The sequence below is a fragment of the Streptomyces sp. NPDC054834 genome (assembly GCF_053611185.1).
On the sequence record NZ_JBSGZV010000001.1, the window covers coordinates 226,924 to 338,795 of the forward strand.

Below are 111,872 nucleotides of genomic sequence, written 5' to 3' on the forward strand. Positions count from 1 at the left end.
CACCAACCCGATTTTCCTGGGACGGTGGGGCGGGTGAACGCGACGCCGGTCGGATGGTGACCGTGGGGCCGCCCAGGGGAAGCGGGGGGAGGGGTGCCGGGGTGGCGTCGGCCGCGACGCCGATGGACTCGACGTCGAGGGCGTGCACCACGGCGAAGAGCGGTGCGGGCCGTGCCCGGCCGGCGGGGCGGCGCCGATGAAGCGGGCGGCGCGGGCGTCACCCCGACCGGGACGGCGTCGGCGAGCACCGCCGGCTGGAGGAGGCGGCGCTGGCCCGCGACGCCGACACCGCCGCCGAGGTACTGGCCCGGCACCTCACCCAGTCCGCGGCCGGACTGACCGACCGCACCCCCAGGACCCCTTGAAGACAGTCACATGCCCGGCAGCGGCAGATCGTCCGTATAGCCGTTCAGCGGGCGCGGGACCTTCTTCAGGGTTCGGGCGTCGAGGGCGGCCGGGGCGGTGTTCGTGCCCAGGGTGCCGCCCGGGTGCCAGGTGCCCGTGACGGTGACCCAGGTGTTGGCGGAGGGGGCCTGGGTGCCGTGGACGCGCACCTTGACCGTCTGCGCGTCCGCCGCGCAGCACGAGATGATGATCCGGGTCAGGTACCAGCCGCCGCCCTTGCCCGCGGGCGTGACGATCCCCGTCATCCGTACGGTGCGGCCCTTGATGGCCTGCGCCCGGTCCTGCTGGACCCGTTGGGTGAAGTCGGTCAGCGTGATCGGCAGCGGGGAGGTCGCGGGCAGCGGGTCGAAGTGCGACTGCCGTGTGACCTCCTTGGCGGCCGCGTGGGAGGCGGTGTACGCGCCGAGGGCCGGCGGGGCGTAGAGGAGCAGGCTCAGCGCGGGGAGCAGCAGCAGCCATGCGGCGCGGGGGACCCCCGAGTGGTCGTGCCCGTGGTCCGCGCCCCCGTGGTCGTCCGCGTCCGGTCTCCGCCAGGACCACGCCTCCGCCGCCGCCAGTGCGAGCAGCACCACCCCCGACGCGACCAGCATCAGGTGCATGCCCGGCCGGACGTACCGCAGATACAGGTCGGTGAGGAGCGATGCGTACAGCACGCCCGCGCCGGTGAGCGCGAGCAGGATCGCGGTCAGCGGGCGTTTCACAGCAGGACTCCCCCGATCAGGGCGGCGCAGAGGACGGCGACCACGAGCGTGGCGGCGGAGAAGCGGACCGCGAAGGACCGGCCGAACGTGCCCGTCTGGAGGGCGATCAGCTTGAGGTCGACCATGGGGCCGACGACCATGAAGGCGAGCCGTGCGACGGGCGAGAAGCCGGTGAGGGAGGCGGCCACGAAGGCGTCGGCCTCCGAGCAGACCGCGAGCAGCACGGCCAGGCCCGCGAGGAAGAGGACCGACAGCCAGGGCGAGCCGGAGAAGGTGTCGAGGACGGAGCGCGGGACGGTGACATTGAAGGTGGCCGCCGCCATGGCGCCGACGACGAGGAAGCCGCCCGCGTGCAGGAAGTCGTGCTGGAAGCCGCGCCGGAACTCCGTCCAGCGGCTGTGGCCCGCCTGGTGGCCGGTGTGCCGGACGGCCGGCCTCAGCCACTCCTCGCGGCCCCGCCACAGCCACAGCCAGCCCATGACGGCGGCGGCGGCGAGCGAGGCGAGGAGCCTGGCCAGGACCATGGCCGGGTTGCCGGGGAAGGCGATGGCGGTGGCGGTCAGGACGACCGGGTTGACCGCAGGCGCCGACAGGAGGAAGGCGAACGCCGCGGCGGGCGTCACCCCGCGGCCGATCAGGCTGTTCGCGACCGGCACGGAGGCGCACTCGCAGCCGGGCAGCACGGCCCCGGCGACGGAGGCGACCGGGACGGCGAGCGCGGGCCGGCCGGGCAGCAGCCGGGTGAGGACCCGAGCCGGCACGAACGCGTTGATCGCACCGGACAGCGCCGTGCCCAGCAGCAGGAACGGCATCGCCTGCACGGTGACCGCGAGGCACACGGTCCGCCAGGCCTGTAGGGCCGGGCCCTCCGACCAGCGGCCGACGAGGACGATCGCCGTACCGGGAAGCACGGCCGCCGCGAGGAGAAGGAGCGGCCAGAAGCGGGGAGGAGCCGGGCGGGCGTCCTGCTCGGTGACCGCGGCTCCTGCCTCCGCCGCCTCCACCGGTTCCACTGTTTTCTGCACCCCAGCTCCCACCCCTTTGACGCCGGGTCGAACATAGCGTGGAAGCTGCACTTACAGGTCAAGCCCACCCCAAAGCCCGTTCCGAGGGAGCTTCTCGGCCATGTCCCGTCTCTCCGACCTCCGTTTCCGCGCCACCACCGGCTTCCAGCGCCACGTGGGCAATCCCGTGCTGCGCCGCCTCCCCTTCCAGACCGTGCTGGAGACCACCGGTCGCGCCTCCGGGCTGCCACGGCAGACCCCGGTGGGCGGACGCCGGGTCGGGGACTCCTTCTGGCTGGTTTCCGAGTTCGGGGAGAGGTCGCAGTACGTACGGAACATCAAGGCGAACCCGGCGGTCCGGGTCCGGATCGGGGGGCGGTGGCACACCGGCACCGCCCATCTGCTGCCCGACGACGACCCGGTGGCCCGGCTGCGCCACCTGCCCCGGATGAACAGCGCGGCGGTGCGGGCGCTGGGGACCGGCCTGCTGACCGTGCGGGTCGACCTGGAGCCGTGAGGCCCCTTACCCCGGCCAGACGATCGCCTGCACCTCGCTGTACGCGTGCAGGGCGTACACCCCCACGTCCCGGCCGACGCCACTCCTCTTGAACCCGCCGAACGGCGCCTCCATGTTGCGGCCGACCGTGTTGATCCCGACTCCGCCGGCCCGCAGCCGCCTGGCCACCCGGAAGGCCCTGGCCACGTCGCCGGACCAGACGTAGTCGATCAGGCCGTAGTCGGAGTCGTTGGCGAGGGCGACCGCCTCCTCCTCGTCGTCGAAGGGGACGACCGAGACCACCGGGCCGAAGATCTCCTCGCGGACCGCCCGCATGTCGTCGGTGCAGTCGGCGAGCAGGGTCGGGGCGACGTAGAAGCCGCGGTCGAGCGGCGGGCGTGCGCCGCCGGTGACCACCGTGGCGCCCTCCTTGCGGGCGAGTTCCACGTACGACTCCACGCGGTCCCGGTGTTCGGCGGAGATCACCGGGCCCACCACCGTGTCCGGTTCACTCGGCTCCCCCACCTTGAGCCGGCCCGCGTACGCCGCGAGTTCCGAGACGAGAGCGTCGTACACCGCCCGCTGCACCAGCACCCGCGTCGGTGCCGTGCAGATCTGCCCGCTGTAGAAGGAGAAGGTGGTGCCGATCCCCGCCACCGCCGACCCGAGGTCCGCGTCCTCGAAGACGACCGCCGCGCCCTTTCCGCCCAGCTCCATCAACTGCCGTTTCATGCCCCGCCCGCACACCTCGGCGATACGCTGCCCGACCGCCGTGGAACCGGTGAAGCTCACCATGTCGACGTCGGGCGAGGCCACGGTCGCCTCACCGACGGCCACCTCGCGGCCGGAGACGACGTTCACCACGCCGGGTGGCACCCCGGCCGCCTCCAGGGCCTCGGCCATGCGGTAGACGGACAGCGGGTCCTGCGGTGCGGGCTTGACCACGACCGTGTTGCCCATGGCCAGCGCCGGGGCGACCTTCCCGGCGGGGTTGGCCCACGGGTTGTTGTACGAGGTCACGCAGGTGACGACGCCCACCGGCTGGCGCACGGCCAGCGCGCCCATCACGCCGGCCTTGCCCATCGGGCCCGCCTCGTTGATCTGCGGCGGGATCGCCCATTCGGCCGGTTCCACGCGGGCGTACCGGCGGAAGCGGGCCGCGGCGACCCCGACCTGCATGGCGCGGGCGGTGCCGGTGGTGGCACCGGTCTCGGCGCGGGCCAGGTCGGCGTACGGCGCCAGGTGGGCGCGGATGTGGTCGGCGGCCCGGGCCAGGACCGCCGCCCGTTCCTCCGGCGGGGTGCGGGACCACGGGCCGAAGGCCTCGCGGGCCGCGGCGCAGGCCGCCTGTGCCTGCTCCCGCGTGGCCTCCGGTGCCCAGCCGACGGTCTCCTCGGTCGCCGGGTCGGTCACCGGGTAGTGGCCGGCGCCCGGCTCCACCCACGCACCGCCGATGAACAGCCGCTGGCCTTCGCTCACTTCGTGCTCACCGTCCGGGTGTCCCGCCCCGAGCGCAGCACCCTCCCCGGCACCGCCCCGGTCACCACGTCGTCCCGGATCACCTCGACCCCGTTGACCCAGACGGCCCGTATCCCGATGGCCTTGGCGTCCAGCCGGGGACTGTCACCCGGCAGGTCGTGCACCAGGGTGGCCTGGCCCGCGTCGATCCGTTCCGGGTCGAACAGGACGAGGTCCGCATGCCAGCCCTCCTGGATCCGGCCCCGCTCGCGCAGGCCGAAGAGGCGTGCCGGGTCGTCCGTCAGCATCTTCACCGCCTGTTCGAGACCGGCCAGCCTGCGCCCGCGCAGGCAGTCCCCGAGGAACCGGGTGGTGTACGGCGCCCCGCACATGCGGTCCAGGTGCGCGCCCGCGTCGGAGCCGCCGAGCAGTACGTCCTCGTGCTGCCAGGTCTCGGCCCGCAGCGTCCAGGACGCAGGGTCGTTGTCGGTGGGCATGGGCCACAGGACCGTACGCAGGTCGTCGGCGGCGCAGATGTCGACCAGGCAGGCGAAGGGGTCCTGGCCCCGCTCCTCGGCGATGTCCCGGACCACGCGCCCGGTCAGTCCGCGGTTGGCCTCGCTGTAGGTGTCGCCGATGACGTACCGCCCGAAGTTCGCCAGCCGCCGGAAGACGCCCGCCTCCTTGGAGTCGGCGCGGCGCAGCATCTCCGCCCGGACCTCCGCGTCCCGCAGGCGTGCGATCCGTTCGGGGACGGGCAGGCCGAGGATCTCGCCCCAGCCGGGGATCAGGTTCAGCGCGCAGAAGGTGCCGAGGGACATGTTCATCGGGGTGAGGATCGGCATGGTGAGCGCCACGACCCGGCCGCCGGCCTTGCGGGCCCGCTCGCTCGCCGACAGCTGTCTGGGCACGCGCTCGGGGACCGCCGCGTCGACGGTGAGGACGTTCCAGTTCAGGGGGCGTCCGGCGCTCGCGCTCATCTCCACGAACAGGTCGATCTCGGCGTCGCTGAACTGGTCGAGGCAGCCCGCGACGATCGCCTCGATCTGGGTGCCCTCGTGCTCGCCGACGGCCCGGGCCAGGGCCAGCAGTTCCCCGGGGCGCGCGTGGCGGGAGGCGACCGGTTGGCCGTCGCCGTCGGAGTGCGTGGACGACTGGGTGGTGGACAGGCCCCAGGCGCCCGCGTCCATCGCCTCGTGGAAGAGGCGGAGCATCTGCTCCAGCTGCTCCGCTGTGGGCTGCCCGCCGACCGCGTCCGGGCCCATCACGTACCGGCGGAGCGCGCAGTGCCCCACCATGAAGCCCGCGTTGACGGCGATCCGGCCCTCCAGGGCGTCCAGGTACTCCCCGAAGGAGTGCCAGCTCCAGGGTGCGCCCTCCTCCAGGGCGACCAGGGACATGCCCTCCACCTTGGACATCATCCGGCGCGTGTAGTCGGCGTCCTCGGGCCGGTCCGGGTTGAGGGGGGCGAGGGTGAAGCCGCAGTTGCCGGCGGCGACCGTCGTCACACCGTGGTTCAGCGACGGTGTGGCGTACGGGTCCCAGAAGAGCTGGGCGTCGTAGTGGGTGTGCGGGTCGACGAAGCCGGGGCTGAGGATGAGGCCGTGCGCGTCCTCACTCGTCCGGGAGTCCTCGGTGATCTCGCCGACGGCGGCGATCCGGCCGTCCCGTATACCGATGTCGGCGGTGTGGGCGGGGGCGCCCGTCCCGTCGACGACGGTCGCCCCCTTGATGACGTGGTCCAGCATCCCCCTGCCCCCTACGCCGCTTCCCGGAACCGGGTGGTCCGGTGGACCGGATCCGTGTCGATCTTCGGGATCACGTGCTCCCCGATCAGCCGGATCGTCTGGAGGGTCTCCTCCCTGGGCACCCCGACCGGCAGCCCGAAGCTGAGCTGATCGGCGCCGGCCTGCTCCCAGCGCTTGCACTGGCGCAGCACCTCGTCGGGGTCGCCGCAGATCAGCAGCTCCTCCTCGACGAGGAGTTCGACGAACTCGGGGGTGTACTCGGGCAGCGTCTCCGGCCACTCCGGGAAGCCCTCCGGGCGCGGGAAGGTGTCGTGGTAGCGGAAGACGAGGGAGGGCAGGTAGTGCAGGCCGCCGGCGGCCGCGATCCGGATCGCCTCCTCGTGCGTGGGGGCGCAGATGGCGGTGGTCGTCACCATCACGTTGTCGTTGACGAAGTCCCCGACGGGTTCCGCGTTGACGACCGCCGTCTTGTACTGCTCCAGCACCCACTCCATGTCGGAGACCTTCTGGATGCTGAAGCCCAGCACCCCGAGCCCCTTCTTCGCGGCCATGGCGTAGGAGGGCGGGGACCCGGCCGCGTACCACATGGCCGGGTGCGACTTCCCGTACGGCTTGGGGAGCACCTTCCTCGGGGGCAGTTGCCAGTGCTTGCCCTGGAAGCCCGTGTACTCGTCCTGGAGCCACATCTTCGGGAACTCGGCGATGGTCTCTTCCCAGATCTCCTTCGTGTAGTTCATGTCGGTGATGCCGGGCAGGAAGCCGAGGATCTCGTGGGACCCGGCGCCGCGCCCGCTGCCGAACTCGAAGCGGCCCTCGCTGAGGTGGTCGAGCATGGCGACCTTCTCGGCCACCTTCACGGGGTGGTTGACCTGGGCGAGGGGGTTGAAGATGCCGGAGCCGAGGTGGATGCGGTCGGTGGCGTGGGCGAGATAGCCGAGGAAGACGTCGTTGGCGGAGAGGTGGGAGTACTCCTCCAGGAAGTGGTGCTCGGACGCCCAGGCGTACTTGAAGCCGGACTTGTCCGCCTGGACGACGTACTCGGTCTCCTCCATCAGTGCCTTGTGCTCGGCCAGCGGGTCGGTCTCGGCTCGCTTGCCCACGTATCCCTGTACAAAGAGCCCGAATTCCAAGGCGGATCACCGTCCCTACACTTACTGACACACCGTCAGATTTCCTGCCGCCCGACTGTTGCACCGCCCGCATGCACCGTCAATAGCTGACGGCTCGTCAGATAGCTGGCTCAGATGACGCTGACTCCCGCCAGCCACCCGCCGTCGATCACGAACGGCTGCCCGGTGATGTACGAGGAGTCGTCGGAGGTGAGGAAGAGCGCCAGCCGGGCCACCTCGTCCGGCCTGCCGATCCGGCCCAGCGGCACGAGCCCCCGGTACAGCTCGTCCAGGGCGCGGGACGTCTCCTCGGCGTCGGCGTCCGGGTCCAGCCGGGCCGGGTTGGACATCGGGGTGTCGACGGCGCCCGGGCAGATGGCGTTGACGCGGATCTTCCGGTGCGCCAGCTCCAGGGCGGCGACCCGGGTGAGCCCGAGGACGGCGTGCTTGGTGGCCGCGTACGTGCCGACCGCCGCCATGCCGGTGAGCGCGGTGTAGGAGGCGGTGTTGACGATCGTCCCGCCCTCCGTCATCGCGGGCGCGACCGTCTTCATGCCGAGGAAGCAGCCGACCTGGTTGACCTGTACGACCAGCATGAACTCCTCCAGCGGAGTGTCCACCAGGGAGTTGAAGCGCAGGATGCCCGCGTTGTTGACCAGCCCGTCGACCCGGCCGTACGCCTTCCGCGCGGCGGCGAGGGCGGCCTGCCAGTCGTCCTCACGGCTCACGTCCAGGTGGACGTACGTCGCCCCCAGCTCCTTGGCCAGCGCCTCCCCCTGGTCGTCCAGCACATCCGATACGACCACCCGCGCGCCCTCCGCCGCGAAGAGCCGCGCCTCCTGCTCGCCCTGCCCGCGTGCCGCCCCGGTGATGATGACGACGCGTCCGTCCAGCTTGGCCATGTCTCTCCTCAGTCCAGTGCGGGGGCGACCTCGGCCCCGAAGGCGGCTATCTGATCGGTGAGTTCGGCGCGGCTCCGGCAGCGGAACCGCACCTGGATCTGGTGCACGCCCATCGCGCGGTACGCCCGTAGCGACTCGGCGAGGGCCTCGGAGGCGCCGGTGAGGGTGCGGCGGCCGGTGTCCCAGGCGGGCCGGCCGACGTAAAGGGGCTCGGTGATCGCGCCGATCGTCAGGGGCTCCTGGGCACCCGCCCGCTCCCGGAGCTCCCGGATCCGGGCGATCTGCGCGGGCAGCCGGCCCCGCGGATCCCCCTGCGGCAGCCAGCCGTCACCCTTGAGCGCGGCCCGGCGCACGGCGGCGGGCGAGGAGCCGCCGACCCACAGTGGGACCCGCGGCTGGTCGGGCCGGGGCCGCTGCCCGAGCCCCTCGAAGTCGTACTCCTTGCCGTGGTGCTCTGGGTACTCCTGTGGGCCCAGGGCCGCACGGAGCGCGTCGATCGACTCGTCGAGCAGGGGGCCGCGCCGCTCGAAGTCCACGCCCAGCGCCTCGAACTCCTCCCGCACGTGCCCGGCGCCCACCCCGAGGATCAGCCGCCCTCCGCTGAGGTGGTCGAGGGTGGCGTACTGCTTGGCGGTGACGAGCGGGTGCCGGAGGGCGACGACCGCGACGTGGCTGAGCAGCCGGACGCGTTCGGTGACGGCGGCGAGGTGGGCGAGGGTGGCGACGGGGTCGTACCAGACCGTGCTCATCGCGGGCGCGAGGCGGCGCGGGACGGCTACGTGGTCGCAGCAGGCGATGTAGGCGAAGCCGGCGTGGTCGGCGGCGCGGGCGATCTCGACGAGGTCGGCGGGGCCGGCGTCTGCCTCCCAGGACTCCGCGTAGAGGGTGCTCTGGGACTGGACGGGGAGCTGGATGCCGTAGGCGAGGCGCTGCTCGGGCAGGACGGGCACGATGACCCCCTCCGCAAAGAACTGACGGATCGTCAGACAACGACCGCTGGGCACATCGTCGTAGCTGACGACCCGTCAGACAAGGGGGACCGCAGAGATGGGGTCGGTACGGCTCGCGTCAGCGCGCGAAGTCGTCCCCGAAGTTGGCGTCGGTGACGGGCGCGCCGAGGGCGGCGGGTCCGAAGGAGACCGAGCCGGAGGCGGTCGGCCCGGTACCGGTGGAGCGGAATCCCCAGACGGCGCCGTCGAAGGAGTTCTCGCCGGAGGCGCCGACGTACAGGTCGGCCCTGCCGTCGTGGTCGGTGTCGACCAGCGCGGTGTGGCTGCCGAAGAAGTCGTTCTGCTCGGCGGTGCCGGGCACCCCCGCGGTGTTCTGGTTGAAGGACACGGCACCGGTACCGGTGAGCCCCGACGTGCCACCCCGTAGCACGGTGACGGCGCCCGCCGACTCGACGTTGCCGACGTCCTCGCCCGGGGAGCCCGCGGCGACGTCGGCGTAGCCGTCGCCGTTGACGTCGGCGACGGAGACGCCCCAGCCGAAGCCGTCGCCGACCTCGGAGGTGCCGGGCACGCCGGGCGTGTTCTGGTTGACGACCGTGGTACGGGAGGTGTCGGGCCCGTTCGCCGAGCCGTACACGACGCCGACCTGGCCGCCGATGCGCGCCGGGTCGACCTGGGTCTCCCCGGAGCCGTCGAGGGGACGCCCGATGACGAGGTCCGCGTACCCGTCCTTGTTCACGTCGCCGATACCGAGGCTCGAGCCGCCGGGAACCCGGCTGCCGTCGGCCTGCTTCAGGATGACCGGTGCGCTGAGGCCCTGCTTGGTGCCGTGCAGGTAGGACACGCTGTGGAGTTCGTCCTCCCCGTCCTCGCCGTAGTAGTGGATGAGTCCGACCAGGTCGGTGATGCCGTCATGGTCGACGTCTCCGGCGGCGATGTCGTCGGTGGCGTAGTCCATGTCGAACGAGACAGCGCCGGAGTGCGCGGCACCGGCGGTGCGGGTGAACGGCCCGTCCAGCAGGCGGGTGGCCGTGGCCAGGTCCAGGTGGCCGTCGCCGTTGAAGTCGCCGACGGTGGGCTGCTGGGCGTTGACCCGGTCGCCCTCGACGCCGGTGGCCACGGCCTTCCCGCCGGACAGCCCCTCCTTCCCGCCCCAGACGACGGTCAGCGTGCCCGCGTTCTGCACGGACCCGACGTCCTCGCCGCCCGCGCCGACGACCAGGTCCGCGTACCCGTCGCCGTCCAGGTCGCCGAGAGCCAGGCCGGAGCCGAACCAGTCATCGGCCTCGGCGGCGCCGGGTATGCCCGCCGTGTTCTGGCTGACGACCTGCCGGTGCTTGGTGTCCAGCCCCTTCGAGGAGCCGTACACGACGCTCACGTACCCCGCGCGGGCGTGCCCGCCGACCTTGCCATAGGAAGCGGCGACGGCGAGGTCCGCGTACCCGTCGCCGTTGAAGTCGGCGCGCACGCTCTGCACGCCGGCGGCCTGCGTGCCGGCGGCGTGCGCGCTCACCGGTCCGACGACGGCTCCGGCGACGGCCACGGCGGCCACGACTCCGAGGCGGGAACGAAACCTGCGCTTGCTCATATGGAACCCAACTCCCGTTTGCTGTCGGTCGGTCGACAGACGGGAGAACCAAGATCCCCTCGCCGTCGCCCAGTACGACTCGCCCGGCGGTGACGAGGTTGCACTGGAGGACGACGGGAATTCCCCGGGCGTTAACCGGCGGCTCCGCCGGGCCACAGGCCGTCCTCCGTCAGCCCCAGCAGCTCGATCGCGTTCCGCCGTACGATCCGCTCCACCACGTCGGCCGACAGGTGCCCCATCTGGGCCTCACCCACCTCGCGGGACTTCGGCCAGGTGGAGTCGGAGTGGGGGTAGTCGGTCTCGTACAGGACGTTGCCGAGGCCGATGGAGTCCAGGTTCCTGAGCCCGAAGGCGTCGTCGAAGAAGCAGCCGTAGACGTGCTCGGCGAAGAGCTCGGAGGGCGGCCGGTGCACCTTGTCGGCGACGCCGCCCCACCCCCGGTTCTCCTCCCACACCACATCCGCCCGCTCAAGAATGTAGGGAATCCACCCGATCTGCCCCTCCGCGTACATCACCTTCAGGTTCGGGAACCGCTCGAACTTGCCGCTCATCAGCCAGTCGACCATGGAAAAGCAGCAGTTGGCGAAGGTGATGGTGGAGCCGACGGCGGGCGGGGCGTCGGCGGAGGTGGAGGGCATACGGCTGCTGGAGCCGATGTGCATGGCGACGACCGTGCCGGTCTCGTCGCAGGCGGCGAGGAAGGGGTCCCAGGCGTCGGTGTGGACGGAGGGCAGACCGAGGTGCGGGGGTATCTCGGAGAAGGCGACGGCCCGGACACCGCGCGCGGCGTTCCGCCGGACCTCCCGGGCGGCGAGCTCGGCGTCCCAGAGGGGTATGAGGGTGAGCGGGATGAGCCGCCCGCGCGCCTCGGGCCCGCACCACTCCTCCACCATCCAGTCGTTGTACGCCTCCACGCACAGCAGGCCCAGCTCACGATCCTCGGCCTCGGTGAAGGTCTGCCCGCAGAAGCGCGGGAAGGTGGGGAAGCACAGGGCCGACTGCACATGGTTGACGTCCATGTCGGCGAGACGGGCGGGGACGTCGTACGAGCCCGGCCGCATCTGCTCGTACGTGATGATCTCCAGCTTGATCTCGTCCCTGCTGTAGCCGACGGCGGTGTCGAGGCGGGTGAGCGGCCGGTGCAGGCCCTCGTACACCCACCAGTCGCCGACCGGCCCCGCGTCGCCCGGGTCGCCCATGACGGGCTTGAACCGGCCACCGAGGAACGTCATCTCCTTCAGGGGGGCACGGACGATACGCGGCCCTATATCCTGGTATTTCTCGGGAAGTCGCTCCTGCCAGACGTGCGCGGGCTCCACGGTGTGGTCGTCGACGGAGATGATCCGCGGGAAGTCACCGGGGGCGTCGGGGGCGTCGATCCGGGTGTCTTGGGTGTCCATGGCGCCCACGTTAGCGCTGATCTGACGGACCGTCAGCTACCGTGCTCGGCCGTCTCCGATGACGGGGTCTGTGCGGATGTGTGCGGAGAGCATGTGAGGGGGTTGTGGACTCCAGTGAGTCGGCCTGTGATCGGCGTCTCCCACGGCTGACGCATCCGCCCTGAACAAGGCAAACTGACGGAGTTGTTCGGGATGCCTAGGGGGACCAACGCATGGACGGTGTACCGCGAGTACCGGAGCAGCGGCGCCCCGGCTCCTCCTCCGGGGAGCCGACGGCGCTGCGCTTCAGCGTGCTCGGTCCCGTGCGCGCCTGGCGCGGCGACGAGCCGCTCAGCACCGGCTCCCCCCAGCAGCGCGCCCTGCTCGCCGCCCTGCTGCTGCGCGAGGGCCGCACGGCGACCGCCGCGGAACTGATCGACGCGCTGTGGGGCCCCGAACCCCCCTCGCAGGCCCTCGCCGCGGTCCGCACGTACGCCTCACGGCTGCGGAAGGTCCTGGACCCGGGGGTGCTGGTGAGCGAGTCCGGCGGCTACGCGGTGCGCTCGCTCGGCGAGGGCGCGCTGGACCTCGCGGTCGCACAGGATCTGGCCGCGGAGGCGGAGAAGGCACGGAACTCCGGGGACCTGTGCCATGCGCGGGACGTACTGAACCAGGTGCTGGGCCTGTGGGACGGGGAACCCCTGGCGGGGGTGCCGGGCCCGTACGCGGACGCGCAGCGGGTCCGCCTGGACGAATGGCGCCTCCAACTCCTGGAGTCCCGCCTCGACATGGACCTGGAGCAGGGCTGCCACGCGGAGTCGGTGTCGGAACTGACGGCCCTCACCGCCGCCCATCCCCTCCGCGAGCGGCTGCGCGAACTGCTGATGCTGGCGCTGTACCGCAGCGGTCGCCAGGCGGAGGCGCTGGCGGTGTACGCGGACACGCGGCGCCTGCTGGCGGAGGAGCTGGGGGTCGACCCGCGGCCGGGACTGAAGGAGCTCCAGCAGAAGATCCTCCAGGCGGACCCGGCACTCGCCGAGCCCTCGGCGCCGGTGGCGGAACCGGCGGTGGTACCGGTGCGGCCGGCCCAGCTTCCCGCGACCGTCCCGGACTTCACGGGCCGCGCCGCCTTCGTAGGTGAACTGAGCGAGGTGCTGGCGTCGGCGTCCGAGGCCGACGGTGGCGGTGGCGGCCGGGTGATGGCGGTGTCGGCGCTGGCGGGGATCGGCGGCGTGGGCAAGACGACGCTGGCCGTACACGTCGCCCACCAGGCGCGGGCGGCATTCCCGGACGGACAGCTCTACGTCGACCTCCAGGGCGCGGGCGCGAGGGCGGCGGAGCCGGAGACGGTACTGGGCTCGTTCCTGCGGGCGCTGGGCACGGCCGACTCCGCGATCCCGGACTCCCTGGAGGAACGGGCGGCGCTGTACCGCTCGGTCCTCGACGGCCGCCGGGTGCTGGTCCTGCTGGACAACGCCAAGGACGCGGCCCAGGTGAGGCCGCTGCTGCCGGGGACCGAGGGCTGCGCGGCGCTGGTGACGTCGCGGGTCCGGATGGTGGATCTGGCCGGGGCCCACCTGGTGGACCTGGACGTCATGTCGCCGGACGAGGCGCTCTCCCTGTTCACGAAGATCGTGGGCGAGGAGCGGGTGGCATCGGAACGCGAGGCCGCGCTGGACGTGGTGGCGGCGTGCGGTTTCCTGCCGCTCGCGATCCGCATCGCGGCCTCCCGCCTGGCGGCCCGGCGCACATGGACGGTGTCCGTACTGGCGGCGAAGCTCGCGGACGAACGCCGCCGACTGGACGAACTCCAGGCCGGGGACCTGGCGGTCAAGGCGACCTTCGAGCTCGGCTACGGCGCCCTGGAACCGGCCCAGGCCCGGGCGTTCCGGCTGCTGGGGCTTGCGGACGGGCCGGACATGTCGCTGGCGGCGGCTGCGGCGGTACTGGACCTGCCTGCGGAAGACACCGAGGACTTGCTGGAGGCGTTGGTCGACACGTCGCTGCTGGAGTCGGCGGCACCGGGCCGCTACCGCTTCCACGACCTGGTCCGGCTCTACGCGCGTGCTTGCGCGGAGAGGGACGAGCAGCCGCCGAGCGAGCGGGATGCGGCGATGTCGCGGTTGCTGGACTTCTACCTGGCCACTGCGGCGGGGGTGTACGCGATCGAGCGGCCGGGGGACCGGCTGGTGGATCACCTCGAGCCCACCCGGCACCCGGGCCTGACCTTCACCGACTCCAAGGCCGCGGTGGACTGGTTGTACGCGGAAGGTGACTGCCTCCTGGCCTGCGTCCGGCAGAGCGCAGGACACGGCATGCTGCGGCGGGCGGTGGACCTGCTGTGGGTCGCCAAGGACCTCACGGAATCCGGGGCGAACTCCCACCGGTACGAAAGTACCGCTGTGGCCTTGCGGGACATGGCCCAGGAGATGGGCGACAGCCGTGCCGAAGGCCGCGCGCGCACCGCGCTGACCAATGCGCTGCTGGTATCCGACAAGTTCACGCAGGCCGATGAGGAGGCACGCCTGGCGATACTGCTCGCTCAGGAGTCAGGAGACCTCGCGCCCTGCTGCTGGGCTCCCAACGACCGGGGAATCATCGCCCTCTACCAAGGGCGCAACGACGACGGGGAGAGGCACCTCCAAGAGGCCATCGCCAATTACCGCGCGGATGGCAATCTGCCCGGCGAGGCCAGCGCGCTGTGCAATCTCTCCCGCATCCACGTCAAACTCGCGCGGCTCACCAGCGCGGTCGAGCTGGCAAGGCGGGGACTCGCCATCTACGACCAGCTCGGGCTGACCGTCCGTGTCGCCAACGCCCGCCTTGCCCTCGGTATCGCGCTCAGCGCCGCCGATCGTGGTCCGGAGGCTCTGGAGCAACTCCACGAAGCGCTCCGGCTGTTCCAGGAGAACCGGCAGCGCCTTTGGGAGGGCTCGGCCAACTTCCGTATCGCCGAGACCCATCTCGCCGCAGGGGACCACGCCTTGGCGGCGCGCCATGCCGAGCAAGCACTTGCCCTCCAGGTCATCGGAGGTGATTGGATGCGGGCCAACGTACTGACGACGCTCGGCCAGGCACTCGACCAGCTCGGGCAGACCGACCGGGCGAGGGCGTGCTGGAGCGAGGCCCTCACCATCCACGAGCAGTTCGGCGCCGCCGAGGCCGAGCAGGTGAAGGCGCTCCTCCGGCCGACCGCCGCCGCCTGATGGTTGCCTGACACGACGTTCATTGTTTGTTTATCGCCGGTCGCCATTCTCATACATGCCGGTCCGTCGCGTCGGGGGGCAGACGGCACGGCACTTGGCCCCACCGTTATGGTGAGCGGCCTTGACGCCCGTCCGGCGGTCCTCGGGGGAGTCGCCGGGCGGGCGGATCGCCCCACAACGCTCAACAGAAAGTTGCCGACGATGAGCGAGACCTCGAAGCAGCACAAGATCACCACGCTGGAGAACCACGCCGGCAGCCCGGGCGACGGCTCCACGGTGGAGCCCCTGGAGAACCACGCGGGCAGCACCACCCAGAGCGAGACCATCAAGCCGCTCGAGAACCACGCCGGCGTCGTGGAAGAGGGCATCGCGAAGACCCTCGAGAACCACGCCGGCTCCGAGAAGGCGTAAGGCTCTCGCACACGACGGGGGCTCGGCCGCGGCGGCGCGGAGGGGAAGCCGTCGCGGCCGAGGCGTGTAGCGCCCGCCGTAGGACCATGACATGCCCTGACATGGCATCCGTACATGACGAATGGGGCCGAGCTTGAGCTCGGCCCCATTCGTCATGTACCCAGCGACATCGGACCGCCCAGCTCGCACCACACGGTCTTGCCGGCACTCCCCTGCTCCACCCCCCACCGCAACGCCACCGCATCGAGTAGAGCGAGGCCACGCCCCTCCTCCTCGTCATCCGCCGCCCGCACGAGCACCGGCAGGGCTCGCGCGTCCGGGTCGGTGACCTCCACACGCACGCCGCCGTCGTCCGCGCGGGCCACCCGTACCCGGACCGGGGTGCTCTCCCCGACATGCCGGATGACGTTGGTGACGAGTTCGGTGACGCAGAGCTGGACATCGGCGCAGCGCGCGCCCAGGTGGCGGCGTACCGTGCGGCGCAAGCCCGCAAGCGCCTCGGGTACGGCTGGTAGCTCAACGTCCAGCGGTGGCGGACCCGGCATCCAACCGTCGCCTCGCAACACCGCCGCCAGCTTGTACGCCGTCGCGGCATTGCAGTTGCCGAGCGCGACCAGTCCCGCCGGAGGCCGGTACTCCGCCGCAAAGCTCGGCAGGTCCACCCGAAGGGAAGGCAGCGTGATGCCATGGGCGGCGAGGGCGTCGCGCAACTCCTCCACGCAGAGGGTCGTGTCGTAGACGCCGGAGCTGGGGGTGGGGGTGGGGGGTTGTGGGGGCACGGTCACGCACACCTTCCTGCGCTCTCTGTGACGAATCGATCACACAGTGACGTTGATCCGCGTACCGTTGAAGGGGTTTCGACTGCGCAAGCGCAAGTGGCAAACGGCGGTGACGTGTTGTGCCCCCACGCAAGGACCCCGACGCGTCCGCGAACGTCCCTTCCTTCTACGGTGCCGAGTTGCGCTACCAGCGCGAACTGGCCGGCCTCACGCTCGAACAACTGGCGGAGGGAAGCTTCCGAGGCGTGCCGTTCCTGAGCCAGATCGAGCGCGGTGAGCGGCGCATGCCGGTGGATCTGGCCCGGCACGTCGACAAGGTGCTGAAGACCGACGGCTTTTTCGAGCGGCGTTGTGAAGACGCCCGGAGGGCACGGCAGTCGGGGCATGCGGAGTACTTCGCGGATGTGGCGGAGATGGAGAAGCACGCGGAGACGATCGAGGAGTGGGCGCCGATGTTGGTGCCTGGGCTGCTACAGACGCAGGCATACGCGCAGGCCGTCGTCCACACGTCGCTGCCGTGGCTTCGACCCGAGACGGTCGACAAGCAGGTCCGAGCCCGTTTGACGCGCGCGGAGATCTGGGCGCGTGAAGAACACCCTGCGTACTGGGCGGTACTGCACGAGTCCCTGATCCGCAAGCCTCTCCTGACTCCGAAGGAGATGGCAGTGCAACTGGAGCACATCGCTCAGGTGATCCGCTCCACGCAGGGGGTTTTGCAGCTCCTCCCGGAAACAGCGCACACGCACCCGTTCATGATGGGCATGATGAAGGTCATGACCTTTCCGGATGCGCCACCGGTGACCTACACCGAGGGGCTCCACAACGGCCAACTCATCGACTATCCGGCGCTCGTGAAGGACTACCGCAGGTCGTACGATCTGCTCAGGGCCGCGGCACTCCCACCAGAGGCGTCCCTGGCCATGGTCGAACAAGCGGCAGAGGATTACCGAGATGGCAAGCACCAGGATTGACCTGAGCACTGCCTTGTGGCGCAAGAGCAGCTACAGCAACGGCAGCGGCGGTGATTGCGTCGAAGTCGCCGCCCCCCACCCCGACGTAATCCCCGTACGTGACTCGAAGAAGGCTCAGGACGGCCCCGTAATCCTCTTCCGTCTACCCGCCTGGGCCACCTTCCTCGGCTCCCTGAAGGACTGACCCCGCCGGTTATCCACAGGCCAAGCAGCAGGCTGGAGATTCTGCGATCTTGGCCGGGTGGAGCGGACGAACTTACACGCGCTGACGGAGAGAGGCATCCTTCTCACCTCGCGGGCCGTGGCAGCCGGCTGGCCCCGGCGGAACCTCACACGTGCGCTACGGGCCGAGGGCTGGACCCAGATCCGGTACGGTGTCTGGGCCGAGCCGGGACGGGACCCGGACCTGCTCACCCGGCTGCGGGCGGTACAGCTACTCGAACCCCAGCTGGTCGTCAGCCACCGCTCAGCGGCGGCGATCTGGCGGATCGAGACCCTCACCGGCGTCTCAGGGGCGCCCCTGGAGTTCACCGACCCGCAGCTCACCCTCCACCGCGGGGGCAGCAGCGTGCGCGTACACCGGCTGCCGCTCGGCCCGCAAGACGTGTGGGAGCGACAGGGGCTGCGGCTCACGCCCCCGACCCGCACACTCGTCGACCTCCTCCGAGGCGGCCCGAGGGACGAAGCGGTCGTCGCCGTGGACTCCGCTCTCTCCGTGCGGAGGGTCGGCGGGCTCCGCCGCCTCCCGATCCTCAGGGCGGACGCGATCGTCAACGCCCTCACGGCAACGTCGCGGGGTGCGGTCAGGGGCAGCGAGTGGTTGCGGTTGACCGATCCGCTCGCCGGATCACCTGCCGAGACCATGGCCCGACTGCGCATGTACGACGCCGGACTCCGCCCCGAGAGCCAGGCGGAGGTACGTACCCCAGAGGGCCGACGCCGCTACCTCGACTTCCTCTTCCGGAGGGAGGGGTTGGGGGTGGAGATCGAGGGATACGCCTACCACGGCACCCGCGACTCCCACCGACGGGACATGGCCCGCTTCAACCAGATCCTCCAATGCCCGGAAATTCGCAGGCTCCTCCGCTTCGGCGCAGAGGACGTCTTCCACCGGCCTGGCTACATGCTCGAGGAGATCCGGGCCGCCCTGGGTGCACTGGCCGCCGTTTGAGAAGTGACCGTGGGGCCGCCCGCTTCTTTTGCAGTGTCGTGATTCCGCGATCCGAGTAAAGGGCGCTGCGTTCCGCTTCGCTGCACTCCGCGTCGCCTGCGGCGATCGGCCTTGCGGCCGACCCTTGACTCGGCTCGCGGAATCCCGGGGGAGAAGCGAGCGGGCAGCCCGGGGAAAGCGGGGCCCGAGGTCGGTGTTCCCTTGGGTGGGCTGGGCTGCGGGGCGGGGGTGGGGGGCGCGATCGCGCCTCGCCTGCACGCCGGGCCGGCTTAGCGGCGATCGGTGAGTGGGGAGTTGGGGTGCGCGCGTGCGGTGCGTGGCGGCACGCCGGGCGGGCTTAGCGACTTGCGGTTGGTGCTGGGTGATGGGTGGCGTCGGTGCATGGCGGCGTCTCGTCCCTGGACGGGGCGTGGGGCGGACCCAGAGGTTGGTGGTGGCTTTCGGTCGGCTTGGTGCCTCTCCCGGGCGAGGGACACCTTCCAGAAGGGGGCAATTCGCGCATGGAGATGGGGTGCTGGGCGTAATTGGCAGACATGGGCCACGCCCCAGCTCAGTGACCTACGGTTTCGTCGTCCACCCCTGTCCCATATCAGCCAATTGCCAAATATTTGTGACTCCTGAGGCCAGTGTGACAGCAGTGCAGTGGTACTACGGCTAGGTGGCGGTGGCTGCCCCGCCCCGCCGTCCGCCATCCGGCCATCCGACCGTCCGCCATCCGGCCATCCGGCGGTCCGCCGTCCGCCACCAACGACCACCCACCACCCACCACCCACCACCCACCACCGACCACCCACCACCGACCACCGACCACCGACCGCAAGTCGCTAAGCCAGCCCGGCGTGCCCCCGCCCACCCGGCGCGCACCCCAACCCCCCACTCACCGATCGCCGCTAAGCAGACCCGGCTTGCAGGCGAGGCGCGTTCGCGCCCCCCACCCCCCGGCCCGCAGCCCGGTCGGCGCAAGGGAACACCGACCTCGGCCCCCGCTTTCCCCGGGCTGCCCGCTCGCTTCTTCCCCGTGATTCCGTGGGCCGAGTCAAGGGTCGGCCGCAAGGCCGATCGCCGCAGGCGACGCGGAGTGCAGCGGAGCGGAACGCAGCGCCCTTTACTCGGATCGCGGAATCACGACACTGCAAAAGAAGCGGGCGGCCCCACGGTCACCGATCAACCGGCGTCGAGCTCGCCCGCCCGAAGCTCCCCCTTCACCACCTTGCCGCTCGCATTCCGGGGTAGCTCGCCCACGAACTCCACCACCCTGGGCACCTTGTAGTTCGCCATCTCTCGCCGCGCCCAGGCGATCAGGTCGTCCCCGGTCACCACCGACCCCGGCCGCCTGACCACGTAAGCCTTGCCCACCTCCCCCAGTCTCGCGTCCGGGATTCCGATCACCGCGACGTCGGCCACGTCCGGGTGCAAGCCCAGGAGTTGCTCTATCTCGGCCGGGTAAGCGTTGAAGCCGCCGACTATGTACATGTCCTTGATGCGGTCGGTGATGCGGAGGTTGCCGGCCTCGTCCAGGACGCCGACGTCGCCGGTTCGCAGCCAGCCGTCGCCCGTGATCGCATCCGTCGTCGCCGCCTCGTCCTCGTAGTAGCCGCGCATGACGTTGAAGCCTCGGACCAGGACCTCGCCCGGGGTGTCGGTGGGGACCGGTGTGCCGCCGGTGTCCATGATCTTCACCTCCGTCCCGGGTATCGCCCGCCCCGAAGTGGACGCGATCACCGACGGGTCGTCGCCTCGGCGGCACATGGTCACGATGCCGCTCGCCTCGGAGAGGCCGTACGCCGTGAGGACCGTGCCCACGCCCAATTCCCCGCGCAGGCGTTCCACCAGGCGCAGGGGCACCACCGCCGCGCCGGTCACTACCAGCCGGAGTGCCGAGAGGTCGTGCGTGTCCCGTGCCGGGTGGTCCAGGAGGGACTGGTGGAGGGTCGGAGGGCCTGGCAACACCGACACCCGTTCCGCGGCTAAGTTCGCCAGCGCCGTGTCCACGTTGAAGACCGGCTGGGGGATCATCGTCGCGCCGCGCATCAAGCACGCGATCACGCCCGCCTTGTAGCCGAAGGTGTGGAAGAAGGGGTTCACGATCAGGTAGCGGTCGGACGCGCGCAGTCCCGCCAGCTCCGCCCAGATTTCGTATGCCCGCAACGTCTGCTCGTGGGTGATCATCGCGCCCTTGGGGCGGCCGGTGGTACCCGATGTGAAGATGATGTCCGACAGGCAGTCGCCGTCGACCTCGTCGGTCCGTCGGCGGACCTCCGTCTCCCCCGTCCCCTCTCCGCTCGCCAGGAAGTCCTTCCAGGTGCGGAATTCGGGCGGGGCGTCGTCCGAGAGCACCACTACCTGCTCCAACCCGGGCAACCCCGGCAAGGGGCCAACGCCCGCGCCAACACCCCCGGCCCCCACCCCCACCCCCGCCGCCCGCCTCAGCGACGCCACATACGACGTGCCCAGGAACGTCCCCGTCACGAACAGCAGTCGCGCCCCGCTCCTCCCCAGCACGTCCGCCGCCTCCGTGCCCTTGAAGCGGGTGTTCAGGGGGACCAGGACCGCGCCCGCCGAGACCGCCCCGAGCGCCGCGACGATCCAGTCGAGGGAGTTGGGGGCCCATATCCCCACCCGGTCGCCCACCGTCACACCGTTCGCCATGCAGGCCGCCGCCGCTCGCTCCACCCGGGCGCCCAACTCCGCGTACGTGATCCTCGTACGGCCGTCCACCACCGCCTCGGCGTCCGCGTACCGCTCGGCCGACCACCGAACCAGGTCCGGAATGGTGTCCCAGTCACCCACAGCAGACCTCCTGACACGCATAGCTGACTGACCGTCAGATTAGCTGTAACCTGACGGGCTGTCAGCAGAAGAAGGGTGGGTGCACCATGGCAGGCACCATGCCAGGACCAGGGCTGAAGGACGCCACCGCCATCGTCGGTATCGGGCAGACCGCCTTCGCCAAGCGGCTTCCCGAGGACGAGAAGACCCTCGCCTGCCGTGCCGTCCTCGCCGCCCTCGACGACGCCGGGATCGCCCCCGGCGAAGTCGACGCCCTCGCCTCCTACACCATGGAGGAGACGGATGAGGTCGAGCTCGCGAAGGCCGTCGGGTTCGGGGATCTCACCTTCTTCAGCAAGGTGGGGTACGGGGGTGGCGGTTCCTGTGCCACCGTCGCGCACCTTGCAGCCGCGATAGCGAGCGGCCAGGCAACCGTCGGGGTCGCCTGGCGGTCACGGAAGCGCGGGAGCGGGCCGCGGCCCTGGACCAATACCGCCGTGCAGCTGCCCACTCCCGCCCAGTGGACCCGGCCCTTCGGCCTCCTTCGGCCCGCCGACGAGATCGCCATGCTCGCGCGGCGGTATATGCACGAGTACGGCGCCACCCGGGATCATCTCTTCAATGTCGCCCTCGCCTGCCGGAACCGGGCGAATCAGAATCCGGCGGCCGTGATGTACGAGCGGCCGCTGACCCGCGAGATGTACATGACCGCCCGGTGGATCAGCGAGCCCCTCTGCCTCTTCGACAACTGCCTGGAGACGGACGGGGCCCTCGCCTGCGTGGTCGTCAGCAGGGAACGCGCCCGGGATTGTCGCCGCACCCCCGTCTACGTCCACTCCGCCGCGCAGGGCCTCCCCGCGCAGCACCACGGCATGGTCAACTACTGGAACGACGACCCCCTCACCGGGCCCGCCTGGACCGCCGCCCGGCATCTGTGGAAGCACGCGGACTTCACGGCGGAGGATGTCGATGTCGCTCAGATCTACGACGCGTTCACAGCCCTCATACCGCTCTCCCTGGAGGGGTACGGCTTCTGCGGGAGGGGCGAGGGTGGGGCGTTCACCGAGGGGGGTGCCCTCGAGATCGGGGGGCGGCTGCCCGTCAACACCGGTGGGGGTGGGCTCTCCGAGGCCTACGTGCACGGCTTCAACCTCATCAACGAAGGCGTGAAGCAGCTGCGCGGGACCAGTACCGCGCAGGTGCCCGGCGCCGCCACCTGCCTCGTCACCGCCGGGGAAGGGGTCCCTACGTCCGCGCTGCTGCTGAGGAGTTGACTGCCCTGTGTTGAGTCCTGTCATCGACACCGACGGCGCCCCCTTCTGGCGGTACGCCGCCCAGGGCGAGCTGCGTGTCCAGACCTGCGCCGACTGCGCGGAGGTCCGTTTCCCGCCCCGCCCGTGCTGTCCGCACTGCCAGTCCTTCGCCTGCGAGTGGCGGGTCACCTCGGGGCGCGGGCGTGTGTGGTCGTATGTCGTTCCGCATCCACCGCTGCTGCCGGAGTACGCCGAGCAGGCACCGTACAACGTGATCGTGGTGGAGTTGGAGGATGCGCCGGGGGTGCGGATCGTCGGGAATCTCGTCGTTCGTGCCGGGGCGCCGCTCAACTCCCTCGACCCGCGGGCGGTGCGGATCGGCGCCCGGGTTCAGGTGGTGTTCGCGGACGGGCTTCCGCAGTGGGTCCTGACGTGAGCTCCGTGCGGATGTGCGGATGAACAGCCTGCGCCTCGAGGTCGACAAGGGGACGGGGGTCGCCGTCGTCACCCTGGACCGGCCCGAGCGGCTGAACGCGATCGATCTGGAGATGGTCCGGGAACTGCGGGCGCTGTGGGGTGAGTTGCGGTTCGACGACGGGGTGCGTGCCGTCGTTCTCACCGGGGCGGGTGAGCGGGCGTTCTGCACCGGGATCGACCGGGACGTGGTGGTGCCGCAGCCTTCGTCGCCGTACATGCAGGACGATCCGTTGCTGATGGTCGGGCCGAAGGCCAACGATCTGTGGAAGCCGGTCGTCGCCGCCGTGCGGGGCATGGCCTGTGGTGGGGCCTTCTATCTGCTGGGCGAGAGTGAGTTCGTCGTCGCGGACGCCACGGCCGTGTTCTTCGATCCGCACACGACGTACGGGATGGTCAGCGCGTACGAGTCCGTGCTGATGGCGCAGCGGATGCCGTACGGGGAGGTCGCGCGGATGGTGCTCATGGGCAACGCCGAGCGGATCGGGGCCCGGCGGGCGCATGAGATCGGCCTCGTTTCGGAGGTCACGGAGGAGGGGCGGGCGCTGGAGGCCGCGGTGCGGTGTGCCGGTGTCATCGCCGGGTGTCCGACGGAAGCCGTGCAGGGGACCGTACGGGCGTTGTGGGCGGCTCGGGAGGCGGCGCGGGCGCCGGGGTTCGCGCAGGCGCCGCAGCTGATCGCGCTGGGGAATCTGCCGGGCGAGCGGCAGGCCGAGTTGTTCGCCGGCAGACGGCGGAACGAGCCGCGGATACGGTGAGTGACCGTCTGGCGGGAAGTGCGCACCGGGCGTAGCGTCTGCTGTGAGAGCGAGGAGCCCTCCCCGGAGCGACGGCCGCCGTCCGCAGCCCCTTCCGTGCGACTACTGGCACGGCGGCCGTCCCGGAGGGTCATCCAGGTCAGGCCGCCCGCCCGTTGCGGTACTAGGTCGTCCGTGCGGTGCCCGTTCCCTTCTCCGCGTCCAGCGCGTACACGCAGCGGTCCTTGCTGCACGCGTACACCACGCCGTCCTTGACCACCGGGGAGCCGGTGATCTCGCCGCCGGTGGCCAGTTTCCAGCGGAGGCGGCCGTCGTCGGCCTTGAGGGTGTAGAGGAGGTGGTCGGTGGAGCCGAAGTGGATGCGGCCCTCGGCGACGGCGGGGGCGCCCACGACGTCGCCGCCCGCCTGGAAGCGCCACTTGGGGGTGCCGGTGACGGCGTCCAGGGTGTAGAGGCCCTTGCCGCTGCCGACGTGGACGTGGCCGGCGGCGACCAGGACCGGCTCGATGGAGGCGCGGGACTCGGTGGCGATGCGCCAGCGGTCGCGGCCGTCGGTGGCGTCGAGGGCGTAGACGGTGCCGAGGTAGTCGGCGAGGTAGATGCCGCCGCCGGTGACCGCGGGGCCGGGGGCGAAGGTGGGCGGGCAGAGGAAGGCGGCGGGGGCCTCGAAGTGCCAGCGCACCATGCCGTTCACCACGTCGATGGCGAGGACGCGGGTGCCGGCGGAGACGTACACGTAGCCGTCGGGGGCGTGGGTGAGCCGGACCGGTACGCCGCCGCAGGAGGCCGCGTCGCCGATGGGGTACGACCAGCGCTCCTCGCCGGTGCGGGCGTCCAGGGCGCGCAGGCGGGCGTCCTGCCAGACGAAGGCGGTGCCGTCGTGCAGGGCGGGGCCGGCCTCGGGGGACTCGAAGTCGGTCTGGCAGCCGGTGATCTCCCACAGCTTCTGGCCGCTGGAGGCTTCCCAGGCCTGGACGCCGCCGCCGCGGGTGCCGGTGACGACGGTGCCCCGGTCGGCCTGGAGGGAGTACACCCAGGCCTCGGTGGACAGCCGCCACAGGTCGGTGCCCTCGCGGCAGTCGAGGGCGAACAGGGTGGGTCCGTCGGAGGCGTGGATGCGGCCGTCGGCGACGTCCATGGACCAGGCGACGTCCCGGGTCTTGAAGCGGCGGCGGCCGGTGGCCACGTCCAGGGCGTGCACCTCGAAGGAGGTGACGTAGACGAGGTCGCCGTCGACGGCCGGGGTGCCCCAGACATCGTTGGACATGCGGAAACGCCAGGGCCGCCAGCCGCTGGCGGTCTCCGGGGGCGGGGGCGCGGGTAGGGCGGGGTCGGCGCCGTTGACGCCGGGGCGGGGGCGGGACCAGCTGGCGACGAGGCCGGACTCGGGAGGGGGTGCCTTGACGGCGGCGGCACGGGTGTCGGTGACGCGCGGGCCGGGGCCGATGGGTACCTGGGCGCCGGCCAGCCGGACGGGGCCGGCGTCGGGGGCGCCCGTGGGGGCGGGGGTCGCCGCCGGGACGGGGCCCGGGCCGGCTGTCGGGACGGCGGGGTCGTACGCGGGCGGCGGGGGCAGTGCGGGGCGGCCGCCGCTGCGGGCGCCGGACGGGGACGGCTTGCCGGCGGGGCGGCCGTTGCGGCGGCCCTCGATGAGGGCGACAGCCTTCTCGGGCAGCCAGGCGGAGGCGGTGCCGCTGTCGTCGGAGCCGGAGCCGAAGAGGTGGGGGGCGAGCTGGGCCTGGAGGTCGGCGGGGTTGGGGCGGCCCGTGGCCTCCATCTGCATGCAGGACTCGATGAGCGGGCGCAGCTCGTCCGGCAGGCCTTCGAGGTCGGGGCCCTCGCGCAGCAGCATGAAGACGGTCTCGACCGGGTTGGCGCCGTGGAAGGGCGGGTGTCCGGTGGCGGCGAACACCAGCATGGAGCCGAGCGAGAAGACGTCGCTGGCGCCGGTGACGCTGCGGGAGTCCTTGGCCTGCTCGGGGGACATGTAGGCGGGCGTGCCGACGGCCACGTTCGTCATCGTCAAACGTGTGTTCGAAACGCCGGACGCGATACCGAAGTCGATGACCCGGGGGCCGTCCTCGACGACGAGCACGTTGGACGGCTTGAGGTCGCGGTGCACGAGCCCGGCGCCGTGGATGGACTGGAGCGCCTCGGCGACGCCCGCCGCGAGCCAGCGCACCGCCTGGGCCGGGAGCGGCCCGCAGTCGTTCACTATCTCCTCGAGGGAGGGCGCGGGGACGTAGGCGGTGGCCAGCCACGGCACGGCGGCGCGCGGGTCGGCGTCGACGACCGCGGCCGTGTAGAAGCCGGAGACCGCCCGGGCCGCCTCCACCTCACGCGTGAAGCGGACGCGGAACAGCTGGTCCTCGGCGAGCTCCGTGCGGACCGTCTTGATCGCCACGCGCCGGCCGGACGCCGAGCGCGCGAGATAGACCAGCCCCATGCCGCCGGCACCCAGTCGGCCCAGCACCTCGAACGGCCCGATGCGCCGCGGATCGTGCTGCGTCAGCTGATCCACCACTTGCCTGCCACCTCCCCGTACGAGCCGCGTCACCCACATATGTACGCGACCCCGTGCAGCGTCTCACCACCGCACCGCCGCGGCGGTACGCACCCCGATTCTTCCTGGCCGGGGGCCATGTTGCGAACCCGGTGACAAATCGGGGTGTCTCCCCATAAGGGAGGCAAAAGCCCGCGGTTTCAGCGGTGGAGCAGCGCGAAGGACGCCCCCTGATTGTCGGTGACGACGGCCACGGTTCCGTACGAGGCCTGGAAAGGCGCCGCCTGCACCCGTCCGCCGAGCCGCTGGACCGTCCCGAGGGCGTCCTCGAGGTCGTCCACCCGGAAGTGGACGAGGAAGTGCGGGGGCATCTCGGCGGGGAAGACGGCGGAGACGGGGGCGCGGCCGAAGTCGGGTTCGGCCTCGGTGCCGAAGAGGGCGTCGTGGAAGAGGCCGCCGTAGAAGGCGTTGGCCGCCTCGGTGTCCCGGGTGTACAGCTCGGCCCAGATGAAGGTGCCGGGGGCGTGGCGCAGCACGAAGCCGGGGTGGTCGCCCGGCTGCCACAGGCCGAAGACGGCGCCCTCACGGTCGGTGGCCAGCGCGGTCGTGCCCAGGTCGTCGACCGGCACCGGCGCCGTGACGATCTGCCCGCCGGCCGCGATGATCCGCCGGCACAGGGCCTCGGCGTCCGGGGTGGCGAAGTACACCGTCCAGACGGTGGGCATACGGCCGTCCGTCTTGGGCGTGAGGGCGGCGACGGGTTCACCGTCCAGCCGCGCCCATACGGAGGTGCCGTACGCCTCCTCGAAGGTCCAGCCGAAGAGTTCCCCGTAGAACCGCTCCCCGGCCGCCACGTCGGGAAGCTGCGCGTCCACCCAGCAAGGGACGCCCTCTCCGTACACCGATGCCCTGTTTTCGGCCATGTCGCCAAAGTAACCGTGCCGCGCGCACCGCGCAGACCAGGCACACCACCTCGTCCGCGCCCGTGCACCCCATTTGCAGTCGGCCGAATCGCGCTCGGATCACCCCTCGGTAAGCTGACGACATGACAGGACAAGTGCGTACCGTCGACGGCCGCGTGGCCGGTCGGCGTGGGCAGGCGACCCGGCAGAAGCTGCTCGACTGCCTCAGCGAGATGCTCAGCTCTTCCCCGTACCGGGACGTCAAGGTCATCGATGTCGCCCGGAAGGCGGGCACTTCGCCCGCGACCTTCTACCAGTACTTCCCGGACGTCGAGGGTGCCGTCCTGGAGATCGCCGAGGAAATGGCCGCCGAGGGCGCCGGGTTGACCGAGTTGGTCGCCGGGCGGTCCTGGGCCGGCAAGGCGGGTTGGCAGACCGCGCAGGAACTCGTGGACGGATTCCTCGAGTTCTGGCGGAAGAACGACGCCATCCTGCGCGTCGTGGACCTCGGCGCCGCCGAGGGGGACAAACGGTTCTACAAGATCCGCATGAAGATCCTGAATTCGGTGAACAACTCCCTCGCGGAATCCATCACCGAGCTTCAGGCCAAGGGCAGGGTCGACAAGGACGTGAACCCGGCCGCGATCGCGGGCTCGCTGGTCGCGATGCTCGCCGCGGTGGCCGGGCACCAGAAGGGTTTCTCGTCCTGGGGCGTCAAGCAGGCCGAACTCAAGCCGAATCTGGCGCTGTTGGTGCACCTGGGCGTGACGGGCCGGAAGCCGACGAAATAGGCCGTTCGGCCGCACCCCTTCTGGGCACCTCTTTTTCCGACACCAAGTCCTGTCTGGCAGGCGGTGGTTCACGCGAGTGGACCACCGCCTGTCGTGCTTTCCGCCCCGGCGAACGCGCTCGCCGGCCGGTTCGAAGGCGCCGACGGCCGGCGCCGGGGGTGCCGAAATCCGCCCCGGCCGCCTGGGTCGCGGTGCCGAGGCCCGCCCCGGCCGCCTGCCGCGCGCCGCCGAGTCCGCCGCCCGTCCTACGCCGGCAGCGGCCGGTCCTTCACCACGTGTTTCATCACCAGCGTGGACGTCAGCCGCTGCACTCCCGGCAGGGTGGCGAGCCGCTCGTCGTAGAGCCGCTGGAAGGCGGCGAGGTCGGCGGTGGCGACCCGCAGGAGGTAGTCCGGTTCGCCGAAGAGCCGCTGGGCGTCCAGGACGTACTCCACCTCGCTGACCGCCCGCTCGAACTCCGCGACGGTGTCCCGGTCCTCCTGCCGCATGGACACGAAGACCAGCGCCTCGAAGGTCAGCCCGACGGCCGCCGGGTCCACGACCGCGCGATAGCCCTGGATGGCGCCGGACCGCTCCAGTTCGCGCAGCCGCCGGTGGCACGGCGAGACGCTCAGCCGCACCCGCGCGGCCAGCTCGGTCACGGTCAGCCGCCCGTCCTGCTGGAGCTCGGCAAGGATTTTCTGATCAACGTCGTCCATGAAGAAGATACTTGCTCAGGATCCGCGATCATGGGCAAATTTCAGGAACACATTCGGGCCATTCACGCCTAATGTCCCCCTCATGGAATCCGCAAGCCTCCTCTCCTTCCTCGCCCTGGACCTGCTGCTGGTGTGCGTACCGGGCGCCGACTGGGCCTATGTGATCGCGGCCGGCCTGCGCGGCCGCCGGGTCACGGGCGCGGTGGCGGGCCTGGTCGCCGGGTACGCGCTGCACACGGTTCTGGCGGCGGCGGGCCTGGCGGTGCTCGTGGCGGGCTCGCCCCGGCTGCTCACCGTGCTGACGGTGGCGGGCGCCGGGTACCTGCTGTGGCTGGGATGGGGGGTGCTGCGCCGCCCGGCCGTGCCCGGGACGGCGGCCGAGGCCGGCGACTCCCGGGTCTTCCTGCGCGGCGCCGCGATCAGCGGCCTCAACCCCAAGGGCCTGCTGCTCTACCTCTCCGTGCTCCCGCAGTTCCTCACCCTCCACGGCGACCACCTGCCCGTCCCCGTGCAGACGGCCGCCCTGGGCCTGCTCCACATGGCCTGCTGCGCCGCCGTGTACCTGACCGTCGGCGTCCTCGCCCACGCCCTCCTGGCCGCCCGCCCCGCCGCCGCCCGCGCGGTCACCCGCACCTCGGGGGCGGCGATGCTCGGCATCGGCGCGTTCCTGCTGGTGGAGCGGCTGGCGACGCTCTGAAACGGCGGGCGGCGCTATGCGCGGCGCGTGAGCCGGAACACCCGGATCTCCCGCTCCACCCGCGCCTGGTACGTCGCGTACGGCGGCCAGAACTCCAGCAGCGTCCTCCAGGCCGCCGCCCGCTCCTCCGCCGCCAGCAGCCGGGCCGTGACGGGTATGTCCTCGCCCTTCCAGCTGACGGAGGCGTCCGGGTGGGCGAGGAGGTTGGCGGTCCAGGCCGGGTGGTCGGTGCGCCCGAAGTTGGAGCCGACGAGCAGCCAGCTCTGCCTGCCCGCCGCCTGCCCGCCCTTCTCCGGCATGCAGGCGAGCGGTGTACGGCGGGCCAGGCCGCTGCGGGCGCCGGTCGTGGTGAGGACGACCCCGGGCAGCAGCCGGGCGCTGAGCAGCACCCGGCCCCGGGTGAGCCGGTGGACCGCCCGGTCCAGGGCCGGGACCACATGCGGGGCGACCTTGGCGAAGCCCCGGGTGGACGACACCTTCTGCACCAGACGCACTCCGACGGCGGTCATCGGGCCGCCACCTCCTCCCGCTCGAAGAACCGGGCAGCTTCGGCCGCCCGTGCCCGCAGCCGGTGCACCGGCCCGAACAGCAGTTCGTCCCCGGCCGCCCGCTTGAAGTACAGGTGGGCCTCGTGCTCCCAGGTGAAACCGATCCCGCCGTGCAGCTGGATCGCCTCGCCGGCCGCACACCGCAGGGCCTCGAGGGCCTGCGCCAGCGCGAGTCCGCCCGCCCGCTCCTGCTGAGTCGTCGCCCAGGCGGCGTAGTACGCGGCCGACCGGGCCGCCTGCACCTGTACGTACACGTCCGCGAGGCGGTGCTTGACCGCCTGGAAGGAGCCGATCGCCCGCCCGAACTGCTCGCGCTGCCCGACGTACTCCACGGTCCGCTCCAGCGCCCGGTCGGCGGCCCCGACGGCCTCGGCGGCGAGCACGGCGGCGACGGTGTCCCCGAGGGCGGCGAGGGCGGCGAGTACGTCGGCGTCCTCGTCCCCGAGCAGTTCGGCCCGCACGTCCCGCAGCTGGACCCGCCCCTGCGGCCGGGTGGCGTCGAGCGCGGTCCGCCGGGTCCGTACGAGCCCCTCCACATCCCCTTCCACTTCCACGAGGAAGAGGAGGGTCCGGGACCGCGCGAAGCCCCCCGCGTGCGCGGCGACGACCAGCAGACCGGCGCTGTGCCCGTCCAGCACCTGGTCGGCCTGCCCGTACAACCGCCAACCCGCCCCGTCCCGGCGGGCCTGCACACCTCCCGCCCGGCCCCCGCCCGCCCACTCCCCGCCGTTGCCGCCGGTCAGGGCGAGGGCGGTGGTGAGGGCGGCGCCGGGGACGGCGAGGGCGGCGGTGAGCGCGCCGGAGGCGAGGCGGGGCAGCAGGCGGGCCCGCTGGGCGTCGGTGCCGAGGGCGAGGATCAGCGGGGCGGCGAGCACCGCGGTGGCCAGCAGGGGTGAGGGGGCGAGCACCCGCCCCACCTCCTCGCAGGCGAGGGCGAGATCGGTGACGGGGCAGCCGATACCGCCGTACGCCTCGGGGAGTGCCAGGCCCGGCAGGCCGAGCTGGTCGGCGAGGGCGGTCCACAGGACGGGGTCGTGCCCGGCCGGGCTGCCGACGGCGGCCCGCAGTTCCTCCGCTCCGCAGCGTTTGTGCAGCAACTCGCGCAGCGTACGGCGGATCTCGTCCTGCTCGGCGGTGAGGCGCGTGTCCATGGCTGTTCCCTCCCGACCACATCTGACGATCCGTCATATTAGGGCTGGGGGATGGAGATGCCCAGGGGTGGACGCCCGGGGGTACGCACCTGCCGGAAGCCACCGGATCTGATGTACCGTCAGATTCATGACGCCAGCGAGCCGGAAAGTCGCCGTGGTGGGTGCAGCCCTCTCCGACTGCGGCCGCGTGGCCGACGCGACCCCGTACACCCTGCACGCCCAGGCCGCCCGCCGCGCGCTCGCGGACGCGGGACTGGACCGGTCGCACGTGGACGGCTTCGCCTCGGCGGGGCTCGGCACGCTGGCCCCGGTGGAGGTGGCGGAGTACCTGGGCCTGCGCCCCACCTGGGTGGACTCCACCTCCGTCGGCGGCTCCACCTGGGAGGTCATGGCCGGGCACGCGGCGGACGCGATAGCGGCGGGCCGCGCGAACGCCGTCCTGCTGGTGTACGGCTCCACGGCACGCGCGGACATCAAGGCGGGCCGGCGGACCGGCGACCTCTCCTTCGGCGCCCGCGGCCCGCTCCAGTTCGAGGTGCCCTACGGCCACACGCTGATCGCCAAGTACGCGATGGCGGCCCGCCGCCACATGATCGAACACGGCACGACGATCGAGCAGTTGGCCCAGGTCGCGGTGCAGGCCAGAGCCAACGCCGCCCTCAACCCCGAGGCGATGTTCCGCGACCCGATCACCGTCGACGACGTCCTGTCCGGCCCGGTGATCGCCGACCCTTTCACCAAGCTGCACTGCTGCCTCCGCTCCGACGGCGGCGCGGCGGTGCTGCTGGCGGCCGAGGAGTACGCGCGGGACTGCCGCACCGCCCCCGTCTGGATCCTCGGCACCGGCGAACACGTCTCGCACGCCACGATGTCCGAGTGGCCCGACTTCACCGTCTCCCCCGCCGCGGTCAGCGGCCGGCTGGCCTTCGAGCGGGCCGGCGTCCGCCCCGAGGAGATCGACTTCGCGGAGATCTACGACGCCTTCACCTACATGACCCTGGTCACCCTGGAAGACCTCGGCTTCTGCCCGAAGGGCGAGGGTGGGGCGTTCGTCGAGAAGGGACGGCTGCTGGTGCGGGGCGGGGAACTGCCGGTGAACACCGACGGAGGCGGCCTGTCCGCCCAACACCCGGGTATGCGCGGCCTGTTCCTGCTGGTGGAGGCGGTACGACAGCTGCGGGGCGAGGGCGGGGAACGGCAGGTACGCCTCGCGGGAGGCGAGTTGCCGCGACTGGGGGTGGCGTCCGGGACCGGGGGGTGGTTCTGCTCGTCCGGGACGGTGATCCTGGGGAGGGAGTGATCCGTCCGGCGGGATCGAGCGGCGCCCGACGCGAAGCGAGGCGGTCAGCTGACACGGAAGCGACCGTCCCCGCACCGGCCAGGGCCAGGACCGCGGCTGATCCGCCTCGGCGAGCGCCTCCGGGGGCTCCTGCGCCGCGCCCCGTACGCGTCCGTACGCATCCGTACGCGCCCATACGCACCCGCTCGCGCCCCCGGAGTGGTCCTGGAGTGATACTCGGCCCATGGCAGCAACCGATCTCCACGAGCTTCTGAGGGGACTGCGGGTCTGGGACCCCGGGGTCACGGAGCTACCCGCCTTCGACCCGACGACCGCGCCCCCGACCCCGCTTCCCCTGTTCACCGCCTGGTTCGCCGAGGTGGTGGCCGCCGGGCAGGCCGAGCCGCACACCATGTCACTGGCGACGGCGGACGAGGAGGGCCGTCCGGACGTGCGGATCGTGATGCTGCACGGCGCCGACGCCGACGGCTGGTCCTTCGCGTCCCACGCCAGCAGCCGCAAGGGCCGGCAGCTCGCGGCCCATCCGTACGCGGCCCTCAACTTCTACTGGCCGGTGCTCGGCCGGCAGGTCCGGGTCAGGGGCCGGGTCACGGCGGCGCCCTCGCAGGAGAGCCAGGCCGATCTGCACGCCCGCTCGACGGGTGCGCTCGCGGCGGCGCTGACCGGCCGGCAGAGCGAGGTCCTGCCGTCGTTGGAGGAGCTTCGGTCCGCCTCGCAGGCGGCCTGGGACCAGGCACGGGAGAACCCGACCGCCCCGTCCCCGACGTGGACGCTGTACCGGCTGCGGCCGGAGGAGGTCGAGTTCTTCCAGGGCGACCCCGAGCGGCGCCACGTGCGGCTCGCCTACCGGCACACGGCGTTCGGCTGGGAGCGGACCCTGCTGTGGCCCTGACTCTGTGGTCCTGGCCCTGTGTCTCTGACCTGTGTCCCTAACCCTGTGGCCCTGACTCGAACCCGTACACCGCGAAGTCGGCCACGGGCCGGTAGCCGATGCGCTGGTACAGCCCGTTGCTGGTCGGATTGGCGAGGTCGGTGAAGAGCAGCACCTCCGTCCCCGCCTCGAGCGCGACCCGGCTCACCTCGGCGGTCGCGGCGCCCGCGTAACCGCGTCCGCGCAGGTGGGCGGGGGTGTAGACGGGCGCCACCCGGACCTGCCCGGCGACCTCGGGGGTCACCCCGGCCATGGCGACGGGGGCGCCGTCGGGGGTCTCCCAGAGTGTGATGCCGCCGGTGGCGATGCGGGCGTCGGCCCAGGCGCCGGGCTCCTGGAACCCGCGCTGGCCGACGGCGTCGGCGAACTCCTCGAACCAGCGGGCCAGCAGCTCCCGGTCCGCCGTCCCGGCCACGCGGGCCCGGCCGTCGGGCGCGGGCTCCGGCACCGTCAAGTCACCCAGCCGGTACAGCCGCTGGCGCTGACGCAGCGCACCGCGGTCCCCCGTCCGTCGCTGCCACGCCGCCGTGAACGCGGCCGCCGTCTCCCGCTCGGCGGAGACACCGGGGACGGCATGGCCGAGGGCGAGCAGCAGGGCGGCGAGAGCGTCGGCCTCCTCGGCGGTCACCGGAGTGATGTTCAACGGGTGCGGAGGCGTTTGGAACAGCACCGCGCGTATGGCGCCGTCAGGGCCCGCCAGCCACCCGAACCGGGGCGCCTCCTCCCCGAAAACGTGCAGTCCGCGCTTGCGCAGCGCGTCGGTCACCGTCAGCGCCACGGTGTGCGGCGCGGGCCGCGAGCGCAGGAAGTCACCGGCGCGGTAGAGGAATTCGCCGAGGTCTTCGGTGAGGTGCCAGTCGTGGTGCCGGTCGTGGTACCAGTCGTGGTGCCGGTCGTCGGGATTCATGTCTCATGTTCCCGTCCCGCTCCCGCGCCCCGCCTCCCATTTACTTCACGGCCGGCTCCGGGTCCGTGGCGATCCGCGCGTGCAGGTGCACGTCCCGGAACGCGTCCAGCCGTCCGGCCTCGAACATGGCCCCGCGCAGCGTCCCCTCGTGGGGGTACCCGCATTTTTCCGCGACCCGGCACGACGCGTCGTGTCCGATCGCGTGCCCCAGCTCCAGCCGGTACAGGCCGAGTTCGGTGAACGCCCAGCGGGTCGCGAGGGCGAGCGCCCGCACGGCGACTCCCTGCCCCCGCGCCTCCGGAAGAACCCAGTAGCCGACGCGGGCGACGCGGACGACCAGCTCAATGGTGTTCAGGCCGATGTGGCCGAGCGTGGCGCCGGTGTCCGCGTCGGTGACGCGGAAGGGCACGCAGTCACCGTTCGCGGCTCTCGCCGCCTGCGCGTGCAGGGAGTCCCGGGCGGTGTCCAGGTCCGTGACCGGCTTCAACGGGGTGTTCCAGCGCAGGAATTCCGGATCCTCCAGGCCGCGCAGCCAGGCCGCCACATCGGCGTCGGATTCCGCGTCCCAGCGGCACAGACGCAGGCCGTGGCCGTGCGGCTCGGGGGCGGGGTGGACGGAGGGCTGCTCATTCACAGAGACCATGACAGCCATTCAATCGCGCGCCCACGTCGGCTCCGCCACCGGCCGGAAGACCGGCACCCCCGCCCGGAACGCCACCTCGACCGCCATTCCCGCGCGCAGTCCCCCGGCCGGGCACTCCACCAGCTCGGTCATCATGCGGGGCCCCTCCGCGAGTTCGACGACGGCGGCGACGTACGGGGTGCGCTCGCCGAAGGGGGGCAGGTCATTGCGGTGGACGACGGACCAGGTGTAGAGGGTGGCGTGGCCGGTCGCCCGGTCCCAGGTGACGTCGTCGCTCCAGCAGTGGGGGCAGAACTCGCGCGGGTAGTGGTGCACCCGGCCGCACGCGCCGCAGCGGCGCAGCAGGAGCCGGCCCTCGGCCGCCGCGTCCCAGTAGGCGCGCGTGAAGGTGTCGGGTTCGGGGACGTCGAACCGTACCGTGCCCATCAGATCTCCTTCGGGGAAGTCACCGGCTTCGGCCGGCGGGAATCGACGGCTCCTGCAAGGCGTCGGACATGTCCGGGTGCACCAGCATCGGCCCGTGCAGGGACGGGTCAAGACGATCAGCGTCAAGCGGGAAGGCCGCCGCTGGTACGTCATCCTCGCCTGCGACAGCGTGCCCGTCGAACCCCTGCCCGCTACGGGTGCGATCGCCGGTATCGCCATGGGCGCCGTGGAGTCACCAGAACCATCCCAGGGCGTGGTCGACGGACCACACCTGCCAGGACATCCCGAACAGCGCGACCAGCGAGATCAGCGCCATCATCGAGTTCTGCCCCTGCTCGGCCCAGTCGTGGATCATGAGGACGAGGTAGAGGAGGTTCAGGAGCAGACCGCCGGCCAGCGCGACGGGGGTGAGGAAGCCGGTCACCAGGCCCAGGCCGAGCGCCAGTTCCGCGTACACCACGACGTACGCCATCACCCGGGGCCTTGGCTCGACCACGACGTGGAAGCCGGAGCGGACCGCGTTCCAGCGGTGCTTCGCCGCGACGTCCGCCGCCCAGGCGATGCCGGTGCCGCGTTCGAACCAGCTCTTCCTGTCCTTGTGCCGCCAGCTCTCCAGCCACCACAGGCCGAGCCCGATGCGGAGCACGGCCAGCCATTCGGAACCGCTCAGCCAGATCGCGTCCATGACATCTGACGGTACGTCAGATATGCGGGAAAGCCGAGGGGCGGGTCGGGGAATCCTGTGCGCCGCCGGTGAAGCTGTGCGTCTCCCTTGAGTTCCGGCGGAATTGTTGACGATTTTGTCGGCGTCAACCTACGTTCGCAAGCGAAAGGCCAAGAGCCCCGAAGGACGAGAGGCAGCAAGGTGAAGCACAGGGCAGTCAAGCGCAGGACGGTAGTCATGGGCCTCGGCGCCACCGCCGGTGTCGCGGCGGTCGGCGGCATCGCCCTCAGCGCCCACGCGGCCGGCGACTCGTCGGCCTCGTCCTCCTCGGACTCGCTGGTCTTCGACCCGGACGGCTACACGAAGCTGACGACGACGATCACGGACGCGGACGGCACCGACCACGACGTGACGTACCACTTCTGGAAGGCGATCACCTACGTCGCCGAGCCGGTTGACGAGAAGTACCAGAGCCTGAACGTCAGCGTTCCGGTCGAGATCGACGGCAAGGCGGTCGACGCGAGCGACGCGCCGATCCTGTTCGCGAACTCCGTCGGCGGATACATGCCGTCGTCGGTGGCGGACGCCACCGGGATCGGCGCCGGGGGCATGGGCGGCGGCATGCCGGGGGGCGCCCCCTCCGGCAGCGCTTCGCCCAGCACCTCGCCCAGCACCTCGGCCGGCGCCTCGCCCACCGCCTCGGCCTCGGCTCCGGGCGCCAACGGCAACACCAACGCCACCGGTGGCGCCCTGTCGAGCAACCAGCTGCTGGCCCTGGCGGCCGGGTACGTCGTCGTCGAGCCCGGCGCCCGCGGCCGCACCCTCAAGAACTCCGACGGCGAGTACTACGGCGTCGCCCCCGCCGCGATCGTCGACCTCAAGGCCGCCGTGCGGTACGTGCGGTTCAACAAGGGCCGCATCCCCGGCGATGTCGAGCGGATCGTGTCCGCGGGCACCAGCGCGGGCGGGGCCCTGTCCTCGCTGCTCGGTGCCTCCGGTGACAGCCCGGTCTACGACAAGTACCTCAAGGAGCTCGGCGCCGCCGACGCCTCCGACGCGATCTTCGCGACCGGCGCCTGGTGCCCGATCACCGACCTGGAGCACGCCGACGGCGCCTACGAGTGGAACTGGGGCACCAACGAGCTGAGCACCGGCAAGCAGGTCGACCAGAGCGTCTCCAAGGAGCTGAAGGCGCAGTTCGCCGAGTACCAGGCATCCCTGAAGCTGAAGGGCCTGGGCGGCTTCGGGCCGCTGACCGCCCGCAACTACGACGCGTACCTGGTCAAGCAGTACCTGGAGCCGTCGGCGACCACGTACCTGGCGAACCTCTCGGACTCCGACCGCGCGACCTACCTGGCCGCGAACACCTTCATCACCTGGAAGAACGACAAGGCCACCTTCTCCTGGGACGACTTCCTCACCCACGTCGGCGCCCGCAAGAAGACCACTCCGGCCTTCGACGCCTTCGACCTGTCGACGGGCGAGAACAACGAGTTCGGCAAGGGCACCACCGAGACCCGCCACTTCACGGCGTACGGCCTGAAGAACGACACCACCGGGGTCACGAGCAAGCGCCTCGACAGCGACATCCCCGAGCTGCTGCGGCTGATGAACCCGATGTACCACCTGGTCGGCAAGGCCAACCCGAACCGGACCAGGCACTGGTGGATCCGCCTGGGCACCAAGGACTCCGACACCTCACTGACGGTCTCCGCCAACATCGCCGCCGCCGCGGACAACCTGGGCGACGACGTGAACCACCTCTACTACTGGGACCAGGGTCACGGCGCCAACACCGACCCGGGCGACTTCATCAAGTGGATCGCCAAGGTGACGGGTCACAAGGGCGCGAAGAAGTAACCGCCCCCCTGAACGCGGCGTCCGTTTCCCGTCTGTCATCGGACACCGCCCGCCCGCGACGTCGTGCTCCCGCGCACCGGAGCCCGGCGTCGCGGGCTTTTTCCGCACCGGCCCCACTCACACCTCTTACAGCCGTGATCAATCCGCAACCAATTCCGGTCTTGACCGAGACCCATCAACCCGGTGCGTGATTACGCTCGCGCTCATGGCCGACTCTGCCCTGACCCCCGCCGACCGACCCGTCTACGTCATCGGCGCCGGCCCCGGCGGTCTGGCCGCCGCGCACGCGCTGCGCGCCCGGGGGATACGCGCGGTCGTACTGGAGAAGTCCGACCGCGTCGGAGCGTCCTGGCGGCGCCACTACGACCGGCTGCACCTGCACACCACCCGCCGCCTCTCGGCGCTGCCCGGGCTGCCGATGCCGCGCCGGTTCGGACGGTGGGTGTCCCGGGACAACGTGGTGCGCTACCTGGAGAGGTACGCCGAGCACCACAGCCTGGAGATCGTCACCGGCGTCGAGGTCTCCCGGATCGAGCGGATGGCCGACGGCACGGGCTGGCTGCTGCACGCCTCCGGCGGGCGGGAGCTGACCGGTGGCGCGGTGGTCGTGGCCACCGGTTACAACCACACCCCTCGCGTGCCCGACTGGCCGGGCCTGGAGGGCTACGGCGGCGAGTTCCGGCACGCGGGCGAGTACCGCAACGCCGAGCCGTACGCGGGGCGGGACGTGCTGGTCGTCGGGGTCGGCAACACCGGTGCCGAGATCGCCGTGGACCTGGTGGAGGGCGGCGCCTCCCGGGTGCGGCTGGCGGTGCGGACCGCGCCGCACATCGTGCGCCGGTCGACAGCCGGGTGGGCGGCGCAGTACACGGGCGTGCTGGTACGGCGGCTGCCCGTCGCCCTCGTCGACGGCCTCGCCGGGCCGATGGCCAGGCTGAGCGTGCCGGACCTGTCCGCCCACGGCCTGCCCCGCCCGGACACCGGGCTGTACAGCAGGGTCCGGCAGGGGGCGATCCCGGTGCAGGACGTCGGGCTCATCGACGCCGTGCGCCAGGGGAAGGTGGAGGTCGTGGCCGCCGTCGAGGGGTTCGACGACGGCAAGGTCGCCCTCGCCGACGGTACGCGCCTGTCCCCGGACGCGGTGATCGCCGCGACCGGGTACGTCCGCGCCCTGGAGGGTCTGGTCGGCCACCTCGGCGTGCTCGACGCCCGCGGCAAGCCGGTCGTGCACGGCCCCCGCGCCCCGAAGAACGCCCCGGGCCTGTACTTCACCGGTTTCACCAACCCCATCAGCGGCATGTTCCGCGAACTGGCCATCGACGCGGAGAAGATCGCGAAGGCGATGGCGAAGGAGGGGGCCGGCCGGCTGTCGAGGCTGCCGGGCTGAGCCCTGCACCCGAGGGTGGCTCCTGGTTCGCGGGCGCACCGGCGCTCGCCGATCGTCCGCATGAGCCGGCGTTCCGCCGCTGGTCATCAGGTCGGCGAACAGGGCGCTTTCAGCGGGACAGTCCACCTCGCCGTCCGCTGTCGGGTGCCACCCGAGCGGCAGCGTCGACGCCCGTGTTGCAGGCCGTACGCTCGTCTGAAACTCGATCAAAGTATGGCTTGTGTTCGACAGTTCGACCGTGCCGGTCGCCCCGTGCGCCCGGCCGGCCGGCAGTGCCTCTTGGCTTAATCGGCATCGAATTGGCCTTGCGTCCACCGGTGACCGTGTGACTAAAGTGACGGCCTGCTCCCGGTCAGTTGGGGAACTGCCCGCCCGCATCGTCCGGGCGGGACGGGAGCGGACGACCACTACAAGCTCAGCGCAACCGAGACCACACACGCGCGTGCCACCACGGGCCGGTCTCCTTGCGCCTTCATCAAATGGGGGAACACCGCCATGCGCAGACTGCTGCCTGCTCTTGCCCTGTCCACCGCTGTCATCTCTTCGGTTTTCGCAGCTCCGCAAGCCCTCGCCCAGGAGTCGAAGCCGGCTCCCGCGAAGGTGTCCATCACCAAGGTCGGGCTCGCGCCGACGGCGAACGCGCAGACACGTGCGCTCGCGGCGGCGAATCCCGCGGCGGTACGTGCCGCCGCCACGCTGTGCGGAAGCGGATACAAACTGGCACGGGCGGAACAGCTTCCGGACTCCCGTCGGTTCGGAACCCTGTTCACGTACGCCAAGTACACAACGGGCGGGACGGACGGCGCATGCGCCGTCTTCGACAACAACACCGGGTCCAAGAAGCACATGAAGCTGAAGCTGTGCTGGACCACGTGCAAGGTCGACGAAGGCACGTACTCCGAGTACGCGGGGCCGGTCAAGTACGAGAGCAGCGCCTCCACGTTCCAGCCGAACTGCGCGGTGGTGAACGCCCTGATGTGGTCGGACGGTGTCGCGATCATCGACCGGCAGACGCACGTCGACGCCTGCGACTGACCGCCGCCCGTCGCTCTCCCGCCAGGCTTCACCAACCCCATCGGCGGCATCTTCCGGGCGTCGACGCGATGAGGGTCCCCCGCGCAGGGGGCCCTCCCGCTCGAGCGAAGCCGAGAGTGGGGCAGGGCGTGTCCTAAGCAGGACGCTCCCGCGTCACCGCGTAGCCCCGCACCGACGGCCAGCGCACCGTCAGCACCACCGAGTCCTGCTCGGCGAACCAGGAATGGTCGACCCCGCGACCCCACACGACGTAGTCGCCCTGCTGTTCCAGGACGACACTGCGACCGGGAAGTTCGACGCGGAAGCGGCCACTGACGAGTACGAGGAGAGCCGTGCGCTCCTCCCCCTCCACCCATGCCGCTCTCTCGTCACCGCGCGGGTGGACGCCCCACTTGATCTCCACGGCCTCGCTGTGCCGGGGATCGCCGGTGTCCTTGAAGTGCCCCAGGAGCCATCCTCGGTCCAGCGCCGCGTCCTTGCCCGCGTTACCCACGTACACACCGTCGCTCACCGCCTGGACGCTACCAGCCGCTCCGGTCGTCCTGGGGGCATCTTTGCGTGCACGACCCATTCCTGACAGTACGTCAGTTCAGTAATCTGACAGAGCGTCAGTTGGATGGCTGTCACACAGGAGCGGGCGGACCGATGCTTGGATCAACCCACGGCACCCTCACCACCGACTCCCGCCGGGCCCGGGTCGTCGCCTGCGGTGAGCCCCGGACCGGGCCCGCCGTTCACGGCCGGGCGGCCGACGTGGACGAGCTGGACGTCAGCGGGCGTCCACTGCACCGGGACGTACCCGATCTCGACCGGTTCTTCCGGCCCGGGTCCGTCGCCGTGATCGGCGCCTCGGACGCGGAGGGGCGGCCCAACACCGGCATCACAAGGCAACTGCTGTGCTGGGCCGAGCGGGTGGGGGCTCGGGTGCATCCGGTGCATCCCAGCCGGCCGGCCGTCTTCGGCGTCCCCTGCGTCCCCTCCGTCGCCGGCCTGCCCGAGCAGGTGGACCTGGCCGTGCTGCTGGTCGCCGACCCGCTGCCGGTGATCGAGGAACTCGCCGAGGCCAAGGTGAGGTTCGCCGTCGCCTTCGCCTCCGGGTTCGCGGAGACCGGCGAGGAGGGCGCCCGTGCCCAGGCCCGGCTCGCGGCGGCCGCCCGGCGCTCCGGCCTCCGGCTGCTCGGGCCGAACACCAACCTCAACGCCTTCGAGCGGTTCCGGGATGACCTGGACGGCCCGGCGATCGCCCTCATCACCCAGTCCGGGCACCAGGGACGGCCGGTCTTCGCCCTCCAGGAGCTCGGCATCCGGCTCTCCCACTGGGCGCCCACCGGCAACGAGGCCGACCTGGAGACCGCCGACTTCATCTCCTACTTCGCCGAACGACCGGAGGTCGGGGCCATCGCCGCCTACGTCGAGGGCCTGAAGGACGGCCGGTCCTTCCTGCTCGCCGCCGACCGGGCCGCCCGCCGCAAGGTCCCGGTCGTCGCCGTGAAGGTGGGGCGCACGGAGGCGGGGGCCCGTACCGCCGCCTCCCACACCGGCAAGCTGACCGGGGCCGACGACGTGGTGGACGCGGCGATGCGGCAGTACGGCGTGATCCGGGTCGACGGCCTCGACGAACTCCAGGACACCGCCGCCCTGCTGGCCCGTGCCCGGGCACCGCGCGCCGACGGGGTCGTCGTCTACTCCATCTCGGGCGGCACCGGCGCGCACGTCGCCGACCTGGCCGCCGGGACGGGCCTCAGGCTGCCGGTGCTGTCCGAGGGCAGGCAGGCCGAGCTGCACCAGTGGATACCCGAGTACCTGAACGTGGCCAACCCGGTGGACAACGGCGGCCACCCGGTCGGCGACGAACGCGGCCGGAAGATCATCGACGCGATCCTCGACGACCCCGAGGTGGGCGTGCTGATCTGCCCGGTCACCGGACCCTTCCCGCCGCTGAGCGACAAGCTCGTCCGGGATCTCGTCGACGCCGCGGAGCACTCGGACAAGCTGGTGTGCGTGGTGTGGGGGTCACCGGTCGGCACCGAGCCCGCGTACCGGGAGGTGCTGCTCGGGTCCTCCCGGGTGGCCACCTTCCGCACCGTCGGCAACTGCCTCACCGCCGTCCGCGCCTACCTCGACCACCACCGCTTCGTCCACGCCTACCGCTCCCCCTTCGACGAGGCGCCCCGCACCCCCTCGCCCTCCTTCCGCAAGGCGCGCATGCTGATGCGGCCCGGCCAGCAGCTGAGCGAGCACGCCGCCAAGCAGCTGCTGCGCGCCTACGGCATCCGGGTGCCGCGCGAGCAGCTGGTGACCAGCGCGGCGGCGGCCGTGCGCGCGGCGGGCCAGGTCGGCTACCCGGTGGTGATGAAGGCCTCCGGCGCGCAGATCGCCCACAAGACAGAGCTCGGTCTGGTGAAGATCGGCCTGACCTCGGCCAGCCAGGTCCGGGACGCCTACCGGGAGCTGACCGACATCGCCCGCTACGAGGGCGTCTCGCTGGACGGCGTCCTGGTGTGCCAGATGGTCGAGCGGGGCGTGGAGATGGTCGTCGGCGTCACCCACGACGAGCTGTTCGGGCCGACCGTGACCGTCGGGCTCGGCGGGGTGCTGGTGGAGGTGCTGCGCGACGCGGCCGTACGCGTGCCGCCCTTCGGCGAGGACCAGGCCCGGGACATGCTCGCGGAACTGCGCGGTCGGGCCCTGCTGGACGGGGTCAGGGGACGGCCGCCGGCCGATCTGGACGCGCTCGTGGAGGTCGTGCTGCGGGTGCAGCGCATGGCGCTGGAGCTCGGGGACGAGCTGGCGGAGCTGGACATCAACCCGCTGATGGTGCTGCCCCGGGGGCAGGGCGCGGTGGCGCTGGACGCGCTGGCGGTGTGCCGCTGATGGCGGAGACGTCGGTGCTGCACGAGAGGGCCGGTCAGGTCTCGTGCATCACGCTCAACCGGCCCGAGGCCCTCAACGCCCTCACGCCCGGCCAGCGGGAACGTGTCATCGCGCTGCTGGCGGACGCCTCGGCCGACCCGGAGGTACGGGCCGTGGTCATCACCGGGACCGGGCGCGGTTTCTGCGCGGGGGCCGATCTGCGGGGCGGTGCGGGGGCGGGCGAGCGGGTCGCCGGTGATGTGGCGCGCGTGCTCCGCCTCGGTGCCCAGCGGCTCACCGGCGCCGTCCTGGACTGCGAGAAGCCGGTGATCGCCGCCGTGAACGGTACGGCGGCCGGTCTCGGCGCCCATCTCGCCCTCGCCTGCGATCTGGTGCTCGCGGCGGAGTCGGCCAGGTTCATCGAGGTGTTCGTGCGGCGCGGACTCGTACCCGACGGCGGCGGCGCCTATCTCCTCCCCCGGCTGATCGGCCCGCAGCGGGCCAAGGAGCTGATGTTCTTCGGCGACGCGCTCACCGCCGCCGACGCCGAGCGGCTCGGGCTGGTCAACCGGGTCATGCCGGACGGGGAGTTGGCGAAGACGGCCCGCGCGTGGGCGGAGCGGCTGGCCTCCGGCCCCACCCGCGCCCTCGCCCTGACCAAGCAGCTCGTCAACGCCTCCCTCGACGCCGACCGCGCCACCGCCTTCGCCGCGGAGGCGGCCGCGCAGGAGATCAACATGACGACGGCGGACGCGCGTGAGGGTCTCGCCGCGTTCGTGGAGCGCAGAAGCGCGGAGTTCAGGGGCCGGTGAGGCCCGGCGCGACCCTTCCCATCTGACGAGCCGTCAGCTTCAATGGAAGGCGTGATGGGACACGCAGGGGCGGCCGCCGCCGCCGTCCGTTATCTCAGGTCGGCCGGGACCCCGGCCGCCGTGGAAGCGCTGCCGCGCCCGGAGTTGCGCTGCGTCGGCGCGGACGAACGCGCCCCCGTGGACCAGGCCGAGTTCCGGCGCGTCCTCGGGAACTTCGCGACGGGCGTGACCGTGATCACCGCACCGTCCGCCGAAGGCGCCCACTCCCCCGCCGGCTTCGCCTGCCAGTCCTTCTCCTCCCTCTCCCTCGACCCGCCCCTGGTCGCCTTCATGGTCGGCCGGGCGTCGACGACCTGGCCGCGCATCGCCCGCGCGGGCGCCTTCTGCGTCAACGTCCTCGCCGCCCGCCAGGGCGACCTGTGCCGCGGCTTCGCGGTGAGCGGCGCGGACAAGTTCGCGGGCGTGGAGTACGACGCGGCCCCGGTCTCCGGCTCCCCGCGCCTGGCGGGCACGGTCGCGTGGCTCGACTGCACGATCCACGCGGTGCACACCGGGGGTGACCACCTCATCGTGGTGGGACGGGTGGACGCGCTGGGGACGGGCGGCCAGGACGAAGCGCCCCTGCTGTTCCACCAGGGGCGCTTCCTCTGAGCCGGCGCGAGTCCGACGGCAGGGCCTAGGCCACCGCCGGCACGGGGACCGCCTGCTTCCGCCGGATCACCAGGGCCATCAGGGCCGCCGCCGCGCACAGGGTGCCGGAGGCGTACCAGATCATGTTGTAGGAGCCGAAGACGTCCCGGGCGACGCCGCCGAGGTAGGCGACGAGGGCCGCGCCGACCTGGTGGGAGGCGAGGACCCAGCCGAAGACGATGGCGCTGTCGTCGCCGTACTGCTCGCGGCACAGGGCGAGGGTGGGCGGGACGGTGGCGACCCAGTCGAGGCCGTAGAAGACGATGAAGAAGATCATCGGGGGGTGGATGCTCGGGCCGAGCAGCATCGGCAGGAACAGCAGGGAGAGGCCCCGCAGCGCGTAGTACACGGCGAGCAGGCGGCGCGGTTCGAAGCGGTCGGTGAACCAGCCGGAGGCGATCGTGCCGACGACGTCGAACACGCCGATGACCGCGAGCAGGGAGGCCGCCGTCGTGACCGGCATGCCGTGGTCGTGGGCGGCGGGCACGAAGTGGGTCTGGATCAGGCCGTTGGTGGAGGCGCCGCAGATCGCGAAGGTGCCGGCGAGCAGCCAGAACGGGCCCGTGCGGACGGCGGAGGAGAGGATGGTGAGGGCGCGGCGGGCGGCGCCGGTGACCGGGGGCGGCTTGGGGACGAACTCCTGCGCGCCGTACGGCTTCTGGCCGACGTCGGCCGGGTGGTCGCGCAGCAGCAGCCAGACGAACGGCACGACCGCGAGGGCGGCGAGCGCCACCGTGACGGCGGCCGGGCGCCAGCCGTGGTTCTCGACCAGCCAGGACAGCACCGGCAGGAAGATCAGCTGGCCGGAGGCGGAGGCGGCGGTGAGGATGCCGCTGACCAGGCCGCGGCCCTCGGTGAACCAGCGGTTGGTGACGGTAGCGGCGAAGGCCAGCGCCATGGAGCCGGAGCCGAGGCCGACCAGGAGGCCCCAGCACAGCATCAGTTGCCAGGCCGCCGTCATCCACACGGTCAGGCCCGATCCGAGCGCGATCACGGTCAGCGCGACGGCCACCACCCGGCGGATGCCGAAGCGGTCCATCAGCGCGGCGGCGAACGGCGCGGTGAGCCCGTACAGCGCGAGGTTGATGGAGACGGCCGCCCCGATGGTGCCGCGCGACCAGCCGAAATCCTGGTGGAGCGGGTCGATGAGCAGTCCGGGCAGCGAGCGGAAGGCCGCCGCGCCGATGATCGTCACGAAGGTGACGGCGGCGACGAACCATGCCCTGTGGATGCGGGGCTTATTGACTGGTGGGGTTTCCTCTGCGGTGGCCACGGCCTCGGTTGTCTGGGTCACGCCATAAAGCTTCCGCCGCGGGCCCGCGCGCATCGAGTGGCCCGAAGGACAGCATTCGCTAGGATCGGGCCATGGAAACGGCCACAGGCTTCCGCCCGCACCGCGTCGTCGTCCTCGCCCTGGACGGCCTGCTCCCCTTCGAGCTGGGCATCCCGCACCGCATCTTCGGCCGCCCCAAGGACGCCCGGGGACGGCACCTGTACGAGGTCGTGACCTGCTCGGTCCGGCCGCCCGGCCCGGTCGACACCGACGCCGACTTCGCCATCCACGTCGCGCACGGACCCGAGGCGCTGGCCACCGCCGACACGGTGATCGTCCCGGCCTCGTACGAACTCGGCCCGGTCTTCGAGGAGGGCGTACTGACCGAGGAGCTGGCCGCCGCGCTCGCGCGCGTCCGCCCCGGCACCCGGCTCGCCTCCATCTGCACCGGCGTCTACGTCCTGGCCGCCGCGGGCCTCCTCGACGGCCGCCCCGCCACCACGCACTGGGCCGACGCCGACCGCTTCCAGCGCCTCTTCCCCCACATCCGGGTCGACGCGGACGTGCTGTTCATCGACGACGGCGACATCCTCACCTCGGCGGGCGTCGCCGCCGGCATCGACCTGTGCCTGCACATGGTGCGCCGCGACCACGGCACGGCGGTCGCCAACGACGTGGCCCGCCGTACGGTCGTACCGCCGCACCGGGACGGCGGGCAGGCGCAGTACATCGAACGGCCGGTGCCCGCCCCCCAGCAGGCCACCACGACCGGCGCCCGGGCCTGGGCGCTGGGCCGGCTGCACGAGCCGATCCAGCTGCGGGACATGGCCGCGCAGGAGTCGATGTCGGTACGGACCTTCACGCGCCGCTTCCGCGAGGAGGTCGGTGTCAGCCCCGGCCAGTGGCTCACCCAGCAACGCGTCGAGCGGGCCCGGCACCTGCTGGAGTCCACCGACCTGTCCGTCGACCAGGTGGCCCGGGACGCCGGGTTCGGCACGGCCCAGTCGATGCGTCAGCACCTCCAGGCGGCGCTGGGGGTGACACCGACGGCGTACCGGCGGACGTTCCAGGCCACGGTCACCACACGCGCGGTCAGAAGGTGAGCACCGCCCGCGCCACCCGCCCGGCCTCCGCGTCCGCCCGCGCCTTCTCGAAGTCCTCCACCGGGTAGGCCGCGGTCACCAGTTCGTCGAGGAGCAGGTCGCCCCGGCGGTACAGCTCGGCGTAGAGGGCGATGTCGTGCTGGGGGCGGGAGGAGCCGTAGCGGCAGCCCAGGATCGCCTTGTCCAGGTACATCGAGGAGACCAGGAAGGACGCCTCGGCCGTGGCCGGGGGGACGCCGAGGAGGATCGCCTGGCCCTCCCGGTCGAGGAGGTCGATCGCCCGGCGGATCAGCTCGATGCGGCCGACGCATTCGAAGGTGTGGTCGGCCCCGGTGGGCAGCAGGTCCCTCACCCCCTCCGTCGAGGTCAGGAAGTCGGTGGCGCCGAACTGCCGGGCCGCCGCCTCCTTCGCCGGGTTGTTGTCCACGGCCACGATCCGCAGGGCGCCCGCGAGCCGCGCCCCCTGGAGGACGTTCAGCCCGATCCCGCCGGTGCCGATCACCACGACGCTGTCCCCGCGCCGCACCCGGGCCCGGTTGAGCACGGCGCCCACGCCGGTCAGCACCGCGCACCCGATGAGCGCGGCGGAGGGCAGCGGGATGTCCTTCGGGATGCGGACCGCCTGCACGGCCTTCACCACCGTGCGTTCGGCGAACGCGGAGTTGGACGCGAACTGGTACAGCGTGTCCGCGCCCCTGGTGAACGGGCGCCCCGGCCGTCCGATCGCCTTCCGGCACATCGTCGGCCGGCCCCGGTCGCACTCCGCGCACGTGCCGCAGTTGGCGAGCGTGGACAGGGCCACGTGGTCGCCGGGCGAGACATGCGTGACGCCCGCGCCGACCGCTTCCACCACTCCGGCGCCCTCGTGCCCCAGGACCACGGGGACGGGGAAGGGGATGGTCCCGTTCAGCACCGACAGGTCGCTGTGGCACAGCCCGGCCGCCGAGATCGCCACCCGCACCTCGCCGGGTCCCGGATCCCGTACCGCCAGATCGTCCACGACCCGCACCTGCTCGCCGTCGAACACCACACCACGCATCGCTCGGCCCCCTCAGCCCTTCGGTTCCCTCGGCAGACCGAGCACGCGCTCGGCGATGATCGTGCGCTGCACCTGGTCCGAGCCGCCGTAGACGGTGTCGGCCCGGGAGAACAGGAACAGATGCTGGAACGCGTCCAGTTCGTACGGCGCCGCCGGCGACCAGTCGGCCGGGCCCGCGCTCGCCGCCGCCCCGCGCACCGCCATCGCCAGCTCCCCGAGCCGCTGGTGCCAACCCGCCCACAGCAGCTTGGCCACGCTCGGGGCGCCCGGGTCGCCGGAACCACCGAGCGTGCGCAGGGCGTTCCAGCGCATCACCCGCAGCTCGGCCCACTGCCGGACCAGACGGTCGCGTACGACGGGATCGTCGGCGGCGCCGGTGTCGAGGGCCGCCCGGACGACCCGCCCCAACTCCTCGGTGAACCCGATCTGCTGGGCGAGCGTCGACACCCCCCGCTCGAAGCCGAGCAGGCTCATCGCCACCCGCCAGCCGTCGCCCTCGCCGCCCACGACGTGCTCCACGCGCGCGCGTGCCCCGTCGAAGAAGACCTCGTTGAAGTCGCTGGTGCCGGTCATCTGCCGGATGGGCCGCACCTCGACGCGGCCCGGCTGGTCCATGGGCACGAGCAGGAAGCTCAGTCCGTGGTGGCGGCGGGAGCCGGGGTCGGTGCGGGCAAGCACGAAGCACCAGTCGGCCTCGTGGGCGAGGGAGGTCCAGATCTTCTGGCCGGTGATCCGGTAGGACGATCCCTCACGCACCGCCGAGGTGCGTACACCCGCCAGATCGGACCCGGCGCCCGGTTCGCTGTAGCCCTGGCACCAGAGTTCCTCACCGGCAGCTATGGGCGGCAGAAAGCGCGCCTTCTGCTCGTCGGTGCCGTGTGCGATGAGGGTGGGCGCGAGCAGGTTCTCCCCGATGTGCCCGGAGCGCGGCGGCGCCGCCGAGCGCGCGTACTCCTCGGCCCAGGCCACCTGCTGCGTGAGCGTCGCGGTCCGGTTCCCGTACCCGGACTCGGCCCACCCGAGCCCGATCCACCCGGCCCCGCCGAGGGTGCGCTCCCAGGCCCGGCGGTCCGGGACATTCCCGGCGTGCTCCGCGAGCCAGGCGCGGGCCTCGATCCGGAACTCATCATCATCGGAAGTGAATTCGAAGTTCACGGGCGTCTCCTCTCAGCGCCGGTCGCACAAGCCCACCTCAGGGGCGCGGGGCTGTATCGACATGCGGCTCCGCCGCGTGGGCGCGACAAGCCACAACCAACCCGCAGCCGCCAAACGACCGCACCACCCGAGCTACTGGGCGTTCGGCCGAGAACCATCCCGCGCCGCCCTCTCCATGGCCTCCAGCTGAGAAAGCATCGGCATGGGATCGACCCCCACCGAACCCGGCAGGAAGTCGGCAAGGGCCTCCGGGGTCCAGTGCCCCTCCCGGTAAGCCGAGCGCAGCTCGTACGGCTGAGCCCAAACCGCCAGCTTCGGCCCCGCGATCGTGTACACCTGCCCGGTGATCCGCTGCTCCCGCGCCCGCTCCGACAGCAGGTAGACGACCAGCGCGGCCACGTCCTCCGGCTCCCCGATCTCCTTGAGCTCCGTCGGGACGCCCGCGGACATCCGGGTACGCGCGACCGGCGCGACCGCGTTGGCGGTGACCCCGTACTTGTGAAGGCCGAGGGCCGCGCTGCGGACGAGCGAGATGATGCCGCCCTTGGCGGCGCTGTAGTTGGCCTGGGACACGGACCCCTGGTGGTTGCCGCTGGTGAAGCCGATGAGCGTGCCGGACTTCTGCTTGCGCATCACCGCGGAGGCCGCGCGGAACACGGTGAAGGTGCCCTTGAGATGGGTGGCGAGGACCGGGTCCCACTCGTCCTCGGTCATGTTGAACAGCATTCGCTCGCGCAGGATCCCGGCCACGCAGACGACCCCGTCGAGGCGCCCGTACGCCGACAGGGCGGTGTCGACGACCCGTTGACCGCCCGCCATGGTGGAGATGTCGTCGGCGACGACGACGGCCTCGCCGCCGGCCGCCTCGATCTCCTTGACCACGGCGTCGGCGACCTCGCTGGTCGGTGAGGTGCCGTCGGTGGCCACCCCGTAGTCGTTGACGACGACCTTCGCGCCCTCGGCCGCCGCCGCGAGGGCGACCGCCCGTCCGATGCCCCGCCCGGCGCCGGTCACGGCGACGGCCTTGCCTGCCAAGAAGTTCCCCACGCCCGGCCCCTTCCCGCGGTTTCTGACGGTCCGTTAGATTTTATGGCGCGCCGGATGCGAGGAGACAAGCCCCGGGAGGACCGAGATGTCACTGGCCGCACTCCATCCCGAGTTCCACGACATCGCCAAGCGCGTGAACAACTGGGGACGCTGGGGGGCCGACGACGAGATCGGCACCCTCAACCTGATCACGGACGAGGTGGTGCGCGAGGCGGCGGCCACCGTCCGCACCGGGCGCCGCATCCCCCTCACGCTGCCGCTCAAGGAGGACGGCGTGCAGACCGGGATGATCCCGGGGCGGGTCAATCCGCTGCACGCGATGGTGCAGATCAACCAGGAGCTGTTCGGACCGGGGACGGTGGCGTGCAGCGACGACGCCGTGACGATGGGGCTCCAGGCGGGCACCCACTGGGACGCGCTGGCCCATGTGTCGCACTCGGGGAAGCTGTACAACGGCCGCCCCGCCGACTCCGTGACCGCGCACGGCGGGGCCGGGTTCGGCGGCATCGACAAGGCGCGGCACATCGTCTCGCGCGGGGTGCTGCTGGACGTGGCACGCGCGCGCGGGGTGGACCGCCTGGAGGGCGGGCACGCGGTCACTCCGGAGGATCTGGAGGCGGCGGAGGATCTCGCCGGGACGCGGGTGCGCGCGGGGGACGTCGTGCTCGTACGGACCGGACAGGTGCAGGTGTATCTGGCGGGAGACAAGCACGGGTACGGCTATCCGTCGCCGGGGCTGTCGGTGCGTACGCCGGAGTGGTTCCACGCGCGGGATGTCGCCGCGGTCGCCAACGACACCCTCACCTTTGAGATATTTCCTCCGGAGATAGAGGATTTGTGGCTGCCGGTGCATGCCCTCGATCTGGTGGAGATGGGGATGCTCCAGGGCCAGAACTGGAATCTCGAAGAGTTGTCCACAGCCTGTGGAGAAGTCGGGCGGTACGCGTTCCTGCTGTCGGCGATGCCCGAACCGTTCGTCGGCGCGACCGGTACGCCCGTGGCACCCGTCGCCGTCCTCTGACGCGGTGGGGTATCCGGCTGGCGGCGCGCCGGCGCCCGCCCCGAGCGCGGTCCCGCACGCCGCCATCCGGCCCCGACCCACACTCGCCGAGGGCCCCGTCACCCGGACCCTCGCCGTCCCCTCGCGGCGAATCGATGAACACAAGCGTGATCAGGCCATCACGGCGCGTCAACACCCGTACGGTGATTTGTTGCTTACGCCCGATTCGCGGCGGACGCGCACGGATGCACACCCGGCGCATCGCCCCGGGGTCGCGACGACCCGGCCAGGCCGTCCGCACCCCCGTGCACCGGGGCTACACCGCCTCGAAGGCGAGCCCGTCGAACGCCGTGAGCCCGCAAGCCACCGCCGCGGCCCGCCCGGGCTCCTCGCAGCGGTCCAGTTCGCACCAGATGCGCTTGCCCGCGCCTTCCGGGCTCCAGCCCCAGCGGTCGGCGAGGCCGTCGACGAGGGCCAGGCCGCGGCCGCCGGTGGCGTCGTCGCCCGCGCACCGGGGCACGGGGGCGCGGGTGCTGGTGTCGGCCACCTCCAGGCGCACGGTGGCCGGGTCCGCCGTCGCGCCGGGCAGGGAGAGCCGCAGCACGGCCGGGCACCCGGTGTGCACCACGGCGTTGGTGACCAGTTCGGAGACGAGCAGGATCAGGGTCTCGGCGAGCGACTCGTCGTCCGCCATCCCGGACCCGGCGAGCCGCGAGCGCGCCCACCTTCTGGCCCGCCCCACCTCCGCGGGGTCGGGCCGGATCTCCAGTTGCACTTGAAGCACCTGCACCGCTCACACCATCCGAACCGGCGGACACATGAACCCACGCCACGCGAACGCCACGACCAGGGTCGCGACGAGCACCACGACGAGGGCCACGATCGTAGCCATTTTCTGCATGGCCAGAACAACGGCCAGAGCAGGGGTCACGGAACGTGATTCCCTTGGAAGACAGCATGGTTGACGTACAGTCACCTCAACAAGCGCTTCGGGCATATTCCAGCGCGAAGGAGTACCTGTACGGCATACTGTGCGACGGTCATCCCGGAGAGTCGAACAAGCCGGTTGCGAGGCCGCCTTGGGCGCCTCACCGGCACGGTTCGAGCTCTGGGCCACTCGCATCCCACACAAGGTACCGGAGCAGTCACCGACTGCGAGGGGTGACGAGTGGCGCGCAGGGCACACCCCGGTATCAACGCTCCGTGATCACACTGTGCCACGATCCGCGACATCTCCCGGTCGCCGGTACGCCGACCTCCCAGCACAGGCGCCTTGTGGCCGCTTCAGGCGAGGAGATCGGCGGCGAGTGACTCCTCACTCTCCGTGACACCACCAGCACGTTGGGCTCGCACCCATGTTCGCTTCAGATGCAGGTGCACCTCTGCTTCCCAGGTGAAGCCCATGCCGCCGTGCACCTGGAGGCAGTCGCGGGCGCCGCGCACGGCCGCCTCGTCGGCGAGCAGCCGGGCCGCCGCGATGTCCACGGGATCGGCGGTGACGGCCGCCGCGTACACGGCGGCGCGGGCGGTCTCGGCCCGGACCAGCATCTCCGCGCACAGGTGCTTGACCGCCTGGAAGGCCCCGACGGGCTGCCCGAACTGCTTCCGCGCCCGGGCGTGTTGTACCGACAGCTCGCACACGCGCGCGGCCGTGCCCAGTTGTTCGGCGGCGGTGAGGAGCACGGCGACGGGATCCGGCGCGCGGCCCCCGGGACCCCCGGGAACACGGTGCAGCGGTGTCAGCGGGTCCGCCGACCGCAGGAGTACAGCCCCGGAGGCGTCCCCGAGCACGGTGTCGGCCTCGGCCAACCACTCCACCAGGCCGCCGTCCACGGCGGTCACCACCGCCTCCCCGGTGGCCGCGCCCGGCACGGTCCCGGCCGCGAGGTGGGTGGCCACCAGCGGGCCCGGCAGCAGCGCCCGCCCGGCTTCCTCGAAGGCCAGCGCCGCCTCGGGCAGGCCCGCTCCGGCCCCGCCGTCCGCCTCCGGCAGCCGCAGCGCGAAGAATCCGGCCTCGCCCAGCTCCCGCCACAGCGTCCGGTCGAGGCCGGGCTCCGCGACCGCCGCCCGCAGCGCCCCCGCGTCGAAGCGCCGGGCCAGCAGTTGCCGCACGCCGTCCCGCAAGGCGCGCTGCTCATCGGTCAGTTGGAATCGCAAACCCGGCTCACCGCCCCTTCGGCAGCCCTAGAATCCGCTCGCCCACGATGGTCCGCTGGATCTGCGAGGTACCGGCCGCGATGGTGTACGACAGGGCGGAGAGCCGGTCGAGCACCCAGGGCCGGTCGAGGTCGAGACTGTCCGGGCCGAGGACGTCGGCCGCCGCGTCGTACAGCTCCTGACGGGCGTGCGAGTACCTCAGTTTGAAGACCGAACCGCCGACCCCGGGCACCCCGCCGCTCGACTCGGCCTCGCTGACGTTCCACTGCGTCAGCCGCCACAGCGCGCGGAACTCGGCGTTCAGCCGCCCGAGCCGCCGCCGCAGAACCGGATCGTCCCAGCGGCCGTTCCGCCGTGCCTCGTGGGCCAGTTCGCCCAGGACCCGGCGGCAGGCCACCACCTCGCCGACGAACGCCGTGCCGCGTTCGAAGGACAGCGTCACCATGGTCACCCGCCAGCCGTCGTTCTCCGCCCCGACCCGGTTGGCGACCGGCACCCGCACCTCGTCGAGGAACACCTCGGCGAACTCCGCCGACCCCGCGAGCGTCCGCAGCGGCCGTACGGTGACGCCCGGCGCGTCCATCGGCATCGCGAGCCACGTGATGCCCTTGTGCTTGGGCGCCTCCGGGTCCGTGCGGACCAGCAGTTCGCACCAGTCGGCGACTTCCGCGTGCGAGGTCCAGATCTTGGACCCGCTCACCACGTAGTCGCCGCCGTCCCGCCACGCGCGCGTGCGCAGCGACGCCAGGTCGGACCCGGCCTCCGGCTCGCTGAACCCCTGGCACCACACCTCCTCGCCGCGCAGGATCGGCGGCAGCCAGCGCGCCCGCTGCCCGGGCGTCCCCTCGGCGGCGATCGTCGGCCCCGCGTGCAGCAGCCCGACGAAGTTGGCGCCCACGTAGGGAGCGCCGGCCTTCTCCGTCTCCTCCAGGAAGATCAGCCGCATGGTCGGCGAGGCGTCCCAGTGGACGTCGGCGTACCCGGCGTCGTACAGCATCCGCTGCCAGCCGAGGTCGTGGGCGCGGCGGGCCGGCCAGTCGTCCGGGGAGGGCTTCGCGGAAAGCGTGGGCAGCACCTTGCCCAGCCACTCCCGGAGCCGGGCCCGGAACTCCTCCTCCTCGGGCGTGTACGTCAGGTCCATGGGCGGCTACTTGTCGAGGTCCAGGGAGAGCATGCGGATCGCGTTGCCCCGCATGAGCTTGTGGACCGTCTCGTCGTCGAGGCCCTTCACATGGTCGAGGGCGACCTCCTTGGTGTGCGGGAAGGTCGAGTCGACGTGCGGGTAGTCGGTCTCGAAGGTGGCGTTGTCCCGGCCGACGACGTCGAGGGACGCGACCCCGTGCTTGTCGCGGAAGAAGCAGCAGAAGATCTGCCGGTAGTAGTACGTCGACGGCGGCTCCGGGATCAGGTCGCGCACCCCGCCCCAGGCACGGTGCTCCTCCCACACGTCGTCGGCCCGTTCCAGGGCGTACGGGATCCAGCCCATCTGGCCCTCGGAGTAGGCGAGTTTGAGTTGGGGGAACTTCACGAGCACCCCGCTGAAGAGGAAGTCCATCATCGATGCCATGGCGTTGTTGAAGGACAGCGAGGCCTGCACGGCGGGGGGCGCGTCGGGGGAGGCGGCGGGCATCTGCGAGCTGCTGCCGATGTGCATGTTGACGACCGTCCCGGTCTCCTGGCAGGCCGCGAAGAACGGGTCCCAGTAGCCGGAGTGGATGGAGGGCAGGCCCAGGTAGGTGGGGATCTCGGAGAAGGTCACCGCCCGCACCCCGCGCTCGGCGTTGCGCCGGATCTCCGCGACGGCCAGTTCCACGTCCCACAGCGGGATCAGGCACAGCGGGATCAGCCGCCCGCCGCTGTCCCCGCACCACTCCTGGACCATCCAGTCGTTGTAGGCCCGCACACAGGCCAGCGCGACCTCCTTGTCGTGCGCCTCGGCGAAGGTCTGCCCGCAGAAACGCGGGAAGGTCGGGAAGCAGAGGCTGCCCTCGACGTGGTTGAGGTCCATGTCCTTCAGACGTGCGACGGGGTCCCAGCAGCCGCGGCGCATCTCCTCCCGGGTGATGCCCTCCAGGGTCATCTCGTCCCGGTCGAAGCCGACGGCGGCGATGTTGCGCTTGTACGGGAACTTCAGGTCCTCGTAGATCCACCAGTCGGTCGGCGGGCCGTCGGGGTCCATCGTGATCTGGTACTTGCCGCCGACGTAGGCGAGCTCGCCGATGCCGGCGGTGAGCGGTTTGGGACCGCGGTCGCGGTACTTCGCCGGCAGCCAGGTCTCGAAGAGGTGCGCGGGCTCGATCACGTGGTCGTCGACGCTGATGATGCGGGGCAGTTCGGTCATGGCGCCCTCCGTCCGACTATATATCTGATGGATCGTCAGATTCTCTTCGCGCCCAGCAGGCTAGTCCGCGACCCCTGGACCGACAAGGCGCACAGCCCTACGCTCTGCGGCACGATCTGACTAACCGTCAGCTGTGAGGGAGCCCGTCGCCGTGAACGACGTGACCGACGTGACCGACACCGCATACGCGCTCAGCGCCTCCCGCACCCTCTGGGAGCTTCTCGCCCGCCGCGCCGACCTCACCCCCGACCGCCCGGTCCTGCTCGAGGGCGACGGGCCGGACCACCGCGCCCTGACCTTCGGCGGGCTGCGCGAGGGCGCCGAGCGGGTGGCGGCGGGCCTGTACGGCATGGGCGTACGCCCCGGCACGGTGGTCGCCTGGCAGCTGCCCACCCGGATCGAGACGGCCCTGCTGTCCTTCGCGCTGGCCCGGCTCGGCGCCGTGCAGTCGCCGGTCATCCCCTTCTACCGGGACCGGGAGGTCGCCTTCGCGCTGCGGGAGTCGAAGGCGGAGTTCTTCGCGGTGCCGGGGACCTGGCGGGGGTACGACCACACGGAGATGGCGCGGCGGCTCGGCGCGAAGGGGGTCTTCGAGGCGTACGACGACCTGCCCGGCGGCGATCCGGCGGTGCTCCCCGCCCCGCCCGCCGCGGGCACCTCCGTGCGCTGGATCTACTGGACCTCGGGCACCACCTCCGACCCCAAGGGCGTGCTGCACACGGACCGTTCGCTGATCGCGGGCGGTTCCTGCCTCGCGCACGCCCTGCACCTCACGGCGGACGACGTGGGCTCGATGGCCTTCCCGTACGCGCACATCGCCGGCCCCGACTACACGGTGATGCTGCTGCTGTACGGCTTCCCGGCGGTGATGTTCGAGCAGTTCGCGCTGCCGGACGCGCTGGAGGGATACCGCCGGCACGGAGTGACGGTGGCCGGCGGGTCGACGGCGTTCTACTCGATGTTCCTCGCCGAGCAGCGCAAGCGGCCGGGGACGAAGGTGATCCCGACGCTACGGCTCCTCGCGGGCGGCGGGGCCCCCAAACCGCCGGAGATCTACCACGCCGTGACCCGCGAGATGGGCGTGCAGCTCACCCACGGATACGGCATGACCGAGGTGCCGATGATCACCATGGGCTCGCCGGACGACACGGCGGAGAACCTGGCGACGACGGAGGGGCGGCCTCCGGCGGAGATGGAGATACGGATCGTCGACGGGGAGGTGCGGCTGCGCGGCGAGGCCGTGTGCCAGGGGTATCTGGATCCGGCACAGACGGCGGAGGCCTTCGACGAGGAGGGGTTCCTGCGCACCGGCGACCTCGGGCATCTGACCGGAACCGGGCACCTGGTGCTCACCGGGCGCCGCAAGGACGTGATCATCCGCAAGGGGGAGAACATCTCGGCGAAGGAGATCGAGGACCTGCTGCACGGGCACCCGGCGGTGGGCGACGTGGCGGTGATCGGACTGCCGGACGCCGAGCGCGGGGAGCGGGTGTGCGCGGTGGTCGAGCCGGCGGCACAGCCTCCGGGGGCAGAGGAGCTGACGCTGGCCGCCGTCACCTCGTATCTGCGCGCGGAGGGGCTGTCGGTGCACAAGCTGCCGGAGCAGCTGGAGGTGGTGGACGCCCTTCCGCGCAACGACACCCTGCGGAAGGTGCTGAAGTACAAGCTGCGCGAGCGCTATTCGGGGACGGTGAAGTAGCGGGCGAAGGCCGGGACGATCTCCGCCTCTTCCACCTTGCCGTCGCCGTCGGTGTCGAGGCCGGCGGCGACCGTCCCCGCGAGGTCCTCCGGGACGCCGAACACCCGCAGTACGCGCGCGGTGTCGGTGACGGTGGCCGCGCCGTCCCCGTCGGTGTCCGCCACGGCCAGGGCCGCGTGCAGGAAGGGGCGGGCGATCTCCGCGAACCGCTCCGGGTTGTCGCGCAGCCGCTTGACCGCGCCGGTGACGAACTCCTCACGGTTGATGCGCTGGTCGCCGTCCCGGTCCGCGATCCCCGCCATGCCCTGCCAGAACGCCTCCGCGCCGGCGTACAGGGCCTGCCCCTTGTCGGAGCGGGCCGTCACACCGAACTCGGTGAGCAGCGCCTTGGCCGCGCGGCTGAAGTCCAGCCCGTCGATGTATCCGTTGCCGTCCTGGTCGAAGGTGGCGAACCGGGCGGCGATCCTGCGCTCGTACTCGGTGCTGACCATGTCTTTCGGGCCGCCTTACTCACGTGGGGGTACGTCCGGCTCGGAGCGTACGACGCCGCGGGGCGTCCGGGCACGCGAAAGCGAAGGTCGCACCAAGACCGGGGCAATTCCGGGACAACAATGTGGCACGGTCACGATACGGCTGAGCACCACGGCCGGTTCAGGCCGACAGCGGCTCGTCGTCCACCGCCGCCGTGATGTCGGGGTAGACGTCGAACAGCCGCCGTACGCCGAGCGCGCCGAGGACCCGGTTGACGTGGGAGCCGTCGACCGCGCCGTGGTCCGGGAGGATCAGCCGCAGCCGGCCCTGGCAGGAGCGGAACAGGCGGCGGGCCGCGATGAGCACGCCGACGCCGCTGGAGTCGCAGAAGAAGACGTCCGAGAGGTCGAGGACGAGGCTGTGGTGGCCCTCGGCCACCGCGTCGTGCACCCGCTGGCGCAGCACCGGCGAGGTCATCAGGTCCAGTTCGCCCGAGACCCCGAGCACGGCCCACTCACCTCGTTGGACGCCGGTCACCTTGAACGCCACGGCATGCCCTCCGCTCACCGGATCTCCCGGAACCGCCCGGAGCCGCCTGGCCCCACCAGAAACGGAAGCAGTTCCTACGCTTCTTTCCGCGCGGCTGCCCAGCGGCCGTTCCCGGAAACCCCTGACGTCAAACGACAGGCGGTCGTCAAGGGACTTGTTTCGGTCAGGTCCGATCCTGTTCGATCGGAGACGGTCAGGGCGTGCTCATCGCGTGCTCATCGCGTGTTCGCCGAGTGGAGGTCGCGTGAGATACGGCGAAGGTCCACTACCACCTGCGGGTCGTCCGGGGGCGCACATTGGCACAAAGGGGCGTGCGTTGTCCGACGTGCCGACTACATTCGAGGACACGGTGGATCCAGGCTGGACAGGGGCACAGGGAGGGGGAGAGGGCCGGATGGCCAAGAAGGACGCGCCACCCCGCTGGGACCGCAGCATGCAGCAGCGGCTCGCCTGCGGCGAGGCGGCCGCCCTCGGCGAGCTCTACGACCGGTTCGCCTCCCTCGTGCACGGCCTCGCCCACCGCGTCCTCGGCGACGAACGGGCCGCCGACGGCATCACCCGCGAGGTCTTCGCCCACGTCTGGGAACACCCCGACACCTACGACCCCCGGCAGGGCCCCCTGCGCACCTGGGTGGCCACGCTGACCCACCGGCTCGCCGTGCAGCGGCTGCGCGCCACCGAGACCGCCGCGCTCACCCGGGGCGGGACCGGCTCCCCGGAGGACTTCACCGAGGAACTGGAGCTCAAGGTGCGGCACGCCTCGGTGGCCGCCCGCGCCGACTACATCGTCCACTCCATGCCCGCCCCGCTGCGCGCCGCCCTGGAACTGGCCTACGTCCAGCGCCGTGACTACCGCCAGACCGCCACCGACCTCGGCGTCACCGAGGACGAGGCCCGCCGCCGGCTCCGCCTGGGCCTGCAACTGCTCTCCACCGCCCACGACGCGGCACCGCCCGGACACAGGGGCGCGGTGTGACGGGCTTCGAGAAGTACGACGGCACGGGCGCCGGCGACGACGAGGGCGGCACCGGACCCGGCGGCAAGGGACCCGGCCCCGCCCCGGAACGCCCGCGCATACCGCTGCCCCGCGCCTCCGTCGAGGACAGCGGGCTGCCGCTGCCCGAACTGGACACGCTCCCGCCCCTGCCGCTGGAGCTGCCGCACGACATCCTGAAGTCACTGCTCGGGGCGTGGGCGCTGGCCGCCTGCTCGGCCGCGGAGACGGCGGCCGTCGAGGCGCACCTGGGCGAGTGCGGCCCGTGCGCGGAGGAGGCGCTGCGGCTGCGCGGGGCGGTGGGCCTGCTGCACCAGCCCGAGAGCCTCGACCTGGACCCCGGGCTGCGCACCCGCGTCCTGAAGAGCTGCCTGGAGCGGCGTCCGCCGCGCATCCCGGTGCCGGAGTGGGCGGTTCCGTACGACGCCGAGAGCGCGCGCCTGGACGCGCTGCTCCAGGACTTCGGGGACGCGGAGTGGCATGCCCCGGTACGGCTGCGCTGGTTCACGGGCGACGCGCCGACGAGCCGCCGTACCACCGTCGCCGGGGTCATCGCGCATCTGCTGTCCGTCGACGGGCTGGTGGCGGTGGCGCTGGGTCTGGAGGACCCGCTGGCCGAGGTGCACGCCGTCGCGGACAGCGAGCAGCCGGCCGGGCCCGCCGCCCGCACCGAGGCGTTCTGGCGGGCCTCCCGCTTCCCGCCCACCCGGGCCGTGCGGGCGCCGTGGCGCGAGCAGAGCCACCACCTGGTGCGGACGGTCTCGTTCACCGGCGGCGGCACCGGGGAACGCCCGGTCCCCTACGGTGACTTCACGCTGCCGCTGCACGACGCGATGCTGGACCGGGCCTTCGAGTGCTGGGTGCACGCGGAGGACATCGCGGAGGCCGTGGACTACCCCTACGGGCCGCCCGCGCCCCGCCACCTGCACGCGATGATCGACCTGGCGGCCCGCATGCTGCCCACCGTCCTGGCCGTCCGGCGCCGCTCGGGCCTGGCCTCGCCCGCCCCCACCCGGCACCTGGTCGAGGCGGGCACGCCGGGCCGCAGCCTGCGCCTGGAGATCGAGGGCCTGGGCGGCGGCGAGTGGCTGATCCCGCTGGACTCCCCCGCCGCGCTGGGGTCCGCCGACCACGAGATCGCCCATGTCGCCCTGGACGGCGTCGAGTTCTGCCGCCTGGCAGCGGGCCATGTGTCTCCGACGGAGGCGGCGGCGGGTCAACTCGGCGACCGGGACGCGATCAGGGACGTACTGTTCGCGGCGGCGTCACTGAGCCGGATGTGATCTCCGTCGGCCGTAGCGCTACCCCGTGCCGTTGCCGGGCGGGACGGGTTTCGCCCGCCCGCGCCGGCGGGGTGCCGCTGCGCCCACCCGTGCCGCCCCGGCGGCACGACTGCCCGCAGCTACGTGGGCAACCTACGCGAACACCACCGTGCGCCGCCCGTTCAGCAGGATCCGCCGCTCCGCATGCCACTTCACGGCCCGCGCCAGCGCCTGGCACTCCACGTCCCGTCCGACGGCGACGAGCTGGTCCGGGGTCACGTCGTGCCCGACGCGCTCGACCTCCTGCTCGATGATCGGCCCCTCGTCGAGGTCGGCGGTGACATAGTGCGCCGTCGCCCCGATCAGCTTCACACCCCGCGCATGCGCCTGGTGGTACGGCTTGGCGCCCTTGAAGCTCGGCAGGAAGGAGTGGTGGATGTTGATGATCCGCCCGCTGAGCGCCTTGCACAGGTCGTCGGAGAGGACCTGCATGTACCGGGCCAGCACCACCAGCTCGACGTTCTCCTCGCGCACGAGCTCCAGCAGCCGCGCCTCGGCTTCCGCCTTGGTGTCCTTCGTCACGGGAATGTGGTGGAAGGGGATGTTGTAGGAACCCACCAGCTCCTTGAAGTCGGTGTGGTTGGAGACCACCGCCGCGATGTCCACCGGCAGCGCCCCGGTCCGTGCCCGGAAGAGCAGGTCGTTCAGGCAGTGCCCGAACTTGCTGACCATGAGGACGATGCGCATCTTCTCGTCGGCCCGGTTGATCTGCCACTCCATGTGGAAGGAGTCACCGATCGCCGCGAAGCTCGCCCGCAGCTTGTCCACCGTCACCGGCGCCTCCGCCGAGAAGTGGACCCGCATGAAGAACAGTCCCGTGTCGTGGTCGCCGAACTGCTGGCTGTCCTCGATGTTGCAGCCGGTCATGAACAGGTAGCTCGACACGGCGTGCACGATGCCCTGCTTGTCCGGGCAGGAGAGCGTGAGGACGTACTGGTCGGCGGGGGCCGCCACGGCTCGGTTGGACTGCTCGTTCATGCCGCACAGGGTCCCATACCCGCCCTGTGCCGCGGACGGCCGTCCGCCCACCGGACCCCGGTTACGCGGTCCTCGTCATGATCCGCAGCACCTCGAGGGTGCGCGGCGGCGCGTCCGGGTCCTCCCCGTCGCTCGCCGCCATCCGGACATGCGCGTCCCGCGCCGCCCGCACCGCCTCCGGCCACGCGTGGTGGTCGACGTAGGCGGCCACCGGCGCGTCCGGCCCCACCTGGTGCATGATCCGCAGCACCCGCAGCACGGCCGTGTCGACCAGCGCCGCCTCCTGCGAGTCCCGGAAGATCGTCCCGACGTACTTCTCGGCCGACCAGTTGTCCAGCCAGGTGTCCTCGACCAGTCGGTACACGGCGTCGGTGACGTCGCCGTACCCGTCGACACCCGCCAGCCAGACATCCCGCTGGAACACCGGATCGGAGAGCATGTGCAGCGCCGAGCGCACGTTGCTGCGCCAGCGCCACCACGGCATGTCGTTCAGGGGCATGCCGCCCATGGTGGATGAGCGACGGCCGCGACGGGAAGAGTTCTCCGAACCTTGCACGGTCATCGATCGTACGTTCCCCGTCCCAGTGGTCTCACCAGCCCCCGTAATTCACCTGCGCGTCACCGACCGTTGACCGGGGGTCACTCCCAGGTTAGCGGTGTGAGGGAATCGTGCGGGTACATGACCGGCAGGCGACGCATCCGCAGTACCTTCCTCCGCTTACTCCACCGGCCCCTCAGAGCCACCGCGCTGTCCGCCGGCGCGCTGGCCGCCTGTGCGTCGCTCACCGCCGGATGCGGGGTCGTCCCCGGTGTCACGGGGGGCTCCGGGGACGACCCGATCAAGGTCATGACCTGGGCCCCGGACGGCACCGACGCCACCAACAAACCGGGCATGCCCGCCATGGCCGCCGCCTACGCCCGCTGGATCAACGCCCGCGGCGGCATCGGCGGCCGCAAGCTGAAGGTCCTGACCTGCAACGACCACAACGACACGGTGGGCGCCGCGCGGTGCGCCCGGCGCGCGGCCGACGAGGGCGTGGTGGCGGTCGTCGGCTCCTACAGCCAGCACGGTGACTCCTACTTCGCCCCGCTGGAAGGCGCCGGCATCCCGTACATCGGCGGCTACGGGGTGACGAACGAGGAGTTCACCCGCTCCTACTCCTATCCCGTCAACGGCGGCCAGCCCGCGCTGCTGGCCGGTCTCGGCAAGGCGCTCGCCGGGAACTGCGGCCCCGTCGCCCTGGTCCGGCCCGACAGCATCGCCGGCGACGAACTGCCGGCCGTCCTCGACGCGGGCCTGACGACCGGCGGCCACGCGGAGGCGAACGACCTGCTCGCGGCCGAGGGCGCCACCGAGTACGACACCACGTCGGGCCGGGCACTGAAGGCGGCCACCGCCGACCCGGCGAAGAAGGGCTGCGTGGTGCCCGCGCTCGGGGACCGCAACGACACCTTCATGGACTCCTTCCGGCGCACCCGCGAGAACTACCCGACGGTACGCACCGCGACCGTCATGGGCAGCGTCGACCAGACGACGATCAACGCCACGGGCGGCGCGTCCGGGCCGTACGAGGGGGCGTACATCACAGGCTGGTACCCGGTGGCCTCCGACCAGCGCTGGGACCGGATGAAGAAGGTGATCAGCGAGGAGGCCTTCGGCGACAACCGCATCGACCCCGCGGACGCCGGAGTGCAGACCACCTGGATCGCCTACACCGTCCTGAAGGCCGTCCTGGAGCGGCTCGGCACCGGCGCCGTCACCGCCGACACCGTGCGGCGCACCCTCGACAACGGCATCAAGGTCGGCACGGGCGGCCTCACGCCCACCCTGGAGTGGCCCCGGTCCGGCCAGCTCGCCGCCGTCGGTCTGACCCGGCTGGTCAACGCCGACGTGACCCTCCAGGTGGTCCAGGGAGGCCGGCTGGTCCCGGCGGGCAAGAGCGGGACCATCGACGTGACCCGGACGCTGGAGAAGGCGGACATCGGCTGACGCCCGCCCCTCGGCTCACAGCTGGGTCGGCTGGCGCTGGGTGAGGCCGTACGTCTTCGCGATCGCGTTCCACAGTCCGGCGGCCTTGACCTTCTGCGCGCTGGCGGTGGTGCTGTCGCGGTTGCCGGCCTGGGTCTGGGCGGTGCCGCGGGCCTGGCCCTTCTTGCAGCCCTTGCGGCCCGAGACCTGGTCGGCCCACGCCGCGTAGTGGTTGTCGGCCGACGCCGAGGCCTGCCACGCCTTGGTGAGCGCGCTCGTCAGGTCGGCGTTGCCCGGCAGCTTGTCGACGGACAGCTTCGACAGCCGGGTGACGAGGGCGTTGCGCTGCTGGGCGGCGTCGCGCAGGTCGGAGGCGGCGTTGCCCAGGTTGTCGCAGGCCCGCACATCGGCCACCGCGTTGATCACCGAGGTGCGGCTGTTGCCGCTGTCGGCGAGCAGCTTGTCCAGGGCGACGGCCTGCTGCCGGGCCGGGTCGGCGCCGGCGGACGCGGACCCCTCGGTGGCGGGCGCTGACGCGGCGACGGTCTTGTTGCCGTCCTTGTCGTCACCCCCGCCACCGCCGCCGAGCAGGGCACCGGCGCCGATGCCGAGCACGGCGATGCCGACACCGATGGCCGCGATCAGCGGCACCCGCGATCCGGTACGGCCTCCCCGGCCGCCACCGGCGGCCCCGGGCTCGCTCCCGCGCCGCCCGCCGCCCGGGCCCTGCGGGGCGTAGGCGGGCTGCGGCTGCCCGGCGTAGCCGCCCTGCGGCTCCTGGAAGCGCGGCATCTGCTGCGTGGCCCCGGCCGGGCCGTCGCCGCCCGCACCGGCGCGGAAGAGGTTGTCGAACTCCGCGGGCGGCTGCCGGTCCCCGCCGGGTGCGCCGGTGTACGGCGGGATGTACTGCGTGGCCTCGGCGTCCGGACCCGGCGCGGCGGGCTGCGGGCGGGCGGCCCGGCCCAGGTACCGCGTCTCCTCGGCGCCCTGCTCGGGCGGCAGCACGCCCGGGACCACGGGCGGTATGTACTGGGTCGCGCCCTCGTCGACCGGCGCGGGCGCGGGTCCGGCGGCGACCGGGGGCAGGTACTGGGTGGCGCCCTCGTCGACCGGCGCGGGCGCGGGTCCGGCGGCGACCGGGGGGAGGTACTGGGTGGCGCCCTCGTCGGCGGGGGGCAGCGGGGCGCTGTGCACGCCGGGGCCGCCGGGGCCGTACGACGGCTGGGGGGCGGGGGCGCCGGAGCCGTAGGCCTCGCCGTACCCCTGGTGGTTCGGCGTCTGCTGCCCGTAGGCCGGCGCCGGGGCGCCCTCCGGGGGAAGCGGGCCCGGGGTGTTCGCGGCCTGGTCGGCCCACGCTGCGGGCTGCTCCGGCGTCGGCCACTCCTGGGCGGGCACCTGGGGCCAGTGCTGGCCCTGCTGGCCCTGCTGGGGCTGCTGGGGCTGCTGGGGCTGCTGCGGGGGCTGCTGCTGCTCGGGGCCGGGGCCCCATGGCTGGCCCCAGGCCTGACCGCCGGACGGGCCGGCCGGGGACTGGGCCGCCGGGGCGGCCGGGTGGGGGGCGGGTCCGCCCGTCATGCCCGGCAGCAGGGGTTCGCCACCGTCGGAGGGCAGCACGATGCCTTCGTGCGCGGGTCGCGCCGAGGGCTCCTCGCCCTGTCCACTCTGCGTCACCGGGACTCCTACGATTGGGGGACCTTCGGAACGTCGGGTCACGCTACCGGGTCCCCTGAGCCTGGTGCCACGCAGCTCAGGGCCTGACCTGCTGCCCTGTGACGGCTGTAACAAAACCGCCCCGCGGTGCGCTGTTGATGTGACCTCCCCCACGCGACCGGCCTGTTCGCCGTGCGTTCACGCGCCCGCGGGGCATGCGTTCACGCGGCCTGCTGCAACTCCAGCCGCGCGCCGAACTCCCGTACCACCGCCTCCTCCCGGTACGGCTCCAGACGCTGCTGGAAGTCCTCCAGGTACTCCGCACCGCGGTTGGAGCGGAGCGTCTCCAGGAGCTCGACCGCCTTCATGCCGGTGCTGCACGCCTGCTCGATCTCGCGCTGCTGCACCTGGGCCGTGGCGAGCAGCACATAGCCGATCGCCCGCCGTCGCGCCCGAGTCTCGGGGTGCCCGGCGAGGGACTGCTCGGCGCACCGGGCCGCCGCCTCGGCCTGTCCCAGGTCGCGGTGGCAGTGCGCCAGCTCGTCGGCGAGGTAGGCCTCGTCGAAGTGCGCGATCCACGCCGGGTCGTCCCCGGAGTCGGCGTCGGCCTGCTCCATGGCCGCCACCGCCCGTCCGGACGCCAGCTGGGCGGCGCGCGCGTCGCCCAGCAGGGCGTGCCCGCGCGCCTCCGCAGCAAAGAACATGGCCTCCGCGCGCGGGGTCACGCGACCCCGCGCCCCCTCCTGCGCCGCCCTCGCCAACTGCGCGATCTCCCGCGGGTTGCCGAGCTGTGCGGCGAGGTGGCTCATGGAGGCCGCGAGGACGTAGCCGCCGTAGCCGCGGTCGCCCGCCGCCTGCGCCAGCCGCAGGGACTGGATGTAGTAGCGCTGGGCCAGCCCCGGCTGCCCGGTGTCCACGGCCATGTACCCGGCGAGCTCGGTCAGCCGGGCCACCGCGGCGAACAGGTCGCGGCCGACGGCCTCCCGGTAGGAGCCGGCGAGCAGCCCGGAGACGACGCTGTTGAGGTAGTGCACGACCACCGGGCGCACATGCCCGCTGCCGAACCGGTGGTCCAGGTCGGTCAGCGCCTGGGTCATCGCGCTGACGGCCGCCACGTCGGACTGCCCCACGCGCGGCCCCGCCGAGCGCGCCACCTGCGCGTCCGGCGCCGAGATCAGCCAGTCCCGGCTGGGCTCGACCAGCGCGGACGCGGCGACCGAGGAGCCGGAGAGGAAGTCCCGGCGGCCCACGTCACTGCGCCACAGCTCGCAGACCTGCTCGATGGCCCCCAGTACCGTCGGCGAGAACTGGAGACCCACGCCGGAGGCGAGGTTCTTGCCGTTGGCCATGCCGATCTCGTCGACCGTGACCGCACGGCCGAGTTTGCGTCCGAGAGCCTCCGCGATGATCCCCGGCGCGCGCCCGCGCGGCTGCTGTCCGCGCAGCCAGCGGGCCACGGACGTCTTGTCGTACCGCAGGTCGAGCCCGTGCTCGGCGCCGCACATGTTGACCCGGCGGGCGAGCCCGGCGTTCGAGCACCCGGCTTCCTGGATGAGCGCCTGCAACCGTTCGTTCGGCTGCCGCGCGACGAGTGGCCTGGCGGCCATGGATACCCCCTGGCGAAGCGAAAAGATCCGGCCTGGAAGATCAATGCCCAGCGGACATACCGAAAATGCGAGGCATGCGAGGATTGCCGGGGTAAGAGTCCCCGCCCCACCCCTGGCTACCCAGCGCAAGCCCCGCTTCCTCCCGCGCGCCCCCACACATGCACCCATGCGCCCCAGCCGGGGAATCGATGCTCCTCCCCCGCGCGCGCTACCCCCGTAACCACAGGTGGGTGCGGGAGTTGAGTGAGGCGTGGAAGAAACGATCGCGGGTACCCAAGCCAGTCCGACTGCCGGTCAGATTCCCAAGCAGCGCGGGGAATCGCTGCTGGAGACCGCCGTTCGCTATGCCGAGGAACGCCACTGGGAAGTGTTCTCGGGCACCTGGCTGGAAGCCGTCGACGGGCTTCAGCGCTGCTCCTGCGGGGACGCCGCCTGCCCTGCGCCCGGGGCGCATCCCGCGCGGCCGGACTGGGCAACGCAGGCGACCGGGAGCGTGACCGTCGCGCGCCGGATGTGGCAGAAGCAGCCGACGGCGTCGATCCTGCTGCCGACCGGGCGGACGTTTGACACGCTGTCCGTCCCGGAGACCGCCGGCTTCCTCGCCCTCGCCCGGATGGAGCGGATGGAGCTGACCCTCGGGCCGGTGACCCTCGCCCCCGACCGGCGGATGCACTTCTTCGTCCTCCCGGGGGCCTCCGTGAAGGTGCCGGATCTGGTGCGCAAGCTCGGCTGGACCCCGGGGTCGCTGGACCTGGTCGCGCTCGGCGAAGGGGGCTACGTCGCCGCGCCCCCGACCCGCTTCGGCTCCCGGGGCGCCGTCCAGTGGGCGTGCCGGCCCACCCACGCCAACCGGTGGCTGCCCGACGCGGAGGAGTTGATCTCACCCCTCGCCTACGCCTGCGGCCGCGACCGCTGATCCCGCTCCCCCGTAGTGTTCGGGCATGGCCGATGATGCAGAGGCAGGTGCGGTCGCCGTCCGTTTGCGGGGGCTGTGGAAGCGGTTCGGGCAGCAGGTCGCCGTGGGCGGGATCGACCTGGAGCTGCCCGCGGGGCAGTTCATCGGGCTGGTCGGACCCAACGGGGCGGGGAAGACCACCACCCTCTCCATGGTGACCGGGCTGCTGAGACCCGACGAGGGGTCCGTCGAGGTCGTCGGGCACGACGTGTGGCGGGACCCGGTGGCCGTGAAGGCACGGATCGGGGTGCTGCCCGAGGGGCTGCGCCTGTTCGAGCGGCTGTCCGGCTGGGAACTGCTCGGGTACGCGGGCCGGTTGCGGGGACTGCCCGGGGCCGAGGTGGACCGGCGGGCGGACCAGCTGCTCGACGTACTCGACCTGGCGGGGGCCCGGCACAAACTCGTCGTCGACTACTCCACCGGCATGCGCAAGAAGATCGGGCTCGCCGCCGCGCTCCTGCACAACCCGGAAGTCCTCTTCCTCGACGAGCCGTTCGAGGGCGTCGACCCGGTGTCCGCGCAGACCATCCGGGGCGTCCTGGAGCGCTACACCGCCTCCGGCGCCACCGTCGTCTTCTCCTCCCACGTCATGGAGCTCGTCGAGTCGCTGTGCGACTGGGTCGCCGTCATGGCCGCGGGCCGCATCCGGGCACACGGCACACTGGCCGAGGTACGCGGCGGACACCCCACCCTGCAACAGGCGTTCCTCGAACTGGTGGGCGCCCGAGGACGGGACGCCGGGTCCGGCCTGGACTGGCTGGGCGGCGGAATCCGATGACCGGCGTCACCTCCACCGTCGTACGGCTGAAACTGTCCCTGCTGCGCGGCGGGCTGCGCCAGTCCGGCGGCCGACGGGCCGCCTTCGTCGCATCCGCCGTCGTCGCCCTCCTGTTCGGAGCGCTGCAACTGCTCGGCCTGCTCGCCCTGCGCGGCCACCCGCACACCGACGCCGTCGCCGTCCTGGGCACCGCCGTACTGGGCCTGGGCTGGGCGGTGATGCCGCTGTTCTTCCCCAGCGGCGACGAAACCCTCGACCCGACCCGCCTGGTCCTGCTCCCGCTCAGACCGCGCCCGCTGGTGCGGGCCCTGCTGGCGGCCTCGCTCGTCGGCATCGGGCCACTGTTCACCCTGCTCGTGCTGACGGGCTGCGCGCTGTCCGTCGCGGACGGGGCGGTGGCGTACGGCGTCACCGTCGTCGCCGTCTGTCTCGCGCTCCTGGTGTGCGTGGCACTCGCACGGGCCGTCGCCGCCGCCAACGTCCGCCTGCTGACCAGCCGCAAGGGCCGCGACCTGGCCGTGCTCAGCGGTCTGGTCATCGCGATCGGCACCCAACTGGTCAACTTCGGTGCCCAGCACCTGGGTTCGGCCGGGCTCGGGCGGCTCACGCCGGTGGCCGACGTACTGCGCTGGCTGCCGCCCGCGTCGGCGGTGGGCGCGGTACGGTCGGCGAGCGAGGGCTCGTACGGCACGGCGGTCGCCCAACTGCTGCTGAGCGCCGCTGCATTGGCGCTGCTGCTCGCGGTGTGGGCCCGCACTCTGACCCGGCTGATGGTCTCGCCCGACGGCTCCACCCTCCAGGCCGCCGACACCCGGACCCGTCCGCAGCGGCCGGCGAGTGGGCCGGCCCGCCTGCTGCCCGGCGGACGCACCGGCACCGTCATGCGGCGCAGCCTGCGCTATGTCTGGCGCGACCCCAAGACCAAGGCCGCCTGGGTGACCTCGCTGGCCATCGGGCTGATCGTGCCCGTTCTCAACGCCGCTCAGGGCACCGGATCGATCTACTTCGCCTGCTTCGCCGCCGGAATGCTCGGCATCCAGATGTACAACCAGTTCGGTCAGGACACCTCCGCGTTCTGGCTGGTCGCGCTCACGATCTCCGAGCCCAGGGACGCGTACGTGGAGCTGCGCGGGCGGGCACTGGCACTGCTGGTGATCACCCTGCCGTACGCCACGCTCGTGACCGTGCTGACCACCGCGATCCTGGGCGACTGGTCCCGGCTGCCCGAGGTGCTCGGCCTGTCCTTCGCGCTGCTCGGGGCGATGCTGGCGACCGGCGCGTGGACGTCGGCCCGCTTCCCGTACTCCATCCCGCAGGAGGGCTACAAGAACGTGGCACCCGGGCAGGCGGGCCTCGCCTGGATCTCCATCTTCGGCGGCATGGTCGGCGCGGCCCTGCTGTGCGCACCCGTCATCGCGATGACGATCTGGCTGAACCTCACCGCCGACGGCGACGCGTGGACCTGGCTCCTGCTCCCGCTGGGCGCGGCCTACGGCACGGCAATCACCTGGTCAGGCCTACACCTGGCGGCCCCACGCACCGCGGCGAGGCTGCCGGAGATCTTGACGGCGGTGAGCAAGGGCTGACGGCTCCCCACAAACCCGCACCCGCCGAATCAGCAGAATCCGGCAGACGAGAAGGCGCACTCAGACCCCGAGCACCCCATCGAGAAACGGCTCGATCGCCCCCCGCCAGGCCTCCGGCCGGTCATGGTGGACAAGGTGACCGGCGTCCGCGACCTCCGCGTACTTCCCGCGCGGCAGCACCCGGACCATCTCCTGTGCCTCCGCGCGCCCCAGCTCCCCGTCGAGCCCGCGCACCACCAGCGCGGGGCACTGGACCTGCGCGAGCTCCTCCCAGTGGGCGTCGTACACCCAGGTCTCGCGGGACTTGAGCATCTGCTCGGGCTCGAAGACCGGCCGCCAGCCGTCCGGCGTCTCGTGCATGACCTCCGCGTAGAACGCCCCCCGGGACGGGTTCGGCCGCTCCACCCAGGGATCGTCCTCGCCGAACCACTTGCGTACGTCGGCGAGCGTGGCGAAGGGGACGGGCCAGGACCTGAACCAGTCGGCCCACTCGCGCTGCGAGGCCGCGCCGAGCGCGGAGGCCCGCATGTCGCAGATGATCAGGCCGCGCACCAGATCGGGGCGCTTGGCGGCGAGCTGCCAGGCGGTCAGCGCGCCCATGGCGTGGCCGATGAGGACGGCGGGCGCGAGACCGAGCTGCTCGACGGCGGCCTCGGCGTCCTCGGTGTACGCGTCGCGGGTGTAGGCGGCCCGAGGGGGCTTGTCGCTCTGGCCGTGGCCGCGCTGGTCCAGCGCGACGGCGCGATGCCGCTCGGAGAGCCAGCGGGCGGTGGACGCCCAGTGCGAGGCGCGGCCCATCAGGCCGTGCAGTAACAGCACGCCGGGCTGCGTCCGGTCGGAATCCGCGGGGGCCGGGTCGCCCTTGGGAGGGTCCGCGAACTCCCAGGCGGCGAGCCGTACACCGCCCACTCCCGTCACATCGATGCGCCGTGCCATGGGTCTGGCCCCCCTAGCTCCGCTCGGACACCCGCACACTATCGAATAGCTATTCGAAAATTCCGTCTCTGCGGTCAACACCCCTCAATCGAGTGACACCCCTCAAGGAATGATCGCCGCCGCGCAGGGGATCTTCTCAGCGGGGGGCGGACCGCTCGGGGAAACCGGTCCGCGGGGAATGACCCTGAGAGCTCGGGGCTCCGGGTCAGCACAGGGGAGGACAGGCCCCGGCGCCAGACGGCGCCGGGGCCATCCCCTTGTCTGCGGACGCATGCTCCCCGCCCCCTCAGGTCATATGCCTCGCGGCACAGCCTGGCACGCGAACGGTCCGCGCGCTGCGATTCGGCGCAGACGGCCTCGACACCACCCACCGGACCCGCCGCTTCCGGACGGATCAGCGCTTACCGCCCGGCCGATCAGCACTCCGGGACGGCCGGCCGCCTCCCGGCGGACCAGCGCTTACCGACGTACCAGCGCCCCGCGAAAGATCACCGCAGGCCGGCACACATCACCGCACATCAGCACAGATCAGCGCTTCGCCACGAACACATGGGACGCCACATCCGCCTCCAGCTCGGCCGCCTCACCGCCGCTGCCGACCAGCACACCGCCCGCCGCCTGCGTGACGCTCACCACCGAACCCGGCTGCACACCCGCCCGGCGCAGCGTGTACATCAGCTGCGCGTCCGTCTGGATGGGCTCGCCGATCCGGCGCACCACGACCGTCTTGCCGTCCGAACCCGGATCCAGATCGGCCAGCGACACCATGCCCTCGTCCAGGAAGGGATCGGCATGGTCCTTCTCGCCCAGCTCCTCCAGGCCCGGGATCGGGTTGCCGTACGGCGACTCGGTCGGGTGACGCAGCAGCTCCAGCACGCGACGCTCCACGGCCTCGCTCATCACGTGCTCCCAGCGACACGCCTCCGCGTGCACCTGCTCCCACTCCAGGCCGATCACATCGACCAGCAGACACTCCGCGAGCCGGTGCTTGCGCATCACGCGCGTGGCCAGCCGGCGCCCCTCGTCGGTCAGCTCCAGATGCCGGTCGCTGGCCACCGACACCAAACCGTCGCGCTCCATCCGCGCCACCGTCTGGCTCACCGTCGGCCCACTCTGGTCGAGCCGCTCGGCGATCCGGGCGCGCATCGGGACCACGCCTTCCTCCTCGAGCTCGAGGATGGTGCGGAGATACATCTCCGTGGTGTCGATCAGTCCGGACATACGTGCCCCTCGATTGCTTCTGCCGGAAGCTCACGGCTCACCGGCGCGTGCGCTGGCCCTGGACTCAATTCTGACGCATACCACTGACAACCGTGCCGCGCCGCCGAAACCCACACCCTGACGAGTACGCGTACTCAAGGCCACCACGCCGTATTGACAGCACACTGGTCCAGACCGCACGGTGATCCGCGACACAGACGCTGCGAAGGGGCAACGCATGACCGACGGCACGCCGGCCGACCAGTTCTTCGACGCCGCCATCGGCCTGCTGCGCCGGGTCAAGGAGGAGGAACCGCAGGCCATCACCGCCGCCGGAAAGCTCCTCGCCGACACCGTCGAGGCGGGCGGCCGACTGTTCGCCTTCGGCGCCGGCCACTCCTCGCTCGCCGCACAGGACGTCGTCTACCGCGCCGGCGGCCTCGCCCTGATGAACCTGCTCGCGGTCCCCGGGGTCGTAGGCGTCGACGTCACCCCCGCCACCCTCGGCTCCGCCCTGGAACGCGTCGACGGCCTCGCCACCGCCGTCCTGGACACCTCGCCCCTCCGCGCCGGCGACACCCTCGTGATCATCTCGCTCTCCGGCCGCAACGCCCTGCCCGTCGAGATGGCGGTCAACGCCCGAGCCCTCGGCGTCAACGTCATCGGCGTGACCTCGGTCGCCTACGCCACCGGGACCGAGTCCCGGCACACCTCAGGAACCTTCCTGAAGGACCACTGCGACATCGTCCTCGACTCCAAGATCTCCGTCGGCGACGCCGAGCTCACCCTCGACACCGTTCCCGCGCCCTTCGCCCCCGCCTCCACCGTCGTCACCGCCGCCCTCCTCCAGGCGGTCATGGCCACGGCAGCCGCCACCCTCGCCGACCGGGGCATCGAACCCCCACTGCTGCGCTCCGGCAACGTCGACGGCGGCCTCGAATGGAACAGCCGGGTCATGGAGCAGTACGGCGACCGGATCTTCTACCGGCGCTGAAAGTGATCGCGTACCAGCGCCGAAAGTGATCGCGGCGGGCGGCGCTCACTTCTCCCCGGCCGCCCCCGTCGCCCCGGTCACCCCGGCCAGATCCAGCGCCGCCGCGATCCGCACCGCCACATCCTCCGCGTACGTCGCGTCCGACCGCTCGAAACGACTCCGGCCACGCCCCCGCAGGAACGTCACCACACCCAGCGTCCGCCCCCGACTACGCAGCACCGCGCACAGCGAATGCACACTGTCCGCGGGCCACTGCCGGGCCAACGCCCACTCCCGGCTCCGCTCGGCCGACACATCACCGGCATCCGCCCGCACGGTCCCCGCCCGCTCCACACACTGCAAGGCGGGATGCCCTTCCTCGTACCGCACGGGCAACCCGGCCGCCCCCGTCAGCAGACTGGGCCCCGGCACCCCGGACGGCGTGGCCGCGAGCCGCACCAGCCGCACCCGCGCGGGCGCCTCCGCCTCCGCGGCCGGAGCACCCGCGACCCGATCGATCAGAGCATGGTCGGCGAACCCGGCCAGCGCGAAGTCCAGATGGACGGTGGCCGCCTCCGCCGGGTCCTCGCACTCGGCCGCCGCCCGCGCCGCCCGATGCAGCTGATTGGTGCGGAAGCGCAGCAGCGCCGCCTCCTGCTCACCCTGCTTGGCCTCGGTGACGTCCTGGAACATCCAGCTCACCCCGAGCGGCACCGGCTCCTCCGCCAGCGGCGACGCCAGCCTCAGGAACCAGCTCCGCCAGCACCTCCGCCGCTCGCCCTCCGCGGTACGCACACCCACCCACATCTCGGCGGGCGCCGGTGGCGCACCCTCGGCCAGTACATGCGTGAGCGCGCCCTCCAGCTCCTCCACGCCCTGCGAGAGCAACTCCCCGATCGGCCGCCCCAGTACAGACGTACGCCCGATCCCCAACGCCCGCGCCGCATGCGCGTTCACCACAGCGGGCCTGAGATCGGCGTCGACCAGCACGACCCCCCAGGAGGCATCCTCGAACAACGCCTCGCTCAGCGCGATGGACCGCTCCAGATCGATCTGCGTGTGCACCTCGCTGAACGCGCAGTACACCCCCGCGGGTTTGCCGTCCGGCCCGCGCACGGCGGCCGACTGGGTCCGTACCAGGACCCGCCCGCCGTCCTTCGTCACCAACGCGAACTCATGCACCTGCCGCCCCGGAGCGTGCATGGCCGACAGCAGCCGCCCCTCGACCTCCTCGGCATCGGCGGTACGCACGGCCCAGCCCGCGAACCCCTTCCGCCCCACCGCCTCCGCGGCCGTCCAGCCCAGGATCCGCTCCGCCTCACGGTTCCAGTGCGTGACGACCCCGTCCGCGTCGAAAGCGCACAGGGCCGCGTCCATCCCGTCCAGCAGCGCGGCAAGCAGATCGGATCCATCCCGTTCGGGCTCGCCGGGTCCCAGCTCATCGGTGGTCCCACTACGCCGGGAAGCACTCACCTGGACCCCCTGCAGGCTGTGTCCGCGGTTACGGCACTACGGTTCGCTCACTCACCTTCATTCAACTCGAACGTGACGCAACGCACACTCGGTTCCCACAAGATTGAAGGAATCGTTGTAGATCGAACGCTCACTGTGAGAGTGCCCAGCCCGAGGTCGGTCCACTCGTCCGCGCGTGCACCTCGATGTCGATCTTCACTCGTCCCTCATCCGGGGTGCGTCCACATTTCGAAAAACCCGTTGAACGGCGGCAGCGAAGTTCTTAGTGTGGCTATCACTTCGGAAAGGAGGTGGTTCGGCGAATGTATGCATACCGGACGGAAGAGGTGGCTGCGGGCTAGTGGCCCGTTACCCCACTCAGTGCGGTGCCGGACCGGCGTGGGCGAGATCCACGCAGCCGGCCTAATCCAACGCAGTCACCCGACCCGCGAGCTCGCCGGTACGTCCGGCCGGCTCCCCCGTCGCAAGGCGGAGGGACCTGAGCTCGCGGGTCGCCTGCGTTTTCGGGGCGGTCGTGTCCGGGGCGGTCGTGTCCGGGGGCGGACGCAGTACCCTGTCCGCATGCTTCCGATGCTCGTCCGACGCCGGCACGTGGACTACGTGCGCGTCACGAGCACGGGCTGTCGGCGTTCCGCCTGAACCCGGACCCTGAGACAGCCCCCTTCACCCTTCCCACGGCACCGGGGCTCCGCCCTACCCCCGGCGGCCGCCCGTGCCCCCGTACACCCTGCGGACACACCTCATGACGCACACCGTGACGCGCACGGCGGCGAACCCGTCGTCCTACGCGCAGCTCCCCATCATCGATCTCTCGGCCGCCGACCGCGGCCCCCAGGCCCGGGCGCTGCTCCACGCGCAGCTGCACAGCGCCGCGCACGACGTGGGCTTCTTCCAGCTCACCGGGCACGGGGTGACCAGGGCCGAGACCGACGCGCTGACCACCGCCATGCGGGCCTTCTTCGCGCTGCCGGAGGCGGACCGGCTCGCCCTGGACAACGTCCGCTCCCCACACTTCCGGGGCTACACCCGTACCGGCGACGAGCGCACCGCCGGCGCCCGGGACTGGCGGGACCAGCTCGACATCGGGGCGGAGCGCCCGGCCCGGATCCCCGGGCCCGGTGAGCCCGCGTACTGGTGGCTTCAGGGACCCAACCAGTGGCCCGCCGCCCTGCCCGGGCTGCGTACCGCCGCCCTGGCCTGGATCGAGAAGCTGAGCGGTGTCGCACAGCGGCTGCTGCACGAGCTGCTGACCGCGATCGGCGCGCCCGCGGACTTCTACGACCCGGTCTTCGGCGACCGCGCCCACCCGCACCTCAAGCTCGTGCGCTACCCGGGCAGCGCGGGCGACGGCACCGACCAGGGTGTCGGCGCGCACAAGGACTACGGCTTCCTGACCCTGCTGTTGCAGGACACGGTCGGCGGGTTGCAGGTGCAGCGCGAGGACGGGCTGTTCCACGACGTGCCCCCGCTGGAGGACGCCTTCGTGGTCAACCTGGGCGAGCTGCTGGAGGTCGCCACCAACGGCTACCTGATCGCCACCAACCACCGCGTGGTCAGCCCGCCCGGCGCGACCGAGCGTTTCTCGGTGCCGTTCTTCTACAACCCGCGTCTGGACGCGCGCGTGGAGCCGCTGCCCTTCCCGCACGCCTCCACCGCGCCCGGCGTCACCGACGACCCGGCCAACCCGCTGTTCGCCGAGTACGGCTACAACGAGCTGAAGGGCAAGCTGCGCGCCCACCCGCTGGCAGCCGAACGGCATCACGCGGAGCTGCTCAGCCCCGCGTGACGCCGCCGTGAAGCCGGCCGACCGGCCTCAGTGCGCGATGGCCGCGTAGCCCTCGATCTCCTGGGGGCTGCGCGAGCCCGGGCCCACATAGCGCGCGGAGGGGCGTACGAGCCGTCCCGTGCGCTTCTGTTCGAGGATGTGCGCCGACCAGCCGGCCGTACGGGCACAGGTGAACATCGACGTGAACATGTGCGCCGGGACCTCGGCGAAGTCCAGGATGATGGCCGCCCAGAACTCCACGTTCGTGGCCAGCACACGGTCCGGACGCCGGTTGTGCAGCTCCTCCAGGGCCGCCTTCTCCAGCGCTTCGGCGATCTCGAAGCGGGGCGCGCCCAGCTCGCGGGCGGTGCGGCGCAGCACACGCGCGCGTGGGTCCTCGGCCCGGTACACCCGGTGCCCGAAGCCCATCAGCCGCTCGCCCCGGTCCAGGGCGTGCCGGACGTAGGCCTCGGCGTCCCCGGTCCGCTCGATCTCCTCGATCATGTGCAGCACGCGGGAGGGCGCGCCGCCGTGCAGCGGCCCGGACATGGCGCCCACCGCGCCGGAGAGGGCGGCGGCCACGTCGGCGCCGGTGGAGGCGATGACGCGGGCGGTGAAGGTGGAGGCGTTCATGCCGTGTTCGGCGGCGGAGGTCCAGTAGGCGTCGACGGCGGCGACGTGCTTGGGGTCCGGCTCGCCGCGCCAGCGGATCATGAACCGCTCGACGACGGAGTGCGCCTTGTCGATCTCCCGCTGCGGCACCATGGGCAGCCCCTGACCGCGCGCGGACTGGGCGACGTACGACAGGGCCATCACGGCGGCGCGGGCGAGGTCGTCGCGGGCCTGCTGCTCGTCGATGTCGAGGAGCGGTTTGAGGCCCCAGACGGGGGCGAGCATGGCGAGCGCGGACTGCACGTCGACGCGGATGTCGCCGGAGTGCACGGGGATGGGGAAGGGCTCGGCGGGCGGCAGGCCGGGGTTGAAGGCGCCGTCGACGAGCAGCCCCCAGACGTTCCCGAACGAGACGTGGCCGACCAGGTCCTCGATGTCGACGCCCCGGTACCGCAGGGCGCCGCCCTCCTTGTCCGGTTCGGCGATCTCCGTCTCGAACGCGACGACTCCTTCGAGCCCGGGTACGAAGTCGGACATCAGGCGGCTCCTAGTGAGGTGTGCGTGAGGTCGGCGTGAGCTCTGCGGCGCATGAGCCGTCACGGTTCCACGGTCCCACTCGCACGATATCGGTGAGTGCCACCAATGGGGAGACCGTACGGCACTGAGTGCCACACAACACGGTAGGGGGATACGGCAAGATGACCGCGTGACCGACCGTGACGTGACCGACCGTGACACTTTCCGCGACCCCGCCGCGATGCGCAAGCAGTACCGGGCGGAGGGTCTCGACGAGCACGAGCTGGCCCCGCACCCCATGGACCAGTTCACCCACTGGTTCGAGGACGCGGCGCAGGCGACCCTCCAGGGCACGCTGCACGAGCCGAACGCCATGGTCGTCTCCACCGCGGACGCCGCCGGCCGTCCCAGTTCGCGTACGGTCCTGATGAAGCAGTACGACGTCCACGGCTTCGTCTTCTTCACCAACTACGACTCCCGCAAGGCCCGCGACCTCGCGGAGAACCCGCATGTCTCGCTGCTCTTCCCGTGGCATCCGATCGCCCGCCAGGTCATCGTCACCGGCACCGCCCGCCGTACCGGCCGCGACGAGACGGCCGCCTACTTCCGTACCCGCCCGCACGGCTCCCAGCTCGGCGCCTGGGCCAGCGCCCAGTCCTCGGTGATCGACTCCCGCACCGAACTGGACGCCTCCTACGCCGAGCTCAGCGACCGCTACCCCGAGGGCGAACAGGTCCCGGTCCCGCCGAACTGGGGCGGCTTCCGCGTCGCCCCGCAGTCGGTGGAGTTCTGGCAGGGCCGGGCGAACCGCCTGCACGACCGTTTGCGGTACGTGGCCGAGCCGGAGGGGGGCTGGCGGGTGGAGCGGCTCAGTCCCTGAGGACCCTGTCCAGGATCTCCGCCCATTGCGCCACCACCCGCTCCCGTCGCCCCCGGTCGTCGGTGAGGAGGTTGGCGAGGCCCAGGCCGCGGGCCATGTCGAGGAGGCCCTGGACGGTCTCCCGGACGCCCGGCCGGGATTCGTCCGCGCCCAGGAGGTCCACGGCGATGCGGTGGGTCTCGCGGCCGACGTGGGCCTCGAGCTCTGTGACGCGGGGGCGGAGCTGGTCCTCGTCGGAGGCGGCGACCCAGAGGTGGAGGGCGGCGCGGAAGAGGGGGCCGGTGTAGAGGTCGACGAGGGCGGAGACGACGGCGCGGCGGTCGGTGGCGCCTTCGGGGAAGAGGGCGCGCAGGGCGGTGGAGCGTTCTTCGGCGACGTATTCGACGGCGGCTGTGAAGAGGTCCTCGCGGGTGCGGAAGTGGTGCTGTGCAGCACCTCGGGAGACGCCGGCGCGTTCGGCGACGACGGCGACCGTGGAGCCCGCCCAGCCGCGTTCGGCGAGGCAGGCCACGGCGGCCTGGAGGAGCCGCTGCCGGGTGGCCCGGCTGCGGTCCTGTTTGGGGACGCGTTCGACGGTGCGTTCGGTTTGTTGTTCGTCTGTGCTCACAGAGCCCATGAGGGATCCCGTCGTTCCAGGAAGGCCGTCATCCCCTCGCGGGCCTGCGGGGAGGAGAACAGCCGGGCCGAGAGTGCGGTGAGGTCGGCCGCGTCCCGGTCGAAAGCTTCCAGCACCCTAGCTGTGAGCAGTTGTTTCGTCTCGGCGAGGCCTTGCGGTGAGGAGCGGCGCAGGCCGTCCAGGATGGGCTCCAGTACGGCGTCGACGTCGTCGCCGGCCGTGGTCAGCAGGCCGAGCCGTACGGCTTCCGCCGCGTCGAAGCGTTCGCCGGTGAGGTAGTGGCGGGCCAGGGCGCGTGGGTCCGTGCGGGGCAGGACGGTGAGGGAGATGACGGCGGGCGCGACTCCGATGCGCACCTCGGTGAAGGCGAAGTCGGACCGGATCGACGCGGCGGCGATGTCGCAGGCGGCGAGCAGGCCGAGGCCGCCGGCGCGGACGTGCCCGGTGATCCGGGCCACGACGGGCTTGGGCAGTTCGACGATCTGCCGGAGCAGGGCGACCAGGGCGTCGGGGTGATGGGGGTCCCCCCGCTCGAGCGAAGCCGAGAGTGGGGGAGGGTCGCGCAGGTCGGCGCCCGCGCAGAAGGTGGTGCCGGTGTGGGTGAGGACGACGGCCCGTACGTCGGTGTCCTTGGCACAGTCGGTGAGGGCGTCGGCGAGTTCGCCGACGAGTGCGGCGGACAGCGCGTTGCGGGTGCCGGCCGAGTCAAGGCTGAGTGTCTCGATGCCACGCGCGCGCGTGCGTCCGACCAACGTCATGCTTCCTCCCTGAGTTCCCTGAGTTCCCTGAGTTCCCGGGGCTCCGGGAGTTCCCGCAGTTGCCGGCGGAGGATCTTGCCCGAGGCGGCCCGGGGGACTCCTTCGATGAAGGTGACGCGGCGGACGCGTTTGTAGGGGGCGACGCGTTCGGCGACGTACATCGTGACCTCGCCCTCGGTGAGGCCGGGTGCGGTGGGCTGGCGGACGACGTAGGCGTGCGGGATTTCGTTGCCCTCGTCGTCGTAGGCGCCGACGACGGCCGCGTCCGCGATCCCGGGGTGGGTGAGGAGGAGGGCTTCGAGTTCGGCCGGGGCGACCTGGAAGCCCTTGTACTTGACGAGTTCCTTCACGCGGTCGACGACGAACAGCCAGCCGTCGGTGTCGGCGTGTCCGACGTCGCCGGTGTGCAGCCAGCCGTCGCGGTCGATCATCGCGGCGGTGGCGTCGGGCCGCCCGAGATAGCCCTTCATGACCTGGGGTCCGCGGATGAGGATCTCGCCGGGTTCGCCGATGCCGAGGTCCTTGCCGGGGTCGTCGAGGGAGACGATGCGCATCTCGGTGCCGGCGATGAGCCTGCCGACGGTGCCGGGGGGCGCGTCCCGCATGGCGTCCAGGGGGACGACGTGGGTGCCCGGGGAGAGTTCCGTCATGCCGTAGGCCTGGCCGACCGGTGGCAGGCCCAGGCGTTGTGAGCAGGCGGCGGCAAGGTTGGCGTCCAGGGGTGCGGCGGCGCTGATGACGTACTTCAGCGACGACAGGTCGTAGCGGGCGACGGCCGGGTGCTTGGCGAGGGCGAGCACGATCGGCGGGGCCACGTACAGGCCGGTGATGCGGTGGGTCTGAATGGCCGCGAGGAAACTCTCCAGTTCGAAGCGGGGCAGGACGACGACGGTGGCGCCCTGGCGCAGGGGCGCGTTCATCAGGGCGGTCAGGCCGTAGATGTGGAAGAAGGGCAGTACGGCGAGGATGCGGTCGCCGGGTCCGGCGGGGACGGCGGGTTCGAGCTGGGCGAGGTTGGTGGCGATCTGCCGGTGGGTGAGCATCACGCCCTTGGGGATGCCGGTGGTGCCGGAGGAGTAGGGCAGGGCGGCGATGTCCTCGGCGGGGTCGATGTCGACGGCCGGTTCGGGCGCGGTCGTGGCGAGCATGTCGATGAGCGAGCGGTGTCCGCTCGCGGTGTCGCAGACGAATATCTCCTCTGTGCCGCCGGCGAGTTCGGCGGCCCGGCGGGCGGTCTCCAGCAGCGGTGAGACGGTGATGATCCAGCGGGCGGCGGAGTCCCGCAGCTGTTTGGCGAACTCCTCGGCCGTGGCGAGCGGGTGCACGGTGGTGACGGCGGCACCCGCGCGCGTGGCGGCGTAGAAGGCGGTCGGGAAGGCGATGGTGTTGGGGCTGTGCAGGGCAAGGATGTCGCCCTTGCGCACCCCGGCGTCGGCGAGGGCGGCGGCGAGGCGCCGGTGGAACCGGTCGATCTGTTCGTAGGTGAGGGTGGTGCCGTCGGTGCCGTCGACCAGGGCGGGCAGGCCGCCGAATTCGGCGGCGCGGCCCAGGACGGCTTCATGGATGGGGAGTTCGACGGCCGGGATGTCTGCGTACTCGCTGCGGAACATGGTTCCTCCTCGCGCCGAGCCAAGTCAGTACGACTTGGGCAGGCCCAGGGTCTGGTGGGAGACGTAGTTGAGAATCATCTCCCGGCTCACCGGGGCGATACGAGCCACGCGTGCGGCCGTTATCAAGGAGGCGAGGCCGAATTCCCGGGTGAGGCCGTTCCCGCCGAGGGTGTGGACGGACTGGTCGACGGCCTTCACGCAGGCCTCGCCTGCCGCGTACTTGGCCATGTTGGCGGCCTCGCCGGCGCCGGCGTCGTCCCCGGTGTCGTAGAGGTGGGCGGCCTTCTGCATCATCAGGCGGGCCAGTTCCAGGTCGATGTGCGCCTGGGCGAGGGGGTGGGCGATGGCCTGGTGGGCGCCGATGGGGGCTTTCCAGACGGTGCGGTCGCGGGCGTACTCGACGGCGCGGGCGAGCGCGTAGCGGCCCATGCCGATCGCGAACGCCGCCGTCATGATCCGTTCGGGGTTGAGCCCGGCGAAAAGCTGGAGCAGTCCGGCGTCCTCGTCGCCGACGAGTGCCTCGGCGGGCAGCCGTACGTCGTCCAGGACCAGCTCGAACTGCTTCTCGGCGGCGGTCAGCTCCATGTCGATGGGCCGGCGGGTGAAGCCTTCGGCGTCGCGCGGGACGATGAACAGGCAGGGCTTGAGGCGTCCGGTGCGGGCGTCTTCTGTGCGGCCGACGATCAGGACCGCGTCGGCCCTGTCGACGCCGGAGATGAAGACCTTGCGGCCGGTGAGCAGCCAGTCGTCGCCGTCGCGGCGGGCGGTGGTGGTGATGCGGTGCGAGTTGGATCCGGCGTCGGGTTCGGTGATGCCGAAGGCCATGAGCCGGGTGCCGTCGGCGATGCCGGGCAGCCAGGTCCGTTTCTGCTCCTCGGTGCCGAAGCGGGCGATGACGTTGCCGCAGATGGCCGGGGAGACGACGAGCATGAGGAGGGGGCAGCCGGCGGCGCCCAGTTCCTCGAGGACGATGGAGAGTTCGCTGATGCCGCCGCCTCCGCCGCCGAACTCCTCGGGGAGGTTCACGCCGAGGTAGCCGAGCTTGGCGGCCTCCGACCAGAGTTCCTCGGGGTGGCCGCCCTCGGCGACGACGCGGGTGATGTAGTCACGGCCGTAGCGCTTGCCGAGGGCGGCGACGGCGGCCCGCAGGGCCCCCTGCTCCTCGGTTTCCAGGGTGGTAGTCAACTGTCCTGAACCTCCTCCTGTGCGACCTGTGCGACCTGTGCGACCTGTGCGACCTGTGCGACCTGTACGACGGCGAGCAGAGCGCCGACCTCCACCTGCTGACCGGGCACGGCGTGCAGGGCCGTGAGCGTGCCCGTGGCCGGAGCCGCGATGCGGTGCTGCATCTTCATCGCCTCCAGCCAGATCAGCGGTTCTCCGGCCTGTACGGCGGCCCCCTCGGTCAGTCCTTCGGCGACGCGGACGACCGTGCCGGGCATGGGGGCGAGGAGGGAGCCGGGGGCGTGGTGGGCGGTGGGGTCGGGGAAACGGGGCAGGGCGGTGAGCGCGGTGGCGTTGACGTGGACCTGGTCGCCGCCGTAGTGGGCCACCTCGAACTTCCTGCGTACGCCGTCCACTTCGAGCACGACGAGGCACGCGTCGGCGTGCACGACCCGGACCCCGTCCGCCGTCAGGCCCTGGCGTGTGTGCCGGTAGCGGACCTCGTGCTCCTCGCCCGCCATCAGATAGCGCTTGGTCTGCGGCTGCGAGGGCAGGTTGCGCCAGCCGCCGAAGCGGGAGCGGCCGTGGGCGTCGGCGAGGGCGGCGGCCAGGGGGGCGTACGGGTCGCACGTCCCGAAGCGGGTGAGGGCGGTGAGGTGGCGGTCGTAGAAGCCGGTGTCCATGCGGCCCGCGGTGAACTCCTCGTGCCGCAGGGAGCGGGCGAGGAGGTCGCGGTTGGTGACCGGGCCGTGGATCGCCGCCCGGTCCAGGGCTCCGGCGAGGGCGCGGATCGCCTCCGCGCGCGTGGGGGCCTGGGCGACGACCTTCGCGAGCATCGGGTCGTAGTGGACGCCGATCGTGTCGCCGTCGGTGTAGCCGGTGTCGAGGCGGACGCCCTCGGGTACGGCGAGGCGGTGCAGGGTGCCGGTCTGTGGGGCCCAGTCGCGGGCGGGGTCCTCGGCGTAGAGGCGGGCCTCGATGGCGTGGCCGCGCGCGGGGGGCGGTCCGGCCTCCAGGGCGTGGCCCTCGGCGACGCGGATCTGGAGGGCGACGAGGTCGATGCCGAACACGGCCTCGGTGACGGGGTGCTCGACCTGGAGGCGGGTGTTCATCTCCAGGAAGTGGGCCTTGCCGTCGGCGACCAGGAACTCGACGGTCCCGGCGCCGGTGTAGGAGACGGAGCGGGCGGCGCGCACCGCCATCTCGTACAGCTCATCGGTGAGTCGGGAATTCAAACCCGGCGCCGGGGCCTCCTCGATCACCTTCTGATGGCGGCGCTGCAAGGAGCAGTCACGCGTGCCGAGCGTCCACACCGTGCCGTGGGTGTCGGCGAGGATCTGCACCTCGACGTGCCGCCCGTTCTCCACGTACGGCTCGACGAAGACCTCACCGTCGCCGAAGGCGCTGGCCGCCTCCGCGCGCGCGGAGGCCAGTTCGGCGTCCAGGTCGGCGAGCCGCCGCACGACCCGCATCCCGCGCCCGCCGCCGCCCGCCGCGGCCTTGACCAGCACCGGCAGGTCGGCCTCGGTGACCTCGCCCAGGGGTGCGAGGCCCATGAGCTCCTTGGCGCGCGTCTTGGACGCCATCGCCTCGATGGCCTGCGGCGGCGGCCCGATCCACACCAGGCCCGCGTCCAGGACGGCACGCGCGAAGTCGGCGTTCTCGGAGAGGAAGCCGTACCCCGGGTGCACGGCGTCGGCGCCGGCCGCCACGGCGGCCTTCACGATCAGATCGCCGCGCAGATACGTCTCGGCGGGCGCCGCGCCCGGCAGTCGTACGGCTGTGTCGGCCACGCGCGCGTGGAGGGCGTTCTCGTCGGCGTCCGAGTGCACGGCGACCGTCCGGATTCCCAACTCACGGCAGGTGCGGAACACGCGGCAGGCGATCTCGCCCCGGTTGGCGACGAGCACAGAAGTGATCACTGGTGGTCCCTCACATCCGGAAGACGCCGAACCCACCGCGCGCGCCCTCGTAGGCGGCCGTGTGGATCGCGGACAGGCACAGGCCGAGGACGGTGCGGGTGTCGCGGGGGTCGATGACGCCGTCGTCGTACAGCCGCCCGGACAGGAACATCGGCAGCGACTCGGACTCGATCTGCTGCTCCACCATCGCGCGCAGCGCCGCGTCCGCGTCCTCGTCGTACGGCTGTCCCTTCGCGACGGCCGACTGGCGGGCGACGATCGACAGCACGCCCGCGAGCTGCTGCGGCCCCATCACGGCCGACTTGGCGCTGGGCCAGGCGAACAGGAAACGCGGGTCGTAGGCGCGCCCGCACATGCCGTAGTGCCCGGCACCGTAAGAGGCGCCCATGAGGACGGACAGGTGCGGCACCCGGGAGTTGCTGACCGCATTGATCATCATCGAGCCGTGCTTGATGATCCCGCCCTGTTCGTACTCCCGGCCGACCATGTAGCCGGTGGTGTTGTGCAGGAAGAGGAGGGGGATGTCGCGCTGGTTGGCGAGCTGGATGAACTGGGCCGCCTTCTGCGACTCCTCGCTGAACAGCACCCCCTGCGCGTTCGCCAGAATCCCCACCGGATAGCCGTGCAGGGCCGCCCAGCCGGTCGTGAGGCTGGTCCCGTACAGCGGCTTGAACTCGTCGAAGTCGGAGGCGTCGACGAGCCGGGCGATGACCTCACGCGGATCGAAGGGGGTCTTGAGATCACCGGGGACGATACCGAGCAGCTCCTCGGGGTCGTACTTGGGCGGCTCGGCCGGGCCGGGGTCGGGGTGGGCCTTGCGGTGGTTGAGCCGGGCCACCACCCGCCGGGCCTGCCGCAGCGCGTCCTGCTCGTCGACGGCGAAGTAGTCCGCGAGCCCCGACACGCGCGCGTGCATCTCCGCGCCGCCCAGCGACTCGTCGTCGCTCTCCTCCCCGGTCGCCATCTTCACCAGCGGCGGCCCGCCCAGGAAGACCTTCGCCCGCTCCTTGACCATGATCACGTGGTCGGACATGCCCGGGATGTAGGCACCGCCGGCGGTGGAGTTCCCGAAGACGACGGCGACGGTCGGGATCCCGGCGGCCGACAGCCGGGTCAGGTCCCGGAAGATCGCACCCCCGGGGATGAAGATCTCCTTCTGGGAGGGCAGGTCGGCGCCCCCGGACTCGACCAGGCTGATGCAGGGCAGCCGGTTGGCGAGCGCGATGTCGTTGGCCCGGAGGGCCTTCTTCAGGCTCCACGGGTTGCTGGCACCGCCGCGCACGGTCGGGTCGTTGGCGGTGATCAGGCACTCCACGCCCTCGACGACCCCGATGCCGGTGACGAGGGAGGCGCCGACGGCGTACTCACTCCCCCAGGCCGCCAGCGGCGACAGCTCCAGGAACGGCGTGTCCGGGTCGAGGAGCAGCTCGATCCGCTCCCGGGCGAGCAGCTTGCCCCGCTCGCGGTGCCGCTGGACGTACTTCTCGCCACCGCCCGCGAGGGCCTTGGCGTGCTCGGCGTCCAGGTCGGCGAGCTTGGCGAGCATGGCCTCGCGGTTCGCCGTGTAGTCGGGGCTCTTGGTGTCCAGGGCGGACGGGACGACCGTCACAGGAGGGCCTCCGGGATGTCCAGGTGCCGGGAGCGCAACCACTCGCCGAGCGCCTTGGCCTGCGGATCGAAACGGTGCTGGGCGGCGACCCCTTCGCCGAGGAGACCCTCGACGACGAAGTTGAGCGCGCGGAGGTTGGGAAGCGGGTGCCGGGCGACGGGCAGGGTGCGGCTCTCGGGAATCAGCTCCCGGAACCGTTCGACCGTCAGCGTGTGCGCGAGCCACCGCCAGGCCTCGTCCGTGCGCGCCCAGACGCCGACGTTGGCGTTGCCGCCCTTGTCGCCGCTGCGGGCGCCGGCGAGCAGCCCCAGGGGGGCGCGTCGGGCCGGTCCGGGTGGCGGTGGGGCCGGCAGGGGCGGTCGCGGTACGTCGTCGAGTACGCGGGTTTCGCGGGCCGGGGGCACGGGGACACGGCGCCCGTCGTGGAGGACGGCCACATGGCCGACATCCGCCTGGGGGACGTACGCATCCTCGAAGACCCCATAGGGCGCGCCCTTTCCGGGTGGCGCGAGCACATGGAAGCCGGGGTAACTCGCGAGCGCCAGCTCGACGGCCGCTCCGCTGAGCGCCCGCCCCACCACCTCCTGGTCCGGGTCCCGCACGACGAGCCGCAGCAGCGCGCCGGCCGTCTCCTCGGTGTCGGCGTCGGGGCGGTCGGTGCGGACGAGTTCCCATCGGATGCCTGCGGGCGGGGACTTGGTGAGCGCGTCGGTCATCTGCGCCCGCACCAGCTCGGCCTTCGCCTCGATGTCGAGTCCCGTGAGCACGAAGGCGACCTCGTTTCGGAAGCCGCCGAGCCGGTTGCGGCCGACCTTGAGCGTCGGGGGCGGGGCCTCGCCGCGCACTCCCTCGATACGGACGCGGTCCGGGCCCTCCTGGGTGATCCGTACGGTGTCCAGCCGGGCCGTGACGTCGGGCCCGGCGTACCGGGCACCGCCCGTCTCGTAGAGCAGCTGGGCGGTCACCGTGCCGACGTCGACGAAACCGCCGGTGCCGGGGTGTTTGGTGATGACGCTGGTGCCGTCCTCGTGGATCTCGGCGAGCGGGAAGCCGGGGCGGCGGACGTCTCCCTGACCGCTGTGGAAGAAGGCGTAGTTGCCGCCGGTGGCCTGCGCCCCGCACTCCAGGACGTGCCCGGCGACGACGGCGCCCGCGAGCCGGTCGTGGTCGGCCGGCTGCCAGCCGAAGTGGGCGGCGGCCGGTCCGGTGACGAGAGCCGCGTCGGTGACCCGTCCGGTGACGACGACGTCGGCGCCTTCCCGCAGGCAGGCGGCGATACCGAAGCCGCCGAGGTAGGCATGGGCGGTGAGGCTGTCCGGATATCGGCCCTTGAGGTCGTCGCCCTCGACGTGGGCGACACGGGTGGGGATGCCCATGCGGTCGGCCAACTTCCGTACGGCATTGGCGAGTCCGGCGGGATTGAGCCCGCCCGCGTTGGCGACGATCCGGACGCCGCGCTCGTGGGCGAGACCGAGGCACTCCTCGAGCTGGCGGAGGAATGTGCGGGCGTAACCGGCGGCGGGGTCCTTGAGGCGGTCCCGGCCGAGGATGAGCATGGTCAGCTCGGCGAGGTAGTCGCCGGTGAGTACGTCGAGTTCGCCGCCGGTGAGCATCTCGCGCATGGCGTCGAAGCGGTCGCCGTAGAAGCCGGAGGCGTTGCCTATGCGCAGGGTCACGCGGTGCCGCCCTTCGGGGTGCGGCCGGGGCCGGGCGGGCCCGCGAAGGCCTGGGCGATGTCCAGCCAGCGGTCGGCGTCGGGGCCGACGGCCCGGACCGCCAGATCGGTGCGGTGCGCACGCTGGGTGACCAGGAGGCAGAAGTCGAGAGCTGGGCCGGTGACGCGGTCGGTGGCCTCCTCGGGCCCGTACGTCCACAACTCGCCGGACGGCGCGGTCAGTTCGACACGGAAATCGTCGAACGGCGCGGGCAGTCCGTGCACACCGAAGGCGAAGTCGCGGGTGCGGACGCCTAGGCGGGCGATGTGCCGGAGCCGGTCGGTGGGGGTGCGCGGCACGCCCAGCGCGTCCGCGATGTCCAGGCCGTGCGCCCAGGTCTCCATCAAACGGGCGGTGGCCATGGAGGCGACGGACATAGGGGGGCCGTACCAGGGGAAACGCGCCCGCGCGGGCGCCGCGCGCAGCGCCTCCGCCAGGGCCTCGCGCCCGGCCCGCCAGTCCGCCAGCAACTGTGTGGGGGGCTTGGCGGCCCCGTCCTCCGCCCCGTTGTCCACGAAGTCCCCGGGCTCGGCCAGCGCCTTCTCGACCTCGCGGGCGAAGGCGTCCTGATCGGTCACGGCGAGCAGGGAGGAGTGGTCGGTCCAGGCGAGGTGAGCGATCTGGTGGGCGACGGTCCAGCGGGGCGCGGGGGTGGCGAGGGCCCACTGCTCGGGCTTCAACTCTGCTACCAGCCGGTCGAGTTCATCGCACTCGGCACACAGGTCATCGATCACGGGCGTCGGGTCGGCCATGCGGGGAGCATGGCAGTGGGGACGGAAACAATCAAGCGTGCTTGCATGAATTCATTCCCGGCCGACCCGCCGCGTTTCGCCGCCGCGGTCCGTCACACCGCTTCGATCGGCGGATAGACCGGCGCCCACATCACCGCTCGCACGGCACCGTCCACGTCCGTCAGATCGGCCCGGGCGACGTCGTCCTCCGCCGCGGCCGTGGCCACCGCGGCAGCGACCGCCGTGGAGGTGGCGCGCAGGTCGTGGACGGGAGGGAGTACGGGCGCGCCCGGGTCGGTCACGTCCGTCTGCCGCGCGACCGCGTCCGCCGCCGCCCGCAGCATGCGGTCGGTGACATGGGAGGCCTGGGCGACGATCGCGCCGAGACCGAGGCCGGGGAAGACGAGGGCGTTGTTGGCCTGCCCGATGTGATACGTCGTGCCGCCGTGTTCCACCGGGTCGAAGGGGCTGCCCGTGGCGACGAGGGCCCTGCCGTCGGTCCAGGCGAGGAGGTCGGCGGGCTTGGCCTCGGACAGGTCGGTCGGGTTGGAGAGCGGGAGGATGATCGGGCGGTCCGTGTGCTGGGCCATCTCTCGGACGACGGTCTCGGTGAAGGCGCCGCCCTGGCCGGAGGTGCCGACGAGGATGGTGGGGCGGACCCGGCGGACGACCTCGTCCAGTGGGATGCCGGGCAGGTCGTCGTCGCGCCGCCAGTCGGAGACCTCGTCGGCGGGGCGGGCGAAGGGCACCTGGAAGTCGCGGAGCTTGTCGCCCTGGTCGTCGGTGAGCAGGCCGTAGCGGTCGACGCACCAGAAGCGGGCGGTGGCCTCTTCGGCCGACAGGCCCTCCGAGACCAGGGCGTCGTGGAGCTGGTCGGCGATGCCGATGCCTGCGCTGCCCGCGCCGAAGACGACGATGCGGTGCTCGCGCAGGGGCGTGCCGCTGGCCTTGGCGCCGGAGAGGACGGCGGCGAGGTTGACGGCGCCGGTGCCCTGGATGTCGTCGTTGAAGGTGAAGACGTGGTCGCGGTAGTGGTTGAGGATGCGGCGGGCGTTGGCGGGGCCGAAGTCCTCCCAGTGCAGCAGGGCGCGGGGGAAGAGCTTGGTGGCGGTGGTGACGTAGGCGTCGATGAAGGCGTCGTAGGTGTCGCGGTCGACGCGGGGGTGCCGGTTGCCGGGGTAGAGGGGGTTGTCGAGGAGTTCCTGGCGGTTGGTGCCGACGTCGAGCATGACGGGGAGGGTACGGCGCGGGTCGACACCGGCGGCGGCCGTGTAGACGGCGAGCTTGCCGACGGCGATGTCGATGCCGCCGACGCCCCAGTCGCCGATGCCGAGGATGGCCTCGCCGTCGGTGGCGACGATCAGGTCGACGTCGTCGGGGCCGAGGCCCACGGCCCGGAGAGAACGCTCGATGTCGTCGGGGGCGTCGACGGACAGGTACACCCCTCGCGGGCGCCGGTACTCGTAGCTGTAGCGCTTGATGGCCGTGCCCACGGTCGGGGTGTAGATGATGGGCAGCATCTCCTCGAGGTGATCGCTGACGAGCCGGTAGAACAGCACCTCGTTGCGGTCGTGCAGGGCGGTCAGGTTGACGCTCCGGGCGAGGTCACCCGGCTGCTCGCGGAACTGGGCGTAGGCGCGGTCGGCCTGCTCGTCCTGGGTGAGCACGCGCGGCGGCACCAGGCCGACCAGGTCCAGGGCCCGGCGTTCCTCCTCGGTGAACGCGGTGCCCCGGTTGAGCCGCGGGTCGCTGAGGACGGCCCTGCCGCGGGCAGTGATCTTCAGAGGCTTGTGTGTGGTGTCCCGCTCGGACGTCATGGGGCCTCCTGCCGGAAGGTCTGCGCGGTGGCTGCCTTATCGCCTTTCCGTCCAGCTCTGTCCCAATCAGGAGTGTGACGGACCCGGCGAGAGCCCGCCCGGCACCTGCGGCCGTTCAGGCGTCCGGCGCCACGACCTCGCGCCGCCCCACCTGCGTCCGTACCGCGCCCATGCTCGCCGTGACGACCAGGGCGATGGCGAGGGCCTGGAGAGGCGCGAGGGTCTGGTCGAGGATCAGGAACCCGGCTGTCGCGGCGATGGCCGGTTCCAGGCTCATGAGGACGGCGAAGGTGGAGGCGGGGAGGCGGCGCAGGGCGAGGAGTTCGAGGGTGTAGGGGAGGACGGAGGAGAGGACCGCGACCGCTGATCCCAGGCCGACCGTCACCGGGTCGAGGAGCTTGCCGCCCGACTCGACGACGCCCAGCGGCAGGAACAGCAGCGCCGCCACCCCCATGGCCAGCGCCAGCCCGTCCGCCTGGGGGAAGCGGCGGCCCGTACGCGCGCTGAAGACGATGTAGGCCGCCCACATCGCCCCCGCGCCCAGCGCGAAGGCGACGCCCACCAGGTCGAGGTCGCCGAAGCCTCCGCCGCCCAGGAGGAAGACGCCGAGGAGGGCCAGGCCCGCCCAGACCGCGTTGACGGCGCGGCGGGATGCCAGGACGGAGAGGGTGAGGGGGCCGAGGACCTCGAGGGTGACGGCGGCTCCCAGCGGGATGCGGGCCACCGCCTCGTAGAAGAGGCCGTTCATCGCGCCCATCGTGATGCCGAAGACGACCACCGTGCCCCAGTCGGTGCGCGAGTGGCCCCGCAACCGGGGGCGGCAGACCAGGAGCAGGACCAGCGCCGCCGCGAGCAGCCGCAGCGTCACCACACCGAGCGCGCCGGCCCGGGGCATCAGGGTCACGGCGACGGCGGCGCCGAACTGCACGGAGACGCCCCCGGCCAGCACCAGCCCCACCGGCCCGAGCGAACTGGGCCGGCGTGGGCTGCCGCCACCGTGCCCGGAGACGACGGGCGGGGACGAGGGAGTGGCGGCGCGGGAGGTGCTCACGGGCGGTCCTGGCTGGCTAGGGGTGATCGTTCATCACGATGTACTTTCAGGTCCAGGGTAATAGACTGTCTCGTCGCGGAACAGGGGGCGGCCGTCAGGGAGGACGGTGGGGACGGCGGCGTAGGGGTCGACCCCGTACGAGTTGCCGTACACATCTCCGTGCCCGTACCCCTGCTCGTACCCGTACCCGTACCCGTACCCGTGCCCGTGCCCGTTCGCATGCCCGTTCGCGGGCTCGGGCCAGGTCCCCGCCGCGGCGCCGTACGCGTCGTAACCGTTCCCGTGGGCGTGCGCGTCCTGTACGTACGTCCCCTGACCGGTCTCGAAGGACAGCGGCAGGCGCAGCTCCCCCGTGTCCATCACCGCGTTGTTCTGCGAGCGGTGCAGTCGCGCGTACGCCCCGCCCCGCGCGAGCAGTTCCTCGTGCCGGCCGGTTTCCACGATGCGGCCCCGGTCCACGACCAGGATGCGGTCGGCGTCGGGGGCGAGGTTGAGGTCATGGGTGATCATGATCGTCGTACGGCCGCTCATCAGGCGGCGCAGGGGCTTGACGACACGGCGGGCCGCCATCGCGTCCAGGCCGGTCGTGGGCTCGTCCAGCACCAGGACCGGCGCGTCGCGCAGGATGGCGCGGGCGATCGCCAGGCGCTGGAGCTGGCCGCCGGAGAGCCGGGCCGAGTTCGGGTCGACCTTGGTGTCGTAGCCGTCGGGGAGCCGGACGATGAAGTCGTGGGCGTCGGCCGCCTTCGCCGCCTCCTCGATCGCCTGGTCGCTGGCGCCGGACCGGCCGCAGGCGATGTTCGCGCGGACGGTGTCGTGCAGGACCAGGGTCTCCTGGGGGAGCAGGGTGACGTACTCGCGCAGGCGGGCCAGGGGGAAGTCCCGCAGCGGCACGCCGTCGAGGAGCAGGTCGCCCGCGTCCGGGTCGTAGAAGCGGAGGAGGAGCTTGGAGACCGTGGACTTGCCGGCGCCGCTCGGGCCGGTGATGATCACCAGCTCGCCGGGGCTGACCGTGAAGGAGAGGTCCTTCAGGGCGGGCTTCTCCGTGCCGGGATAGCCGAAGTACACGTTCCGCACCTCCACCGTGCCGTCGGGGCGGCCGGTCTCCGGGCCGCCGCGCCTGGGGTCGGTGACCGCCGGCCGCACGTCCAGGATCTCGATGAGCCGCTCGGCGCCCGCCGTGGCCGCCGTCACGGTGAGGCCGAGCTGGGCCAGGCCGCGTACCGGCGGGTAGAGGTAGCCGAGGAACGCGGAGAAGGCGAGGAGCTGGCCGAGGGTCATGCGGCCGGTGGAGATCTCCCAGGCGCCGATGCCGATCACGGCGAGGACGCAGACCGTCTCGATGACCTGCACCAGTTGCTCGTACGCCTCGTTCAGCCGGGTCGAGCGGACCGAGGCGCGGAACCAGGCGTTCGCCTCCTCGCTCAGGCGGCGGCGCTCCGCGTCCCGGCGGTCGTAGGCCTGGGTGAGCACGATGTTGCCGAGGGACTCCTCGACCACCGAGGTGATCGCGCCGTCGGCGACCCGGCCCTCGCGGGAGACGTCCTTGATGGAGCCGGAGAAGCGGCGGGCCGCCAGCCAGAAGAGGGGGGCGAGGACGAAGGTGGCGGCGGCCAGGTCCCAGCGCAGCCAGAACGCGGCGGCCGCGTAGAACAGGGCGGAGAAGGCGGCGGAGGCGGCGCCCACGAGGCCCGACACGACCATCGTCTCGATCGCCTCGACGTCACTGGTCAGACGGGAGAGCAGGTCGCCCTGGCGGTGCTGCTGGAAGAAGTGCGGGGGCAGTTGCTGTACGTGGTCGAAGACGTGCTCGCGCAGTCGCATGACGAAGCGCTCGGTCGCCCAGGCGGCGAGGGAGTTGCCCGCGTACGCGACGGCCGCGCCGACCGCTGCGATGCCCAGCCACTTGACCGCCGGGGACCAGAACGCGCCCAGCGACCCCTTCTCCAGGGCGTTGTCGGTGAGGTCGCTGAACAGCAGGATGGCCTCGGTCTCGGCCAGCGCGGCGAGCACGGTGCAGATCCAGACAACCAGGAGCCAACGGCGCAGGCCTCTGGTCAGCGGCCAAAAGCGGCGGAATGCGATACGGGCGGGAATGGTGGGCGTGTCCTCGTATTCGTACTCCTCACCGTCATCCTCGTCCAGGTTCATTTACCGTTCCCTCTCCGCTTTTCGTCTCCAGAATTCCCGGAATCAAGAAAAGGGGCCGACGGTGCACCATCGACCCCTTTTTCTTTATCGCTCCATCAGCCCGACCAGCCGGTCAGCCGGTTCAGCGGTCCTGGCCGGGCAGCGGCTTGGGAGCCGGCGCGTGCTTCTTCTTGGGCTTCGGGTGGGGCGGGGGCGGCAGCTGCTTCGACTTCGGCTTCGGGGGCAGCGGGGCAAGCTTCTTGAGGCTCATTTCCGACTCCTTCGTTTCGCGCTGTACGTGAGGTGCTGAATTCCGTTTCCGGAACCCGACACCGAGAAAGTTACACACTTCTCATGCACCGGAACGGCAAAAATGGCAAAGGAGTCCTGTGAACTCCCTGGGAGAAGCTGAGAGTTTCTTTGTGAACCTGGGATTCGCTTGGGGAAGCCCGCGGTTGCTTTGAGGAACCTGAGAAAGGTGCCTCAGTGCTCCGCGACGGGGCGGGCGGCGCCCACTTTGGGCAGGGCGTTCGCCAGCACCTCCGCCATGTGCCGCCCCCGCACTCCGCCCAACTGCTCCAGCTGCGTACGGCAGGAGAACCCGTCCGCCAGGACCACCGCCCCCTGCGGCGCCTCCCGGACCGAGGGCAGCAGCTGCTCCTCCGCACAGGCCCGCGACACCTCGAAATGGCCTCTCTCGAAGCCGAAGTTGCCCGCGAGTCCGCAGCAGCCGCCGCTCAGCTCGCCGGTCAGGCCCGCCGCCGCGCGCAGCCGGCTGTCGGGGGTGTCGCCGAGTACCGCGTGCTGGTGGCAGTGGGTCTGGCCGACGGCGGGGCGGTTCACGGGCGGCGGGGTCCAGTCGGGGGCGTACCGCTGGAGCGCCTCCGCGAAGGTGACCACCGCCGACACCAGCCGGCCCGCGCGCGGGTCGTCGTGCAGCAGCTCGGGCAGGTCGCCGCGGAGGGTGGCCGCGCAGCTCGGCTCCAGGACGACGACCGGCGTCGCCGCATCGAGGACCGGGTCCATCAGGTCGAGGGTGCGGCGCATGACCTTGCGGGCGTGGTCGAGCTGGCCCGTGGAGACGTACGTCAGCCCGCAGCAGACGCCGCCCCGGGGGGGCTCCACTCGCAGCCCGGCCGCCTCGAGCACCCGTACGGCCGCCCGGCCGACCTCGGGCGAGAGGTGCTCGGTGAAGGTGTCCGGCCAGAGGACGACGGGACGCCCGCTGCCGGAGCCGACGCCAGGGATCCGGTCCCGCCGTCGCCACCACCGGCTGAACGTCTGGCCCGCCACCCGCGGAATCTCCCGCTCGGCCGCGATCCCGCCCAGCCGCCGGGCCACGCGGGCGAGCGGCCGTACCCCCGCCAGGGCGTTGAGCAGCGGCGCGGTGCGGGTGCGGTCGATCCAGCGCAGCCACAGCGGCAGCCGGCCCATCGCGTAGTGCGCGGCGGGGCGGCGCCTGCCCCGGTAATGGTGGTGCAGGAACTCCGCCTTGTACGTGGCCATGTCGACCTCGACCGGGCAGTCGGACCGGCAGCCCTTGCAGGCGAGGCACAGGTCCAGCGCGTCCCGGACCTCGGTGGAGCGCCAGCCGTCGGTGACCAGCTCACCCGCGAGCATCTCGTGCAGCAGCCGGGCCCGCCCGCGTGTGGAGTGCTCCTCCTCGCCGGTCGCGCGGAACGAGGGGCACATGACGGCGGGCCCCGTCGCCACCGTCGTGCGGCACTTGGCCACCCCGACGCACCGGCGCACCGCGGCCGAGAAGTCGCCGCCGTCGGCCGGGTAGCCGAAAGCCACGTCGACCGGCTCGCGCGGCAGCACGGCGAAGCGGAGGTCGGCGTCCAGTGGTGCCGGACGGACCAGCATGCCGGGGTTGAGCAGGTCGTCGGGGTCCCACAGGGCCTTGGCGCGCCCGAAGAGGGCCACCAGCTCGTCGCCGTACATCCGGGGCAGCAGCTCGGCGCGGGCCTGCCCGTCGCCGTGCTCGCCGGAGAGCGAGCCGCCGTGGGTCACGACCAGGTCGGCGAGTTCCTCGGAGAAGCGACGGAAGCGGCCGACGCCCGCCTCGGTGAGCAGGTCGAAGTCGATGCGGACGTGGATGCAGCCGTCCCCGAAGTGGCCGTACGGAGTGCCGCGCAGGCCGTGCGCGGACAGCAGTGCCCGGAAGTCGCGCAGGTAGGCGCCGAGCCGGGCGGGCGGTACCGCGCAGTCCTCCCAGCCGGGCCAGGCCTCCGAGCCGTCCGGCATCCGGGTCGCCGTGCCGCTGGCGTCCTCGCGGATGCGCCACAGGGCGCGCTGCTCACCCGGATCGGTGACCACGGACGCGCCCACGACATCGGCCGCCCGCACGATCGCCTCGGCACGCGCGCGTGCCTGAGCCGCCGTGTCCCCGCCGGTCTCCACGAACAGCCAGGCGGCCCCCCGGGGCAGCCCGGCCGGGGACGGCACCAGGTCGGCCGCCATGCCCTCCACCGTGAGCGGGTGGTGCGGCAGCAGCCCGGCGGCGGCATCGGCGGCCGCGCCCTCGTCGGCGTAACCCAGCACGGCCAGGGCACGCGCGCGCGGCGCCTCGACCAGCCGTACGACCGCCTCCGTCAGCACGCCCAGCGTCCCCTCCGAGCCGCAGAAGGAGCGGGCGACGTCGGCGCCCTTCTCGGGGAGCAGGGCGTCCAGCGCGTACCCGGAGATCCGGCGGGGCAGCTCCGGGAAGCCGGTGCGCAGCCGGGCCAGCTCGCCCTCCACCAGCGCGCGCAGCCCGTCCGGCGCCCCGGACCAGTCCTTGCCGAGCCGCAACCGCTGCCCGCGCGCGGTGAGCACCGCCAGCTCATGGACGCTGTCCGCCGTCGTCCCCCAGGCCACCGAGTGCGAGCCGCACGAGTTGTTGCCGATCATCCCGCCGAGCGTGCACCGGCTGTGCGTGGACGGATCCGGGCCGAACCGCAGCCCGTGCGGGGCCGCCGCCTCCTGGAGCCGGTCCAGAACGAGCCCCGGCTGGACGACCGCCGTACGGGAACCGGGGTCGAGCTCCAGCAGGCGGTTCATGTGCCGGGTGAAGTCCAGCACCACGCCCGTGCCCGTCGCCTGACCCGCGATCGACGTGCCCCCGCCCCGCGCCACCACCGGCACCCCGCGTGCCCGGCACACCTCCAGCACGGCGGCCACGTCCTCGGCGTCCCGCGGGGCCACCACGCCCAGGGGGACACGCCGGTAGTTGGACGCGTCCATGGTCACGAGTGCCCGGGAGGTGACGTCGAAGCCGACCTCGCCCCGGACGGCCCCGCGCAGCTCCGCCTCAAGCCCCGTGTGATCCGTCATGGGTCCAGGATGCATCCGCTCACGCACAGTCACCACGAGTTTTCCACAGCCCCGCCCGTATCGTCGTACAACCTCACAAGTCCACGGCTCGGCGATCTCGTCTCATCCGACGGACACGTTTCCGTCCGGTTTCGCCCAGCGGATACCCTCCGAGTCGTGGCCGACATCCAGATTCCCGCTGACATCAAGCCCGCCGACGGACGTTTCGGCGCTGGCCCCTCCAAGGTGCGCACCGAGGCGCTGGACGCTCTCGCCGCGACCGGCAGCTCGCTGCTCGGCACCTCGCACCGCCAGGCCCCGGTCAAGAACCTCGTGGGCCAGGTTCGCGAAGGCATCAGCTCCCTGTTCTCCCTCCCGGAGGGCTACGAGGTCGTCCTCGGCAACGGCGGTTCCACCGCCTTCTGGGACATCGCCACCCACGGACTGATCGAGAACAAGTCCCAGCACCTCAACTTCGGCGAGTTCTCCTCCAAGTTCGCCAAGGCGGCCAAGCTCGCCCCCTGGCTGGCCGAGCCCACCGTGATTGCCGCCGACCCCGGCACCCACCCCGAGGCCCAGGCCGAGGCGGGCGTCGACGTCTACGCCTTCACCCACAACGAGACCTCCACCGGCGTCGCCATGCCGATCAAGCGCGTGGCCGGTGCCGACGAGGGCTCCCTCGTCCTCGTGGACGCCACCTCCGGCGCCGGCGGCCTCCCGGTCGACATCGCCGAGACCGACGTCTACTACTTCGCCCCGCAGAAGTCCTTCGCCTCCGACGGCGGCCTGTGGATCGGCGTCTTCTCCCCGGCCGCGATCGAGCGCGCCGAGCGCGTCCACGCGTCCGGCCGCCACGTCCCGGAGTTCTTCTCGCTGCCCACGGCGATCGACAACTCCCGCAAGAACCAGACGTACAACACCCCGGCCCTCGCCACCCTCTTCCTGCTCAACCAGCAGCTGGAGTGGCTCAACGGCCAGGGCGGCCTGGCCTTCTCCACCGGCCGAACCAAGGACTCCTCGACCCGCCTGTACAGCTGGGCGGAGGAGTCGAAGTACGCCACCCCGTTCGTCTCCGACCCGGCCAAGCGCTCCCAGGTCATCGGCACGATCGACTTCTCCGACGAGATCGACGCGGCGGCCGTCGCGAAGGTGCTGCGCGCCAACGGCATCGTCGACACCGAGCCCTACCGCAAGCTCGGCCGCAACCAGCTGCGCATCGCGATGTTCCCGGCGATCGACCCGGCGGACGTCGAGGCGCTGACGAAGTGCGTCGACTACGTGATCGAGAAGCTCTGACCGAGAAGCTGTGACCGACAGGCTGTAGCCGCCGACGGCAGTTCGGTACGACGAGGAGGGCGCCCGGTGAGCACCGGGCGCCCTTTTCTCATGTGGCCGTGCACGTCAGGGTGGGCACTCCCCCACCCCCGGGCGCGCCGCCGAAGCCGAAGCTCGCCGAACCGCCCACGGGGACCGAGCCGTTGTGGGCGGCGTTGACGGCCGTGACCGTCGCGCCGGTCTGCGTGTACGACGCGTTCCACATGTTGGTGACCTGCTGCGACCCGCTCCAGGTCCAGGTCACCTTCCAGCCGCTGACCGCCGTGGTCCCGGTGTTGGTGACCTTCACGTCGGCGTTGAAGCCGCTGCCCCAGTCGCTGCTGACGGTGTAGGTGGCGCCGCACGAGGCGGTACCGCCCCCGCCTCCCCCGCCTCCACCACCGCTTCCGCCGCCCGTGCCCGGGAACAGCGACGCCTTGACGCTCGCCAGGTACCCGTCCTTCACGGTGTCCACGGTCACCCAGTCGTCCTTGAGGATCCCGCCGGTGTCACCGGAGTCGGGGTTCCAGGACCAGAAGGTCCAGTGGAAGCTGTCGGCACCGTACGTCGACGTCGGCCGCAGATAACCCACCAGTGCGGCCAGCCACTTCTGGTCCACGGTCGACTGGAGGGTCGTACCGAACTCGCCGACCCACACGGGCGCGAGGTTCTGCTTGAAGATGTAGCCCCAGTACTTGTCCCAGACGCCCGGCATGTTGGCGGGGAACGTGGGATCGCTGAACCAGCTCTGCTGGGCGACGCTGGTGGCGTAGTCGTGGGCGGAGTACACGACCCGGTTGGCCACGCTGAGCTGCACCGGGTACTGGGCGACCCCCATCAGGTTGCCGCCCCACCAACCGGAGACCCCGTTGTACGACTGCACGCCCTCGACGAAGACCAGCAGGTCCGGGTTGACGGAGAGGACGGCGTCGCCCGCGCGCTGGGCGGCGAGCCGCCAGTCGGTGGCCTGGTCGCCGCAGCCCCAGCAGGCTGGATCGTGGGGTTCGTTGTGCAGGTCGATGCCGATGACGGTGTCCTGGCCCTTGTACCGCGCCGCCAGGGACTTCAGATCGGCGATCCAGGTCGACTCCGGGACGGACGAGGTGTACCAGAGCGCCGACTGGCCGCCGGAGTCGGGCCGGTGCCGGTCGAGGATGACCTTCAGGCCGTCCTGCCCGGCGTACGCGACGATCTTGTCCATGACCTGGAGGGAGTTGAGCCCCTGGAGGCCGGCGTTCTTGCCGCTGGAGAAGTCGATGCTGTTGGGGACGGTGGAGCCCTTGAAGATGTCGTCGCTGTAGGGCAGCCGGATCGTGTTGTAGCCCAGCGACTTCATCTGGTCGATCATGCTCTTGTAGTCGCGTGACCAGAGGCCGTGCACCACGTAGTTGCCGGTCTCGAAGCCGAACCAGTTGATCCCGGCGATCCGGACCGGCTGCCCGGCCGCGTCCAGGATCTGCCGGCCGCTGGTGTGCCAGTAACCGGCTCCGGGGGTGGTGGCGGCGCTGCCGGCGTGTGCCGTCTGCGCGCCCGCCAGGGGGATGAGGAGCGCCGCCGCGGCAGCGCACAGCGCTCTTCGCAAGCTGCGGAACATGTGGCTGGGTCCTCTCGTGGGGGGTTCGGGGGAGGCGCGGCCCCGGAACCGATGGGAGCGCTCTGATGGGAGCGCTCCCATTCACCGCGCACCTCCAGCAAACTGAGCCACCATGCCCACGTCAAGACATCGCGTGGGGGTCGGTTTCAGCCCCGGCGCCGCAGCCGCCGCAACCCGAAGAGGACGAGGGCCCCCGCGGCGACGGCGACGGCGCCCACCTTGAAGCCGTCGGTGGAGCTATTGCCGCTGCCACCGTCGCCGGAGGCGGAACTCCCCTTGCCCGACGAGGACTTGCCGGACGAGGCACCGCTGGGGGCGTCCTCCGCCTGCACGGAGCTGTCGGCGCCCTCACTGCCGTACATGAGCTTGGTCCCGTCGGGCGAGTAGCTGACGGACTCCCCCTGACCCTGCAAGGGAACGTCCAGCCGGCCCCGCCGCTTGATCTTCCCGCCGTCCCAGTCGTAGTAGATGCCACCGAAGTAGCCGCGTACGGCGAGCTGCCGGCCGTTGGGCGAGAAGGCGGCGTCCGTCGCCCACAGGTCGATGGTGGCGACGGACTTGAAGATGTTGCCGCCGGAGGAGGAGAGCTGGGCCGGCCCCTCGTACAGGTGCCCCCCGTCCTCGTTCTTGTCGATGATGTAGACCCGCCCGGTCTTGGGATGGACGAGCAGCGACTCGGCGTTCCGGGGCCCGTTCGCGTACTTGACGACGTACTGGGTGGCCGTGACGGTCTGGTCCTTCAGCACCTTCGGCTCGGGCAGCTTGTAAACCCACACATAAGGCCACTTGCCGCCGAGGTTGTCCCCGATGTCCCCGACGTAGATCTCGTTCCCGGGCCCTATGGAGATCGCCTCCACGTCCCGCGGGGAGCCGACGCCCTTCAGGGTCAGGGTGGCGACGGTCTTCCCGGTCCTGCTGTCCACGGCGTAGATGTACGGGCCGTCGTCGCTGTCGTTGTGCGTCCAGTAGATCCCGGGGTGCAGGTGGGAGGCGGCGAGGCCGCTGGACTCGGTGATCTTCGGGTCCTTGATCGTGAAACCCTGGTCACCGGCGCCGTCACCGTCGGCGGCGGAGGAGGGCACGGCGAACACACCCGTGAGCAGAACCCCGGCGAGCAGGGCGAGCGATCGGCGCATGCCCCCAAGCCTGCCATCCCGGCGGACCGTTGACGGACGGACGGAGGGCCGGGGGACGTACGACGGGCGTGGTGGGCCTCACATCCCACCCGGTCCCGTGATCGTTCATCATGAGCGGATGCTCAGGTTCATGCCCGTCGGTGACTCCATGACGATCGGAAGCGCGGGCGAATACACATGGCGCTACCGGCTGTGGCAGCACCTCTGCGCCACCCACGGCGGCCCCTTCACCTTCGTCGGCCCGCGCGAGACGCTCCACGACAAGACGACGGACGCCCCGACCTCGTACGCCTACGCCGACCCCGACTTCCCCCGCGCCCACCTGGCCGGCTGGGGCGAGGGCTGGGCCCACATGGTCCCGCTGATCGGCGACGCGGTACGCGAGTACCGACCGGACGTCCTGCTGGTCTCCCTGGGCCTGATCGACCTCGGCTTCTACACGAACGCCGAGCAGACGGCGGAGAACGTCCGGGCGTTCGTGGCGGCCGCGCGGGAGGCGAACGCGCGGGTGCGGATGGTGCTGCTGCCGGTGATCCCGAACATCCGGGCCGCGGCGGACGACTCCTTCGCCGTGCAGGTGACGGCCTTCAACGACCTGCTGGAGAAGACGGTCGCGGACCTGGACGAGCCCACCTCCTCCCTCCTGCTGGCCCCGATCCCGGAGTCGTACGACTTCCACACCGACACGTACGACGGCACCCACCCGAACGAGAGCGGGGAGCGGAAGCTGGCGGGGGTGTTCGCGGGGGCCATGTGGGAGGAGTGGGGGGTCGGACAGGCGTACGTGGCTGGAACATGATGACTTGATCCCGGCCCGTCCCGGTCACGGTACGTATCGTTTGTACCGCGCGGCTGCGTCTGTCCGTGGAGCAGCCGGGGAGCAGCGCCACGATGACCGTCCTTGAAGACGGGATCGAGATGGCCGACGCCGACGCGAACACCCAGCATCTGGACGAGTGGTTCGAGCGTCTTGAGCGTATGCCCGTCCCCGAAGGGTTCAGGGTTGAGATCGTCGGGGGCAACGTTTTGCCGAACCTGTCCTCGACGGCCCACAGGAACCGGCGGATGATCTGCCAATGCGTGTTCCGCTGCGGCGTCAGGGACCGCTACGGGGTGTCGGCTCGGGTCCAGATGCTACGGCTGGGGTCCAGCTGAATGGTTGCCGTGGGGCCGCCCGCCCAACCCCCGCCCCACATCCCAGCCGACCGCAGGGCCCCACCCACCTCGGCCCCCACGGGTCACCGCCCGACCGGCGGCAAGCTCACCCGCCCCACCGCCGTCCACAACAGCCCCGCCTCGACGTACGGCACCCCGGCCGAGGGCGTCGACCGCCAGCCCAGCGGCCATGTGTCTCCACTGAGCGCGGGTACGCCGACGTACGCCAGACCCCGGTCGGCCCGGGTCAGCGCCCGCACCCCCGGTGGCCAGCGGAATGCTGTCGCACTGCCCGGAGAGAGCAGGAAGTACGTGTTCCGCTCGCCCTTGGCCTCCTGGACGATCGGTCCCGCATCGAAGTCCGTCGCCGACATCAGTTCCGAGGCGACACGTTCACCCACGGCACCTCCGATCCGTACGGCGTCGAAGTGGATGCCCGCGTGGCGCAGGGCGTGGCCGGAGTCGGGGATCCAGCTCGGGATCCACGGGGCGGCGATTCTCTCGTTCATGGCTCAAAGCGTCGCGTTCGCTTACATACTGTGACCAGAGATATGCGACGCCCGTGTGGCGCTGTGCGGTTGGGGAGGTCCGTGTGCACTCCGGTGAACGGGGGTCCGAGTCCTTCGGTGCGTTGCTTCGGTTCCATCGGGAGCGGGCCGGGATGACCCAGGAAGCCCTCGGCAGACACGTCGGCTACTCCAAGTCCCAGGTCGCGATGGTGGAGCGCGGTGAGCGGTCGCCCAAGGGGCAGCTCGTCGAGATCGCCGACCGAGTACTCGGTGCACAAGGTGCACTGCTGGTGGTCGCGGAGAAGGAGTTCGGGCGGGGCGGACTACGGCCATGGACCGAGGATTATCTGGCCGAGGAGGAGAAGGCGGCCGCCCTGCACGTGTACCAGAGCCACGTGATTCCGGGTTCGCTTCAGACCGAGGCCTACGCCCGAGCCATCTACAACTGCCACGTCCCCGCGCTGGATGACGAGGAGATCGACAGCCGGGTGGCTGCGCGCCTCAAACGTCAGCAGTTGTTCGACCGCAAACCCAAGCCGCTCGTGAGCTACGTACTCGAAGAGAGCACCCTGACCCGCCCGCTGGGCGGCCCGGAAGCGCTGCGGGAGCAGTTGCTGCACATCCTGGACATCGGCCGGCTCCGTCACGTCGAGATCCAGGTCATGCCGCACGACCGTCAAGCCCACGCCGGACTGAACGGTCCCATGATCCTTCTGGAGACGGCCGCGCACCGCCACCTCGCCTACGTGGAAGGCCCGAGCGGGGGTTACTTCGTCAGCGAACAACCCGACCTGGCGGAGCTGTTCGCCAGGTATGGCATTCTGCGAGCGCAGGCTCTCAACCCCGATCAGTCCGCGAAACGGATCAATGAGGTGGCACAGGGACTATGAGCGCGGACCTCCACTGGTTCAAGAGCAGCCACAGCGGCGATCAAGGCGAGTGCATAGAGATAGCCGTGGCTCCCACCACCATCCACATCCGCGACTCCAAGTCCCCCACCACCCCCACCATCCACGTAACTCCCACCACCTGGCGCGCCTTCCTCCGATCGCTTGCATAGAGCGCACTCCAAGCCGTTGGCTTGTGCCCCATGGAGTACACGCAGCTCGGACGTACCGGACTCAAGGTCAGCCGACTCGTCCTCGGCACCATGAACTTCGGCCCGCAGACGGAGGAAGCCGACAGCCACGCGATCATGGACGCGGCGCTGGACGCGGGCATCAACTTCTTCGACACCGCGAATGTGTACGGCTGGGGCGAGAACAAGGGCCGTACGGAATCGATCATCGGGAACTGGTTCGCCAAGGGCGGCGAGCGCCGTGACAAGGTCGTGCTCGCCACCAAGGTGTACGGCAACATGGCCGCCGACGGCGAGGCCTGGCCCAACCATGACAAGCTCTCCGCGCTGAACATCCGGCGGGCGGTGGACGCCAGCCTGAAGCGGTTGCAGACCGACTACATCGACGTGTACCAGTTCCATCACGTCGACCGCCGCACCCCGTTCGAGGAGATCTGGCAGGCGATCGACGTCCTCGTCCAGCAGGGCAAGATCCTGTACGTCGGGTCCTCCAACTTCCCCGGCTACAAGATCGCCCAGGCGAACGAGATCGCAGCCCGCCGCGGCGGCACCATCGGCCTCGTCAGCGAGCAATGCCTGTACAACCTCGCCGAGCGCCGTGCCGAGATGGAGGTGATCCCGGCCGCGCAGGAATACGGGCTCGGGGTGATCCCCTGGTCGCCGCTGCACGGCGGGCTGCTGGGAGGGGTCATCAAGAAGGAGGTCGAGGGCGGGCGCAGGGCCGGCGGCCGGGCCGCTGATTCCCTCGCCAACACCGCCGTCCGGGATCAGATTCAGGCCTACGAGGACCTCCTCGACAAGCACGGTCTCCAGCCGGGCGAGGTCGCGCTCGCGTGGCTGCTGACCCGGCCCGGGGTGACCGGTCCGATCGTGGGTCCGCGCACGGCCGAACAGCTGGAGTCCGCCGTGCGGGCCGTGGAGCTGGAGCTGTCGGCGGAGGTGCTGACCGGGCTGGACGAGATCTTCCCGGGCCCGGGGCCGTCACCGGAGGCCTTCGCCTGGTAGCAGGCCGGGCGGGCGGCGTGGCGGCGGCGGTCTAAGGCCTACTGGTCCACGGTCCGCTGATCCACGGTCCACTGATCCACTGATCCACTGATCGACGGTCCACTGATCCACGGTCTACTTTCCGACCGCCGCCGCCACCGCCACCAACACGAACATCAGCACAAGCGCACCGGCCATGATCCGGTTCCGGGTTTTCGGGTCCACGTATCCGAGCCTAACCGGCCCCGCCGGCGACCCCGCCGAGTGCCCAGCGGTCGACCGCCTCGTACCGGGGCTGCTCCCCGGGGACCCCGGATTTCGGCAGGTTGCTGCGGACCAGCACCAGCTCGCCGACTGTCCAGGTGCTGCCGGTGAATCGGGCGAGGGAGTCCACGTACGGGCGTACGTCCACCGTGTCCCGGCTCCTGGCCACTGTCAGGTGGGCCTTGTACCGGCGGTGCTCCCCCATCGGCACGCCCGCCTTGCGCGCCGCCGCCTCCGCGCGTTCGGCCAGCAGCCGCAGGGCCGGCAGGTCGCCCTCGGCCCCGGTCCACAGGGCCCGGCCGTGACCGAACTGGCCGCCGCCGTGCAGTGCCAGCGGGAAGGACGGGGTGCGGCCGGCCGCGCGCTTCAGGCGGGCCGACAGGTCGGGTACGAGTTCCTCGTCGACCTCTCCGTAGAAGGCGAGGGTGAAGTGCCAGCCGGGGCGGCCGGTCCAGCGGAGGGCGTCCGCGCCGGGGAGCTTCTTCAATTCGGCTACTTCCGCGGCGAGTTGCTCGGTCACGTCCTTCGGGGGCAGCACAGCGGCGAAGAGTCTCATAAGCACCAGAGTGTCATCGGCGGGCTGCCATCATGAGGCGATGGAGATCAACATCAGAAAAGGCGGCCCCGACGACATCCCCGTGATACTCGCCATGCTCGACAGCTCGGTGGAGTGGCTCGTCGCGCAGGGGCGGACGCGGCAGTGGGGCACCACGCCGTGGTCCGAGAACCCCAGGGCCGTGGATATGGTCCACCGGTACGTCACCGAGAGCTCGCCCTTCATCGCCGAGGTCGGCGGTATCCCAGCGGCCACCCTCACGCTCAGCAAGGCGCCGGGACCGTACCTGGAGCCCGCAGACGAGCCCGAGCGTTACATCCACCTCCTCGCCTCCGACCGCCGCTTCAAGGGCCATGGCGCCGGTGCCGCGCTGCTTGCGCACGCCGTCGAGGAAACCCGCCGCGCGGGGGTGTCCCTGCTGCGGGTGGACTGCTACGCGGGTGACGACCGCAAGCTGGTCGCCTACTACGAGAGCAACGGCTTCATGCCGACGGAGTCCTTCACCTACGGCGAGGACGAGTGGCCGGGGCAGGTGCTGGCCCGGAGGGTGTAGCGCACCCAGCCCCCGGGGATCTCCTCCTTGGGCCGCGGCCCTCACGCCGCGGGCCTCAGACCGCGGGCCTCAGACCGCGGGCCTCAGACCGCGGGCCTCACACCGCGGCCCTCACGCCGCCGTCGCCAGCTGCTCCCGCTCGCGCGGTACGAACCGGACCCGTGGGTGGCCGTGGTGCCAGCCCACCGACAGGCGCAGGCCGCCGATGCGGGCCAGGACCAGGCCGATGGTGACGGCGGCGGCGGCCGAGATGACACCGCCGAGGACGAAGCCGACGCGGGGGCCGTAGGTGTCGGTGATCCAGCCGACGACCGGGGCGCCCAGCGGCGTGCCGCCCATGAAGACCATCATGAACAGGGCCATCACCCGGCCGCGCATGGCCGGGTCGGTGGCCATCTGGACGGCGGTGTTCGCGGTGACGTTGACCGTCAGGCCGGCGATCCCTATCGGGGTCATGAGCAGCGCGAACAGCCAGTACGACGGGGCCAGCGCGGCGACGATCTCCAGCGTGCCGAAGGCCGCGGCGGCCGCGATCAGCACGCGCAGCCGGGCCGTTCCGCGCCGGGCGGCGAGGAGGGCGCCGACCAGTGAGCCGACCGCCATGAGGGTGTTGAAGAGGCTGTAGGCACCGGCGCCGGCGTGGAAGACGTCGTCGGCGTAGGCCGACAGCCACACCGGGAAGTTGAAGCCAAAAGTACCGATGAAGCCGACGAGGACGATCGGCCAGATGAGGTCCGGGCGGCCGGCGACGTAGCGCAGGCCTTCGCGGAGCTGGCCCTTGCCCCTGGGCGCCCGCTCGACGACGTGCAGCTCGCGGGCGCGCATCAGCAGCAGGCCGGCGATGGGCGCGACGAAGGAGAGGCCGTTGAAGAGGAAGGCCCAGCCGGTGCCGACGCCGGTGATCATGACGCCCGCGACGGCGGGGCCGACCAGACGGGCGGACTGGAAGTTGGCCGAGTTCAGGCTGACCGCGTTCTGAAGCTGCTGGGGGCCGACCATCTCGGCGACGAAGGACTGGCGGGCCGGGTTGTCGACGACCGTGGCGAGGCCGACGGCGAAGGCGGCGAGGTAGACGTGCCAGACCTGGACGTGCCCGGTGAGGGTGAGCGCGGCGAGCGCGAGGCCGGTGAGGGCCATCGACGCCTGGGTGACCAGCAGCGTGGGGCGCTTGGGCAGGCGGTCGACGAGGACGCCGCCGTACAGACCGAAGAGCAGCATCGGCAGGAACTGGAGGGCCGTGGTGATGCCGACGGCCGCGGAGGAGCCGGTGAGGCTGAGTACGAGCCAGTCCTGGGCGATGCGCTGCATCCAGGTGCCGGTGTTGGAGACGACCTGGCCGATGAAGAAGAGGCGGTAGTTCCGGATCTTCAGCGAGCTGAACATCGAGGACTTGCGCCGGGGGGCGGATGGGGAGTCGTGGTGGGTAGGTGCGGGGGCGGAAGTTGCTCCGGGTCCCGTACTCAAAAGGGTTCGCCTCCTTGCGATAGGCACTCGGTACCAGAGGTGCGACGGGCACTCGGTACCAGAGGTTCGATAGGCACTCGGTACTCAGAGGTGTGCGAGTTTTTCCAGCACGGGGGCGGCGGCGCGCAGTTTGGCCCACTCGTCCTCGTCGAGGCCGTCGACCAGGCCGGCCAGGAAAGCGTTGCGCTTGCGGCGGCTCTCCTCGAGCATCGCCTCGGCCTGCTCGGTCTGGGTGACGACCTTCTGGCGCCGGTCCTCGGGGTGCGGTTCCAGACGGACCAGCCCCTTGGCCTCGAGCAGGGCCACGATGCGGGTCATCGAGGGCGGCTGCACGTGCTCCTTGCGGGCGAGCTCGCCCGGGGTGGCGCTGCCGCAGCGGGACAGGGTGCCCAGCACCGACATCTCGGTGGGGCTCAGTGACTCGTCGACGCGCTGGTGCTTGAGGCGACGCGAGAGTCGCATCACGGCGGAGCGCAGTGAGTTCACGGCGGCAGCGTCGTCGCCATGGGTAAGGTCCGGCATGTTCTTTAGAGTAACTCATTACTCTCCCTAAAGACCACCGGAGACACGGTCATACACCCGTGACCCTGGCCACTGAACCCCAACATCACTCATTCGGGTGATCCCGGTGCGGAACGTGACGCAACGCGCCGAAGGGTGCCGCGACCCTCGTAGGCATGGGGACCAGCGTGCTCAGCCTGCGCATAGACCACGAGCTGCTCGAACGGCTCCGTCATCAGGCCGCCAAAAGAGGAATGAGCGTCCAGGACTACGTGGTCCAGACGCTCATTCGGAACGACTTCGACGAGCGGTTCCAGACCGCCGTCGAGGAGACGGAGAGGTTCTACGGGGTCACGTGACCCGGACGGCCCGGACGGCCCGGACGATCAGGCGACCCGGACGATCACGCGACCCGGGCGGTCACGTCAGGCCGAGGGCCGGCATCAGGTAGTAGAAGGCGAACACGGCGGAGACGACGTACATCGGTACGGGGATCTCGCGACCGCGGCCGGCCGCCAGGCGCAGCACCACGAAGGTGATGAAGCCCATGCCGATGCCGTTGGTGATCGAGTAGGTGAACGGCATCATCACCATCGTCACGAAGGCCGGCATGGCGAGGGTGTAGTCGGCCCAGTCGATCTCCTTGACGGAGCCGGCCAGGATCAGGAAGCCGACCGCGATCAGCGCCGGGGTGGCCGCCTGGGACGGGACCATCGTGGCGACCGGGGTCAGGAAGAGGGCGAGGGCGAACAGCGCGCCGGTGACGATGTTGGCGAAGCCGGTGCGGGCGCCCTCGCCGACGCCGGCGGTGGACTCCACGAAGCAGGTGGTGGCCGAGGAGGAGCTGGCGCCGCCGGCGGCGACGGCGATGCCGTCCACGAACAGCACCTTGTTGATGCCGGGCATCTGGCCCTGGGCGTCCGTGAGCTTGGCCTCGTCGCTGACGCCCATGATCGTGCCCATGGCGTCGAAGAAGCAGGACAGCAGCACGGTGAAGACGAAGAGGATGCCGGTCAGCGCGCCGACCTTGCCGAAGCCGCCGAAGAGGCTGACCTGGCCGATGAGCCCGAAGTCGGGGGTGGCGACCGGGCTGCCCGGCCACTTCGGGGTGGTGAGGCCCCAGGTGGGCACGTGCGCGACCGCGTTGATGATCAGGCCCAGCACGGTCATCGACACGATCGAGATGAGGATCGCCCCGGAGACCTTGCGCACGATCAGCGCGAGGGTGAGCAGGGTGCCCAGGATGAAGACCAGCACCGGCCAGCCGTTGAGGTGGCCGTCGCCGCCGAGCTGGAGCGGGACGGTGGTCTGGGCGACGTCCGGGATACGGCTGACGAAGCCGGAGTCGACGAGGCCGATCAGCATGATGAACAGGCCGATGCCGATGGAGATCGCCTTGCGCAGGCTGTAGGGCACCGCGTTCATCACGCGCTCCCGGAGGCCGGTGGCGACGAGCAGCATCACGACGAACCCGGCGAGGACGACCATGCCCATCGCGTCCGGCCAGGACATCCGGGGCGCGAGCTGGAGGGCGACGACCGAGTTGACGCCGAGACCGGCCGCGAGGGCGATCGGCACGTTGCCGATGACGCCCATGAGGAGGGTCGTGAAGGCGGCGGTGACGGCTGTGGCCGTGACCAGCTGGCCGTGGTCGAGCTGATGCCCGTACACGTCCTTCGCGCTGCCGAGGATGATCGGGTTCAGCACGATGATGTACGCCATCGCGAAGAAGGTGGCGAAACCGCCGCGGACCTCGCGCGACAGTGTGCTGCCCCGCTCCGAGATCCTGAAGTAGCGGTCGATCGCGCCGTACGCGGGCGTGTTGCCCGGCTGTTCCGGGGCGGGGACCTTGGCTGGGGCCGAGGTGGACATGCGTGACCTTTCGTCACCAGCGGGCGTCCCCCTAGCCCGTTTGGTGTTTCCTACGAATATAAGTTGCCAAACACAAACCGTTTCAGTATGAACATATAACTCCGTGAACGCCATCTCCGCGCGTAGACCTGATCGCCTCGTAAGCTGTGCTCATGGAGAAGTGGACCCCCAAGCACGAGGCACCGGAGCCGCTGGAAGGCCCCGTGGTCGCCACGATCACCGGCGGCACGATCGTCTGGTTCGTCCTCTTCCTCGCCCAGCTCCCCTTCTACGGCTGGTACGCCGACCGCGGCCACACCTGGTGGATCTGGACCTGCCTGGCCGGCGGCGGCCTCGGCCTCATCGGCGTGTGGTACGTCCGCCGACGGGACGCGGCCATCAAGCGGGAGGCGGCCGTCCAGCCGAGCTCGGTCGAGTAGCCCGGCCCGCTACCGTCGGCCCTTGCTGGGGGCTCCCCCCAGACCTCCCCCAGACCCCCGCATCGGCCCTGAACGGGCCTCGTCCTCAGACGCCGGACGGCTGGATGATGCCGGCCCCGGCATACACGCATTCGGCGGGTGAAGCCGCAAATCCGCACGTACCGTCGAATGCATGACACACATCGACGCGGCCGGTGCAAGGCTGCACACGCCGACCCGGGCCGGCGGCCTGACCGCGGCCGAGGTGGCGGACCGTGCCGCGCGCGGTGAGGTCAACGACGTCCCCGTACGCAGCAGCCGCTCCCTCGCCGGCATCGTCCGCGCGAACGTCTTCACCCGGTTCAACGCGATCATCGGCGTGCTCTGGCTGGTCATGCTGTGCGTCGCGCCGATCCAGGACAGCTTCTTCGGGTTCGTCATCCTCGCCAACACCGGCATCGGCATCCTCCAGGAGTGGCGCGCGAAGCAGACCCTGGACTCGCTGGCCGTCATCGGCGAGGCCAGGCCGACCGTCCGCCGTGACGGCGTCACGACCGAGGTGAGGACGTCCGAGATCGTGCTCGGCGATCTCATCGAGATCGGGCCCGGCGACAAGATCGTCGTGGACGGCGAGTGCGTCGAGGCCGACGGCCTGGAGATCGACGAGTCGCTGCTCACCGGTGAGGCCGATCCCGTCGTCAAGGCCCCCGGCGACCGCGTCCTGTCCGGCAGCTTCGTCGTCGCGGGCGGCGGCGCGTTCCGGGCGACGAAGGTCGGCCGCGAGGCCTACGCCGCACAGCTCGCCGAGGAGGCCTCCCGCTTCACGCTGGTCCACTCCGAGCTGCGCTCCGGTATCTCGACCATCCTCAAGTACGTCACCTGGATGATGGTCCCGACCGCGGTAGGCCTCGTCATCAGCCAGCTCGTGGTCAAGCAGCACGGGTTCAAGGACTCGGTCGCCCGGACCGTCGGCGGCATCGTCCCGATGGTCCCGGAGGGGCTGGTGCTCCTCACCTCCGTCGCCTTCGCGATAGGCGTCATCCGGCTCGGCCGCAAGCAGTGCCTCGTGCAGGAGCTGCCCGCCATCGAGGGCCTCGCCCGCGTCGACACCGTCTGCCTGGACAAGACGGGCACGCTCACCGAGGGCGGAATGGACGTCACGGAGCTGCGGTCCATGAACGGCAGCGATGAGACGTACGTACGACGAGTCCTCGGCGCCCTCGGCGAGTCCGATCCCCGCCCCAACGCCTCGCTCCGCGCGATCATCGACGCCTACCCGGACAGCGAGGAGTGGCGCTGCGTGGAGTCGCTGCCCTTCTCCTCCGCCCGCAAGTACAGCGGCGCCAGGTTCAGCGAGGGCGACGGCGAGACGAGCACCTGGCTGCTCGGCGCGCCCGATGTCCTGCTACCGGCCGGTGATCCGGCCCTGACCGAGACCGAGCGGCTCAACGAGCGGGGTCTGCGTGTCCTGCTGCTGGCCCGCGCGGCCCGGGACGACCTGGACGTCCCCGACGTCACCGAGGAGGCCTCGCCCACCGCCCTCGTCGTACTGGAGCAGCGACTGCGGCCCGATGCCGCCGACACCCTGCGCTACTTCGCCGACCAGGATGTCCGCGCCAAGGTCATCTCGGGTGACAACGCGGTCTCCGTGGGCGCCGTCGCCGCCAAGCTCGGGCTCGACGGCTCGGTGGTCGACGCACGCCGGCTGCCGGCCGAGCG

The 111,872-nt window shown here is 71.6% G+C and carries 101 protein-coding genes and 5 pseudogenes (2 of these 106 only partly in view); 45 read left to right on the forward strand and 61 right to left on the reverse strand.

Annotated elements, in window-relative coordinates:
* Positions 1-37: the 3' portion of a CehA/McbA family metallohydrolase gene (locus tag ACWGJM_RS01015; RefSeq protein ID WP_453409539.1), read on the forward strand. It extends 1,505 nt beyond the left edge of the window; only the last 37 of its 1,542 coding nucleotides appear in the window; the start codon falls outside the window, past its left edge; its stop codon occupies positions 35-37.
* A 51-nt stretch (positions 38-88) separates the two neighbouring features.
* Here the strand turns inward: ACWGJM_RS01015 and ACWGJM_RS01020 are convergent.
* Positions 89-219, reverse strand: a pseudogene (locus tag ACWGJM_RS01020) (YbhB/YbcL family Raf kinase inhibitor-like protein); the annotation flags it as partial.
* Here ACWGJM_RS01020 and ACWGJM_RS01025 point away from each other — a divergent pair.
* Positions 216-365 (forward strand): annotated as a pseudogene (locus ACWGJM_RS01025) (GntR family transcriptional regulator); the annotation flags it as partial. The pseudogenes ACWGJM_RS01020 and ACWGJM_RS01025 overlap by 4 nt on opposite strands.
* Before the next feature lie 6 nt (positions 366-371).
* On the opposite strand, the gene ACWGJM_RS01030 reads toward ACWGJM_RS01025, so the two are convergent.
* Both ACWGJM_RS01030 and ACWGJM_RS01035 read right to left on the reverse strand, forming a co-directional pair.
* Positions 372-1,106, reverse strand: a complete 735-nt coding sequence (locus tag ACWGJM_RS01030) for a TIGR03943 family putative permease subunit (RefSeq protein WP_453409540.1) — start codon at positions 1,104-1,106, stop codon at positions 372-374.
* Positions 1,103-2,110 (reverse strand): permease, encoded by a 1,008-nt coding sequence (locus tag ACWGJM_RS01035; RefSeq protein WP_453409829.1) that lies wholly within the window; start codon positions 2,108-2,110, stop codon positions 1,103-1,105. Before ACWGJM_RS01035 ends, ACWGJM_RS01030 begins: the two co-directional genes overlap by 4 nt.
* Positions 2,111-2,231: 121 nt before the next feature.
* Here ACWGJM_RS01035 and ACWGJM_RS01040 point away from each other — a divergent pair, with 121 nt between their 5' ends.
* The gene (locus tag ACWGJM_RS01040) at positions 2,232-2,627 is read left to right on the forward strand and encodes a nitroreductase family deazaflavin-dependent oxidoreductase (RefSeq protein WP_453409541.1); all 396 of its coding nucleotides are present in this window, start codon (positions 2,232-2,234) and stop codon (positions 2,625-2,627) included.
* Between the two features lie 6 nt (positions 2,628-2,633).
* Here ACWGJM_RS01040 and ACWGJM_RS01045 read toward each other — a convergent pair whose 3' ends face one another.
* From ACWGJM_RS01045 to ACWGJM_RS01075, 7 genes are all read right to left on the reverse strand, one after another.
* Positions 2,634-4,085 carry an aldehyde dehydrogenase family protein gene (locus tag ACWGJM_RS01045; RefSeq protein WP_453409542.1) on the reverse strand — a complete coding sequence of 484 codons (1,452 nt, stop codon included), beginning with the start codon at positions 4,083-4,085 and terminating at the stop codon, positions 2,634-2,636.
* Positions 4,082-5,812: an N-acyl-D-amino-acid deacylase family protein gene (locus tag ACWGJM_RS01050; RefSeq protein ID WP_453409543.1), complete on the reverse strand. Its 1,731-nt coding sequence runs from the start codon at positions 5,810-5,812 to the stop codon at positions 4,082-4,084. The genes ACWGJM_RS01045 and ACWGJM_RS01050 overlap by 4 nt, the downstream gene beginning before the upstream one ends.
* A gap of 11 nt (positions 5,813-5,823) precedes the next feature.
* Entirely contained in the window at positions 5,824-6,942 is a 1,119-nt protein-coding gene (locus ACWGJM_RS01055) for an LLM class flavin-dependent oxidoreductase (protein ID WP_453409544.1), read from the reverse strand.
* Positions 6,943-7,052: 110 nt separating this feature from the next.
* On the reverse strand, positions 7,053-7,823 hold the full coding sequence (locus ACWGJM_RS01060; protein WP_453409545.1) for an SDR family NAD(P)-dependent oxidoreductase: 771 nt from the start codon (positions 7,821-7,823) through the stop codon (positions 7,053-7,055).
* Between the two features lie 8 nt (positions 7,824-7,831).
* Complete coding sequence (locus ACWGJM_RS01065) at positions 7,832-8,773, reverse strand: LLM class F420-dependent oxidoreductase (protein WP_453409546.1); 942 nt, start codon at positions 8,771-8,773, stop codon at positions 7,832-7,834.
* Between the two features lie 118 nt (positions 8,774-8,891).
* Entirely contained in the window at positions 8,892-10,361 is a 1,470-nt protein-coding gene (locus tag ACWGJM_RS01070) for a VCBS repeat-containing protein (RefSeq protein ID WP_453409547.1), read from the reverse strand.
* Between the two features lie 131 nt (positions 10,362-10,492).
* Positions 10,493-11,761, reverse strand: a complete 1,269-nt coding sequence (locus tag ACWGJM_RS01075) for an amidohydrolase family protein (protein ID WP_453409548.1) — start codon at positions 11,759-11,761, stop codon at positions 10,493-10,495.
* A gap of 212 nt (positions 11,762-11,973) precedes the next feature.
* Between ACWGJM_RS01075 and ACWGJM_RS01080 the strand changes: the two genes are divergently transcribed.
* A complete protein-coding gene (locus ACWGJM_RS01080) occupies positions 11,974-14,946 on the forward strand; it encodes an AfsR/SARP family transcriptional regulator (RefSeq protein WP_453409549.1) in 2,973 nt (990 codons plus the stop codon).
* A gap of 201 nt (positions 14,947-15,147) precedes the next feature.
* On the forward strand, positions 15,148-15,357 hold the full coding sequence (locus tag ACWGJM_RS01085) for a hypothetical protein (RefSeq protein WP_453409550.1): 210 nt from the start codon (positions 15,148-15,150) through the stop codon (positions 15,355-15,357).
* A gap of 152 nt (positions 15,358-15,509) precedes the next feature.
* Here the strand turns inward: ACWGJM_RS01085 and ACWGJM_RS01090 are convergent, their stop codons facing one another.
* Entirely contained in the window at positions 15,510-16,136 is a 627-nt protein-coding gene (locus tag ACWGJM_RS01090) for an ATP-binding protein (protein WP_453409551.1), read from the reverse strand.
* Positions 16,137-16,255: 119 nt separating this feature from the next.
* Here ACWGJM_RS01090 and ACWGJM_RS01095 point away from each other — a divergent pair, with 119 nt between their 5' ends.
* From ACWGJM_RS01095 to ACWGJM_RS01105, 3 genes are all read left to right on the forward strand, one after another.
* Positions 16,256-17,107: a helix-turn-helix domain-containing protein gene (locus ACWGJM_RS01095; protein ID WP_453409552.1), complete on the forward strand. Its 852-nt coding sequence runs from the start codon at positions 16,256-16,258 to the stop codon at positions 17,105-17,107.
* Positions 17,088-17,291, forward strand: coding sequence for a DUF397 domain-containing protein (locus ACWGJM_RS01100; protein WP_453409553.1), 204 nt, complete (start codon positions 17,088-17,090; stop codon positions 17,289-17,291). The genes ACWGJM_RS01095 and ACWGJM_RS01100 overlap by 20 nt, the downstream gene beginning before the upstream one ends.
* Before the next feature lie 117 nt (positions 17,292-17,408).
* A complete protein-coding gene (locus ACWGJM_RS01105; protein ID WP_453409554.1) occupies positions 17,409-18,278 on the forward strand; it encodes a hypothetical protein in 870 nt (289 codons plus the stop codon).
* Between the two features lie 1,164 nt (positions 18,279-19,442).
* Here ACWGJM_RS01105 and ACWGJM_RS01110 read toward each other — a convergent pair.
* Positions 19,443-21,068, reverse strand: coding sequence for a FadD3 family acyl-CoA ligase (locus ACWGJM_RS01110; protein WP_453409555.1), 1,626 nt, complete (start codon positions 21,066-21,068; stop codon positions 19,443-19,445).
* Between the two features lie 86 nt (positions 21,069-21,154).
* On the opposite strand from ACWGJM_RS01110, the gene ACWGJM_RS01115 reads away from it, so the two are divergent.
* From ACWGJM_RS01115 to ACWGJM_RS01125, 3 genes are read left to right on the forward strand one after another with little or no spacing between them, the layout of a single operon-like run.
* Positions 21,155-22,321: a lipid-transfer protein gene (locus ACWGJM_RS01115; protein ID WP_453409556.1), complete on the forward strand. Its 1,167-nt coding sequence runs from the start codon at positions 21,155-21,157 to the stop codon at positions 22,319-22,321.
* 7 nt (positions 22,322-22,328) lie between these two features.
* Positions 22,329-22,736: a Zn-ribbon domain-containing OB-fold protein gene (locus ACWGJM_RS01120; RefSeq protein WP_453409557.1), complete on the forward strand. Its 408-nt coding sequence runs from the start codon at positions 22,329-22,331 to the stop codon at positions 22,734-22,736.
* Positions 22,737-22,755: 19 nt separating this feature from the next.
* Complete coding sequence (locus tag ACWGJM_RS01125; RefSeq protein ID WP_453409558.1) at positions 22,756-23,532, forward strand: enoyl-CoA hydratase/isomerase family protein; 777 nt, start codon at positions 22,756-22,758, stop codon at positions 23,530-23,532.
* A 163-nt stretch (positions 23,533-23,695) separates the two neighbouring features.
* On the opposite strand, the gene ACWGJM_RS01130 is transcribed toward ACWGJM_RS01125, so the two are convergent.
* Both ACWGJM_RS01130 and ACWGJM_RS01135 read right to left on the reverse strand, forming a co-directional pair.
* Positions 23,696-26,056 carry an outer membrane protein assembly factor BamB family protein gene (locus ACWGJM_RS01130; RefSeq protein WP_453409559.1) on the reverse strand — a complete coding sequence of 787 codons (2,361 nt, stop codon included), beginning with the start codon at positions 26,054-26,056 and terminating at the stop codon, positions 23,696-23,698.
* A gap of 179 nt (positions 26,057-26,235) precedes the next feature.
* Positions 26,236-26,958, reverse strand: coding sequence for a VOC family protein (locus tag ACWGJM_RS01135; protein ID WP_453409560.1), 723 nt, complete (start codon positions 26,956-26,958; stop codon positions 26,236-26,238).
* 122 nt (positions 26,959-27,080) lie between these two features.
* Between ACWGJM_RS01135 and ACWGJM_RS01140 the strand changes: the two genes are divergently transcribed.
* On the forward strand, positions 27,081-27,728 hold the full coding sequence (locus ACWGJM_RS01140) for a TetR family transcriptional regulator (protein WP_453409561.1): 648 nt from the start codon (positions 27,081-27,083) through the stop codon (positions 27,726-27,728).
* A gap of 245 nt (positions 27,729-27,973) precedes the next feature.
* Here ACWGJM_RS01140 and ACWGJM_RS01145 read toward each other — a convergent pair whose 3' ends face one another.
* On the reverse strand, positions 27,974-28,426 hold the full coding sequence (locus ACWGJM_RS01145; RefSeq protein WP_453409562.1) for an Lrp/AsnC family transcriptional regulator: 453 nt from the start codon (positions 28,424-28,426) through the stop codon (positions 27,974-27,976).
* Between the two features lie 82 nt (positions 28,427-28,508).
* Here ACWGJM_RS01145 and ACWGJM_RS01150 point away from each other — a divergent pair, with 82 nt between their 5' ends.
* Complete coding sequence (locus ACWGJM_RS01150) at positions 28,509-29,123, forward strand: LysE family translocator (protein WP_453409563.1); 615 nt, start codon at positions 28,509-28,511, stop codon at positions 29,121-29,123.
* 14 nt (positions 29,124-29,137) lie between these two features.
* Here the strand turns inward: ACWGJM_RS01150 and ACWGJM_RS01155 are convergent, their stop codons facing one another.
* Positions 29,138-29,632, reverse strand: a complete 495-nt coding sequence (locus ACWGJM_RS01155; RefSeq protein ID WP_453409564.1) for a nitroreductase family deazaflavin-dependent oxidoreductase — start codon at positions 29,630-29,632, stop codon at positions 29,138-29,140.
* Entirely contained in the window at positions 29,629-30,822 is a 1,194-nt protein-coding gene (locus tag ACWGJM_RS01160) for an acyl-CoA dehydrogenase family protein (RefSeq protein ID WP_453409565.1), read from the reverse strand. The genes ACWGJM_RS01155 and ACWGJM_RS01160 overlap by 4 nt, the downstream gene beginning before the upstream one ends.
* Positions 30,823-30,949: 127 nt before the next feature.
* Here ACWGJM_RS01160 and ACWGJM_RS01165 point away from each other — a divergent pair, with 127 nt between their 5' ends.
* Positions 30,950-32,122 carry a thiolase C-terminal domain-containing protein gene (locus ACWGJM_RS01165; RefSeq protein ID WP_453409566.1) on the forward strand — a complete coding sequence of 391 codons (1,173 nt, stop codon included), beginning with the start codon at positions 30,950-30,952 and terminating at the stop codon, positions 32,120-32,122.
* A 223-nt stretch (positions 32,123-32,345) separates the two neighbouring features.
* Positions 32,346-33,014: a pyridoxine/pyridoxamine 5'-phosphate oxidase gene (locus ACWGJM_RS01170; protein WP_453409567.1), complete on the forward strand. Its 669-nt coding sequence runs from the start codon at positions 32,346-32,348 to the stop codon at positions 33,012-33,014.
* Positions 33,015-33,051: 37 nt separating this feature from the next.
* On the opposite strand, the gene ACWGJM_RS01175 is transcribed toward ACWGJM_RS01170, so the two are convergent.
* The 3 genes from ACWGJM_RS01175 to ACWGJM_RS01185 are packed head-to-tail and all read right to left on the reverse strand — an operon-like array spanning position 33,052 to position 35,029.
* Positions 33,052-33,960, reverse strand: a complete 909-nt coding sequence (locus ACWGJM_RS01175; protein ID WP_453409568.1) for a GNAT family N-acetyltransferase — start codon at positions 33,958-33,960, stop codon at positions 33,052-33,054.
* Positions 33,961-34,000: 40 nt separating this feature from the next.
* The gene (locus ACWGJM_RS01180) at positions 34,001-34,603 is read right to left on the reverse strand and encodes a GNAT family N-acetyltransferase (RefSeq protein ID WP_453409569.1); all 603 of its coding nucleotides are present in this window, start codon (positions 34,601-34,603) and stop codon (positions 34,001-34,003) included.
* A 9-nt stretch (positions 34,604-34,612) separates the two neighbouring features.
* On the reverse strand, positions 34,613-35,029 hold the full coding sequence (locus ACWGJM_RS01185; RefSeq protein ID WP_453409570.1) for a Zn-ribbon domain-containing OB-fold protein: 417 nt from the start codon (positions 35,027-35,029) through the stop codon (positions 34,613-34,615).
* Positions 35,030-35,081: 52 nt separating this feature from the next.
* Between ACWGJM_RS01185 and ACWGJM_RS01190 the strand changes: the two are divergent.
* A pseudogene (locus tag ACWGJM_RS01190) lies at positions 35,082-35,282 on the forward strand (RNA-guided endonuclease TnpB family protein); the annotation flags it as partial.
* Here ACWGJM_RS01190 and ACWGJM_RS01195 read toward each other — a convergent pair.
* Complete coding sequence (locus tag ACWGJM_RS01195; protein WP_453409571.1) at positions 35,262-35,714, reverse strand: DoxX family protein; 453 nt, start codon at positions 35,712-35,714, stop codon at positions 35,262-35,264. The pseudogene ACWGJM_RS01190 and the gene ACWGJM_RS01195 overlap by 21 nt on opposite strands.
* 216 nt (positions 35,715-35,930) lie before the next feature.
* On the opposite strand from ACWGJM_RS01195, the gene ACWGJM_RS01200 reads away from it, so the two are divergent.
* The 3 genes from ACWGJM_RS01200 to ACWGJM_RS01210 all read left to right on the forward strand — a co-directional run bounded on the left by ACWGJM_RS01200 (position 35,931) and on the right by ACWGJM_RS01210 (position 39,975).
* A complete protein-coding gene (locus ACWGJM_RS01200; RefSeq protein WP_453409830.1) occupies positions 35,931-37,553 on the forward strand; it encodes a subtype B tannase in 1,623 nt (540 codons plus the stop codon).
* Between the two features lie 205 nt (positions 37,554-37,758).
* Entirely contained in the window at positions 37,759-38,940 is a 1,182-nt protein-coding gene (locus ACWGJM_RS01205) for a flavin-containing monooxygenase (RefSeq protein ID WP_453409572.1), read from the forward strand.
* Between the two features lie 495 nt (positions 38,941-39,435).
* Complete coding sequence (locus tag ACWGJM_RS01210; protein WP_453409573.1) at positions 39,436-39,975, forward strand: hypothetical protein; 540 nt, start codon at positions 39,436-39,438, stop codon at positions 39,973-39,975.
* 133 nt (positions 39,976-40,108) lie between these two features.
* Here ACWGJM_RS01210 and ACWGJM_RS01215 read toward each other — a convergent pair whose 3' ends face one another.
* Positions 40,109-40,486: a signal peptidase I gene (locus ACWGJM_RS01215; RefSeq protein WP_453409574.1), complete on the reverse strand. Its 378-nt coding sequence runs from the start codon at positions 40,484-40,486 to the stop codon at positions 40,109-40,111.
* 134 nt (positions 40,487-40,620) lie between these two features.
* Between ACWGJM_RS01215 and ACWGJM_RS01220 the strand changes: the two genes are divergently transcribed.
* Genes ACWGJM_RS01220 through ACWGJM_RS01230 form a run of 3 tightly spaced genes read left to right on the forward strand, consistent with a single transcriptional unit; the run spans position 40,621 to position 44,291 of the window.
* Positions 40,621-42,849: an acetate--CoA ligase family protein gene (locus ACWGJM_RS01220; RefSeq protein ID WP_453409575.1), complete on the forward strand. Its 2,229-nt coding sequence runs from the start codon at positions 40,621-40,623 to the stop codon at positions 42,847-42,849.
* Positions 42,849-43,640: an enoyl-CoA hydratase/isomerase family protein gene (locus ACWGJM_RS01225; protein WP_453409576.1), complete on the forward strand. Its 792-nt coding sequence runs from the start codon at positions 42,849-42,851 to the stop codon at positions 43,638-43,640. Before ACWGJM_RS01220 ends, ACWGJM_RS01225 begins: the two co-directional genes overlap by 1 nt.
* A gap of 54 nt (positions 43,641-43,694) precedes the next feature.
* A complete protein-coding gene (locus ACWGJM_RS01230; RefSeq protein ID WP_453409577.1) occupies positions 43,695-44,291 on the forward strand; it encodes a flavin reductase family protein in 597 nt (198 codons plus the stop codon).
* Between the two features lie 25 nt (positions 44,292-44,316).
* Here the strand turns inward: ACWGJM_RS01230 and ACWGJM_RS01235 are convergent, their stop codons facing one another.
* Positions 44,317-45,624, reverse strand: coding sequence for an MFS transporter (locus ACWGJM_RS01235; RefSeq protein WP_453409578.1), 1,308 nt, complete (start codon positions 45,622-45,624; stop codon positions 44,317-44,319).
* Between the two features lie 71 nt (positions 45,625-45,695).
* On the opposite strand from ACWGJM_RS01235, the gene ACWGJM_RS01240 reads away from it, so the two are divergent.
* Positions 45,696-46,706 carry a GlxA family transcriptional regulator gene (locus tag ACWGJM_RS01240; RefSeq protein WP_453409579.1) on the forward strand — a complete coding sequence of 337 codons (1,011 nt, stop codon included), beginning with the start codon at positions 45,696-45,698 and terminating at the stop codon, positions 46,704-46,706.
* Here ACWGJM_RS01240 and ACWGJM_RS01245 read toward each other — a convergent pair.
* The 3 genes from ACWGJM_RS01245 to ACWGJM_RS01255 form a co-directional block, all read right to left on the reverse strand.
* A complete protein-coding gene (locus tag ACWGJM_RS01245; protein WP_453409580.1) occupies positions 46,696-47,745 on the reverse strand; it encodes a Zn-dependent alcohol dehydrogenase in 1,050 nt (349 codons plus the stop codon). The genes ACWGJM_RS01240 and ACWGJM_RS01245 overlap by 11 nt on opposite strands.
* Positions 47,746-47,757: 12 nt before the next feature.
* On the reverse strand, positions 47,758-48,900 hold the full coding sequence (locus ACWGJM_RS01250) for an acyl-CoA dehydrogenase family protein (protein WP_453409581.1): 1,143 nt from the start codon (positions 48,898-48,900) through the stop codon (positions 47,758-47,760).
* A 132-nt stretch (positions 48,901-49,032) separates the two neighbouring features.
* Positions 49,033-49,947, reverse strand: a complete 915-nt coding sequence (locus ACWGJM_RS01255; protein ID WP_453409582.1) for an SDR family oxidoreductase — start codon at positions 49,945-49,947, stop codon at positions 49,033-49,035.
* An 85-nt stretch (positions 49,948-50,032) separates the two neighbouring features.
* Here ACWGJM_RS01255 and ACWGJM_RS01260 point away from each other — a divergent pair, with 85 nt between their 5' ends.
* A complete protein-coding gene (locus ACWGJM_RS01260) occupies positions 50,033-50,968 on the forward strand; it encodes a cyclase family protein (RefSeq protein WP_453409583.1) in 936 nt (311 codons plus the stop codon).
* A gap of 295 nt (positions 50,969-51,263) precedes the next feature.
* Here the strand turns inward: ACWGJM_RS01260 and ACWGJM_RS01265 are convergent, their stop codons facing one another.
* The 5 genes from ACWGJM_RS01265 to ACWGJM_RS01285 form a co-directional block, all read right to left on the reverse strand.
* On the reverse strand, positions 51,264-51,722 hold the full coding sequence (locus ACWGJM_RS01265) for an ATP-binding protein (RefSeq protein WP_453409831.1): 459 nt from the start codon (positions 51,720-51,722) through the stop codon (positions 51,264-51,266).
* An 18-nt stretch (positions 51,723-51,740) separates the two neighbouring features.
* Positions 51,741-51,878: a hypothetical protein gene (locus ACWGJM_RS01270; RefSeq protein ID WP_453409584.1), complete on the reverse strand. Its 138-nt coding sequence runs from the start codon at positions 51,876-51,878 to the stop codon at positions 51,741-51,743.
* A gap of 353 nt (positions 51,879-52,231) precedes the next feature.
* Positions 52,232-53,104: an acyl-CoA dehydrogenase family protein gene (locus ACWGJM_RS01275; RefSeq protein WP_453409585.1), complete on the reverse strand. Its 873-nt coding sequence runs from the start codon at positions 53,102-53,104 to the stop codon at positions 52,232-52,234.
* 7 nt (positions 53,105-53,111) lie between these two features.
* Positions 53,112-54,245, reverse strand: coding sequence for an acyl-CoA dehydrogenase family protein (locus tag ACWGJM_RS01280; protein WP_453409586.1), 1,134 nt, complete (start codon positions 54,243-54,245; stop codon positions 53,112-53,114).
* A gap of 6 nt (positions 54,246-54,251) precedes the next feature.
* A complete protein-coding gene (locus ACWGJM_RS01285; protein ID WP_453409587.1) occupies positions 54,252-55,445 on the reverse strand; it encodes an amidohydrolase family protein in 1,194 nt (397 codons plus the stop codon).
* A gap of 169 nt (positions 55,446-55,614) precedes the next feature.
* Between ACWGJM_RS01285 and ACWGJM_RS01290 the strand changes: the two genes are divergently transcribed.
* On the forward strand, positions 55,615-57,144 hold the full coding sequence (locus ACWGJM_RS01290) for a class I adenylate-forming enzyme family protein (protein WP_453409832.1): 1,530 nt from the start codon (positions 55,615-55,617) through the stop codon (positions 57,142-57,144).
* Here the strand turns inward: ACWGJM_RS01290 and ACWGJM_RS01295 are convergent.
* Positions 57,123-57,635, reverse strand: a complete 513-nt coding sequence (locus tag ACWGJM_RS01295) for an EF-hand domain-containing protein (protein ID WP_453409588.1) — start codon at positions 57,633-57,635, stop codon at positions 57,123-57,125. The two genes, ACWGJM_RS01290 and ACWGJM_RS01295, sit on opposite strands and share 22 nt — an antisense overlap.
* A 160-nt stretch (positions 57,636-57,795) precedes the next feature.
* A complete protein-coding gene (locus ACWGJM_RS01300; RefSeq protein ID WP_453409833.1) occupies positions 57,796-58,164 on the reverse strand; it encodes an STAS domain-containing protein in 369 nt (122 codons plus the stop codon).
* A gap of 394 nt (positions 58,165-58,558) precedes the next feature.
* Here ACWGJM_RS01300 and ACWGJM_RS01305 point away from each other — a divergent pair, with 394 nt between their 5' ends.
* Together ACWGJM_RS01305 and ACWGJM_RS01310 are read left to right on the forward strand one after the other, a co-directional pair.
* On the forward strand, positions 58,559-59,140 hold the full coding sequence (locus ACWGJM_RS01305; RefSeq protein WP_453409589.1) for a sigma-70 family RNA polymerase sigma factor: 582 nt from the start codon (positions 58,559-58,561) through the stop codon (positions 59,138-59,140).
* Complete coding sequence (locus ACWGJM_RS01310; RefSeq protein ID WP_453409590.1) at positions 59,137-60,441, forward strand: maleylpyruvate isomerase N-terminal domain-containing protein; 1,305 nt, start codon at positions 59,137-59,139, stop codon at positions 60,439-60,441. Before ACWGJM_RS01305 ends, ACWGJM_RS01310 begins: the two co-directional genes overlap by 4 nt.
* 132 nt (positions 60,442-60,573) lie before the next feature.
* Here the strand turns inward: ACWGJM_RS01310 and purU are convergent, their stop codons facing one another.
* Together purU and ACWGJM_RS01320 are read right to left on the reverse strand one after the other, a co-directional pair.
* Positions 60,574-61,458: a formyltetrahydrofolate deformylase gene (purU, locus tag ACWGJM_RS01315; protein WP_453409591.1), complete on the reverse strand. Its 885-nt coding sequence runs from the start codon at positions 61,456-61,458 to the stop codon at positions 60,574-60,576.
* A 61-nt stretch (positions 61,459-61,519) separates the two neighbouring features.
* Positions 61,520-62,020, reverse strand: coding sequence for an SCO4402 family protein (locus ACWGJM_RS01320; RefSeq protein WP_132852696.1), 501 nt, complete (start codon positions 62,018-62,020; stop codon positions 61,520-61,522).
* Positions 62,021-62,137: 117 nt separating this feature from the next.
* Between ACWGJM_RS01320 and ACWGJM_RS01325 the strand changes: the two genes are divergently transcribed.
* Complete coding sequence (locus tag ACWGJM_RS01325) at positions 62,138-63,448, forward strand: ABC transporter substrate-binding protein (protein ID WP_453409592.1); 1,311 nt, start codon at positions 62,138-62,140, stop codon at positions 63,446-63,448.
* A gap of 15 nt (positions 63,449-63,463) precedes the next feature.
* Here ACWGJM_RS01325 and ACWGJM_RS01330 read toward each other — a convergent pair whose 3' ends face one another.
* Positions 63,464-65,098, reverse strand: a complete 1,635-nt coding sequence (locus ACWGJM_RS01330) for a hypothetical protein (protein ID WP_453409593.1) — start codon at positions 65,096-65,098, stop codon at positions 63,464-63,466.
* A gap of 200 nt (positions 65,099-65,298) precedes the next feature.
* Positions 65,299-66,684 carry a transcriptional regulator gene (locus ACWGJM_RS01335; RefSeq protein WP_453409594.1) on the reverse strand — a complete coding sequence of 462 codons (1,386 nt, stop codon included), beginning with the start codon at positions 66,682-66,684 and terminating at the stop codon, positions 65,299-65,301.
* Between the two features lie 250 nt (positions 66,685-66,934).
* On the opposite strand from ACWGJM_RS01335, the gene ACWGJM_RS01340 reads away from it, so the two are divergent.
* The 3 genes from ACWGJM_RS01340 to ACWGJM_RS01350 are packed head-to-tail and all read left to right on the forward strand — an operon-like array spanning position 66,935 to position 70,003.
* Positions 66,935-67,600 carry a bifunctional DNA primase/polymerase gene (locus tag ACWGJM_RS01340; protein WP_453409595.1) on the forward strand — a complete coding sequence of 222 codons (666 nt, stop codon included), beginning with the start codon at positions 66,935-66,937 and terminating at the stop codon, positions 67,598-67,600.
* A 25-nt stretch (positions 67,601-67,625) separates the two neighbouring features.
* On the forward strand, positions 67,626-68,417 hold the full coding sequence (locus ACWGJM_RS01345) for an ABC transporter ATP-binding protein (protein WP_453409596.1): 792 nt from the start codon (positions 67,626-67,628) through the stop codon (positions 68,415-68,417).
* The gene (locus tag ACWGJM_RS01350; RefSeq protein ID WP_453409597.1) at positions 68,414-70,003 is read left to right on the forward strand and encodes a transporter; all 1,590 of its coding nucleotides are present in this window, start codon (positions 68,414-68,416) and stop codon (positions 70,001-70,003) included. Before ACWGJM_RS01345 ends, ACWGJM_RS01350 begins: the two co-directional genes overlap by 4 nt.
* A 60-nt stretch (positions 70,004-70,063) precedes the next feature.
* On the opposite strand, the gene ACWGJM_RS01355 is transcribed toward ACWGJM_RS01350, so the two are convergent.
* Positions 70,064-70,939: an alpha/beta fold hydrolase gene (locus ACWGJM_RS01355; RefSeq protein ID WP_453409598.1), complete on the reverse strand. Its 876-nt coding sequence runs from the start codon at positions 70,937-70,939 to the stop codon at positions 70,064-70,066.
* A gap of 528 nt (positions 70,940-71,467) precedes the next feature.
* Entirely contained in the window at positions 71,468-72,160 is a 693-nt protein-coding gene (locus tag ACWGJM_RS01360; RefSeq protein ID WP_453409599.1) for a metal-dependent transcriptional regulator, read from the reverse strand.
* Between the two features lie 217 nt (positions 72,161-72,377).
* Between ACWGJM_RS01360 and ACWGJM_RS01365 the strand changes: the two genes are divergently transcribed.
* Together ACWGJM_RS01365 and ACWGJM_RS01370 are read left to right on the forward strand one after the other, a co-directional pair.
* Positions 72,378-73,133, forward strand: coding sequence for an SIS domain-containing protein (locus tag ACWGJM_RS01365; RefSeq protein ID WP_453409600.1), 756 nt, complete (start codon positions 72,378-72,380; stop codon positions 73,131-73,133).
* Positions 73,102-73,218 (forward strand): annotated as a pseudogene (locus ACWGJM_RS01370) (hypothetical protein); the annotation flags it as partial. The gene ACWGJM_RS01365 and the pseudogene ACWGJM_RS01370, both read left to right, overlap by 32 nt.
* Here the strand turns inward: ACWGJM_RS01370 and ACWGJM_RS01375 are convergent.
* On the reverse strand, positions 73,179-74,585 hold the full coding sequence (locus ACWGJM_RS01375; RefSeq protein ID WP_453409601.1) for a PAS domain-containing protein: 1,407 nt from the start codon (positions 74,583-74,585) through the stop codon (positions 73,179-73,181). The pseudogene ACWGJM_RS01370 and the gene ACWGJM_RS01375 sit on opposite strands and share 40 nt — an antisense overlap.
* Positions 74,586-75,327: 742 nt before the next feature.
* On the opposite strand from ACWGJM_RS01375, the gene ACWGJM_RS01380 reads away from it, so the two are divergent.
* Positions 75,328-76,371, forward strand: coding sequence for an isopenicillin N synthase family dioxygenase (locus ACWGJM_RS01380; RefSeq protein WP_453409602.1), 1,044 nt, complete (start codon positions 75,328-75,330; stop codon positions 76,369-76,371).
* A gap of 27 nt (positions 76,372-76,398) precedes the next feature.
* Here ACWGJM_RS01380 and ACWGJM_RS01385 read toward each other — a convergent pair whose 3' ends face one another.
* Entirely contained in the window at positions 76,399-77,499 is a 1,101-nt protein-coding gene (locus tag ACWGJM_RS01385; protein ID WP_453409603.1) for a citrate synthase 2, read from the reverse strand.
* A 169-nt stretch (positions 77,500-77,668) separates the two neighbouring features.
* On the opposite strand from ACWGJM_RS01385, the gene pdxH reads away from it, so the two are divergent.
* On the forward strand, positions 77,669-78,358 hold the full coding sequence (gene pdxH, locus ACWGJM_RS01390) for a pyridoxamine 5'-phosphate oxidase (protein WP_453409604.1): 690 nt from the start codon (positions 77,669-77,671) through the stop codon (positions 78,356-78,358).
* On the opposite strand, the gene ACWGJM_RS01395 is transcribed toward pdxH, so the two are convergent.
* From ACWGJM_RS01395 to ACWGJM_RS01455, 13 genes are all read right to left on the reverse strand, one after another.
* On the reverse strand, positions 78,348-78,974 hold the full coding sequence (locus ACWGJM_RS01395; RefSeq protein ID WP_453409605.1) for a TetR/AcrR family transcriptional regulator: 627 nt from the start codon (positions 78,972-78,974) through the stop codon (positions 78,348-78,350). The genes pdxH and ACWGJM_RS01395 overlap by 11 nt on opposite strands.
* A complete protein-coding gene (locus tag ACWGJM_RS01400) occupies positions 78,962-79,732 on the reverse strand; it encodes an enoyl-CoA hydratase family protein (protein ID WP_453409606.1) in 771 nt (256 codons plus the stop codon). The genes ACWGJM_RS01395 and ACWGJM_RS01400 overlap by 13 nt, the downstream gene beginning before the upstream one ends.
* Positions 79,729-81,342, reverse strand: a complete 1,614-nt coding sequence (locus ACWGJM_RS01405; RefSeq protein ID WP_453409607.1) for a 4-coumarate--CoA ligase family protein — start codon at positions 81,340-81,342, stop codon at positions 79,729-79,731. The genes ACWGJM_RS01400 and ACWGJM_RS01405 overlap by 4 nt, the downstream gene beginning before the upstream one ends.
* A gap of 24 nt (positions 81,343-81,366) precedes the next feature.
* Positions 81,367-82,527 carry an acyl-CoA dehydrogenase family protein gene (locus ACWGJM_RS01410; protein WP_453409608.1) on the reverse strand — a complete coding sequence of 387 codons (1,161 nt, stop codon included), beginning with the start codon at positions 82,525-82,527 and terminating at the stop codon, positions 81,367-81,369.
* Positions 82,524-84,428, reverse strand: a complete 1,905-nt coding sequence (locus tag ACWGJM_RS01415) for an ATP-binding protein (protein WP_453409609.1) — start codon at positions 84,426-84,428, stop codon at positions 82,524-82,526. Before ACWGJM_RS01415 ends, ACWGJM_RS01410 begins: the two co-directional genes overlap by 4 nt.
* Before the next feature lie 10 nt (positions 84,429-84,438).
* Complete coding sequence (locus tag ACWGJM_RS01420; protein WP_453409610.1) at positions 84,439-86,037, reverse strand: acyl-CoA carboxylase subunit beta; 1,599 nt, start codon at positions 86,035-86,037, stop codon at positions 84,439-84,441.
* Complete coding sequence (locus ACWGJM_RS01425; protein ID WP_453409611.1) at positions 86,034-87,713, reverse strand: acyclic terpene utilization AtuA family protein; 1,680 nt, start codon at positions 87,711-87,713, stop codon at positions 86,034-86,036. The genes ACWGJM_RS01420 and ACWGJM_RS01425 overlap by 4 nt, the downstream gene beginning before the upstream one ends.
* Positions 87,710-88,504, reverse strand: coding sequence for a TIGR03084 family metal-binding protein (locus ACWGJM_RS01430; protein ID WP_453409612.1), 795 nt, complete (start codon positions 88,502-88,504; stop codon positions 87,710-87,712). Before ACWGJM_RS01430 ends, ACWGJM_RS01425 begins: the two co-directional genes overlap by 4 nt.
* A gap of 92 nt (positions 88,505-88,596) precedes the next feature.
* Entirely contained in the window at positions 88,597-90,300 is a 1,704-nt protein-coding gene (locus ACWGJM_RS01435) for an NAD-dependent malic enzyme (RefSeq protein WP_453409613.1), read from the reverse strand.
* A 115-nt stretch (positions 90,301-90,415) separates the two neighbouring features.
* Entirely contained in the window at positions 90,416-91,351 is a 936-nt protein-coding gene (locus tag ACWGJM_RS01440; RefSeq protein ID WP_453409614.1) for an EamA family transporter, read from the reverse strand.
* Between the two features lie 33 nt (positions 91,352-91,384).
* Positions 91,385-93,502 (reverse strand): ABC transporter ATP-binding protein, encoded by a 2,118-nt coding sequence (locus ACWGJM_RS01445; RefSeq protein WP_453409615.1) that lies wholly within the window; start codon positions 93,500-93,502, stop codon positions 91,385-91,387.
* Positions 93,503-93,623: 121 nt separating this feature from the next.
* Entirely contained in the window at positions 93,624-93,752 is a 129-nt protein-coding gene (locus tag ACWGJM_RS01450; protein ID WP_453409616.1) for a hypothetical protein, read from the reverse strand.
* Between the two features lie 212 nt (positions 93,753-93,964).
* Positions 93,965-96,796, reverse strand: coding sequence for an FAD-binding and (Fe-S)-binding domain-containing protein (locus ACWGJM_RS01455; protein WP_453409617.1), 2,832 nt, complete (start codon positions 96,794-96,796; stop codon positions 93,965-93,967).
* Positions 96,797-96,952: 156 nt separating this feature from the next.
* Between ACWGJM_RS01455 and serC the strand changes: the two genes are divergently transcribed.
* Positions 96,953-98,071, forward strand: a complete 1,119-nt coding sequence (serC, locus tag ACWGJM_RS01460; protein ID WP_453409618.1) for a phosphoserine transaminase — start codon at positions 96,953-96,955, stop codon at positions 98,069-98,071.
* 88 nt (positions 98,072-98,159) lie between these two features.
* Here the strand turns inward: serC and ACWGJM_RS01465 are convergent, their stop codons facing one another.
* Both ACWGJM_RS01465 and ACWGJM_RS01470 read right to left on the reverse strand, forming a co-directional pair.
* Entirely contained in the window at positions 98,160-99,683 is a 1,524-nt protein-coding gene (locus ACWGJM_RS01465) for a cellulase family glycosylhydrolase (RefSeq protein WP_453409619.1), read from the reverse strand.
* Between the two features lie 146 nt (positions 99,684-99,829).
* On the reverse strand, positions 99,830-100,819 hold the full coding sequence (locus ACWGJM_RS01470; RefSeq protein WP_453409620.1) for a WD40 repeat domain-containing protein: 990 nt from the start codon (positions 100,817-100,819) through the stop codon (positions 99,830-99,832).
* Between the two features lie 118 nt (positions 100,820-100,937).
* Here ACWGJM_RS01470 and ACWGJM_RS01475 point away from each other — a divergent pair, with 118 nt between their 5' ends.
* Both ACWGJM_RS01475 and ACWGJM_RS01480 read left to right on the forward strand, forming a co-directional pair.
* The gene (locus ACWGJM_RS01475) at positions 100,938-101,618 is read left to right on the forward strand and encodes a GDSL-type esterase/lipase family protein (RefSeq protein ID WP_453409621.1); all 681 of its coding nucleotides are present in this window, start codon (positions 100,938-100,940) and stop codon (positions 101,616-101,618) included.
* Between the two features lie 92 nt (positions 101,619-101,710).
* Positions 101,711-101,845 (forward strand): annotated as a pseudogene (locus tag ACWGJM_RS01480) (Uma2 family endonuclease); the annotation flags it as partial.
* Positions 101,846-102,057: 212 nt separating this feature from the next.
* Here ACWGJM_RS01480 and ACWGJM_RS01485 read toward each other — a convergent pair.
* Positions 102,058-102,483, reverse strand: a complete 426-nt coding sequence (locus ACWGJM_RS01485; protein ID WP_453409622.1) for a hypothetical protein — start codon at positions 102,481-102,483, stop codon at positions 102,058-102,060.
* Between the two features lie 152 nt (positions 102,484-102,635).
* On the opposite strand from ACWGJM_RS01485, the gene ACWGJM_RS01490 reads away from it, so the two are divergent.
* From ACWGJM_RS01490 to ACWGJM_RS01500, 3 genes are read left to right on the forward strand one after another with little or no spacing between them, the layout of a single operon-like run.
* Positions 102,636-103,373, forward strand: coding sequence for a helix-turn-helix domain-containing protein (locus tag ACWGJM_RS01490; RefSeq protein WP_453409623.1), 738 nt, complete (start codon positions 102,636-102,638; stop codon positions 103,371-103,373).
* Positions 103,370-103,543 (forward strand): DUF397 domain-containing protein, encoded by a 174-nt coding sequence (locus tag ACWGJM_RS01495; protein WP_453409624.1) that lies wholly within the window; start codon positions 103,370-103,372, stop codon positions 103,541-103,543. The genes ACWGJM_RS01490 and ACWGJM_RS01495 overlap by 4 nt, the downstream gene beginning before the upstream one ends.
* Positions 103,544-103,573: 30 nt before the next feature.
* Entirely contained in the window at positions 103,574-104,566 is a 993-nt protein-coding gene (locus ACWGJM_RS01500) for an aldo/keto reductase (RefSeq protein ID WP_453409625.1), read from the forward strand.
* A 214-nt stretch (positions 104,567-104,780) separates the two neighbouring features.
* On the opposite strand, the gene thpR is transcribed toward ACWGJM_RS01500, so the two are convergent.
* Positions 104,781-105,365: an RNA 2',3'-cyclic phosphodiesterase gene (gene thpR / locus ACWGJM_RS01505; RefSeq protein WP_453409626.1), complete on the reverse strand. Its 585-nt coding sequence runs from the start codon at positions 105,363-105,365 to the stop codon at positions 104,781-104,783.
* 40 nt (positions 105,366-105,405) lie between these two features.
* Here thpR and ACWGJM_RS01510 point away from each other — a divergent pair, with 40 nt between their 5' ends.
* On the forward strand, positions 105,406-105,918 hold the full coding sequence (locus ACWGJM_RS01510; protein ID WP_453409627.1) for a GNAT family N-acetyltransferase: 513 nt from the start codon (positions 105,406-105,408) through the stop codon (positions 105,916-105,918).
* Positions 105,919-106,029: 111 nt separating this feature from the next.
* Here the strand turns inward: ACWGJM_RS01510 and ACWGJM_RS01515 are convergent, their stop codons facing one another.
* The gene (locus ACWGJM_RS01515; protein ID WP_453409628.1) at positions 106,030-107,301 is read right to left on the reverse strand and encodes an MFS transporter; all 1,272 of its coding nucleotides are present in this window, start codon (positions 107,299-107,301) and stop codon (positions 106,030-106,032) included.
* Between the two features lie 165 nt (positions 107,302-107,466).
* A complete protein-coding gene (locus ACWGJM_RS01520; protein ID WP_453409629.1) occupies positions 107,467-107,904 on the reverse strand; it encodes a MarR family winged helix-turn-helix transcriptional regulator in 438 nt (145 codons plus the stop codon).
* Positions 107,905-108,059: 155 nt separating this feature from the next.
* On the opposite strand from ACWGJM_RS01520, the gene ACWGJM_RS01525 reads away from it, so the two are divergent.
* The gene (locus ACWGJM_RS01525; protein ID WP_453409630.1) at positions 108,060-108,242 is read left to right on the forward strand and encodes a ribbon-helix-helix protein, CopG family; all 183 of its coding nucleotides are present in this window, start codon (positions 108,060-108,062) and stop codon (positions 108,240-108,242) included.
* Positions 108,243-108,303: 61 nt separating this feature from the next.
* On the opposite strand, the gene ACWGJM_RS01530 is transcribed toward ACWGJM_RS01525, so the two are convergent.
* A complete protein-coding gene (locus tag ACWGJM_RS01530) occupies positions 108,304-109,755 on the reverse strand; it encodes an NCS2 family permease (protein WP_453409631.1) in 1,452 nt (483 codons plus the stop codon).
* Between the two features lie 152 nt (positions 109,756-109,907).
* Here ACWGJM_RS01530 and ACWGJM_RS01535 point away from each other — a divergent pair, with 152 nt between their 5' ends.
* A complete protein-coding gene (locus tag ACWGJM_RS01535; RefSeq protein ID WP_453409632.1) occupies positions 109,908-110,174 on the forward strand; it encodes a DUF2530 domain-containing protein in 267 nt (88 codons plus the stop codon).
* A 172-nt stretch (positions 110,175-110,346) separates the two neighbouring features.
* A protein-coding gene (locus ACWGJM_RS01540) for an HAD-IC family P-type ATPase (RefSeq protein WP_453409633.1) crosses the window boundary here: on the forward strand, positions 110,347-111,872 show its 5' portion. Its footprint extends 856 nt past the window's final position; only the first 1,526 of its 2,382 coding nucleotides appear in the window; it begins with the start codon at positions 110,347-110,349; its stop codon lies beyond the right edge, outside the window.

What these genes read in the sequence shown, in the direction of transcription:
- ACWGJM_RS01245 (WP_453409580.1), bottom strand. Translation starts at nt 47,745, where the DNA reads ATGCGTGGTGTGGTGTTCGACGGCGAGCAGGTGCGGGTCGTGGACGAT.
- ACWGJM_RS01100 (WP_453409553.1), top strand. Translation starts at nt 17,088, where the DNA reads ATGGCAAGCACCAGGATTGACCTGAGCACTGCCTTGTGGCGCAAGAGC.
- ACWGJM_RS01135 (WP_453409560.1), bottom strand. Translation starts at nt 26,958, where the DNA reads ATGGCCGAAAACAGGGCATCGGTGTACGGAGAGGGCGTCCCTTGCTGG.
- ACWGJM_RS01170 (WP_453409567.1), top strand. Translation starts at nt 32,346, where the DNA reads ATGGCAGCAACCGATCTCCACGAGCTTCTGAGGGGACTGCGGGTCTGG.
- ACWGJM_RS01365 (WP_453409600.1), top strand. Translation starts at nt 72,378, where the DNA reads ATGACCGACGGCACGCCGGCCGACCAGTTCTTCGACGCCGCCATCGGC.
- ACWGJM_RS01225 (WP_453409576.1), top strand. Translation starts at nt 42,849, where the DNA reads ATGGCGGAGACGTCGGTGCTGCACGAGAGGGCCGGTCAGGTCTCGTGC.
- ACWGJM_RS01515 (WP_453409628.1), bottom strand. Translation starts at nt 107,301, where the DNA reads ATGTTCAGCTCGCTGAAGATCCGGAACTACCGCCTCTTCTTCATCGGC.
- ACWGJM_RS01490 (WP_453409623.1), top strand. Translation starts at nt 102,636, where the DNA reads ATGACCCAGGAAGCCCTCGGCAGACACGTCGGCTACTCCAAGTCCCAG.
- ACWGJM_RS01400 (WP_453409606.1), bottom strand. Translation starts at nt 79,732, where the DNA reads ATGACGTTGGTCGGACGCACGCGCGCGCGTGGCATCGAGACACTCAGC.
- ACWGJM_RS01475 (WP_453409621.1), top strand. Translation starts at nt 100,938, where the DNA reads ATGCTCAGGTTCATGCCCGTCGGTGACTCCATGACGATCGGAAGCGCG.
- ACWGJM_RS01295 (WP_453409588.1), bottom strand. Translation starts at nt 57,635, where the DNA reads ATGGTCAGCACCGAGTACGAGCGCAGGATCGCCGCCCGGTTCGCCACC.
- ACWGJM_RS01510 (WP_453409627.1), top strand. Translation starts at nt 105,406, where the DNA reads ATGGAGATCAACATCAGAAAAGGCGGCCCCGACGACATCCCCGTGATA.
- ACWGJM_RS01080 (WP_453409549.1), top strand. Translation starts at nt 11,974, where the DNA reads ATGGACGGTGTACCGCGAGTACCGGAGCAGCGGCGCCCCGGCTCCTCC.
- ACWGJM_RS01205 (WP_453409572.1), top strand. Translation starts at nt 37,759, where the DNA reads ATGGCCGACTCTGCCCTGACCCCCGCCGACCGACCCGTCTACGTCATC.
- ACWGJM_RS01485 (WP_453409622.1), bottom strand. Translation starts at nt 102,483, where the DNA reads ATGAACGAGAGAATCGCCGCCCCGTGGATCCCGAGCTGGATCCCCGAC.
- ACWGJM_RS01260 (WP_453409583.1), top strand. Translation starts at nt 50,033, where the DNA reads ATGTCACTGGCCGCACTCCATCCCGAGTTCCACGACATCGCCAAGCGC.
- ACWGJM_RS01470 (WP_453409620.1), bottom strand. Translation starts at nt 100,819, where the DNA reads ATGCGCCGATCGCTCGCCCTGCTCGCCGGGGTTCTGCTCACGGGTGTG.
- ACWGJM_RS01495 (WP_453409624.1), top strand. Translation starts at nt 103,370, where the DNA reads ATGAGCGCGGACCTCCACTGGTTCAAGAGCAGCCACAGCGGCGATCAA.
- ACWGJM_RS01355 (WP_453409598.1), bottom strand. Translation starts at nt 70,939, where the DNA reads ATGGCACGGCGCATCGATGTGACGGGAGTGGGCGGTGTACGGCTCGCC.
- ACWGJM_RS01430 (WP_453409612.1), bottom strand. Translation starts at nt 88,504, where the DNA reads ATGGCCGACCCGACGCCCGTGATCGATGACCTGTGTGCCGAGTGCGAT.
- ACWGJM_RS01230 (WP_453409577.1), top strand. Translation starts at nt 43,695, where the DNA reads ATGGGACACGCAGGGGCGGCCGCCGCCGCCGTCCGTTATCTCAGGTCG.
- ACWGJM_RS01050 (WP_453409543.1), bottom strand. Translation starts at nt 5,812, where the DNA reads ATGCTGGACCACGTCATCAAGGGGGCGACCGTCGTCGACGGGACGGGC.
- ACWGJM_RS01385 (WP_453409603.1), bottom strand. Translation starts at nt 77,499, where the DNA reads ATGTCCGACTTCGTACCCGGGCTCGAAGGAGTCGTCGCGTTCGAGACG.
- ACWGJM_RS01185 (WP_453409570.1), bottom strand. Translation starts at nt 35,029, where the DNA reads ATGGGCACGGTACGGTTCGACGTCCCCGAACCCGACACCTTCACGCGC.
- ACWGJM_RS01435 (WP_453409613.1), bottom strand. Translation starts at nt 90,300, where the DNA reads ATGACGTCCGAGCGGGACACCACACACAAGCCTCTGAAGATCACTGCC.
- ACWGJM_RS01070 (WP_453409547.1), bottom strand. Translation starts at nt 10,361, where the DNA reads ATGAGCAAGCGCAGGTTTCGTTCCCGCCTCGGAGTCGTGGCCGCCGTG.
- ACWGJM_RS01345 (WP_453409596.1), top strand. Translation starts at nt 67,626, where the DNA reads ATGGCCGATGATGCAGAGGCAGGTGCGGTCGCCGTCCGTTTGCGGGGG.
- ACWGJM_RS01075 (WP_453409548.1), bottom strand. Translation starts at nt 11,761, where the DNA reads ATGGACACCCAAGACACCCGGATCGACGCCCCCGACGCCCCCGGTGAC.
- ACWGJM_RS01525 (WP_453409630.1), top strand. Translation starts at nt 108,060, where the DNA reads ATGGGGACCAGCGTGCTCAGCCTGCGCATAGACCACGAGCTGCTCGAA.
- ACWGJM_RS01160 (WP_453409565.1), bottom strand. Translation starts at nt 30,822, where the DNA reads ATGGACACGCGCCTCACCGCCGAGCAGGACGAGATCCGCCGTACGCTG.
- ACWGJM_RS01240 (WP_453409579.1), top strand. Translation starts at nt 45,696, where the DNA reads ATGGAAACGGCCACAGGCTTCCGCCCGCACCGCGTCGTCGTCCTCGCC.
- ACWGJM_RS01335 (WP_453409594.1), bottom strand. Translation starts at nt 66,684, where the DNA reads ATGGCCGCCAGGCCACTCGTCGCGCGGCAGCCGAACGAACGGTTGCAG.
- ACWGJM_RS01465 (WP_453409619.1), bottom strand. Translation starts at nt 99,683, where the DNA reads ATGTTCCGCAGCTTGCGAAGAGCGCTGTGCGCTGCCGCGGCGGCGCTC.
- ACWGJM_RS01450 (WP_453409616.1), bottom strand. Translation starts at nt 93,752, where the DNA reads ATGAGCCTCAAGAAGCTTGCCCCGCTGCCCCCGAAGCCGAAGTCGAAG.
- ACWGJM_RS01040 (WP_453409541.1), top strand. Translation starts at nt 2,232, where the DNA reads ATGTCCCGTCTCTCCGACCTCCGTTTCCGCGCCACCACCGGCTTCCAG.
- ACWGJM_RS01125 (WP_453409558.1), top strand. Translation starts at nt 22,756, where the DNA reads ATGAACAGCCTGCGCCTCGAGGTCGACAAGGGGACGGGGGTCGCCGTC.
- ACWGJM_RS01145 (WP_453409562.1), bottom strand. Translation starts at nt 28,426, where the DNA reads ATGGACGACGTTGATCAGAAAATCCTTGCCGAGCTCCAGCAGGACGGG.
- ACWGJM_RS01060 (WP_453409545.1), bottom strand. Translation starts at nt 7,823, where the DNA reads ATGGCCAAGCTGGACGGACGCGTCGTCATCATCACCGGGGCGGCACGC.
- ACWGJM_RS01360 (WP_453409599.1), bottom strand. Translation starts at nt 72,160, where the DNA reads ATGTCCGGACTGATCGACACCACGGAGATGTATCTCCGCACCATCCTC.
- ACWGJM_RS01445 (WP_453409615.1), bottom strand. Translation starts at nt 93,502, where the DNA reads ATGAACCTGGACGAGGATGACGGTGAGGAGTACGAATACGAGGACACG.
- ACWGJM_RS01280 (WP_453409586.1), bottom strand. Translation starts at nt 54,245, where the DNA reads ATGGACCTGACGTACACGCCCGAGGAGGAGGAGTTCCGGGCCCGGCTC.
- ACWGJM_RS01455 (WP_453409617.1), bottom strand. Translation starts at nt 96,796, where the DNA reads ATGACGGATCACACGGGGCTTGAGGCGGAGCTGCGCGGGGCCGTCCGG.
- ACWGJM_RS01195 (WP_453409571.1), bottom strand. Translation starts at nt 35,714, where the DNA reads ATGGACGCGATCTGGCTGAGCGGTTCCGAATGGCTGGCCGTGCTCCGC.
- ACWGJM_RS01155 (WP_453409564.1), bottom strand. Translation starts at nt 29,632, where the DNA reads ATGACCGCCGTCGGAGTGCGTCTGGTGCAGAAGGTGTCGTCCACCCGG.
- ACWGJM_RS01150 (WP_453409563.1), top strand. Translation starts at nt 28,509, where the DNA reads ATGGAATCCGCAAGCCTCCTCTCCTTCCTCGCCCTGGACCTGCTGCTG.
- ACWGJM_RS01220 (WP_453409575.1), top strand. Translation starts at nt 40,621, where the DNA reads ATGCTTGGATCAACCCACGGCACCCTCACCACCGACTCCCGCCGGGCC.
- purU (WP_453409591.1), bottom strand. Translation starts at nt 61,458, where the DNA reads ATGAACGAGCAGTCCAACCGAGCCGTGGCGGCCCCCGCCGACCAGTAC.
- ACWGJM_RS01395 (WP_453409605.1), bottom strand. Translation starts at nt 78,974, where the DNA reads ATGGGCTCTGTGAGCACAGACGAACAACAAACCGAACGCACCGTCGAA.
- ACWGJM_RS01520 (WP_453409629.1), bottom strand. Translation starts at nt 107,904, where the DNA reads ATGCCGGACCTTACCCATGGCGACGACGCTGCCGCCGTGAACTCACTG.
- ACWGJM_RS01165 (WP_453409566.1), top strand. Translation starts at nt 30,950, where the DNA reads ATGACGCCAGCGAGCCGGAAAGTCGCCGTGGTGGGTGCAGCCCTCTCC.
- ACWGJM_RS01500 (WP_453409625.1), top strand. Translation starts at nt 103,574, where the DNA reads ATGGAGTACACGCAGCTCGGACGTACCGGACTCAAGGTCAGCCGACTC.
- ACWGJM_RS01085 (WP_453409550.1), top strand. Translation starts at nt 15,148, where the DNA reads ATGAGCGAGACCTCGAAGCAGCACAAGATCACCACGCTGGAGAACCAC.
- ACWGJM_RS01285 (WP_453409587.1), bottom strand. Translation starts at nt 55,445, where the DNA reads ATGACCGAACTGCCCCGCATCATCAGCGTCGACGACCACGTGATCGAG.
- ACWGJM_RS01175 (WP_453409568.1), bottom strand. Translation starts at nt 33,960, where the DNA reads ATGAATCCCGACGACCGGCACCACGACTGGTACCACGACCGGCACCAC.
- ACWGJM_RS01405 (WP_453409607.1), bottom strand. Translation starts at nt 81,342, where the DNA reads ATGTTCCGCAGCGAGTACGCAGACATCCCGGCCGTCGAACTCCCCATC.
- ACWGJM_RS01200 (WP_453409830.1), top strand. Translation starts at nt 35,931, where the DNA reads ATGGGCCTCGGCGCCACCGCCGGTGTCGCGGCGGTCGGCGGCATCGCC.
- ACWGJM_RS01140 (WP_453409561.1), top strand. Translation starts at nt 27,081, where the DNA reads ATGACAGGACAAGTGCGTACCGTCGACGGCCGCGTGGCCGGTCGGCGT.
- ACWGJM_RS01325 (WP_453409592.1), top strand. Translation starts at nt 62,138, where the DNA reads ATGACCGGCAGGCGACGCATCCGCAGTACCTTCCTCCGCTTACTCCAC.
- thpR (WP_453409626.1), bottom strand. Translation starts at nt 105,365, where the DNA reads ATGAGACTCTTCGCCGCTGTGCTGCCCCCGAAGGACGTGACCGAGCAA.
- ACWGJM_RS01180 (WP_453409569.1), bottom strand. Translation starts at nt 34,603, where the DNA reads ATGGTCTCTGTGAATGAGCAGCCCTCCGTCCACCCCGCCCCCGAGCCG.
- ACWGJM_RS01535 (WP_453409632.1), top strand. Translation starts at nt 109,908, where the DNA reads ATGGAGAAGTGGACCCCCAAGCACGAGGCACCGGAGCCGCTGGAAGGC.
- ACWGJM_RS01320 (WP_132852696.1), bottom strand. Translation starts at nt 62,020, where the DNA reads ATGACCGTGCAAGGTTCGGAGAACTCTTCCCGTCGCGGCCGTCGCTCA.
- ACWGJM_RS01115 (WP_453409556.1), top strand. Translation starts at nt 21,155, where the DNA reads ATGGCAGGCACCATGCCAGGACCAGGGCTGAAGGACGCCACCGCCATC.
- ACWGJM_RS01530 (WP_453409631.1), bottom strand. Translation starts at nt 109,755, where the DNA reads ATGTCCACCTCGGCCCCAGCCAAGGTCCCCGCCCCGGAACAGCCGGGC.
- ACWGJM_RS01210 (WP_453409573.1), top strand. Translation starts at nt 39,436, where the DNA reads ATGCGCAGACTGCTGCCTGCTCTTGCCCTGTCCACCGCTGTCATCTCT.
- ACWGJM_RS01380 (WP_453409602.1), top strand. Translation starts at nt 75,328, where the DNA reads ATGACGCACACCGTGACGCGCACGGCGGCGAACCCGTCGTCCTACGCG.
- ACWGJM_RS01305 (WP_453409589.1), top strand. Translation starts at nt 58,559, where the DNA reads ATGGCCAAGAAGGACGCGCCACCCCGCTGGGACCGCAGCATGCAGCAG.
- ACWGJM_RS01350 (WP_453409597.1), top strand. Translation starts at nt 68,414, where the DNA reads ATGACCGGCGTCACCTCCACCGTCGTACGGCTGAAACTGTCCCTGCTG.